This window comes from Mesorhizobium sangaii (assembly GCF_014207355.1).
Lineage (GTDB): Bacteria > Pseudomonadota > Alphaproteobacteria > Rhizobiales > Rhizobiaceae > Mesorhizobium > Mesorhizobium sangaii.
In genome coordinates, this window is sequence record NZ_JACHEF010000009.1 from 1 (window position 1) to 111,899 (window position 111,899).

General features: G+C 57.2%; 81 protein-coding genes and 16 pseudogenes. 33 read left to right on the top strand and 64 right to left on the bottom strand.

The annotated features are described in order from the left end of the window. From HNQ71_RS31160 to HNQ71_RS31170, 4 genes and pseudogenes are all read right to left on the bottom strand, one after another. The coding region (locus HNQ71_RS31160; protein WP_343068291.1) for a formyltransferase family protein at nucleotides 1-1,806 on the bottom strand (1,806 nt) is incomplete at its 3' end. Nucleotides 1,807-1,808: 2 nt separating this feature from the next. After that, nucleotides 1,809-3,107, bottom strand: a complete 1,299-nt coding sequence (locus HNQ71_RS31165; protein WP_184877752.1) for an aminotransferase-like domain-containing protein — start codon at nucleotides 3,105-3,107, stop codon at nucleotides 1,809-1,811. 867 nt (nucleotides 3,108-3,974) lie between these two features. Then, a pseudogene (locus tag HNQ71_RS35080) lies at nucleotides 3,975-4,144 on the bottom strand (IS66 family transposase); the annotation flags it as partial. 78 nt (nucleotides 4,145-4,222) lie between these two features. Next, entirely contained in the window at nucleotides 4,223-4,936 is a 714-nt protein-coding gene (locus HNQ71_RS31170) for a VOC family protein (RefSeq protein ID WP_246462214.1), read from the bottom strand. Nucleotides 4,937-5,646: 710 nt separating this feature from the next. Between HNQ71_RS31170 and HNQ71_RS31175 the strand changes: the two are divergent. Beyond that, nucleotides 5,647-5,907: pseudogene (locus HNQ71_RS31175) on the top strand (transposase); the annotation flags it as partial. A 471-nt stretch (nucleotides 5,908-6,378) separates the two neighbouring features. Here HNQ71_RS31175 and HNQ71_RS31180 read toward each other — a convergent pair. From HNQ71_RS31180 to HNQ71_RS31200, 5 genes are all read right to left on the bottom strand, one after another. Further along, entirely contained in the window at nucleotides 6,379-7,779 is a 1,401-nt protein-coding gene (locus HNQ71_RS31180; RefSeq protein ID WP_425492287.1) for a type ISP restriction/modification enzyme, read from the bottom strand. Further along, entirely contained in the window at nucleotides 7,776-8,162 is a 387-nt protein-coding gene (locus HNQ71_RS35085) for a nucleotidyl transferase AbiEii/AbiGii toxin family protein (protein ID WP_184877754.1), read from the bottom strand. The genes HNQ71_RS31180 and HNQ71_RS35085 overlap by 4 nt, the downstream gene beginning before the upstream one ends. Next, on the bottom strand, nucleotides 8,159-8,932 hold the full coding sequence (locus tag HNQ71_RS35090; RefSeq protein ID WP_343068292.1) for a DUF6088 family protein: 774 nt from the start codon (nucleotides 8,930-8,932) through the stop codon (nucleotides 8,159-8,161). The genes HNQ71_RS35085 and HNQ71_RS35090 overlap by 4 nt, the downstream gene beginning before the upstream one ends. A gap of 132 nt (nucleotides 8,933-9,064) precedes the next feature. After that, complete coding sequence (locus HNQ71_RS31195; protein ID WP_184877758.1) at nucleotides 9,065-12,532, bottom strand: AAA family ATPase; 3,468 nt, start codon at nucleotides 12,530-12,532, stop codon at nucleotides 9,065-9,067. After that, nucleotides 12,529-13,788 carry a metallophosphoesterase family protein gene (locus HNQ71_RS31200; RefSeq protein WP_184877759.1) on the bottom strand — a complete coding sequence of 420 codons (1,260 nt, stop codon included), beginning with the start codon at nucleotides 13,786-13,788 and terminating at the stop codon, nucleotides 12,529-12,531. The genes HNQ71_RS31195 and HNQ71_RS31200 overlap by 4 nt, the downstream gene beginning before the upstream one ends. Before the next feature lie 288 nt (nucleotides 13,789-14,076). Here HNQ71_RS31200 and HNQ71_RS31205 point away from each other — a divergent pair, with 288 nt between their 5' ends. After that, entirely contained in the window at nucleotides 14,077-14,580 is a 504-nt protein-coding gene (locus HNQ71_RS31205) for an ATP-binding protein (protein ID WP_184877761.1), read from the top strand. A 163-nt stretch (nucleotides 14,581-14,743) separates the two neighbouring features. On the opposite strand, the gene HNQ71_RS31210 is transcribed toward HNQ71_RS31205, so the two are convergent. Together HNQ71_RS31210 and HNQ71_RS31215 are read right to left on the bottom strand one after the other, a co-directional pair. After that, nucleotides 14,744-15,775 carry an IS110 family RNA-guided transposase gene (locus HNQ71_RS31210; protein WP_184877763.1) on the bottom strand — a complete coding sequence of 344 codons (1,032 nt, stop codon included), beginning with the start codon at nucleotides 15,773-15,775 and terminating at the stop codon, nucleotides 14,744-14,746. Nucleotides 15,776-16,232: 457 nt separating this feature from the next. Beyond that, on the bottom strand, nucleotides 16,233-17,798 hold the full coding sequence (locus tag HNQ71_RS31215) for a hypothetical protein (RefSeq protein WP_184877765.1): 1,566 nt from the start codon (nucleotides 17,796-17,798) through the stop codon (nucleotides 16,233-16,235). A 272-nt stretch (nucleotides 17,799-18,070) separates the two neighbouring features. On the opposite strand from HNQ71_RS31215, the gene HNQ71_RS31220 reads away from it, so the two are divergent. From HNQ71_RS31220 to tnpC, 5 genes are all read left to right on the top strand, one after another. Next, nucleotides 18,071-22,288 (top strand): sacsin N-terminal ATP-binding-like domain-containing protein, encoded by a 4,218-nt coding sequence (locus tag HNQ71_RS31220; RefSeq protein WP_184877767.1) that lies wholly within the window; start codon nucleotides 18,071-18,073, stop codon nucleotides 22,286-22,288. Between the two features lie 75 nt (nucleotides 22,289-22,363). Next, nucleotides 22,364-22,546 (top strand): hypothetical protein, encoded by a 183-nt coding sequence (locus HNQ71_RS34655; protein ID WP_210334121.1) that lies wholly within the window; start codon nucleotides 22,364-22,366, stop codon nucleotides 22,544-22,546. Nucleotides 22,547-22,636: 90 nt separating this feature from the next. Then, nucleotides 22,637-23,023 (top strand): IS66-like element accessory protein TnpA, encoded by a 387-nt coding sequence (gene tnpA, locus HNQ71_RS31225; RefSeq protein WP_210334122.1) that lies wholly within the window; start codon nucleotides 22,637-22,639, stop codon nucleotides 23,021-23,023. After that, nucleotides 23,020-23,376, top strand: a complete 357-nt coding sequence (gene tnpB / locus HNQ71_RS31230; RefSeq protein WP_023709031.1) for an IS66 family insertion sequence element accessory protein TnpB — start codon at nucleotides 23,020-23,022, stop codon at nucleotides 23,374-23,376. The genes tnpA and tnpB overlap by 4 nt, the downstream gene beginning before the upstream one ends. Nucleotides 23,377-23,445: 69 nt before the next feature. Continuing rightward, nucleotides 23,446-24,978: an IS66 family transposase gene (tnpC, locus tag HNQ71_RS31235; protein WP_184877783.1), complete on the top strand. Its 1,533-nt coding sequence runs from the start codon at nucleotides 23,446-23,448 to the stop codon at nucleotides 24,976-24,978. A gap of 107 nt (nucleotides 24,979-25,085) precedes the next feature. Here tnpC and HNQ71_RS31240 read toward each other — a convergent pair whose 3' ends face one another. From HNQ71_RS31240 to HNQ71_RS31250, 3 genes are read right to left on the bottom strand one after another with little or no spacing between them, the layout of a single operon-like run. Then, a complete protein-coding gene (locus tag HNQ71_RS31240) occupies nucleotides 25,086-26,981 on the bottom strand; it encodes a hypothetical protein (RefSeq protein WP_184877785.1) in 1,896 nt (631 codons plus the stop codon). Continuing rightward, complete coding sequence (locus HNQ71_RS31245; protein WP_184877787.1) at nucleotides 26,929-29,415, bottom strand: ATP-binding protein; 2,487 nt, start codon at nucleotides 29,413-29,415, stop codon at nucleotides 26,929-26,931. Before HNQ71_RS31245 ends, HNQ71_RS31240 begins: the two co-directional genes overlap by 53 nt. A gap of 1 nt (nucleotide 29,416) precedes the next feature. After that, nucleotides 29,417-30,727: a TRM11 family methyltransferase gene (locus HNQ71_RS31250; protein ID WP_184877789.1), complete on the bottom strand. Its 1,311-nt coding sequence runs from the start codon at nucleotides 30,725-30,727 to the stop codon at nucleotides 29,417-29,419. A gap of 473 nt (nucleotides 30,728-31,200) precedes the next feature. On the opposite strand from HNQ71_RS31250, the gene HNQ71_RS31255 reads away from it, so the two are divergent. Then, a protein-coding gene (locus HNQ71_RS31255; protein ID WP_425492288.1) for an IS3 family transposase occupies nucleotides 31,201-32,339 on the top strand; the annotation gives its coding sequence in 2 pieces (ribosomal slippage) (nucleotides 31,201-31,468 and nucleotides 31,468-32,339; 1,140 coding nt in all). 447 nt (nucleotides 32,340-32,786) lie between these two features. Here the strand turns inward: HNQ71_RS31255 and HNQ71_RS31260 are convergent. Together HNQ71_RS31260 and HNQ71_RS31265 are read right to left on the bottom strand one after the other, a co-directional pair. Continuing rightward, a pseudogene (locus HNQ71_RS31260) lies at nucleotides 32,787-33,969 on the bottom strand (IS110 family RNA-guided transposase). A 428-nt stretch (nucleotides 33,970-34,397) separates the two neighbouring features. After that, on the bottom strand, nucleotides 34,398-35,426 hold the full coding sequence (locus tag HNQ71_RS31265; protein ID WP_184877793.1) for an IS110 family RNA-guided transposase: 1,029 nt from the start codon (nucleotides 35,424-35,426) through the stop codon (nucleotides 34,398-34,400). 211 nt (nucleotides 35,427-35,637) lie between these two features. On the opposite strand from HNQ71_RS31265, the pseudogene HNQ71_RS31270 reads away from it, so the two are divergent. Together HNQ71_RS31270 and HNQ71_RS31275 are read left to right on the top strand one after the other, a co-directional pair. Next, nucleotides 35,638-36,663, top strand: a pseudogene (locus tag HNQ71_RS31270) (IS110 family RNA-guided transposase). Between the two features lie 290 nt (nucleotides 36,664-36,953). Continuing rightward, nucleotides 36,954-37,666 (top strand): annotated as a pseudogene (locus HNQ71_RS31275) (IS5 family transposase). 152 nt (nucleotides 37,667-37,818) lie between these two features. On the opposite strand, the gene HNQ71_RS31280 reads toward HNQ71_RS31275, so the two are convergent. The 4 genes from HNQ71_RS31280 to HNQ71_RS31295 all read right to left on the bottom strand — a co-directional run bounded on the left by HNQ71_RS31280 (nucleotide 37,819) and on the right by HNQ71_RS31295 (nucleotide 41,806). Beyond that, entirely contained in the window at nucleotides 37,819-38,514 is a 696-nt protein-coding gene (locus tag HNQ71_RS31280; RefSeq protein ID WP_184877797.1) for a histidine phosphatase family protein, read from the bottom strand. A gap of 55 nt (nucleotides 38,515-38,569) precedes the next feature. Beyond that, nucleotides 38,570-39,385, bottom strand: a complete 816-nt coding sequence (gene kdsB, locus HNQ71_RS31285) for a 3-deoxy-manno-octulosonate cytidylyltransferase (RefSeq protein ID WP_184877799.1) — start codon at nucleotides 39,383-39,385, stop codon at nucleotides 38,570-38,572. Between the two features lie 28 nt (nucleotides 39,386-39,413). After that, complete coding sequence (locus HNQ71_RS31290) at nucleotides 39,414-40,676, bottom strand: sialidase family protein (protein ID WP_184877801.1); 1,263 nt, start codon at nucleotides 40,674-40,676, stop codon at nucleotides 39,414-39,416. Nucleotides 40,677-40,762: 86 nt separating this feature from the next. Then, nucleotides 40,763-41,806, bottom strand: coding sequence for a KpsF/GutQ family sugar-phosphate isomerase (locus HNQ71_RS31295; protein ID WP_184877803.1), 1,044 nt, complete (start codon nucleotides 41,804-41,806; stop codon nucleotides 40,763-40,765). A 1,706-nt stretch (nucleotides 41,807-43,512) separates the two neighbouring features. Here HNQ71_RS31295 and HNQ71_RS31305 point away from each other — a divergent pair. The 3 genes and pseudogenes from HNQ71_RS31305 to HNQ71_RS31315 form a co-directional block, all read left to right on the top strand. After that, complete coding sequence (locus tag HNQ71_RS31305; RefSeq protein ID WP_184877805.1) at nucleotides 43,513-44,646, top strand: CaiB/BaiF CoA transferase family protein; 1,134 nt, start codon at nucleotides 43,513-43,515, stop codon at nucleotides 44,644-44,646. An 80-nt stretch (nucleotides 44,647-44,726) separates the two neighbouring features. Beyond that, nucleotides 44,727-45,578 carry a GNAT family N-acetyltransferase gene (locus HNQ71_RS31310; RefSeq protein WP_184877807.1) on the top strand — a complete coding sequence of 284 codons (852 nt, stop codon included), beginning with the start codon at nucleotides 44,727-44,729 and terminating at the stop codon, nucleotides 45,576-45,578. Nucleotides 45,579-45,761: 183 nt separating this feature from the next. Continuing rightward, nucleotides 45,762-46,024 (top strand): annotated as a pseudogene (locus HNQ71_RS31315) (Mu transposase domain-containing protein); the annotation flags it as partial. A gap of 306 nt (nucleotides 46,025-46,330) precedes the next feature. Here the strand turns inward: HNQ71_RS31315 and HNQ71_RS31320 are convergent. From HNQ71_RS31320 to HNQ71_RS31360, 10 genes and pseudogenes are all read right to left on the bottom strand, one after another. Beyond that, nucleotides 46,331-47,956 (bottom strand): GMC family oxidoreductase, encoded by a 1,626-nt coding sequence (locus HNQ71_RS31320; RefSeq protein ID WP_184877809.1) that lies wholly within the window; start codon nucleotides 47,954-47,956, stop codon nucleotides 46,331-46,333. A 177-nt stretch (nucleotides 47,957-48,133) separates the two neighbouring features. Beyond that, entirely contained in the window at nucleotides 48,134-49,138 is a 1,005-nt protein-coding gene (locus HNQ71_RS31325; protein WP_184877812.1) for a zinc-dependent alcohol dehydrogenase, read from the bottom strand. Nucleotides 49,139-49,153: 15 nt separating this feature from the next. Next, entirely contained in the window at nucleotides 49,154-50,473 is a 1,320-nt protein-coding gene (locus HNQ71_RS31330) for an aminotransferase class III-fold pyridoxal phosphate-dependent enzyme (protein WP_184877814.1), read from the bottom strand. A gap of 478 nt (nucleotides 50,474-50,951) precedes the next feature. Further along, nucleotides 50,952-51,224, bottom strand: a pseudogene (locus HNQ71_RS35095) (IS21 family transposase); the annotation flags it as partial. A 183-nt stretch (nucleotides 51,225-51,407) separates the two neighbouring features. Next, the gene (locus tag HNQ71_RS31335; RefSeq protein WP_184877815.1) at nucleotides 51,408-52,811 is read right to left on the bottom strand and encodes an amidase; all 1,404 of its coding nucleotides are present in this window, start codon (nucleotides 52,809-52,811) and stop codon (nucleotides 51,408-51,410) included. A gap of 404 nt (nucleotides 52,812-53,215) precedes the next feature. Then, nucleotides 53,216-53,896, bottom strand: coding sequence for a methyltransferase (locus HNQ71_RS31340; RefSeq protein WP_184877817.1), 681 nt, complete (start codon nucleotides 53,894-53,896; stop codon nucleotides 53,216-53,218). A 781-nt stretch (nucleotides 53,897-54,677) separates the two neighbouring features. Continuing rightward, complete coding sequence (locus tag HNQ71_RS31345) at nucleotides 54,678-55,175, bottom strand: recombinase family protein (RefSeq protein WP_184877819.1); 498 nt, start codon at nucleotides 55,173-55,175, stop codon at nucleotides 54,678-54,680. Between the two features lie 277 nt (nucleotides 55,176-55,452). Further along, nucleotides 55,453-56,808: an aspartate aminotransferase family protein gene (locus tag HNQ71_RS31350; RefSeq protein ID WP_184877821.1), complete on the bottom strand. Its 1,356-nt coding sequence runs from the start codon at nucleotides 56,806-56,808 to the stop codon at nucleotides 55,453-55,455. 9 nt (nucleotides 56,809-56,817) lie between these two features. Beyond that, nucleotides 56,818-57,795, bottom strand: coding sequence for a phosphotransferase (locus HNQ71_RS31355; protein ID WP_246462216.1), 978 nt, complete (start codon nucleotides 57,793-57,795; stop codon nucleotides 56,818-56,820). 633 nt (nucleotides 57,796-58,428) lie between these two features. After that, nucleotides 58,429-58,693 (bottom strand): annotated as a pseudogene (locus HNQ71_RS31360) (transposase); the annotation flags it as partial. A gap of 531 nt (nucleotides 58,694-59,224) precedes the next feature. Here HNQ71_RS31360 and HNQ71_RS31365 point away from each other — a divergent pair. The 6 genes and pseudogenes from HNQ71_RS31365 to HNQ71_RS31390 form a co-directional block, all read left to right on the top strand. Continuing rightward, nucleotides 59,225-59,596 (top strand): annotated as a pseudogene (locus tag HNQ71_RS31365) (transposase); the annotation flags it as partial. Between the two features lie 692 nt (nucleotides 59,597-60,288). Continuing rightward, nucleotides 60,289-60,567, top strand: a complete 279-nt coding sequence (locus HNQ71_RS31370; protein WP_184877824.1) for a hypothetical protein — start codon at nucleotides 60,289-60,291, stop codon at nucleotides 60,565-60,567. Nucleotides 60,568-60,788: 221 nt separating this feature from the next. After that, complete coding sequence (locus HNQ71_RS31375; RefSeq protein ID WP_184877826.1) at nucleotides 60,789-62,159, top strand: aspartate aminotransferase family protein; 1,371 nt, start codon at nucleotides 60,789-60,791, stop codon at nucleotides 62,157-62,159. Nucleotides 62,160-62,547: 388 nt separating this feature from the next. Next, nucleotides 62,548-62,778, top strand: a complete 231-nt coding sequence (locus tag HNQ71_RS35915; RefSeq protein WP_425492290.1) for a CoA transferase — start codon at nucleotides 62,548-62,550, stop codon at nucleotides 62,776-62,778. 407 nt (nucleotides 62,779-63,185) lie between these two features. Continuing rightward, on the top strand, nucleotides 63,186-64,451 hold the full coding sequence (locus HNQ71_RS31385; RefSeq protein WP_184877830.1) for a CaiB/BaiF CoA transferase family protein: 1,266 nt from the start codon (nucleotides 63,186-63,188) through the stop codon (nucleotides 64,449-64,451). Between the two features lie 135 nt (nucleotides 64,452-64,586). Then, nucleotides 64,587-65,165 carry a GNAT family N-acetyltransferase gene (locus HNQ71_RS31390; RefSeq protein ID WP_184877832.1) on the top strand — a complete coding sequence of 193 codons (579 nt, stop codon included), beginning with the start codon at nucleotides 64,587-64,589 and terminating at the stop codon, nucleotides 65,163-65,165. Nucleotides 65,166-65,499: 334 nt separating this feature from the next. Here the strand turns inward: HNQ71_RS31390 and HNQ71_RS31395 are convergent, their stop codons facing one another. Genes HNQ71_RS31395 through HNQ71_RS35735 form a run of 3 tightly spaced genes read right to left on the bottom strand, consistent with a single transcriptional unit; the run spans nucleotide 65,500 to nucleotide 67,116 of the window. Continuing rightward, nucleotides 65,500-66,339: a GNAT family N-acetyltransferase gene (locus HNQ71_RS31395; RefSeq protein WP_184877834.1), complete on the bottom strand. Its 840-nt coding sequence runs from the start codon at nucleotides 66,337-66,339 to the stop codon at nucleotides 65,500-65,502. After that, nucleotides 66,239-66,547, bottom strand: a complete 309-nt coding sequence (locus HNQ71_RS35920; protein WP_425492291.1) for a CapA family protein — start codon at nucleotides 66,545-66,547, stop codon at nucleotides 66,239-66,241. Before HNQ71_RS35920 ends, HNQ71_RS31395 begins: the two co-directional genes overlap by 101 nt. A 20-nt stretch (nucleotides 66,548-66,567) precedes the next feature. Continuing rightward, nucleotides 66,568-67,116, bottom strand: coding sequence for a hypothetical protein (locus HNQ71_RS35735; RefSeq protein ID WP_343068294.1), 549 nt, complete (start codon nucleotides 67,114-67,116; stop codon nucleotides 66,568-66,570). Nucleotides 67,117-67,151: 35 nt separating this feature from the next. On the opposite strand from HNQ71_RS35735, the gene HNQ71_RS31405 reads away from it, so the two are divergent. The 3 genes and pseudogenes from HNQ71_RS31405 to HNQ71_RS31410 all read left to right on the top strand — a co-directional run. Next, nucleotides 67,152-67,376, top strand: coding sequence for a hypothetical protein (locus HNQ71_RS31405; RefSeq protein ID WP_184877837.1), 225 nt, complete (start codon nucleotides 67,152-67,154; stop codon nucleotides 67,374-67,376). Nucleotides 67,377-67,741: 365 nt separating this feature from the next. After that, nucleotides 67,742-67,965, top strand: a pseudogene (locus HNQ71_RS35100) (tyrosine-type recombinase/integrase); the annotation flags it as partial. Nucleotides 67,966-68,031: 66 nt separating this feature from the next. Continuing rightward, nucleotides 68,032-68,520, top strand: a pseudogene (locus tag HNQ71_RS31410) (IS6 family transposase); the annotation flags it as partial. 512 nt (nucleotides 68,521-69,032) lie between these two features. On the opposite strand, the gene pmtA reads toward HNQ71_RS31410, so the two are convergent. From pmtA to HNQ71_RS31480, 15 genes are all read right to left on the bottom strand, one after another. Continuing rightward, nucleotides 69,033-69,629 (bottom strand): phospholipid N-methyltransferase PmtA, encoded by a 597-nt coding sequence (gene pmtA / locus HNQ71_RS31415; RefSeq protein ID WP_184877839.1) that lies wholly within the window; start codon nucleotides 69,627-69,629, stop codon nucleotides 69,033-69,035. Nucleotides 69,630-69,705: 76 nt separating this feature from the next. Then, nucleotides 69,706-70,596: a pantoate--beta-alanine ligase gene (panC, locus tag HNQ71_RS31420; RefSeq protein ID WP_184877841.1), complete on the bottom strand. Its 891-nt coding sequence runs from the start codon at nucleotides 70,594-70,596 to the stop codon at nucleotides 69,706-69,708. A 297-nt stretch (nucleotides 70,597-70,893) separates the two neighbouring features. Next, nucleotides 70,894-71,916 carry a histone deacetylase family protein gene (locus HNQ71_RS31425; RefSeq protein WP_184877843.1) on the bottom strand — a complete coding sequence of 341 codons (1,023 nt, stop codon included), beginning with the start codon at nucleotides 71,914-71,916 and terminating at the stop codon, nucleotides 70,894-70,896. A 20-nt stretch (nucleotides 71,917-71,936) separates the two neighbouring features. Then, nucleotides 71,937-73,469, bottom strand: a complete 1,533-nt coding sequence (locus tag HNQ71_RS31430; protein WP_184877845.1) for a UxaA family hydrolase — start codon at nucleotides 73,467-73,469, stop codon at nucleotides 71,937-71,939. 183 nt (nucleotides 73,470-73,652) lie between these two features. Then, nucleotides 73,653-74,564, bottom strand: coding sequence for a dihydrodipicolinate synthase family protein (locus tag HNQ71_RS31435; protein WP_184877847.1), 912 nt, complete (start codon nucleotides 74,562-74,564; stop codon nucleotides 73,653-73,655). A 427-nt stretch (nucleotides 74,565-74,991) separates the two neighbouring features. Beyond that, a complete protein-coding gene (locus tag HNQ71_RS31440) occupies nucleotides 74,992-75,417 on the bottom strand; it encodes a RidA family protein (protein ID WP_184877849.1) in 426 nt (141 codons plus the stop codon). A 245-nt stretch (nucleotides 75,418-75,662) separates the two neighbouring features. After that, nucleotides 75,663-77,273, bottom strand: a complete 1,611-nt coding sequence (locus HNQ71_RS31445; protein ID WP_184877851.1) for a GMC family oxidoreductase — start codon at nucleotides 77,271-77,273, stop codon at nucleotides 75,663-75,665. A gap of 91 nt (nucleotides 77,274-77,364) precedes the next feature. Next, nucleotides 77,365-78,978 carry a phytoene desaturase family protein gene (locus tag HNQ71_RS31450; protein WP_184877854.1) on the bottom strand — a complete coding sequence of 538 codons (1,614 nt, stop codon included), beginning with the start codon at nucleotides 78,976-78,978 and terminating at the stop codon, nucleotides 77,365-77,367. Between the two features lie 308 nt (nucleotides 78,979-79,286). Beyond that, nucleotides 79,287-79,784: an FAD-dependent oxidoreductase gene (locus HNQ71_RS31455; RefSeq protein WP_184877918.1), complete on the bottom strand. Its 498-nt coding sequence runs from the start codon at nucleotides 79,782-79,784 to the stop codon at nucleotides 79,287-79,289. A gap of 251 nt (nucleotides 79,785-80,035) precedes the next feature. Beyond that, on the bottom strand, nucleotides 80,036-80,092 hold the full coding sequence (locus HNQ71_RS35105) for a hypothetical protein (protein WP_246462224.1): 57 nt from the start codon (nucleotides 80,090-80,092) through the stop codon (nucleotides 80,036-80,038). A 116-nt stretch (nucleotides 80,093-80,208) separates the two neighbouring features. Further along, the gene (locus HNQ71_RS31460; RefSeq protein WP_184877856.1) at nucleotides 80,209-80,766 is read right to left on the bottom strand and encodes a GNAT family N-acetyltransferase; all 558 of its coding nucleotides are present in this window, start codon (nucleotides 80,764-80,766) and stop codon (nucleotides 80,209-80,211) included. 422 nt (nucleotides 80,767-81,188) lie between these two features. Further along, nucleotides 81,189-82,046, bottom strand: a complete 858-nt coding sequence (locus HNQ71_RS31465; protein WP_246462217.1) for an ABC transporter ATP-binding protein — start codon at nucleotides 82,044-82,046, stop codon at nucleotides 81,189-81,191. Continuing rightward, nucleotides 82,043-82,843 (bottom strand): ABC transporter permease, encoded by an 801-nt coding sequence (locus HNQ71_RS31470; protein WP_184877858.1) that lies wholly within the window; start codon nucleotides 82,841-82,843, stop codon nucleotides 82,043-82,045. The genes HNQ71_RS31465 and HNQ71_RS31470 overlap by 4 nt, the downstream gene beginning before the upstream one ends. 81 nt (nucleotides 82,844-82,924) lie before the next feature. Continuing rightward, nucleotides 82,925-83,938 (bottom strand): ABC transporter substrate-binding protein, encoded by a 1,014-nt coding sequence (locus HNQ71_RS31475; protein ID WP_184877860.1) that lies wholly within the window; start codon nucleotides 83,936-83,938, stop codon nucleotides 82,925-82,927. Between the two features lie 41 nt (nucleotides 83,939-83,979). Then, on the bottom strand, nucleotides 83,980-84,750 hold the full coding sequence (locus HNQ71_RS31480) for an ABC transporter permease (protein ID WP_184877862.1): 771 nt from the start codon (nucleotides 84,748-84,750) through the stop codon (nucleotides 83,980-83,982). A 336-nt stretch (nucleotides 84,751-85,086) separates the two neighbouring features. Here HNQ71_RS31480 and HNQ71_RS31485 point away from each other — a divergent pair, with 336 nt between their 5' ends. Next, the gene (locus HNQ71_RS31485) at nucleotides 85,087-86,124 is read left to right on the top strand and encodes an IS110 family RNA-guided transposase (RefSeq protein ID WP_184877864.1); all 1,038 of its coding nucleotides are present in this window, start codon (nucleotides 85,087-85,089) and stop codon (nucleotides 86,122-86,124) included. A 926-nt stretch (nucleotides 86,125-87,050) separates the two neighbouring features. On the opposite strand, the pseudogene HNQ71_RS31490 reads toward HNQ71_RS31485, so the two are convergent. Next, a pseudogene (locus HNQ71_RS31490) lies at nucleotides 87,051-87,424 on the bottom strand (recombinase family protein); the annotation flags it as partial. Continuing rightward, nucleotides 87,424-88,100: pseudogene (locus HNQ71_RS35925) on the bottom strand (Tn3 family transposase); the annotation flags it as partial. The pseudogenes HNQ71_RS31490 and HNQ71_RS35925, both read right to left, overlap by 1 nt. A gap of 82 nt (nucleotides 88,101-88,182) precedes the next feature. On the opposite strand from HNQ71_RS35925, the pseudogene HNQ71_RS31500 reads away from it, so the two are divergent. Beyond that, a pseudogene (locus tag HNQ71_RS31500) lies at nucleotides 88,183-88,871 on the top strand (IS630 family transposase); the annotation flags it as partial. Nucleotides 88,872-89,132: 261 nt separating this feature from the next. On the opposite strand, the gene HNQ71_RS31505 reads toward HNQ71_RS31500, so the two are convergent. Next, nucleotides 89,133-90,158, bottom strand: coding sequence for an IS110 family RNA-guided transposase (locus tag HNQ71_RS31505; RefSeq protein ID WP_184877922.1), 1,026 nt, complete (start codon nucleotides 90,156-90,158; stop codon nucleotides 89,133-89,135). Between the two features lie 75 nt (nucleotides 90,159-90,233). On the opposite strand from HNQ71_RS31505, the pseudogene HNQ71_RS31510 reads away from it, so the two are divergent. Beyond that, nucleotides 90,234-90,488, top strand: a pseudogene (locus HNQ71_RS31510) (transposase); the annotation flags it as partial. A 55-nt stretch (nucleotides 90,489-90,543) separates the two neighbouring features. Here the strand turns inward: HNQ71_RS31510 and HNQ71_RS35580 are convergent. From HNQ71_RS35580 to HNQ71_RS31525, 4 genes are all read right to left on the bottom strand, one after another. After that, a complete protein-coding gene (locus tag HNQ71_RS35580) occupies nucleotides 90,544-90,678 on the bottom strand; it encodes a hypothetical protein (RefSeq protein ID WP_281391482.1) in 135 nt (44 codons plus the stop codon). 885 nt (nucleotides 90,679-91,563) lie between these two features. Beyond that, nucleotides 91,564-91,914 (bottom strand): cupin domain-containing protein, encoded by a 351-nt coding sequence (locus HNQ71_RS31515; RefSeq protein WP_184877867.1) that lies wholly within the window; start codon nucleotides 91,912-91,914, stop codon nucleotides 91,564-91,566. A 194-nt stretch (nucleotides 91,915-92,108) separates the two neighbouring features. Then, nucleotides 92,109-92,288, bottom strand: coding sequence for a hypothetical protein (locus HNQ71_RS35930; RefSeq protein WP_184877869.1), 180 nt, complete (start codon nucleotides 92,286-92,288; stop codon nucleotides 92,109-92,111). Nucleotides 92,289-92,505: 217 nt separating this feature from the next. Next, nucleotides 92,506-92,850, bottom strand: coding sequence for a DUF4158 domain-containing protein (locus HNQ71_RS31525; protein WP_210334124.1), 345 nt, complete (start codon nucleotides 92,848-92,850; stop codon nucleotides 92,506-92,508). Nucleotides 92,851-93,561: 711 nt separating this feature from the next. On the opposite strand from HNQ71_RS31525, the gene HNQ71_RS31530 reads away from it, so the two are divergent. Together HNQ71_RS31530 and HNQ71_RS31535 are read left to right on the top strand one after the other, a co-directional pair. Beyond that, nucleotides 93,562-95,229 carry a N,N-dimethylformamidase beta subunit family domain-containing protein gene (locus HNQ71_RS31530; protein WP_184877871.1) on the top strand — a complete coding sequence of 556 codons (1,668 nt, stop codon included), beginning with the start codon at nucleotides 93,562-93,564 and terminating at the stop codon, nucleotides 95,227-95,229. A gap of 413 nt (nucleotides 95,230-95,642) precedes the next feature. Then, the gene (locus HNQ71_RS31535) at nucleotides 95,643-96,242 is read left to right on the top strand and encodes a 2-keto-4-pentenoate hydratase (RefSeq protein WP_184877879.1); all 600 of its coding nucleotides are present in this window, start codon (nucleotides 95,643-95,645) and stop codon (nucleotides 96,240-96,242) included. 427 nt (nucleotides 96,243-96,669) lie between these two features. Here the strand turns inward: HNQ71_RS31535 and HNQ71_RS31540 are convergent, their stop codons facing one another. Both HNQ71_RS31540 and HNQ71_RS31545 read right to left on the bottom strand, forming a co-directional pair. Beyond that, entirely contained in the window at nucleotides 96,670-97,047 is a 378-nt protein-coding gene (locus HNQ71_RS31540) for a hypothetical protein (RefSeq protein WP_184877881.1), read from the bottom strand. A 375-nt stretch (nucleotides 97,048-97,422) separates the two neighbouring features. Further along, entirely contained in the window at nucleotides 97,423-98,532 is a 1,110-nt protein-coding gene (locus HNQ71_RS31545; protein WP_184877883.1) for a porin, read from the bottom strand. On the opposite strand from HNQ71_RS31545, the gene HNQ71_RS31550 reads away from it, so the two are divergent. Further along, nucleotides 98,525-98,677: a hypothetical protein gene (locus HNQ71_RS31550; RefSeq protein WP_184877885.1), complete on the top strand. Its 153-nt coding sequence runs from the start codon at nucleotides 98,525-98,527 to the stop codon at nucleotides 98,675-98,677. The two genes, HNQ71_RS31545 and HNQ71_RS31550, sit on opposite strands and share 8 nt — an antisense overlap. Nucleotides 98,678-98,849: 172 nt before the next feature. On the opposite strand, the gene HNQ71_RS31555 is transcribed toward HNQ71_RS31550, so the two are convergent. The 5 genes from HNQ71_RS31555 to HNQ71_RS31575 form a co-directional block, all read right to left on the bottom strand. Beyond that, the gene (locus HNQ71_RS31555; protein ID WP_343068296.1) at nucleotides 98,850-99,584 is read right to left on the bottom strand and encodes an antitoxin Xre/MbcA/ParS-like domain-containing protein; all 735 of its coding nucleotides are present in this window, start codon (nucleotides 99,582-99,584) and stop codon (nucleotides 98,850-98,852) included. A gap of 352 nt (nucleotides 99,585-99,936) precedes the next feature. Beyond that, on the bottom strand, nucleotides 99,937-102,084 hold the full coding sequence (locus HNQ71_RS31560) for a N,N-dimethylformamidase beta subunit family domain-containing protein (RefSeq protein WP_184877887.1): 2,148 nt from the start codon (nucleotides 102,082-102,084) through the stop codon (nucleotides 99,937-99,939). 753 nt (nucleotides 102,085-102,837) lie between these two features. Next, nucleotides 102,838-103,401, bottom strand: coding sequence for an S-(hydroxymethyl)glutathione synthase (gfa, locus tag HNQ71_RS31565; protein ID WP_184877889.1), 564 nt, complete (start codon nucleotides 103,399-103,401; stop codon nucleotides 102,838-102,840). A 169-nt stretch (nucleotides 103,402-103,570) separates the two neighbouring features. Continuing rightward, nucleotides 103,571-104,698, bottom strand: a complete 1,128-nt coding sequence (locus HNQ71_RS31570; protein ID WP_184877891.1) for an S-(hydroxymethyl)glutathione dehydrogenase/class III alcohol dehydrogenase — start codon at nucleotides 104,696-104,698, stop codon at nucleotides 103,571-103,573. A 368-nt stretch (nucleotides 104,699-105,066) separates the two neighbouring features. After that, nucleotides 105,067-106,554 (bottom strand): FAD-dependent oxidoreductase, encoded by a 1,488-nt coding sequence (locus HNQ71_RS31575; protein ID WP_343068297.1) that lies wholly within the window; start codon nucleotides 106,552-106,554, stop codon nucleotides 105,067-105,069. A gap of 170 nt (nucleotides 106,555-106,724) precedes the next feature. Between HNQ71_RS31575 and HNQ71_RS31580 the strand changes: the two genes are divergently transcribed. Continuing rightward, nucleotides 106,725-107,525: a 2-keto-4-pentenoate hydratase gene (locus HNQ71_RS31580; RefSeq protein ID WP_184877893.1), complete on the top strand. Its 801-nt coding sequence runs from the start codon at nucleotides 106,725-106,727 to the stop codon at nucleotides 107,523-107,525. Beyond that, nucleotides 107,512-108,189 (top strand): hypothetical protein, encoded by a 678-nt coding sequence (locus tag HNQ71_RS31585; RefSeq protein WP_184877895.1) that lies wholly within the window; start codon nucleotides 107,512-107,514, stop codon nucleotides 108,187-108,189. Before HNQ71_RS31580 ends, HNQ71_RS31585 begins: the two co-directional genes overlap by 14 nt. 254 nt (nucleotides 108,190-108,443) lie before the next feature. On the opposite strand, the pseudogene HNQ71_RS31590 reads toward HNQ71_RS31585, so the two are convergent. Beyond that, a pseudogene (locus HNQ71_RS31590) lies at nucleotides 108,444-108,742 on the bottom strand (transposase); the annotation flags it as partial. 178 nt (nucleotides 108,743-108,920) lie between these two features. On the opposite strand from HNQ71_RS31590, the gene HNQ71_RS31595 reads away from it, so the two are divergent. From HNQ71_RS31595 to HNQ71_RS31605, 3 genes are all read left to right on the top strand, one after another. Beyond that, nucleotides 108,921-109,541 (top strand): hypothetical protein, encoded by a 621-nt coding sequence (locus tag HNQ71_RS31595; RefSeq protein ID WP_184877906.1) that lies wholly within the window; start codon nucleotides 108,921-108,923, stop codon nucleotides 109,539-109,541. Between the two features lie 17 nt (nucleotides 109,542-109,558). After that, the gene (locus tag HNQ71_RS31600; protein WP_184877908.1) at nucleotides 109,559-110,404 is read left to right on the top strand and encodes a fumarylacetoacetate hydrolase family protein; all 846 of its coding nucleotides are present in this window, start codon (nucleotides 109,559-109,561) and stop codon (nucleotides 110,402-110,404) included. A gap of 282 nt (nucleotides 110,405-110,686) precedes the next feature. Continuing rightward, a complete protein-coding gene (locus tag HNQ71_RS31605) occupies nucleotides 110,687-111,496 on the top strand; it encodes an IclR family transcriptional regulator (RefSeq protein ID WP_184877910.1) in 810 nt (269 codons plus the stop codon). Nucleotides 111,497-111,589: 93 nt separating this feature from the next. On the opposite strand, the gene HNQ71_RS31610 is transcribed toward HNQ71_RS31605, so the two are convergent. Next, nucleotides 111,590-111,781: a hypothetical protein gene (locus HNQ71_RS31610; RefSeq protein ID WP_184877912.1), complete on the bottom strand. Its 192-nt coding sequence runs from the start codon at nucleotides 111,779-111,781 to the stop codon at nucleotides 111,590-111,592. Between the last annotated feature and the right edge of the window lie 118 nt (nucleotides 111,782-111,899).

A 111,899-nucleotide genomic window follows, 5' to 3' on the forward strand; every position in this document is an offset into this window, starting at 1 on the left:
CGCAGCCGTCCGGTTCAGATCCTCCAGCAGATACGTCCGCTCGGCGGACGACAGCAGCTCGATGCGGCCGACCGGCTGCCCGGCATCGGCAACCACAGCGCACAACAGATTCTGCAAATGCTGCGTCATGCGGTCGATCTGCTTCGGCGCTAATCGACTTGCATCAAAATGCCAGCGAAAGCTCCCATCCAGAGCGCAAACCTCAAAGGTCAGCAAATCGCCGCATAGGGCTGGCCTAGCTCTGGGGCTCGTCTTCAGATCGCCAGCGACGGGACAGCTGTCTGTCGTGATGGTGATGCCAATCGGCCAGGGCCGGTGCGACCGTAGCGCCTCCACACCTCGCAATGTCGGGCAGCGCGCGATAAGATCCCGGGCAAAGCTAGCGTGCGCCCTCAGCTGAGCGAATTCGGCCGCCACCGCTTTGCGCATTTCCTCAAAATCAAGTGCAAGATCAATGGTAACTTCCATCGGCACGACAGAGGCGATAAGCACCTCCAACGCTTTCAAACCGGCTTGCGATCTATCCGATGCAGGCGTCCATCCCAGTTGAAGCTCTGTTTCTCCCGCGATACGGGCGAGATAGATCAGCCAAGCCGTTACCAGGTATTCCGTGCGATCATGCGGCGACAGTTTAGTCAAAGCACTTGGAATGAACCACGAGCTCGACCGCCATCTGTGCGGCGCTTCAGCCACGGACGCCGATAGAAAAGGAAGCTGCAATATTTTAAACTGCTCTAGCCGCCGCCGCCAAAAATCCTCTGCAGGCGCCAGCTTTTCATGGGCGGCAGTTATGCTCCGCGCCTGATCACCGCTCAAAATTGGAAGGCGATAACCTTCATCCAGATTGAAGTTCCTGGCGAGTGCTCGCGCGTCCAGCAGCTGACCATCGGGGCGGCCAAAGCAAACATCAGCATCCTGCGCACCCGTCGCCACACGCCAGTGGCCGGAGTGGATTTCAAGCAGGGAACCCGCCGGAAGGCCCGAGCGTCGAGGCAACACCTCCAAGCGCCTGACTATGACAACGTCATCACCCACGAAAGCCTTGGGCAGACACAATCGATTGGGATTATACGGCCCAAAGTCTAGTGCACGCGTCATCGCTGACAAATCTCGCGCGGATCGATCCCATCGCAGACAGCCTGCCGCATCTGGGCGTCGACGTCTCGGAAAATAGCTTCTGTCGACTAGCGCCTGCGGACGAGCAGTAAGCTTTCCCTTCGCCAAGCCAGTTAAAAGCTCGCGGAAGCCCTCGACCGCGGCTTCATGACATCTGAGGTTCAGGGTCAACGCCGTATCGGCCGGCGCAATTAACACTTGGCGCTTAACCACAAGCTCACCCGCATTAACACCATCATCGATACGATGCCACGTGATGGCATACTCGCTCTCCTGGGCCAGCAGCGCCCAGGACGTCGCGTGAGTTCCTGCATATCGTGGCAGTGGACCGTCGTGGTAATTGAAAGCACCTTGACGCACCCGCCCGAACACATCCACCGGCAATATGTACGGATTGGCAACCGAGAAAATCCAATCCACCGGCTCGGCCTTCAAACGAGAGCAGAGCTCGTCAACACTCGCAATACAGGGGATATTGGCGCGAGCCGCCCACTCTGCGAATATAGCGTCGCCACACAGCGCCGCGCCAATGGGGTGGCCCATCTCCATTGCCAGCTGCGCGCACCTAACTGCGAGCGTACCACGGCCAACAAACACGCTAGCGGAGATTGATTGGGCTGCAGGGCCTTGCCCAGTCCGATCGCCTGTTTCGTAAGCGCTTGCGCTCTTCGGTGAAGACTGACGTGCCATCTTCACCCCTCGGCCAGTCCATCCACGAAGCTGGGCAGTTCCCGCCCTAACCGCCGCGCCACATAGCGGCCTAAACCTGTCACACTGGTTCGGATTTGCTTGGGAGTAACCGCGCTGAATGCTAATCGAATCCGGCAGTCTTGCGAGTTATCCAACGCAAAGAAGCTCATCGGCATAACAATGACATTGTCACGCCTTGCACACTCGTCCACGCTGTCCGCGCCAAACCTGAAAGGAAGATCAAGAGACAGGAAGAAGCCGCCAGAGGGTCGATTCCATCGAATCTGCTCCGGGAAAGGCGAAAACACACTGTCTAGCTGACGCAACATGACGTCGCGATTTGCACGATACCAATCCAGCGCGGGGCGAATCCAGCCACGCAAGCTTGCTGCCTGCTCGATCAAGAGTCCCGCCACAATCGCTTGGGTAATGTGGCTTGTATTGAGCGAGACGAAACTCTTGCGCTGGACCAGGTTTTCCCAAAGTGCCCGGCAAGCGCGCGCGTCTCCAAATATTGTATCGGGCAGTGTCGCAGCTCCCACGCGGAGAGCTGGGCTCAAGGTCTTGGAGAATGTGGACAGGTAAATAACACTTCCTACCTCATCCAAAGCGGCCATCGGAGGGATCTCATCACCTTCATACCGAAATAGGCGATATGGATTGTCCTCCAGAACGATGATCCGATTTCTTGCGCACACTTGAAGGATATCGCATCGTGAGGCCTTATCGAGGACGCGCCCGGTCGGATTGTCAAAATCGGGAATGAGGTATAGAGCGCGGGCCTTCCGACCACTCTGGCGCAATTGCAGGACGGCGAGTTCGACTGCCTCTGCAACGCAAGGCACTGAGTTGCACAATGCTGTAACGGCGACCCTTGCGGCCTTAGCTGCACCGGTCGCACCAATATACGTGGGATTGCAGACTAGGAGCACATCGGCAGCTTCAGGGCACAGCGCCGGGAGGCAGAGTGCGAGCGCTTCCTGGCATCCTGAGGTGATCAGTACGCGATCCGCCCTCGCGGGAACCCCCTCATCAGACCGGACCTGTTGTGCAACGAGCTCGCCGATAATGCCGGCGGTTCGTCCATACTGCAGCAAGTGCGACAATAATCGCCCGCCCCCGTGACCGCCAGCTGAATAGCGTTCATATACTACTAGTGCATTCAACAGCACCTGGGGGTCGAGCTTGTCGAAGAACCGCTCACTCGGTCTGCCAGACGCCAGCGAGACTGCCGACGGAATCGTGCTCGAGACTTCGTTCAAAAAATTCATAACTGAACATTGCGATCTGTGATCCAACATCGAACCCTGCGTAGGACTATCGGCGAGCTGAGGACCACACCAGTCTCAGAGCGAGGACATCATTGAGGTCTAAGGGCTCACGCATTTTCACGGCTTATTCGCCAGAATGATCAAGCTGATCAAAAAGGCACCCATTCGTTTGATTGATGAATCCATCCTGCACGCCTGAGTGCATGTCTTCGAAGCTGAGCCGCCTCTCAAAGCGAGAGGACTCGGATCCTATGAAGTTCGCAAACTGCGTCCACGCACACCTAGAGCTGACCGGATTTTGGATAGTCATGAGACGATTTCTCCTCAACCGCGACCCAGATACACATGACCGAGCAAGTGCCGTGCCAAAGGAAAATCATGCCAAAACAATTAAGTGGCGATACTAAGATGACTAGTGTCCGACATTGTCGGACATTGGACGCAAGCATCTGAGGAAGGCTCGAGTTTGTCGCGCGCGTGCGGGTTGTCGGACAGGACGCTGCCAGGTTCAGGCCAGAAGCTCTAAAGGCGATACCGTGGCGATCCGGGCGGTGGAGGTACGCTGATCGAAGGCTCCGCGTCTTCGCCGATTGCTCAACGCGCGCCACGGCGTAACAGAAACGGCCGAGGAAAATCGCCGCTGGATGAAAGTTCAGTGGCAGGTCACCGTGCCGGGCGCAGATCAGGTTACGCTTGCCTTTCGTCCAGTTCGTTCGCCTCGATATGTTCGGCTTCTTTAAGCCCGAGGAGAAGCTGATCTTCGGTAAATGTTTCGGCCCGTCGGCCCGCTGGCGCTGCAACCCTCTGATGATCTGATGTCTGACTGAAGTTGCATTTTCCGCTTCGCGCGAAAGCACCATCGCTCAGCGCATTCAGGTCACTCGGGACGCAGGTGCAGGCGGCACGGCCGGTCCAGTCCGCGAGTGTCAAACGGTAGAGAGCGATGGCTCGCCACTTGCAGACTTTGGGCAGTCTGTAGAGAGTGAGATGATCGGCGCATTGAGACGGCAACCGGACATGGACGACGATCGCTTTTGTCGGAATCCGCTTTCGATCGTTCTTGCGGGACCCCGGTAGGCCGGCGGGCGCGCCTGAAGTCGGATCGCCAGCATCGCCATAGAAACGGCGGGGGCAGACCTCTTGGATTAGTATTTACCAGACTTCTCAAGCTGTTCGAAAAGTTCTTGTATGTTGTTTTCAAGAAATGCTTCCTCTCCATTCCGATGAATGAGTTCAAAGCTTATCCCCGTATTAGGGCATCGAGAAGAGAATGCTTGTGTTAGGCCAGGTCCTTCAATAATGGTCGTGTCGAACGACAATCCCCGTGCTCTAAGAGTATTGACCGCCGCCGACACATCGGCGACAGATAGTGCAACATGAGCTAGACCAACCCCGTAATGTTGGACAAGTTGAGCCACCTGCGACTCTGGCTCTGTGCCTTGGCAAAGTACAAAGCACATGTCGTCCCGAACCATGTCCGCACACACCATCCCAGTCGTCTTACCCTTTATCTGCAATCGCCGCCTAAGCTTAAAGCCAAGGACATCTTGAAACAGGTGGATAGCGTCATCTAGTTTATGAACCGCCAAAGCGATGTGATCAATGCCGCGAAATCGAGGATTATGACGGCCATTTGCCTCGATAGAGTTTTTCAGAGATGCATCCGACGGCGAATCCGCGGGATAGGTCATTTTCGGAGTCCTTCTGTTTAGGTGACGCAGCCAATTTAATGATAAAGTCATAAGCTTGCTAACAGCCTGATTCCAGATCAGCAGCGTCGCGTATCCGGGAATGATCCATTTAGCGTGATCATGGAAAAATTTCTCCTCAGTGTGAGCGCGTTTGTCGGTGACGTGCATGTACCATGCCAACGGAAAAGATCGTTCAAAGCAATAGAATGATCCTACATTGCGATGTCCCATGTTCGACATGTCGCCTGCTGCCGGTTGTGTGTCCTTCCCCGCCCGCACCAACAGAGATAGCCCGCACGTCCCGGCCGCGACGACTGGAGCCAGTTGCCGGTTCCCGAGACAGGCCCAGACCGCGCAGGCTGATAGTGCGGCAATCTCGTCAATGCTTGAGGCCGCAAATGGCGGCATCCGACGCGAGCCGGAACTGCTCAGTACCCCCGGTACCAGGACGTCGCGCCTGAGAGATCTTTACAGGGATGCTTCTGGAGACCGTCGCCACCTGCTTTCAGATCGTACAACCCGACGCCACGTACGCTTCAAGCCCTTTGGGCACTGGCATCTGGGCGAACCTGCAGCGCGGTCACCACCGGCGCAGCAAGCCTACGAAGCTCTTTGCGACCCGTAGCTGCCGAGTTGGCGAAGGCAAACGTCGCGGCAGCGCAATCGACGCGCAGAAAATTTAGGCCCTACGCGTTCCGAGACCGCTGACCTCCGCCCCCTCGGCCTGAACGCGTAGTGCGCGTTCGACGGGCACCAGCCACCGGCCGAATTGATCCCGCACAGCCGTAAATTGTCGCTGATTGAGGCGTTGGTGCACGGATCTTTTATTGGTGTGGGTTTAGGCAAGCGGTAACCGCAATAGCCTTTGTAGCGTAGCAATGCCTTTCAAACACAATACCAGCCGCCGCCATCATATTGAGGAGAAGATGAAGTTCAGGGTGACGAACTGGCCGGAATATGAGGCAGGACTTCGTCATCGCGGCAGTTTGACCCTGTGGGTGACGCCGGAAGCCCTGTCCAGGTGGCAAGCGCCAAGACGCGAGACACCTGGCGGCTAGCACCGCTATTCTGATCTGGCGATCGAGACCACCTTGACGCTGGGCCTTGTGTTTGGCCTGCGGCTGCGCCAGGCAGAAGGCTTCTGGAATGCGTACAAACGGCATGATCGCCAGGTTCCGCCGGACGGCACATCACGCCGCTGAGCTGGGTCGAATTCGCTCGCGCATTTCGGGAAGGCTGCGGACGCCGTTCTTCACGCCGAATGCCCCCCAAGCGAGCGAAAGCGGAAGACTCGAAGAGGTCGAGAAGATGCCTCCGCCAACGATGAAGTTGAGCGGCGCGTGAAGTTTGAAGAGGAAAAGCTCTCCCGGACGTAAGGCGCGGAAATTCGTCCTTCCACTTGGCGCCCAAACCGTTTACCTCGTCTAGCTCACTGCCAGACAGGAAATCGAACCAGTCCTTGTCCGTAACGGCGACGAAGATCTTGAGCATGATCATAATGCTATGAGGGCGAGACCGACGCAATATCAGGCAGCTATCGGAACGGTGATCGCAGCCGCGCACCTATTATGGGGGAGCTATCTATGGGCGCCGGTCCAAACTTTCACATTTTACTCAGCAGCCTGAACAGAGGGTATCTCATTGCCGAAGATCAACGCGTCTTCGGAAGCCGCTGAATATAACTCGTCCATCTGCGCTTCTAATGCTGAAAGTGCGGTGAGTCGGAGAACCATGTTCCGAAGCCAGCGCTGCTCCTCCAGTGTCATCGGCCTCCCCGCGAGGCGAGTGACATGACGATAGCCAAGCCATTTCCGGATGGTTTGATAGCCCCCGGGTTCACATCGCCATGCCGTCGTAGGAACGTTGGCAAGATACACATCATTGTTGATCCAAAGCTCTCCGCTCACGTCGTCGCTTGGCACGAAACGACCCGGCGCTGCCCCGAAGTAGGAAATGGTGACGCGAAGGTCGTCGGCGCTTATAGAATGACCGTCTGATCGCCGGATTGCCGCAATGCTGGCCAGCTTATCACGGCCGAGTATTTCAGGAAGCACGGACGATGCGTCGGTCGAACAGTCCATCAGGGCCGCAACAAGACGACCCAACTCACTGACCTGTCGAGCCAGTGCTGGATTTCGTGGAATTGGCACCCGAGCCCAGTCGGCCCCCAACGCGCTCGCATGCTCCATGCGGTAAGCGGGCGAGTTCATGATCGCCAAACAAATGTGGATCAACTCGTTCGCACAGAGATGGGCATCGGGGGCTTCGAGTCCTCCCGCCTTGTCCCAAGCTTCGCGAAGCGCAGCCCAAATTTCCGGCGACATATTGGCCAAACGGCCTCCAGTCAGGGCGTCTATCCTAACGACAGCAGGGATGGCGACCGATCCGCGGTCATGAACATGCAGATCTAGGAGTGTCCGGGAAAAGAGGGGTCTCGCTTCCGAGACTTTACGCGGCTCGGGCACCGCTATCAGGAAGCACTCACAGTCAAGGTTGACCCTGAGCGTCTCCCGAGGCCTATTCAGGAGATTGAGCCTGTCTTCGTAATAAATCCAGCGCTGATCAAATGGAAACAGTAGGTACGGCTTGAGACGGCTCTCATCGAAACCGAGCTTCTGAAGGCCCTTCCAGGTCGTTTCCGGCGAGTAGTTTGCGCGCGGCACAGCCAAAGCGGGGCAGGCGCTTGTCGCATCTGCATAACAATTTGCTCGAATGTATGCGGCCACGCGATCTGCTAGGAGCTTCTTGTCGACATCTATGACGCTGCCGGTAATACCTCTGTTCGGATTAACTCCCTGTATCCGGGTCGGGAATATCTCTTCGAGGCTGGGCCAGGCCTCGTAGCCCGCTGCTTGTGCGTGCGGCGCGAGCCGCCAACGGTTCTGTCTTGTTGGTTTTAGCCGACGATACCAAAGCAGGAGAGTCTGATTGTCATCGTCGTCAGCCCGTACCTGAAAGTCTTCGAGCGGCAGTCCCGTGCGCTCTTCGGCGGCAGCTACCAATGCAGTCAAGGCCGCCGCCATCGGTCCTTGATATAGGCCGTACAGGCGTCCTTGATGGCATCTAGTTTGGCCTCGCGCTTGGTGCGACTGAGGTTCTGAAGTTCGGCGACCGAGGCCCCTTCCCCTAAATCACCGCGAAACACAGTAACGTCGATGTCCTCGGAAAACCGGCTGATAAGGCCGAACCCTTTGGAAAGGGAAGTGCCGCCCTTGAAGAGTAGCCTTGGACTGTCGGCAGGCAGGCCATTGAACAGGGCGTCCAAGGTCCAGCAGACCCAGAAGTCCTTTTCGATATTCTGCGGCGTGGAGTTAAGACGCTGAGCTGTTGTTGTAAACAAGCCCATTCTTGTCTCGGTGTCGGCGTTCAGGACCTGGTCGTAAGCAGAATTCATTGGCTCGGCATTCTCGGAGGCGTAGTCCCGCTCGGCTGGAGCCGGCCTTGGGATACCTCAGCGGCGTCCTGCAGTAGGGGCTTCAACAGAACTTGCATCCAGGCGGGAAGGGTTGGCAGGCCGTCGGCCAAGTCGGCACGGAGGCGGTCACCTTGGTCGGGATCGTTCAGCAGTCGGCGCAGGCGCCGTAACAGTTTCTGGTTCCCTTCATCTTGGCCTAGCATATCGCGCATCCAATGCAGCGCCTGGACGACGCGCATTGCCGGGCGCCCAGCCCAGTAGAGTTTGCTGGCCGACGTGGGCCGGAAGGTGATGTCGAGGTTGCCAAGGCGAATCGGCCGCAACCGTGCGTCGGCGTGTACAACGATGCGAGCTGGTACAGCGTCAGTCAGGCCGAGGTCATTTGCTGCGGTCATGCCGTCAACGAGAACCCGGATCTGATCACGCCGCGCTACGGCGTCGATGACGCCACGGGGGTCTGGTGGGCTTTTCTGTTGAGTCAAGGTGTTGAACGTTGGTCGATCGTAAAGTCCGCGATCAATCCGCCGCAGTTCGGCGGCCTTGACCATCCGCTGCAGCACTTTGTCCACCGCATCGCGATTGCCGAGGTTAAGAAAATCCGCAGGCGTCCAGACTGTGCGTGGCGGACTTGTCGCCATGTGATCTTGGATGAGAGCCTTCAGGTCAGATCGAGTCTCGCTCATGTCCGAAATATGTATACGTATTTCGGACGAACGCCAAGCCTTGGAATGTCCGAAAAATGTCAACATATTTCGGACCAACAACCTGGCTTGCTACTAACAATCCAAGTAGCTGCCGAGCTCGACGTCCTCATCAAATGATTGGTAGCGCAAAACGCCCTCATCGACGTAGAGCGGTTACGGCACAATCACCCATTTCTATCAAAGTTCGTAAATCGCTACGCTCGGCACAACAGCCTTGGCGATCTCACATAGGTGCTGGTGATGCGTAAGATAGATCACCTGACCGGCACTTGCCATTTCGCCAAACAACCTGAAGACCTCCTCGGAACGGACATGGTCGAAGGTTTCCATGATGTCGTCTGCGATGAAGGGCACGGAGGGCCGAAACTGCGCAAACTCGTAGTACCCCGCAAGCCTCAGGGCCAGATAGAGCTGAAAGCGCGCGCCCTTTGACAGCGCGTCGGCGACCTTGGATTGCCCATCGCGCTGCAACGCGATGAGCACTTCCCCACCCTTCACAGGTTGAGTTGTCAGGCCAGAGTACTGGCCGCGCGTCATGAGCGCGAATGCGTCTGATGCGCGCTCCATCATCCCGGAGCGGTGACGCTCGCGGTAGAGACGCAGAGCATTTCCAGCCGACATTATTCCCAATTTCAGCTCGATGTAGCGGACGGCCTTTTCCTCGATTTCCAGAAGGACGGTGCGCCGTTCGGCATCTATCCGGGCAACAGCGCTGTCGCCGCCAATCGCGTCCAGCTTGTCGGTCGCGCGCGTCTGCCGAATGAGCTGGTGCTGTATCGCCTCGTCAGAAGCGCGAAGCCGTTGCTCTGCCTCAGCCTTCTCGATTGCGAGACTGTCGAGATCGACAGCATCCAATATCGAACGCGCCTGCTCGAACCCCTCCACCGCGAGCTCGGCCGACACCTGCTCCTCAAGTTCGGCCACGGCTGTGCGCAGGCGATCCCTGTCGCGCAGCAGTTCGTCGCGTTGCACGACTTCGGATAGCGTGGCCACGCCAAAGACGCTCAGGACCTCGTTCCTGCGGCGCTCATGTACCGAAATCTCGGCATCGAGGGTCTCACGCCCATCCTGCAGGCGCTGCAGGTCATTGACGAGGCCTGCCTTGGCCTCGCGCATGCGCTCGGCGCGCTCCAGGCGCTCGGCAAGCCGAACCGCCAGCTGTTCCGGTTCGTCGTCGTTGGCCGCCTCGCCCGCTTCGGCTGCAACGGCGGTAACCTCGACCAGAAAATTGTCCCTGTCGGCCTCCATCTTCTCGATACGGAGTTGCATGGCGTCCCGGTCTTGAAGACATTTGGACAGTTCAGCCAATTGATCGAGGACGCCCCCGACGCCGGGCGCCGAGATGCCGCTCTCGAGCCAGGTGCCCTTGAGCGCTTCGGCAACGCCGGCTAGCCATTCATCCTCACGTCGCTCAGCGACTTCGATGGCTCGGCGTCTAGCAGCCAGATCCTCTTGCCTTGTGCCAACGGTCTTGAGCGCCTCGGTGCGCTCAGCGTCCACCTTGAATTGCCTCTCAAGGAACAGCTCTGCCACGGCCATGGCCGTCTCCAGGCTGTCACCAGGATCCGAACCGACGCCAACGCTCGCCAGTGCGCCGCTCAGCTCCAGGCGTATTCGGCCTTCCTCATCAACCGCCCGCTCGGTCTTCTTGCGGGAAAGCTCGATCTCCTCCCAGGCCGCGAGCGCATCGATCCGGGCAGCAATGCGATCCTCGATCAGTTCGATCAGCTGTTCGGGGGATGTCTCGGGGATTTCTCCAAGCAGGTCTCTTGCGACTGCAAGAACTTCCGAGAGCACAGCCTCCCGATCTGAGCTGTTGCGTTCAAGTTGGTCGCGCGTATGCGCGATGGTGGCAGCGATTTCTGCGAGGTTGCGGTTTGTGCTGCGGATCTCAACGAGCTCCCGCGCGTTAGCCAGACGGCCTGCCGCGACGCTGTCGTCTCGAGCAAGTGCTGCCGCGAAATCATCCGCAGTTTCGCCAGTCAGGTCATCGCGATGCCTTGCCCAGGCCTCGTCCCGGGCGCGCCGAATGGCGCCCGCCACATCATCGTCGGTGACATCGACCGAGGCACGAAGGGCATCCAGCCGCGCCGAAAGCAAATCGTGATTGCCCTGGTGCTCGGCAAGACGTTCGGAAAGGACGCCCCTGCTCTTCCCGAGCTCTGCGGCCAGCGCCTCCCATGCGCCAAGCCGCCAAGCATTCGGAATGGCGACCCTGGCCAATGTCTGCGCATCTCCCGACCAGGGATGCAAGCGCGCGATCGCGGCCTCCCATCGAGTTGCACCCGCATCCGCTGCCTCGCGTGCCGCCTTGGTTTCCCCAATGTGCCCGCCGGCTCTTGCCGTCGATAAAGCCGAAAGCAGCCTCGCTCTGGCAGGCTCGGGCACGGCCCGTTCTTCGCCGACGCGCTCGCGTGCCGCCTGGAGCGCATCAGCAGCTGCCGCGGCCTCCTCGCGCGCAACGCGCACGCTGGTAACGATCCCGGAGCGCTGCTCGACCATGGTGCGCACAGCGCCAATGGTTGCAGCAGGCAAGAGCAGGTTGGCAGGGTGTGGCTCGGAGGACCTTCCAAGAGCGGCAAGGCAGGTCGCCACAGTATTGTCGAGGATTTTCAGCTCCGTCCTGCGACTTGGCAGGTCCAGGCCGGCCGAGACGTGGCGCACCTTGCGGTCGGCCAGGCCGCGAACCCGTTCGGAGATCGCAAGGATCACTGCGTCCACATCGACCGAGGCGATTTTCGTCATCACCCGCTCGAGCTCGTCCCCACTCGCGGATAGCCGCGTTCTCAGACTGGCGTCGGTCTCGATCATGTCGGCGACGCTGCCCGTCCAGGTCCGTGACGGTGAAGCGATCTCAGGCAACTCGGCTAGTTGGGCTTCCTTACGTCGGATATCGGCAAGGATCGGGATCGCGCGAAGATACTTCGCGATCGTATCGAGCCGAGCCGACAGCACCGACCGTTCGGCGATGCTGCGGTTGTATTTTTCTGTCGCGTCCAGGCGCTCTGTTTCTAGAGTTTCGAACGTCGACGCCAAGGTGTCGATCGCCTCCTTCCCGGACTTTAGTTCGGCAAGCCGCTTCTTGAGCAGCGCAAACTCGGTTCCGTGTGCCTGCTTGCGATAGAGCCTGTCCGCTTCGGCCTCGAGCACGCTCAATGTATCACTTGCGTGCCCGAGGCCGGCGCTGGCCGTGAACAGAAGCTTGCCCAGGTCGCCACGCGATTCCAGAATTGATTTTCCACCTGCTTCCAGCGTTTCGTCGTCCAACGAGAACATGGTTTCGTATGCGTCCCGAGACAGCCCGGCGAGATGTGATGATATCGCCATTTCGCTGACCGGTTGGCCATTCGCGTTCAACAATGAGTTGGTGCGCTGTTTCGTGCGTGTGAACGTGTGCTCCGCGCCGCCGAGTTCGAGTACACCGCCGATGCGCATCGCGCTGTACTCGTGCAGGAAATTGTAGCGGCTGCGTTCCTCGATGCCGAACAGCAGATCGAGATAGCCGGAAAGCGCGGTCGACTTGCCGGCTTCGTTCAGGCCGAAGACGATATGCAGGTCGGGACCGGATTCCGGTTTTGGCCCGAAGTCGATCGTCCTGTCGGTGAACTTGCCATAACGGATGAGATCAAGTCGCCTGAGCCTCATTGTGACCCACCGGCCTTGAGGCGGGCGGTGACCAGGTCGGCGCCGTTGGCAAGCACCCTGTCGAGGAACAACTCCAGCCCAGCCTCGTCCTTGCCGGCGAAATCGCGCCCGTCAGGCGGAAGGTCCGAGATCATCTTCTGGACCAACGCCCTCGCCTCGGCACGGAAAGCTTCCGAGCTGGCATCGGCGCGCATAGATTGAGCGAGTTCGAAAATCGGATCAGCGACGCCCTCGGATGCTTCGGCTGCGAATGGAGAAACGTTAAGTTCGAGCTTCTCCACCCAGGTGTCCCCCATCTGTTCCCCAACCTGCTCAGCTTCTGCGAGCAGTAGGTCGCGGTCACGGATCAGCGCCCAGGATATAGGTGACGCCCCGGTCAGGCCGAGACGGACCACAACATGACGGGACCTGACGAAGGCGCGCACACCTTCAAGCGCGGAGCGGACTCGCCCGACAACTTCGGACCATTCCACCGTTTCGGTCAGGTCGACGTTCACCCGCTCGAATTGCGCGATACTGGTCAGCCTTTCCTCGATCTCTATGGTGCGGTCGTCTCGTATCGTCACCAGGGTGACGGATTTCTCTCCGGCCTCGTTGATGTCCCTGCCCTGTGGAATTCCTGGCATCAACACGGTGCTCGCCCCGGAATGGACTTGGCGGACATGGATGTGCCCGAGCGCCCAGTAGTCGAAGCCATGGCCGTGCAGGTCGGCGACGTTGCAAGGGGCGTAGACGTCGTGGCCGGGCGATCCGGCCAGGCTCGTATGCATGATGCCGACATTGACCGCGCCCTCACGCGGAGCTGAATACTTGGGAAGCAGACTGTCCGGCGCCTTGGGGCTAGCAAAGCTCAAGCCATGGAACATGACGTCGACCCCGCCGGCTGTCTGCGGCACTGACTGGGGACGGCCTTCAAAGATCGTGACCGTGTCCGGGAACACGAGCTGTTTCGATATCCGCGACATTGCGTCATGATTGCCACGAATCTTGAAAACCTTGATGCCGGCCTGGTGAAGCCTTGTCATTTGTGAGGCCAGAAACCGCGCCGTTTTCATCGACGTCTGATCGCCATCATAGAGATCGCCGGCAATGACCAGGGCATCGACACGTTCCGCAAGGCAGAGATCCACGATCGAGACAAACGCCTGACGGCTGGCGTCTCCGACGAGTTCTGCAAGGTCGGGGTTTCGCATCGCCAGCGAACGCAGCGGCGAGTCGAGATGAATGTCGGCAGTGTGTACGAATCGAAATGCCATTCCGCGGTCTCCGCCCACGAACATACCGGTGATCGACCGAGGCTCGATAGAAGAATTTCACGACACGCTGCATTGGCTTTCTATCGCGTTGGAGGGTGTGATTGTTGAAACTCAGCCGAGCCCGGCAAGGGAGAAACGTGAGGCTGAGGTTCAGGGCGTCACAAAAACCACAGTCGGCATGTACTGGCGTTCAAGTGTTGGACACAAGAAATAGTATCGCCTGATTCGTTGGAGATTGACTTTGTACCCGATTACTTATCGGAATGACGGCTGATCGGGGGAGACAAATTGACAGTTCAGGACGTGCAGGCGGCACCGCCCTCTCAGGTGACGGTTTGGGATGAGCTGGAGATTTGGGCGAAGGATTTCTCGCCTTGGCAAAAGCTGACACTTGCTTGGGCGGTGCGCTATGGCGTTCTTACCGCTGAGCAGATCGGGCAGGTCTATAGTGTCTTCCTGCATGGATTCGGACTGGCGGACGAACCAAGCCCAAAGCTTGAGATTCCGGCAACAATAACCGGCAAAGCGAGCGGGCTCGCCTCCCAAAAACCCCGGCTCTTGCGAATTCATGACGTCAGCGGCGTAAATGCGCTGACCCCATCTGCGGAGCTGGTTTTTTCGCCCCAACTGACACTCGTCTATGGTGGAAATGGTGCTGGAAAAAGCGGCTTTGCACGCATCCTGACGAATGTGTGTTTCAGCATCTGTCGATGCTCGTTCGTTCGTATGCCGGGTACAGGGTCGTCTACGCGGTCGATGCAAAGGTCGCCGCAGGATGAGTTTCGCAGGTGAGATCTTCCTATGTTCGTTACGCAATCGGCTAAACGAGGCCAGTTGCTTCCCGCTTCGCGGAATGATCTCAGCCACGTCCCGGCAGGGACGGCTCGGTGCGTCCTGTAAGAACGCTATTGGTTGAATGGCCTGAAGAAATCGTCGTAGTCGAGCGTCTGCAGGATCAGGCAGCGGCGGGCGTTCCTCCGTGCGAATCGAACAGCTCGCCCGTCCGGAGCATCGCATGCATGATCACTGCCAGCTTGCGCGCCAGGGCCACGGCGGCTCGTTTGAAGCCGAGCCGTTCTTTCAGCTCCAACGCCCAGGTTCGCAGGGTGCTGGTATCCGTCGACCGGTTCAGGATGACCGCGGCCGCTTCGTATAGCAGTCCGCGCAACTGATTGTCGCCACGGCGCGAGATATGGCCGTCATTATCGACCTCGCCAGATTGGTAGCGTCTCGGGGTCAGGCCCACCCATGCGCCCACGGCGCGCGAGTTTCTGAAGTTCGCCGGATCCTCCACGGCCGCGGCAAAGGCGGTGGCTGTGACGGTGCCGACACCGGGCACCGACATGAGCAGGCGGCAGTGCTGGTCTTCAAGAGCCATCGCGGCCAGTTGCTTGCTCAGCTCTGCTATCTGGTATCGAATATCACTCCATGCCCGAAGCATTGGCACGACGATGCGCGCCAGCTTTGCTTCGCCCTGCAGAAGATCGTGAACGTTGCGCTCGAACACGCTGCCGGCGCCCTTGGGCACGACGAGGCCGAACGTCTTCCTCAATCCGCGGATCTGGTTGGATATCTGCAAACGCATCTTGAGAAGCTGGCGCCGCGCGGTGATCAGCGTGCGGATCAGCATGCTGTCGAAACCTTTGACCCGAACCTCTCGGTAGAAGCCGACCTCGGCCAGATGTGCCAGGCCATCGGCATCGTTCGCATCGGTCTTGTTCGCGGCCATGTCGAGCGCGGCCTTGGCATGCCGCGCGTCGATGCAGATCACCGGCAGCCCCTCTGCCGTCAGCGCATGGTAGAACCACACCGACAGCGGCCCCGTCTCGAACACGACCCGCCAGGCATACGGTGCGCGCTTGCGGATCACCGCCGCGAGCAGTTGCGGGTCGGACGCGCACTTGCCCCGCCAAATCCTCTTGCCGTCCTGCCGGATCGATATTGCCGTCTCTTTCAAGGATACGTCGAGACCGATATACTGCTTCATGGCTGTCCTCCGTTCGATGCCTGGGGCCCGGTGTCGATCGTGAGCCCGTTCTTCATCCTATCGGGGGACAGCCAGCCGGCTAGATGTTCGAACATCGACGCCACATCTTAGGTGGCCACCGCTCCCGCGATTACGTCATGTTCGTTCACTGACCCGAAGCCCTCATATGTTCTCTACGACGCGAATGGCAGCTTTGCGCAACAAGTCGGTCATCGAGGCCGCACTACCACGGCCTCGAAAGCCGCCGTTCGTCCAGAACGCGGATGTTGTCCCTACTGATGGGTGTCGGACTGTCTTCTCCCCAGCCCGAATCGGAAAGCCGACGTTAGACGCCGCCACTCGTCCGGCGTGAGACAGGCGCATGTGACTAAACCGCTCGCGCGGCTCCTCACTGTCATCCGGCGGTCCCGAAGGAAGACGATAGCGACCGGCAAGCGATTAGCCGGTTTGAGGCCGTTCAGATCGTCGGAAGCCCTGCGTTGCTCAACACATGATTTAGGTCATCGACGCATTGCTGGCGAAGCTCCTCGAGATGGCGGGCAAGCGCTCCGTCCTGGATGTTGAGATAGCCGTCGATCCGTTGGATGATCTTGTCTCTGAGGCCTTGCTCAAGCTGGGTGCGCAACTGCCGCAGTTGCTTGTCAATGCGGCCGAGCTCAAGCCGTGCCTGATCGTCGTCGAGCTCGTGATAGCCGCCGATCGCTTTGCGGATGACCTGGCGGCTTTCACGATCCACGAGTTCGCCGGTGCGTAGCGCTTTCTGCGAGTCCTTGAGGGCCTGGAGGAACTCGTTGGGCGTCTCGCAATGGAGCGGTACTTCGAAAGCGGGACGCGCGAACGCCATGGCGATGGTGCGCAGGATGATTTCATCGAGATCCTTCGAGGCGCGAACTTGGATTACGTCCTGATAATACCAGCGCTGAAGGGTCGGGAAGCTGTTGAGGTGGGAGATACACTCGTACCAAGTCCAGACGATCGCGATTCGATCGCGGTCCTCGTTCTCCCATTCTTCATTGAGCTCATCGACCCAGGCCTGGACGCGCGCGTCTCGCCGCGCCGTGGTGGCAAGGATCCAGAGCATGAGACTGGCCTGGAACTTGAGCGCCGCCTTCGCTTCCTTGCGCAGGAAGGCACGGGTGACTGCCCCGCCGGGATTCATCGAGATCGGCGAGCCGCTTGCATTGGCTGCCGATAATTCCATGCCGCCCTGACCGACCATAGACGTCGACACCGTTCTGCGACTGACCCGAGCGTCCCACCTGCTGTGCGTTGGGAATGTCATAGACCTCCGCAAGCATCCCGACACATAACTCCTCGAACTGCTGCCAGTAGAGTGGCGGCTGAAAGAACTGCGATACGGTGCCCAACTGCAGTCCCCCTTCATCGAGGGCATCGATAGATGCCTGAAAGGCAGGCAGGCCAGGCCGGATTGCTTGTCAATATGCACGTCACATTTATTTTTCTGTCGGGTAATGAAGGTACTTTCTTCCGTTCCAGCGGCGATACACGAAGTCGCCCGCGATGCGGCGTTGATGGCTCGCAACGTGGTCATCAGGGCAGGCCGTTGGAAACCATGATCAACAAGCCGATTGTAGAGGATCGACCAAGCCAGACATGAATCCGAGAACGTGACTGTGTCAGAGGTCGAACCGAATACCCAACCGAACACGACACCAGCCGCGGTTAGCGCCTTGGTCAACTCTTTGTCGCCGCCGCCGCAGGTGGCCATGACAAGCGCCTTGTTTCGCCCGGATGCCGGTTTGACCAACTCAACAAACTCGGGCCAGCTCATGTCTTTTCCATTAGTCAGACAAATACCGCTGCTATTGCCGTGGGATGAGAAGTGCAAAGCCTCGAAATTCCCGTCGGCCGCCTCGCTGATCGCACGTTCTACAAGTGGGCGGGTGAAGGCGATCCGATATTCGGTCTCAATGTTGAGGATTCTTAGGATCTCATTGGCGGCGTGGCCATCGAGCCAACGCTCGAAGAAGTCCTTTGGGCTCAATGATTCGACGATGAACACACTTCGTAGCAAAGTCAGCCTCTCATCCCGTTCCAAGGATCGATCAGCCAGTTAGTTCGGCACCAACCCGGAAGTCGATGTTTCCCTTCGAACCAACACTTGGCCAGGACGTGGGAGTGTAGCGACGCGCTAAAGTCTGGTTCAAGCGGCGTACGCCAAAAGCGGGCACTCCGCTTCCGGCCCAATGACGGTTTTGAACAAATCGTGCGATAGGCCTTGCGCATCAGTGGGGAAGCTGCTTCTCGCTAGGAGAAGGGGAGCCGAAAGCCGGGATGTCGACAGATTTGATCAACTGCGTGCGCCCTGGTGACGGTGAGGAACCAATGCCTCCCGATGCATCGGCCTGGCATAAGTGGCTCGCTGTGCGTCTCAGGGAGACCGAGGACGGTTATTGCGCCAAACCGGACTGGCTTAAGGGGCACGCCAACGGCGAGAAATCTACCGCCCGCGACTATGCCGGACGCGAATTGCTGGAGCTCGTCCAGAACGCAGCCGACGCTGCTGCCGAACAGGGCGGGCATGGCCGCGTACGGATCGAGGTGAGCGCAGAGGGCCTTTGCGTCGCGAACACCGGCATGCCCTTTCGCCCCGGCGGAATAAGATCGCTCATGACCGCGCATACGAGCGATAAGCCTGACCGCCAGGCGACGCTAATTGGAGCGAAGGGCCTTGGATTTCGGGCATTGCTTAATTGGTCGGCCGAACCCTTCATAACGAGCGGCGCGCTTGAGATAGGATTTTCGCGCACGCATGCCCGCCGCGAGGTCGCCCGGCTCGCAAGCATCGCTCCCAACATCAATGCCCTCGTACGCGCAAGTAAGAAACCGATCGCGCCGATCTTGCCCTTTCCCGCCACCGGAGCCGCGCTCGAAAATCTCGCGAGCGAGGCTATAGGTGCGTTGATGAAACGCGCGCGGGCGTTGCGCTTCGAAGGCTTCGATACTGTTGTTGTAGCGGCCTTCGGGGACGAGAAAGCTCACAAGCAGGCGATGGAGCAACTCCTAGAGTTCCGGCCCGATTTCCTGCTTTTCGTCGCCACGCTCGACGAAATCGCGATGCAGATCGATGACCGACCGGAAACGCGGTGGACAAAGACCATGCTCGGGAAGGATCGGTTCGCCATCGAAATAGTAACCGACAGCAAGCGCTCAAGCCAGGAATGGATGTGTCAGCGCCGCAAGGGGTCGGTACCTGATCCCGAGGATCCGGAAGGTCGTCGACCCTATGAACTCGCGATCGCGCTGCGCGCCGGACCGCCAAGTACGCCCGGCTTCCTGCACTGCTATTTCCCGACATCGGTTAAATTGCCATTCCCGGCCCTATTTCACGCAACACTCGAACTCGATTCCCATCGCAAATCGCTGAACGCAAACTCCGAGGTCAATATCGGAGTCCTTTTGGCGCTCGGCCGCTTTTATGCCGACTTCCTTCACAGCCTACTCGCCTGCCGTGCGATTGCCGATCCGATTGCGCTTCTCTCGCGCAGCGAGAGTTTTCCCGATCCTCTCAAGCTTTTCGAAATGGAGGTCTACAAGGCCGCACGTATCCTCCCGCTCATTCCAACTTACGGGGGCAATAATGTTCCGGCCGGCCAGACCGCGCTTGGGCCGAGCGACTATGGGCAATATCTGCCGACGCGTTTGTTTCGGACGCTCGCACGCTGCAAGACAGAGAGTGATCGTCGGACTCTCGAAAGGCTCGAGGTGTCTTCCATTGATCCGGCGGAGATCGTCAAAAAGCTGAAAACTCTTTCGCTCACGCTGGGCGAACGGGCGCGCGTTATCGTCGGCATCGCCAAGACGCTGCCAGTCGCATTGCATGATCGCGAGCTTCTCCTCGATGTGACGGACCGCCCACTGTCGCCAACTAACAGCTGCTTTCCTTTGCCGGCGAGCGGAAAGCCGCCGACGCTGCCCCGATGGGCACGCGCCAAGTTCCTGCACCCTGAGCTTTGGAGCAGGATCACTGCTGGCCTCGGTGGTACTGCGCGTGAAAGATTCGACAAGCTTGCCGGTTTTGGCATCCACGAATTCAACGCAAATGGCGTGATAACCTCGCTTCGCCGCCAGGCTGCGGATATGCTGAATCGCAGACGCAGCGATCCCGACAGAATTCGCCGCGAACTCATCGGGGCTTTGTTCGGGCTTCGCCAGACGGTCGCCAAGGACGCCTTCTCACCCTCGGGGCGAACCGAGGTGATCGGGGCAGATGGTCTTTGGCATGACGCAGGCGAACTTCATCTCTCTCAGCCTTATGGAGGAAATGGACCAATACTCTCGGCGCTCTATGCTGCACAGCCGCAGCGCCTCCTTGGCACGCCCGAAGAGAATGGTTTGCCCGCCGATGCGCCCGGGCTTGCCGATTTTTTTCGCTGGCTCAGCGTCAACATATGGCCTGCGGATATCCAGCAGCCAGTACCGCCATCGATGCGGGCTTCGGTCCTCGCCGCTCTTCCCGATAATTTCGAAGTGTCGGAAGGCAATTTCCGTCGCACCATCTCACGAGGCGAACTGCGTTGGGGCGCGTCATGGAGTGCGGAACATCTATGGATCGCGGGGCTCGAGGGCATTCTGTCATCCGCACCGAGCGCGGCCATTCTCGCATGGCTCGCCTTGGATCCGCGCTTCGATATTCTGCGCCCGGCGGCCTTCGAAACTAAACTTCATGCGAGGTCGGGCAACGCGACTTTCAAGCCTTATGCTGGTCCAATACCCGATCTCGTGCGTGCGGCGCTCCTGAGCCATTCATGGCTTGCTGTGGTGGGCGGGAAGCCGGCCGCACCAGCGGAGGCTATGATCAATCCCGGACGGCTCAGCGCTCTCTTTAAGCCGCCACTGCCACCGGGCGAAGCCGAAGAAACGGCCCTCGGTCTGACGAGACCGATGTGGCTGCGCGGGCTCGTACACGCCCACGTGCCGCAAGGAATCTCCGATCTTGGCGAAGTGCAGATTTATCGTTTGCTCAGTGCACTTAAATCGCGGGATCCGGGCCATGATACCGTCCGGCGACTGTATGCCCAGATCCTCGAGATTGAAGAGTTTTCGCCCGATACCACCCGGGAGGCGGCCGCTCGCTTCTTCGCTGAAGGAGAAGTTCAGGTGCGCAAAGATGGCGCCCTTTGCTGGGAGCCTGTCGGCTCTGCACTTTACCTCGACCGGGATAATTTTCCCGTCGCGGCACGCGATCATTTAGCACTGATCGACGTGCCTCCTCGTCGGAGCGCGAGCGACGTCGAGAAAAGATTCGGGGTAAAGCCTCTCAGCAAGCAGGATTTTAGCCTTGCGATCGTGCACGTTGTCGAGGAAAAAGGCATTATCGCAGAACTGTTGCGCTCGCGCTTCGTTGCGAGCCTGCCGTTCATCAAGGCGTTTCGCAGCGCAAATTCGATAGAGACGCAGCGGCTGCGACGGCTAGAGGCGCTGACGCTGAGGATCGTGCTCAAGGCGGAATTGGAATTTAGCCTCGGAACGAAGCTGTTCGCCGGGCAGCTCGAGCCCGGAAAATATCTCCTCGACGGCGATACGCTCTTAATCGGGGTCGACATCTCCGAAAACGAGGACGAGGTCTTTTTGCGCGCGGCCGCGGCGATGAGCGACGGCTTGGCAGAGCTCTTCGAGCTTCAGAGCGGGAGCGATTTCGAAAAGCTTTTGACGGCTCATTCCGACAGCTTGCGCACGCTCCAACTGCGGAGGCTCTTAAGTAATCACACGCCCGAGGAGGTCGAGCAACTGATCGCCGCAGTGTCAGCGGAGATCGAAAGCGCGGATGATACTTTCGGCGTCGATGCGGCGGCACTCGCCGCAGCCATGGAGCCTCTGCGGTCGGAGCAGGGCGAGGTAAATATGCCAGTATCAGTTGGCGGGGGGCCGGCGGTCTCGGAACACGAAGCGTCGCGACCAGCCGCGACCCCTACTTCGGTCACACTGCCGCCTCCATCGTCCTCACGACAGGTGACAGCCGTTACTGCGACGAAGCTCGAATTCGAAAGCAGCGCTGGCCGCGGTGGCTGGACGGTCGGACTTCGCATTGGCGGCGCTACATCTGGCTCGGGAACAAGAAATGACACCACTTTCCCAAGCGATGCCGAAAAATGGGCGCTGCTTTTCGAAGAGAGCGAGGGCCGGTTTCCTATTCAGGTGTCGCGGCTGCAAGGCACCCATGCCTATGGCTGCGACTGTCTGAGTTTCATAAGCGAGGCCGAGCGCGAAGCGTTCAAGGCCAATCCCGATGTCTCCCGTGTTGCGCGATTCATCGAAGTGAAGTCAGGCCCCGTTCGGTTGACGCCAAATGAGATTGTCGCGGCCCGGCGGCAAAAGTCTCGCTATTACATATATCAGATCTTGTTTGACACGGGGTTCCGTGGTTCGGCGCATCTCACGATTGTTGTTGATCCACTCAGTCATCGAGGCGCCCTGGCGCGCGAATGCGAGGTTCGCCTCGATCAGATTCCCACGCGCGAAGAACTAAAGTTGAATGCTATCGCAGGATAATGGATCGCGTCCTTGCGGGCGGCTCCCACTATCTGGCGGGCTCGATGCGCGGGGCTAGCAATCCAGGCTGAGCAAATGAGTGAGATACTCGGCACGGCATTCTTGGTTCATGGCACCTGGTACTTGCGGTATCTCCATGGCGGCGGCACGATGGTACCCATCGAGGCGAGCGCCGATTTAAAGGATATGCTAAACGATGGCTACATGGTCGTAAGCGCTGTTTCCGGACCACCTTTCGGGAGTGGTCGCGATCTGTGAGGTTGCCGGTTCTGTAATGGGATCGGAGATCGGCTTGTGTCTGGACTTGACCTTACGCTTGACCCGGAGCGGCAGCCTCGACGTTTCGAGGTGATCAACGGCGCTGGCGGTCGGCGTCAGTGGTCTGTGGATGATAAGGCGCGGATCATCGCCGAGACGCTGGAGCCGAACGCAATCATTTCCGAGGTCGCCCGCCGCTATGGCCTGAGGCCGCAGCAGGTCTTCGCCTGGCGCCGGGAAGCGCGCAAACAGGCTGCTTCGGTGCAGCAAGAATCTCCTGCCTTTGTGCCAGCGGTTGTTGCCGTGCCGACGAGCGAACCCGCAGCGAAGCGCCTGGGACGACCACGGAAGCAGAAAGCGGTCCGCGACGCCGGCGTGATCGAGCTTGAGATCGACGGTGTCGCCATGCGCGTTGGCCGTGGCGCCGATAGCAAGACGGTGGCTGCTGTAATCCGCGCGCTTAAGGCAACGACGTGATCGGGCCGACGGGTGCGGTCAAGGTCATGGTGGCGACAAAGCCAGTAGACTTCCGCAAGGGCGCGGAGGGATTGGCCGCGCTGGTGCGCGAGACGATGGGCGCCGATCCGTTCAGCGGCGCCGTCTACGTCTTCCGGGCCAAGCGCACCGACCGGATCAAGCTGATCTTCTGGGACGGCACTGGAGTCTGCCTTTATGCCAAGCGTCTGGAGGACGGCGAGTTCCGCTGGCCGAAAGTGCATGACGGCATGATGCGGCTGACGGCCGCGCAACTGTCGGCGCTGCTCGAAGGTCTCGACTGGCGGCGGGTCCACGAGGCGCGCCGGACCCGCGTTCCAGCCCAGGCGGGCTGACCCGCGACGAAGTGAATCAGCCTGGATTCCGCTGTCGCGGGCTGTCGGCGAATATGGTCTGATCCGGTCATGGCGATGACGGCTGACCAGCTTCCCGACGATCCGGACGCGCTGAAGGCGATGGTCCTGGCGCGCGACGTCGAGAACGCCCGCCTGATCCAGATCATCAAGGAATTGCAGCGTCACCGCTTCGGCCGAAGAGCTGAGACGCTCCCCGAGGATCAGTTGCTGCTGGGGCTCGAGGAAGCCGAGCAGATCGAGGCGGCCGGCGAGGAGGAGAACGAGCAGGCTGCTCCCACGGAACGTTTGGCAAAGACTGTCAAGCGTCGGGCCAACCGGGGTGCACTGCCGTCGCATCTTCCTCGTGTCGAGATGGTTGTCGACATCGAGGACCATGCCTGCCCGTGCTGCCGCAATGGTCTGCATCGGATCGGTGAGGACGTGAGCGAGCGGCTCGACATCGTCCCAGCGCAGTTGCGTGTGATCGTGGTGCGCCGGCCCAAATATGCCTGCCGCGCCTGCGAGGATGTAATCGTGCAGGCTCCCGCTCCGGCCCGGCTGATCGAAGGCGGCCTTCCGACCGAGGCGACGATCGCCCTGGTCCTGGTCTCCAAATACGCCGATCACCTGCCGCTCTATCGTCAGGCCCAGATCTACGCCCGGCAAGGCATCAATCTCGATCGTTCCACGCTCGCCGACTGGGTCGGCCGCGCCGCCTGGCATCTGCGTCCGGTGCATGAGCGGCTGCTTGGCAAGCTGAAGGCTTCGCCGAAGCTCTTTGCTGACGAAACCACCGCGCCGGTGCTCGATCCCGGCCGCGGCAAGACGAAGACAGGCCAACTCTGGGCCTATGCCCGCGATGACCGACCATGGAATGGCGGCGACCCGCCGGGCGTCGCCTATGTCTATGCGCCGGATCGAAAGGCCGAGCGTCCGATCGCTCATCTCGCAGGCTTCACCGGGATCTTGCAGGTCGACGGCTATGGCGGCTATCGCGTGCTGGCCGAAAAGAGTGGCGTCACGCTCGCCTTCTGCTGGGCACACGTGCGCCGACGCTTTTATGAACTGGCAACAGCTGGTCCCGCGCCGATTGCCAGCGAGGCGCTGAGACGGATCGCCGAGCTCTACAAGATCGAGGACGCCATCCGCGGCCGGTCGGCTGACGAACGCCTCGCCATGCGCCAGGAAAAGAGCGCTTCAGTTATCGCCGACCTCGAACCTTGGCTGCGAGAGAAGCTCGGCCTGATCAGCCAGAAGACCAAGCTCGCAGAGGCGGTCCGCTATACCCTCTCACGCTGGGAAGGGCTCTCGCACTTCCTCGAAGACGGCCGTGTCGAGATCGACAGCAACGTGGTCGAGCGCTCCATCCGTCCGATTGCCCTCAACCGCAAGAACGCGCTCTTTGCAGGCTCTGACGGCGGCGCCGAACACTGGGCTGTCATCGCGTCACTGATCGAAACCTGCAAACTCAGCGGTGTCGAGCCGCTCGGCTATCTCACCGATGTCCTCACCAGGATCGTCAATGGCCATCCGAACAGCCAGATCGACCACCTGCTGCCCTGGGCCTACATCCGGGCTCCCGAGCTCAAGGCCGTGGCCTGAGAACAGCGCTTACACATGGTCCGTCTGACTGGCCATACGAGCAGTGATGGCCGCGGTGCATCCGACCGGCGTCGAGTGCCTGGGTGACCAAAAAGCCAACTAGCGCTTCAATCCAATCTGACCGCGGAAAAGTCATGCTCATGCGCATCGCGTGACATGTATCGGCTGAAAGCTGCCAGAAGGGAGGTTGCAAAGGGCTCTCGGACACGACCGCAACGTCGTACTTTGTAGACGAAGCTCCCTTTCTCATAGCTCCCGAAATTGCGGAATGCCGTCGCCGGCGCTACGGGGGGCAAAAGATAACCAGCAAGCTCCGTTGCTCGATCATCTCCATTCGCAGTTCGGGTAGCCTCGATCTTAGTGGCGACGGACTTGTAACCTTTCTTCAATCGCTTCGCGCGTTCGTCCCAAGCTATGCTTGCAAATCCTTCAAATGCCTCCGACGCGAGCGCATTGATCTCACATTTTCCATCAGGCCGCAGCACAGCCAAATCAAGCACCTTCAGATCAACCGGGGTTGCGTCCGCGAAGCTGACGAACGCGGATTGCAAGCCGCCATGATCGAAACGCTCTAGCATGAAGCCAAGGCCCGGCTTAATCGCAGGCGGTTCGCCAAGCAGGCCCTTTTTCACCGGCGCCAGAACCGCGACCTTGAAGTTCTCCTCATAGGCACGGTCTCCTTTCTTCCGCACCATGAGATCACATGGCTGTCCAATGAGAACCCAAAGTTTGAGGCTCCTAGAGCCGCCGACCTCGAACAAATCCCCATTGCGGAGCGGGTCGCGGAAAGAGTTTATCAGCTCTCCGGTCTCGTAGAGCTCGCCGAAACGGAGTTTCGCCAAGCGCTTACTGGCCTCCTCCGGTAATGCACGCGCTACGTCTACCACCTTCTGAACGGTTCTGGCGGCAGTCAAAAAGCTCGACAGACTCTGTCTTTGAAGGATTTCATTTTTGACACGATCCTTCTGAACGATGGAGTATAGTCGAAGTAATGTCTCCAACTCGCTTACGCCTTCCTCACCAGAGGACTTGACGATCATGTGCTCGAAATCGATCGGGTCCAGATTCTTAAACTCGACGAGAGCCCCTTCAAGCGCTCGGTCGAAAGCCCCCGTCGCGATCGACTTCATTTTCTCGGTATAGATGTTGATCACCGTCCGATAGACGGCTCCATAGAAGGCATCGCCATCTCGAAGGTTTTGCTTCGAAATTGGCATAAAGAGTTCAAGGCTGAGTTCCTCCTTGGCCGCCAGTTCGCGCCAGGTTGAGACCTCGGTCCCTCTATCAAGGGTGTGAGACAGAATTCCGCAGAACCAGCGCATGCCGAAAGCAGCACGATCCTGATCAGCCAACGCCGCAATGATTTGCGTGCCTTTGGTGGAGCCAAGAGCGGCGTCGCTATCCAAGTCTTGGTCGAAGAGGAACAGGGTACGAGCGTTGACGGTGCAGGCAGTCAGCAACGCCTCACGCCTTTCTGCCCATTGCGCCGGTGTGAGATAGTCGATTGGGAAATCCGCTGGAGCTAAGTCGCTTACCGCTTGTGGAATATTAATATCCGCGGCCTCTGGGCTGATCACTGACAACGCGGCGCTCAACGCATCGCGCGCGTTTCCCTCTAACGGCTCCAGCAGCGCCGTAACTTGCTCGAATCGATTAGTGTTGGCTTCGCTGAGATCAACATTTGGGAAATAAGGTGACACTGCATGAACTGCATCCGGCACGTTATCTAGGATCCGGGTGATCAACGCGGCATCGAGCGGCTTCTGCAGTTCGTCGTCAACGACGACAATCTTTCGAATTTGCAACTCTTGGAAAAGCGCGAGCAAGCGCTCGCCGACACTGGGCTTCGCCGCCTCGGCCGCTACTTCGTCATCAGGTGCAAGGGGGACGACCGCACCGCCTTCAGCGGGAAGAGGCGCCGCTGCTACCGGTTCGATTGGAACCTCTTTATTAGCCACGACCGACACTCGCCAGATCGACTTCAAAGATAAAGCGGCGCCCATCGGCGTTTCGGTCCGGCAGAAGCGTTATCTGGCCGCCAATAGACTCCATGATTTGCGCATTGATAAACAACCCGAGCCCCCTCCCTTGCTGTTTGGACTTAAGTGTGACGAATGGCTCAAATAGCGCTTCTTCTACCGACTTCTCGACACCAGGTCCGTTGTCTGACACATGCAACCGATAAGGTTCATATTCGACGACTATCTCTGGCCGAAAATTCGGGTCTCTTTTTGCAGTTTCTTTCAGCCAATACTCCGAGTTAAGCAGTAAATTGTCTAGGACTTGTAACATTCGTCCCCGATTCGTCTCAATATCAAAATTACTGCCCGTGAGCCTTAGCGAGCAACTGAAATCGTCACCCTCCCAGCGCGTTTTGAAATGTTCCTTTAGCTCCTTCAGGAGGGAGCTTATTTCGATCACTTCTATTTTGTCTCTTTGATAACGTAGCGATGGTCCGAGATGCCCCACCAACCGACGTAGCGCCGATACTGTCGAGGTTACTTCTTGGCCGAATTGGACGAGATCCCGGTTTTGAGGACGCGCCGTTTGTCCTTTCTTGATCGCCCCCGACGCCTGCTGCATCAGTCTATCGGTCTGGTTTTGAACTTCATGGGAAAGCGTTTCGGCGACGAGGCCGAGGCCTGCCAATTCCGTGAAATCATTGAGTTGGTCGGACATAACGTCCAGCCTAGGGGCGAGCGAGCCCACAATGTCCGCTAGAGCCCGAGCTTGTACGGCGTATTCTTCCATTTCACTGAAAAGCGCGGTTGAAGACTCGAGCGCCGCATTGGCCTCTGTTAGGAGATCTGAAAGCTCCCTCTCGGCGGCAGAGGACAGTATTGGGGTTTTGTGGATGCGGTCCGTGACTTTTTGAATTCGTTCACGCGCGGACACTGCTCCACCGGATAAAGAGATGGCTCGCTCTGTGTAGGATGCGAGACGTTCGGCGACGCTAGACGCATCGGCGACCGTTTTCTCTGTGGGACCCAGTGGCCGAGCTTTATCCGCGATCTCCCGCCTATATTCATTGAACGTTCGCCTGATCGTCTCGTAAAGATCGCTAACGGTCTTAGGTATTTGCATGACGAGACGCTGAAAATTTTGTGACCATGGATTGGACACAAATCCCTCGCGATCAGTCTTCTCCTTCAGGTTTGAATTGTTTTCTTCCGATATGAGGACGAAGCCGAGAACGTTCTGCGGGCGTAGCCCATAGTAGGATCCCGCGCTGGTCCACCCTGCGCCCAAGCGAAGCCAGTCTTGGCCGTTAATGCCGTAAGGCCTAATACCAAAGCCGTCGCGGAAGACCTTGATGCCGGCTTGTCGTTTGACGATTTTCTGCACCTCGTTTGCATTCGTCAGGCCGGCAAGCTTAACCGTCGTTGGATCGTGTCGTAGCAAGAATTCGTCAATTTCGCCCGAGAAGGGACCAGGGTCGGCGGTAACACGACGATCGTCTCCGTTTGCAGACGCAATGGTATCGACGTCGCCCAATGAGGAGAGTGCGACACTGTAGCTGAAGGTTGCAAAACGCACTTTGTCGTCAGGATAGTGCAGAGACACCGGCAGCGGTTTCTTCAGAAGATAGTCGAAAAATGCGCGGCCATGGTCGCGCGAAATCAGTGCGCTGAAAGCATCCGGATCATTCCCCAAGAGCTTGGCGAGCCTAATTTCACCGTCAATTGTGAGCTGGCCTTCAAGAAACTTGAAAAAGAACCGCCCGACAGCTGCACTCCTTACCCGCTGCGATACCTGACCTAAGTCAATTGGCCGCCCATTGATCTTGAGCGTCACCAGGAACGGGCGAGCCTCAGGAAAAGGAGAGATTATTTGAGAGAGATCTGTGACCAGCTGGTCTGCTGCGCTCCCTTCCCAAACATTGGGATTGCGGAGGCCAGATATCGCCAAGAGCGTGCCTTTGGCTCTCTCCGGTTCGGTCTTCGTCTCGATTGAAACCGGCACGTCGCTGAGTTTGCGATTGTCCGTAAAAGAGGCCCAGGAAAAGGACACCCGGGAGCTGCCACCGCTTCCGTCTTTTCGGGTGACCATCTCAAGGTTCTCCCCGAGCTTCTGGGTGCTAAGACGTCCAAGGCCCTTGTCCCCAAGTGGCGTGCGTCCCTTGGGTGTCTTCCCTCCATTTGATTTCATTTGGCGTTTGGTCGAGAGCGAGATCATCAGCCAGCCGCTTTTGATCTCCCCCTCGTTCATTCCGAAGCCGTCGTCTTCGATCGTAACGAACCCGCGAGCGTTGGGATATTTGGTCGTCGCTGCCGGGAGGAAATCTTTCGTGTTTACTGCGACGTTCGCATAAGTCGCATCGGCATCGTATGCGTTTTTGACGAGCTCGACGATTGCTGTCACCTCGTCGGAGACAAGCTCTTCGCCGAGTTGCCGCACGACTGCAGCGCTGACATCGAAATGAGGCTGGTCCACCATGTTATTGATCGATCTTGCGAACCAGCAGGATCCTCTCCTCGCGCATGGTCGCCGAGCTGGCATTGCGGTCAGGCATGCGTTTGTGATGAATTGTTCTGGTCAATATCTTCAAGACCAAACATCCCTGCTCTTCGAGCAGCTCTTGCAACACAATATCAGTTGGCACCTGCTTGCCGCCGATGTTCCGATTGCCCACTGTCCACACCATATACGCATTGGCTTTTGCCGCATTGGCAATGCTCACAAGGCTGGCCGCGAAATCGCCGTAGAAACGGAGGAGCCGCTTTCGACCATCCGCCGGACTGCAAGGGAGATTGTCCGCAAAATCCCTCAGCGTTACAGAAGACGCAAGAAGACGCTCCTCAGCCCAGCTGTTGTCGTGCAAAATGCCTCCAAGACTTCGCCTATCAATCTCGTGCGTAGTGCGCAGCGTTTCACGATCGGCTGCGGAATCGATATCTTGGAAATCGATCCAATGCAGCGGCAGGTAAGAATGTTGCCCGTAGGTAACAGTAGTTAGATTATCACCGTATGGTGGAGATGTCATAATAAGGTCAAATGACTTATCCCCAAACTTATCGGAAATTTCACGAGTATCCCCACTATTTACTTCCGTCACGCCGACATATTTTCCAGATTTTACGCGAGACCGGCGGCGCAGCTCCGCTCGAAATTCCAAAAAGCTTTCCGCATTGACGGCCCCTATCTCGAGGAACATTGAAATAGGTGAGAGAATACGCTTTGCGATGTCTTCGGCAGCTCTAGCATGCAATTTGTAGGTCGACGTTCGATCGTTGCTGGTCAGGCGCACCGTCTCCGCTAGTGTGACCCAAAGAAACCGACGGACCCAAAGATTCGATTGTCGACGGATTGCGCGACGCAGGCGAGATAGTTCAACGCTGACAGAGGCTTGGAACCACTTCTCCCGGTTCATAAGTTCGCATTCGATGCTCTCCCGTCGGTCTGAGGCTGCTTCTCGCGCGACTTGGCCTACAATCGCTCCGATGGTGAATTCAGTACAACGAGCGGTTCGAACTCTGCTGATAAGGACGGCAAGGGGATTTACATCGTTACCGTAGACATCGAGCCCGAAATGCATACCTGAGACAAGAGAGGTGCCGGAGCCGACAAACGGATCGTACATCGACCGTATCGACGGCTTTGCCTCCAAAATGGATGCCAAGAGGCGGCGCTGCACAAGGGGCACCATCATGGCCGGATATTGAAAGATGCAGTGAGCACTGTCGCGCCTGTCGCGATCCTTCAACGACCAAAAGTCTTCGTCGGTCTCATGATCCTTGATCAGTTTCAAAAGACGATTATCTGTTAATTCGTCCAATTCCCGAGTGGGAGGCGTATGGCTTATGGGTCGGTGGAGATTCATTTGGCAAGGTCCCCCAAAACTATATGGGCGCCTGGCCACCGTTGTCGCGAACATCACTTTCGCAGCACGTACTCCCGCCCTTAGCTTACGCGTTTTAGCGGAAAAAGCGACTCTGTGAAGGCGAAATCGGTTCTCGATCGATTCAGCTTCACTATATTCATCGATCTTGCCGGCGTGGCCGGAACGCCGCAAGACAACGGCGCGCACAAGCATTTGGAATTTATGCCGCTATCCATTTACCGAACGGCTCTTGCTATCCGTTGCGTCTCGTTGGCGCAAATGGGCGTCGCCCAGCCTTAGAAAGGCGCTCCCTGATCGTAGTGGAGAGCTGGATCGGGAAATTTGGACAGGGGTTATAAGTGGAATTTCTGCCTGAACACGGCATAGAAGGAGGAGAGACCATGACGAAACGCCCCCGCCGTAATCACAGCCCTGAGTTCAAGGCGAAAGTTGCGCTTGCTGCAATCCGCGGCGAGCGGACCCTTATCGAGCTGTCGCAGCAATTCGATGTGCATCCCAACCAGATCAAGCAATGGAAGGACCTTCTCCTGGAGGGAGCATCTGGGGTGTTTGGCGCGGATGCGAAAGCCGAACCGGCGGCACCGATCGTGGACGTGAAGACGCTGCATGCGAAGATCGGCGAACTGACGCTGGAGAACGATTTTTTAGAGGGAGCGCTCAACAAGGCCGGGCTGTTGGGCGCAAAGAAATGATCGACCACAACCACGCTCTGTCGCTCACCCGGCAGGCCCGCGCGCTCGGGATCAGCCGGGGCAGCGTCTATTATCTGCCGCGACCTCCCTCGGCCGCCGATCTTGCGCTGATGCGCCGGATCGACAGATTGCATCTCGACTACCCCTTTGCGGGAAGCCGGATGCTGCAAGGGCTTTTGAATGCGGAGGGCCACAGCGTTGGCCGGCGTCACGTCGCCACGCTGATGAGGAAGATGGGCATCGAGGCTCTTTACCGTCGCCCCAACACCTCGAAGCCGACGCCGGGCCACAAGGTCTATCCCTACCTCTTGCGCAATCTGCCGGTCATCCGACCCAACCAGGCCTGGGCGATGGACATCACCTACTTCCCGATGGCGCGGGGCTTCGTCTATCTGGCCGCCGTCGTCGATTGGTTCAGCCGACGCGTGCTGGCCTGGCGGCTGTCGATCACGTTGGAGGCCGCGTTCTGCATCGAGGCCGTCGAAGAGGCGCTGGCCCGATACGGCACGCCCGACATCTTCAACACTGACCAGGGAAGCCAGTTCACCTCCATCGACTTCATCAAGACCCTGACGGATGCCGACGTGAAAATCAGCATGGACGGAAAAGGGGCCTGGCGCGACAACGTCTTCGTCGAGCGGCTATGGAGGACTATCAAATATGAGGAGGTCTACCTGCATGCCTGTACCAGCGTGCCGGAGGCCCGCACCGCGATCGCCCGGTATCTGATCTTTTACAATACCAGACGTCCTCATTCATCGCTTGACCGGAAGACCCCGGATCAGGCCTACTTCAACACGCCGAAGCCAATCCTCGCAGCGGCATGACAGAGGCAGAAACCCACTTACAAAACCCCGCCAAACTGTTCAGACAAACGAAGCCAGCTCTTTGCATCACACCAAGCCGCTCACCTGGAACAGGCTTCGCGACACTAATCCCATAGCGCGTGGCCGCGTCAGCGGGTTCGCTCAATCCGGCTCACATGGGGGTGTTAGGGTCAAGGGGGATTTCAGCGGCACATATGCAAAACTCCTATGGCTCTATTCCGGTATCCAGGTCCGAGCCCGATTCCCTGACTTGGTCGTTTCCGCACCAGGTCAAACTCACATTCGGTCGTCGCGCCAAGCGACTGCACCAATATCCCGCTTGCGGCGGGCAAGGCTCAAGAGGACGAGACCCTTCTTAAATTCGGCTGTTTAAGCCATGCCGGATTTCGATTCGTCCGCCTGGATCCGCCGAGACTGATCGGGTCTCGGTAGATTGCTTCAATCCATTCAGATTATCTTCGAGGCGCTCTTCACGATGGCGCCTTCGATGACAACGCCGGCGTTCACATATTTCCACAGAGCGACCAGCAGCTTTCTCGCCAACGCGACGATCGTCGTCTTGCGCAGGCGTCCGTCGTTGCGTTTGACGCGGTCATGGAACCAACGCGCCAGGGCCGAACCCGGCTGATGTCGCAGCCACAGCCATGCAAGTTGGACCATTGTTGTCCGCAGACGCGGATTGCCGGCTTTGGACACGCCTTGCTCGCGCGCGACCGATCCGCTTTGCCAGGGCGTTGGCGCCAACCCTGCGTAAGCCGCGATCTGCCTTCGGTTGTCGAAGCTCCGATAAAGCCCTTCTGACTATAGAACGGCGGCAAATTCCGGACCGATCCCTCTCAGTTCGATCAACATCGTCTTTGGCGCCGGTGTTCCTTGGATCTTTACTGTCGGGGCGAGCAAGGCGTCCCGCTCAGCCTCGACGGCCTTGATCTGCGCGATCAGAAGCTCAAGCCGATCAAGTTCACGGCTGACCTGACCCTTGAGATGCGGCGGCAACGGACGTCCATCGCCGGTCTTCAACTCATCGAGCCGCTGCCGTCGGTTGCAGCGCAACGGCTCGTAGCCGGAGACTCCCTGGCAGAACAGCAAACCTTTGATCCGGTTGACATGCTGAATCCGCTCGACGGTCAGCGTCTTGCGCTCACGGCAAAGGCGGCGGCTATCTTCATCTTCGGGTGTCGGCGCCCTAACCATTGCGCAGACGCGCGGTTCGCCGCGCTTGTAAGCCAGCAGCGCGCGAACCAAAGCCTCGCCGTCAATCCTATCGGTCTTGGCCCGTCGCCGGCGGCGTGAGGTCGCAATCGAGGCCGGATCGACAACGTAGCTTTCGATCTGTTCGCTCCGCAGCGAGCGATGGATCCAGAAATCCGTCCAGTCCCGCCTCCTGAATGACGATGATCGGGAACGATTTCCCCATCCGCGCGAACGCCTTTTCCCTGAGCTCCGAAAAGCGCGCCAGCAGCGCAGCGATGTCTCCAGCCGATACGCTGTGCTTCGACATCTTCTCGCCACCGCCGGGCGACAACGACGTGATCAGCCAAGTTGAACGGCTAAGTTCCAATGAGACGAAAATGGCGCCAAGATTGGTTCGGATAACGGTCGGTTCTTCGCGGTCGGGATCGAGTGACATTGGTCGCCTCCAGGTTGAGCGGATATGCGTCCTCAGTCTGCCTGCTGAGCTGGTCGCTATCCACGCCCCATGGGATCTTCAATGAGGTCGCGCATCGCGCCAAGCCAGACCATCACCGCCGCGCGACCTCACAGAACCCTCCAGATTCCCCTTTTGGCTTGATTGTGATTCATGTGGACGGCCCCCGTTGAGCAAGAAGATTCTGACAATGGCAATACTGAAGCGGTCAGGTTCATTCATGTGTTCGGCCTGTTTTGTGCGGCCTCAGGCCGCTGGCCATGATGTGTCGGTGGATCAGGCCCTCATCAAGCTGCCGCGCTGCGACGCGCGTTGAATCACTCAGGTTCTCCCGATCCCCGGCTTGACCGGATCTGCATCACTGATGTCTTCTCCTGCCCAAACTGCATGTCATTTCGTGCGACAGTCGGTTACCCTCGAGCCATTGACGGCGTCGCGCGGTAGTTTTCCTCACGCGCCATCACCGCCCAGGCGATCCGCGCTACCTTGTTGGCGACAGTGACTGTGACCAGCCGTGCCGGCTTACGCTCGAGCAACTGGTTCGCCCAAGCACTGACGGCCGTTGCTTTTCGCCGCGTGTATCGGATGACCGCCGTGGCGCCGACGACGAGGAGATGCCGCAAATAGCGATCTCCCATCTTCGAGATTCCTCCCATCCTGTCTTTGCCCCCGGAGGAATGTTGTTTTGGAACAAGGCCGAGCCAAGCAGCGAATTGACGACCGGAGCGGAAGACCTTTGCGTCGACGACGGTGGCAGCAAGGGCGGTCGCCGTGATGAAGCCGATTCCGGGTATGGTTGAAAGCCGCCGGCAGACCTGGTTCGTGCGATACCACCCTAGAAGCTCGATCTCGATCTTCCGGATTTGCGCGCCAAGCCCCTCCATCGTTCGGGCGAGGAGAATAAGAACTTGCCGCGCCATCGCGGGGAGCGGCCCATCGCCCTTGTCAAGAGCTTCGATTAGACCGCGAACATGGGCCCGGCCCTTCGGTGCGACGACGCCATACTCGGCCAGATGCGCCCGCATCGCACTGATTTGCGCTGTGCGCTGCCGAACCAAGAGGTGGCGAGCCCGATGAAGCATCAGAATGCTCTGGGCATCCGCCGATTTGACAGCCACGAACCGCATTGTCGGTCGCATCACCGCCTCGCAGATTGCTTCCGCGTCGGCCGCATCGTTCTTGTTGCGCTTGACGTAGGCCTTTACGTAAGCTGGCGGCATCAACTTGACCACATGCCCAAGTGCAATCAGCTCCCGCGCCCAATGGTGCGCCGTCGCGCAGGCCTCCATGCCGATGAGGCATGGGTCGATATCGCGAAGCAACGGAATAAGCTGATCGCGCCGAACTTTTCGACGGAGCACCGCGTTTCCTGCATTATCGACGCCGTGAACTTGAAAGACGTTCTTGGCGATATCCAATCCGATCGTGATAACTTGCATGCGGACGGTTCCTTCCTTCTGATGGTCCTTTGACAACGCCATCCTGGCACATCGCGATGCCGCTGGGTCGGGGGCCGTCCACATGGGGTAATCGCGGGAGCGAGTCGCCCAGAGAACCAATCATATCCTTGGAAGGTGGCTGTTCCCCGATAAGATGGAAATACGGGCTCACGACCTGACGCCGGGCCCAAGCATCTGATGGAGAACAGCCATGGAAGAATATATCGGTCTCGACGTGTCGATGAAAGAGACAGCGGTGTCGATCCGACGTGAAGGCAAGCGGGTCTGGCGCGGGAAGTGCGCTTCCGATCCAAAACTCATTGCCCACCTTATCCAAAAACGCGCACCGTCCGCCAAACGAGTGGTGTTCGAAACCGGCCCCTTATCCGTGTGGTTCTATCATGCGCTCCGCGCGGAGGGGTTGCCTGCGATCTGCATCGATGCTCGCCATGCCAAAGCAGCACTCGACATGGCCGCGAATAAAACCGACGCGAACGACGCCGACGGTTTGGCGCATCTTGCAGAGGTGGGCTTCTTTCGTGAGGTGCGAGTGAAAGGGTTTGACAGCATGCTGACCCGCACGCTCGTGGCGGCACGCACCAGGCTGGTCAGGATCACGACCGAGCTCTCAAACCAGATCCGGGGACTCATGAAGACGTTCGGATTACTCGTTCCCGCGGGCAAGGGAAGCACGTTCGAGAAGAATGTCCGCATCCTCCTTGTCGATCAGGAAGGGCTCGCTCCTATCGTGCTGCCGATCCTGGAAGCTTGGCGCAGCATGCGCATCCGCGCCGCTGAGCTCGGGCGTCAGCTCGTCGCCGGCGCGCGCCAAGCCAAGCGTGTCAGATCCTCATGTCGATCCCCGGCGTCGGCGCGATCACCGCGACCTCCTTCGCGACCGCCGTTGAGGATCCCGACAACTTTATGAGGTCCCGCTCCGTCGGTGCCTGGCTTGGCCTGACGACCCGGCGATACCAATCGGGAGAGGTCGACTATGATGGCCACATATCTCGACGGGGCGATCGCCATCTCCGGGGGCTTCCTCTACGAAGCTGCGACGGCCATCCTGACCCGCAGCTCGGCCGAAAGCGGCCTGCGGACATGGGGCCTCAAACTCAGGGAGAGAGTTGGCTTCAAGCGAGCTGCCGTTGCCGTGGCACGCAAACTGGCGGTGACGATGCACGCGATGCTCAAAACCGGCGCGCTCTTCGATCGGACCGCCGGAGCCACCGAATGATGGCTTGACAATAGCGTTCGGTTTCGAGCGCGCTGAGACGTCCCTGCCGGGACGTGGGCAGAGCCATTCCGCTTGTTGGGGTGCACCGCTGGCTCAGCAGAGTGCGTCGTCCACATTTGAAGGCTCCTCCCGCGAAGCTCCATCATGCGGCGACCGATGTCGACCGCGAAGACGACCCTGCACCCGGCATACGCGTCTCACAAAGGTGCTTGACTCTGCCACCGCGATTAGACGACCCCATCAAGCTTTGGATGGAACGATTTGTGCTGACGGACGCCCAATGGGCGAAGATGGAACCGCATTGTCTGGGTAAACCAGCCGATCCCGGACGAAGTGGTGGCGATAATCGCCGCTTCATCGAAGCCTTGCTTTGGGTTGTGCGCACAGGAAGTCGGTGGCGCGACCTTCCAGCCTTCTTCGGAAGCTGGAACACCGTTTTCAAGCGATACCGCGATTGGGTCAAAGCTGATGTTTTCATTCGGCTTTTCGAGGCCTGTTCGGATGAACCGGACATGGAATACGCCATGGTTGATGCCACCATCGTCAAGGTCCATCGCCACGGACAGGGCGCAAAAGGGGGACTCAAAGCCAGGCCATGGGCCGCTCCAAGGGCGGCATGACCACCAAAATCCTGGCACTCACCGATGCGCTTGGCAATCTTGTGCGCTTTGTTCTTTTGCCCGGCCAGCGGTTCGATACGGTGGGTGTCGCACCGCTCATCGATGGTGTCTGTTTCGGCGGCTTGATCGCCGACAAAGCCTTCGACAGCAACACCATCATTGCCGACCTGAATGAGCGCGGCGCCAAGATCGTTATTTCACAGCACTCACGTCGCACTTTTCCCCTGCCGCTCGACAAGGAACTCTACAAATGGCGCCATTTGATCGAGAACTTCTTCTGCAAGCTCAAGGAATTCAAGCGTATCGCCATGCGTGCCGACAAAGCCGACCAGAGCTTTGCAGCCTTCATCAATCTCGCAGCGGCCGTCATAAACTCACGATGAATCTCAACAAGCCTTAGGGAGATATAGGCTATCGTGACGATTTAATGGCTTGGGTGCGGATTCGAAACTCGGTCCCGTTCGGGGAGCAAATCGAATTGAACGCTGGCTTTGGGTCAGCGACAGGGAGTGAAGGTGTGCCACGCGCGCGAGGCTCAAGGGCTGGATACGGTATCGGTTGATCTCCTGCGCGGCATCTTACTCAATAGCTCTGACAAATAATCCGGATCTGGTGCAATGTTCCAAGCGTGGGCCTGGCAGTTTCCCTGCCGTACCTCAAGAATGCAAATATGTCCGGTGGCGACCTTGCCACCCCGAAGTTCCAATTTTCCCTTGAGTGTATTGCCGACGAGCCGCAGGAAGTAGCGTAGCACCCCGCTGCTGGTTACGGCGAGGACCGCTCTATCCTTTCCCGTTCGGGTGACGTTCTCCACAAATGTCGTGACGCCATGTGCCAACGTGGACTCGGGAGGGCTCCAACCAGGCGATTCCGGCCACGCGCCGCTGCGTTCCCACGCCTCCAATTCCTCCCTCCCGAATTGAGTTATGATTTCCTGGCTGCTCAAACCCTCCCATGCACCATAATCTATCTCGGCTAGCCTCGAATCGACAATCGGTACGGGCGCGCCACCGATCCGCTCCACAATGATCTCGGCATACTGACGCGTGCGCCGCAGGGGTCCGCAATAAAGCCCACCGAGCGTAGCACCCGCCTGGCAAAGGGCGTTGCCGAGATGCTGGGCTTGGCGGCAGCCCTCTGCCGTGAGCGCGAGGTCGGTTCTGCGGCCGACCCACGCGACCTTGTCGCCGGGCCCAAACGTGTTGCCGTGGCGGCTGAGAATAAGCTTCATGGATGATCGCCTCGTCTTGCAGATACTCCCGCCGATCGGGGCTGGCGGGGTTGCCTCAAGCCGCAACGAGATCGCCTTCTTCGGCGATGATCGCCTCAACGCGCTTCAAATCATCCGGACTGTCGACAGCCCAGTGAGTCCGGCCGCCATAGTCGACTTCAACCACCCGGATAGGAATCCCATGCTCAAGCGCGCGCAATTGCTCAAGCTTCTCAGAACGCTCGAGGGGACCGTGTTCGAGACTGACATATCGGCACAGGGTTTCGTAGCGGTACGCGTAGAGGCCGATATGACGAAAGACTGGCAAGGGATTCGTATCATTACCTTGTCCGTCATTGCGCACGAACGGGATGATGGATTTCGAGAAATAGAGGGCGTTTCCGCGCCGGTCAAAAGTCACTGTTGTGCCTCCGACCTCGCCGTGCCCTTTGGCCGTGCGCATAGCGTCATAACTGCGCTTGTCCATCCGGACCGCGGCAGTAGCGATCTCCACCGACGGGTCCCGGCGCATCTCATCGATCAGAGCGGCAATGACCCAGGGCGGCGTGAGAACAGCGTCACCCTGGAGATTTACCACGACGGCCGGCGTCGTGGCGAGCATCTTCGCTGCGGACAGCACCCGCTCGGTACCGTTTGTGCATTCCTTCGGGGTTATCACCACGTTACCGCCAAAGCTTCGAACATGCTCGGCGATGCGCTCATCGTCAGTGGCAACGCAGACGACATCTGCGCCAGCTGCGGCACAGGCCAAAGACCAAACACGATTGATCATCGTCCGGCCAGTGATCGTCGCAAGCGGCTTGCCGAAGAGGCGGCTCGACCCGTAGCGGGCTGGGATGATGATAGCGATTGGGCTCGAAACACTGGGCATTTTTCCCCACTCTCAGAAATACAAAGGATCAATAGACGAGGTTGCGGAATTCCTTGACGCGATGGAACGTGATCAGGTTCGTGTATTGAGGATCCCTCCCCTCGTCATCCCCTGACCGGCACACCACGAGAAGATCATTGCCGTCGACCGCCATGCTCGCGTAGTTCCGTGCGTGACGCTCGATCTGACCCGCGGCGACAAGTCCGGCAAAGCACCAGTCGAGGCAGTTTCTGGAGAAGTGAAGTTGCAGTCTATGGCGCTCATTGTTCGGCAAATTGTAGCGCGCCTCCGACATGTGAGTAAGGCGCACCATAGAGTCGGTCGCTTGTGAACTCAGCAACCAGTAGAGCCGCGTCTTGTCATCATAAAGCAAAAAGAATTTCAGATGGCCTCCCGGAAGTGGAACGAAGAGCGCCCTTTTCCCCGACGGCATGGTTTCTAATGCCGTGGTCAGGCGACCATCAGCCTGCTCAATGACCTTCGCCACGGCGGCATAGCCCGTTCCGCCCGTGTTGGTGCGCAAAAAGAGGTGCAATGTCCGCCCGGCCGGATCGTGCCACAGATGTGCGGGATCGTGGAACCGAACGATATTCGGTTCAAGCCAGCCCATCGGTGCACACAGGCGTCCCGCTCCGAGCTGGGCCGGACCTCGGGCTGGCGTGCTATAGAACGGAATCCCAAACAAATCGATATCGCTGGACGAGACTATCTCGTTGAACGCAAGGGACTCCGAGATAGTCCAGCTCATGGGGTCAAGGAGATCGTGGTCGATTCTCGCTCGGAACACCCGCGGTGCCAAACCGGCTGTATTCCATCCTTCGATTGCAAGATCGCGCCGCTCGTCCAAGGCGAGGTAGAGATACCCATTGGTGTAGTGGACGTTGCAGGACGAGCCGTGCCATTTCATATTTGAGGTTAGTGCGACCGGCGCGCTCCACGTCTCCCCTTCATCGTCGGAGGCTATGATCATAACGTCGCCGGCATGACCAAGGATGTAGAGCCGCCCGCCAGCCACGAACGGGCGGGCATGCCAGAATGGAAACCTGCATCGCTCGGCCCAGGAACGCCCCCGATCGTCGGACACATGGACCATGCCCATTCCGAAGCGAGTACCACGGTCGCGAGATCCCTTCGGTCCGAGGAGCTCCCTGATCCCGTCACCGCCGAGATCAAAGGTCGCTATCACTCTGCGGCCCACCGTGACGGCAATGCCCGGCGTGTAGCAGTAGACATCTTGAGGCCGCTCGGATCGGTAGACGATCTCGAAGTCATCCGCCAAGGCGCGCATCATCGACGTCCTGCTGTGATGCAGACTGCGGCCAAGGGCAACGACGCCAGACCGTCCCTTGAATGATTGCCAGCATAAGGTCTCATCACTCAAGGTAGCTTAACGACGTCCTGGCGGGATATCAGCCCGACGAACCGCTCCTGGTCATCGTGCACTGGCAGCAGCTCGATTTCGTGCTGACGGAAGAGCTGCGCGGCTTGATCGAGAAATGCGTGCCCGGAAATTGCGGTGAGCGGCGGCTGCATGTGTCGCTTCACCGGATCATTCAGGTCGAGAATTGCGCCGCGGTCTACTAATCGGCCGATGGACTCCCCAATCAAGATCCCGGCGACCTTGCTTCGCTCGCAGAGCACTGCGCCGACGCCCAACTTTCGGGGCGCGCGGCACATCGACAAGAGCGCCAGAGACAGTGGCGTATCTGGCCGGAAGACAGGAATTGCTTCAAGCGGCCACATTAGGTCGCGCACTCGCATCAGTTCCCATCCGAGACTTCCACCCGGGTGAAGACGAGCGAAATCCTGACGCGTGAACCCCCGCCGCTCCTGCAGGACAAGTGCTAGGGCATCCCCCATTGCCGCCATAGCAATGGTCGAGGTGGTCGGTGCAAGACCAAGCGCGCACGCTTCCTGCATCGGTCCAATGTCGACTACCAAATCGGCGACCCGCGCCAGTGACGAGTTGGCGCTTCCCGTCATCACGGCAACCATGACGGGAAGCTGACGGACAGCGCGGATGAACTGCATAAGTTCAGCAGTCTCACCAGAATTGGAGAGCGCAATGATGACATCTCCGGCATGCACGCGCCCAATATCTCCATGCAAGGCGTCGACCGGGTCGAGCGTGATCGATCGAGTGCCAGTCGATGTGAGAATTGCGGAGATCTTTTCTCCAACCAGTCGCGACTTGCCGATACCACATACGATCACTATGCCAGTTGAGGAAAGGATGTAATCCACGAGCGAGCAGACATGCTCGTCGATCCTGTTTGAAAGGATTTCCAATGCGGCAGCCTCATGGCGGATGATGGCCCTTGCCCGCTCAAGCATGGCCATTTTGCTGTCACATTCGGTATATTGCTGAGCAGGATCTCCCTGCGGACGCAGGACTATACGCTTGGGGTTAACAATTGCCATGATGCCAGCCTCTATTCTAAGTGGCGATTTTCGTCTCTCGCCGTGAGGTCGAATGGGTCGGCAGTATGGGGGATAAATCAGGAAACGGGCGTGACCTTTTGATTAATTTAGTGCTGCAGCTTCGTAAACTGATCGGTCCCTATCGCTTCCACGAATCCTCGACGGCAGCATCGCCAGAAACCTCCGATCTGACAGAGAGATATGGGTGTGCACGTTATAGACCAGGGACGATATAGACTAAGCGAGACTAGGTTTAAATGGATATCAAAAGGGAGTAACATTATATAACGCGAATTGCACAAAGCAGTCTTTTGTCGATACGCGAAAATGACATAATCGCTACAGAATTTTTGATTTATGGACGATGCGGTGGTGATAAAGGGGGATTTCAGACAAATGCCCTTAGGTGTCGGCTCGGCCAAGCTTTGCAATACCGGCTTTTTGCCGCCTGAAGAAACCAAAGTTAGCATAAGCGCCAATGCTCACTCCCACGGCGCTTTCAGCGGCCTAAGTGCAGATGAGAGGGGCTAGGCAGACAGCGAACGGCGAACGTCTGGCGACCGAGCCCTTCCTCACAAAGCAAAACGAGACTGGGAGGCGCACATGCTTGCGCAACGGACAAGTCATGCGGCTGCCGCGCTCAGAGCCCAGCGCCATACCTCGCTTCAGATGCCACACGTCTAGCGAGCGGGTAACATTCTTGGTGAGGCAGTCGGTAACAAAATTACGTCAACACGCTGGGGACTATTGCTCCGGCACTGACAGAAGGCCGCTGGGTAGCGATTGTCACCGGCTACGTGCGTGGGATCGGCGCGGGTTTATCGACGGCGCCTAACGCTGTAGAAATCGTGGCGGCCCATGGCCGCAGTGACGAAGCCGGCCAAAGCGCTCCGCTAACCGGTATGCGACCTACAAATGCGATTTATCAATTTTCGAGATCTATGTTGCCGGTGTCGCGCAAGTCCCCGATCGACCTCATCATAGAGCGACGGGCGTTGACGGGTCTGGCGGTGCTTCGGCTCCGGGTGGCTGTTCAGGACACGGATTTCGGACTCTTCGTGATACCCCGTCGCCGCAATGAACTCCTCCAAGATCGGGCGCTTGTCCCCTAGTCGTTGCGGCTGCATAGCGATCCCGACCACATTGGCCAGTTGCGTGAACTTAACTGGCGCGCTCGGTCCCTCCGTCAACGGGGCAACCATTCCCGACGAAGCGCCTTACGACGCCACGCATAGGGTTGCGACGGGTCCAGTCCCTAAGAACGCGCAATCGCGGACACATTGGCCCCCGGCGAGAGCACGTCCGCGACAAGCCGTCCCTTCTCTTCATCCGACCAATGTCGCGGATTGCGCTGAGCCTGCAAAGGCTCCGCAGTCAGAATCTCGAATGTTCGACGATCACACTGTCGCTCACAGGATTCTCCGCATGATTCACAGAGAACGCCCGCTCAGCGGCCTCAAAACTACGTGGGGTAGCCTACGCGCTTACTCTTTACGAATGTGAAGATTAAATGAATTCTCCGTTACATCGCGGTCTCTTAAGGATATTCATGGCGTCTGCTGCAGATTCATCGGCTTTGGTCGCTGAACGTTTCTTTCACGAACTCTTATCACTATTGTCACATCGAATACGGTAAGGTTCATCCGTTTAGTAATGGCGCGCTGAAAATGCTGCGTTCAGCGTTTCAAGATTGTCTGGAGCGTCTCATGATCGGAACACCACTTGAAGGAGTGAGAGTTCTCAGCCTCGCGGAACAGTATCCTGGTCCGTATGCAACTCTGCTGCTGGCAGACTTAGGCGCAGAGGTGACTCTCATCGAGAGGCCCAACGGTGGTGATCCCGCTCGCAAGCTCAAAAGCCTCTTTTCCTCGCTGAGCCGAAACAAGCGAAGTATTGTCCTCGATCTCAAGTCAGCGGCCGGTCAGAACTCGTTATTCGAGTTGAGCAGAACTGCGGACGTCCTAATCGAAGGCTACAGGCCAGACGCAATGAAAAACCTCGGATTGAGCTACGCCGAGCTCAGCCCGAAGAATCGCCGTCTGATATATCTCTCATTGACCGGCTTCGGTCAAAATGGCCCTTACCGCCGGCGCCCGGTTCACGACCTCTCCTGCCAAGGCTTAGCCGGGGTTTTATTTAAGCAGGTTCGAACCGGACTCATTGAGAAACCGTTCCAATTGCCCGTCGCCGATCTCGCCTCGGGTACACTTGCGGCATTTGGTGTGGTCTCGGCTCTACTGGCGCGGGAGCGAACCGGGCACGGCTGCTACATCGATCTGGCTATGACCGATAGCCTGGTATCATGGATGACCGCGTCTCACTACGCGACCTTAAACGGAAGACCAATGGCGGAGGTGTACGAGGAGGAACCAGCTTATGGGACGTTCGTTTGTGCAGACAATAAGATGATTACGCTGAGCATCGCTAACGAAGATCACTACTGGCAGGCTTTGTGTCAAAGTACTGGTGTGGTACATCTCGCCTCGGCAAGCCATCAGGACCGCGTGGAACACGCGGTTGACTATCGCGCGCAACTTGCCGCCGCGATCGCAAAGCAAACGCAAGCCGCGTGGGCAGATCTTTTCGACGCTGTCGAAATTCCTTGGGGGCATGTGCATGACCTAGATGATGTGGCAAGAGATCCACAGCTGCGCACACGAGACCTATTTGTCCGGCTTGGCCTCGAAAAAGGCGGTGAATGGCACGTGAACCAACCGCTACGATTCGACTGTTACAAAACCGGGATTCGGATTCCCCCCCCTCAACTCGGTGAGCACACTCAAGAAATTCTGTCCCGTTGCAAATCAAGCGCGACCGCGCTCCCTGGAGAGAGCAAATGACCGCCAGAATTGATCAGTCGCAGTCTGCCTCCCCTACTCCTTCCTCTCGATAGCTTTACGATGCCTTGAGGATGAGGGACGTGTCCGTATCCGCCATCGCCATAGTGCGGCTGGAAGAAAAGCACCTTGCAGCAGCTCAGGTCCTTTCCACGGCAGTGAACTGGCCGCATCGGCGACAGGACTGGAGCTTCGCTCTGAAGCTCGGCCGTGGGCTCGCGGCCATGGACCGGGACTCGTTGGTCGGCACTATCATCTGGTGGCCCTTCGGCCAGCATTATGCCAGGTTCGGTATGTTGATCGTTTCACCTTCAATGCAACGGCGCGGACTCGGCCGGTTGCTGATGGAGGCTGCCCTGCGGGATGCTGGCGACCGGACGATGCTTCTTAATGCAACTATGGAGGGCCTGCCACTCTACGAAAAGTTCGGCTACAAACCTATCGGCGCGGTACGCCAGCACCAGGCGGCAAATGCCGTGCCGGCATCCGCGCCACTGCCGGAAGGCGCCAGCTTTAAGTCCATGCAGGAAACTGACCTCGACGCTGTGATTGCGCTCGATGAGCAGGCGGCGGGTTTTCGACGCGCCGAATTGCTGAGAGCGCTGAAGAAAATCGGCGAGGGGCTTATCCTGGAGCAGGGCGGGGAGATCGCCGCATGGTCCTTCCTCCGCCGCTTCGGCCACGGCTATGTGATCGGTCCGGTCGGCGCCGGCGGGGAAATGGCAGCACGAGCGCTGATCGCCAGATGGATCTCCGGCAACGGGTCGGAATTCCGGCGCATTGACGTCCCCCTTTCCAGCGGGCTTTCGCCATGGCTCGAGGATCAGGGCCTAGGCCGGGCAGGCGAAGTCGTTGCTATGGCGCTCGGCGAACCACCCGTACCGTTGGCCACCGGCCCCCGTCTGTTCGCCCTCGCCAACCAAGGACTTGGCTGACGAAATCTCCTTCTCGCAAACACATAAGGCAGCGGGCTCGCGATGAACGAAATTGTCCCGAGCACCCGCGTCTTAAGCAGTTCTCTGATCGAGTTCGACCGCAGCTATTTCATTCACCTTATCATGCGGCTGTCCAGGGCATTAGCCCGGGCCTTTGGCTCCTGTGATCACCCCGTCGCCGCGCCTGCGGAACGTTTTGTCGCTGAGGCCGGTGCGCTTCGTCTGCTTGCAGGCCGGGCGCCGTTCGGACATCTACGTGATCTGGTGCGCAACGTTCAAGGTTCAGGTGGACTGCGTGATCGACCTCAATGCGAGTAGCTACTCAGTGCCCTGGCGTCTGATCGGAGAGAGCGTTCAGGTAGTTGCTTCAGGCCGGTCGCGTCATGATCCGTCATGCGGGCCGGGCGGTAGCCGATCATTCCCAATTCCAAGGCCACCGTCATCAACGCCTCTCTGCTGACTAAGGAGCGCAGTTCTTTGTGTCGTCAGGGCTCAGCTTTTCAGTTCGTCCGACATCTCAATAGCCTCGATTTGCCTGACAGCATCGGCAGTTCCTTTTCCCACACACTGCAAAGTGGCGCCAACCTCCCGCACTACACGGTCAACCTTGAGGCTTGCGGCAACATGCAACTGCTGCGGAAAATCGGAGACGCGCCCCCCTCGATGCCGGCGCGCTGTGTTCCGGCCCCATGCCGCTGGTGCGGAAGCCCGTAATGAACCTGCCCAGCGCTCTGGCATGCGGTTTGTTCCCCTCAAGTGACCGATGAGCGAATGATCGACGACGCTTTCTCAGCTATTGCCATTGTTACGGCATACGTGTTGACAGACGATGCTGTTGGCATGACGGATGCGTCGACAACTCGCAGTGCCCCCACTCCGTAAACCCGGAGTTTGGGATCGACAACAGCTCCTTCATCAATCCCCATTCGACAGGTGCTTGAGAAGTGAAGAGCAGATGCGCCATATTCTCGTGCATAATCTACAAGCTCCGCGTTGCTTGTTCTGAGAGGGCCCGGAAGTGTCTCGCAGACGCTAAATCGAGCGAGCTCCGGCCTCTCGAACAGTTCGCGTGCTAATCTTATACCAGAGAGGAGGACTTCACTGTCCGAATGTGCCGAGAGATAGCCGAGAGATATTGCAGGAGGGACATTCGGGTCAGCGGAAACGATACTCACGCTTCCACTGCTTTCAGGAAATGATTGCCATAATCCGACTGTCATGCCCGGCGCCGGCTCAAGTTTGCCTAAGCCAGCGTAACTGCCTGGAGTGAAGCTCAATTGGAGGTCAGCAGCAGCGGCCACACTGTCCCGGCTTCGAGCGAAGAGAACTGCATTGCTCGCTCCTAAGGACATGAGTCCTCGCCCAAACAAGGCATATGCCAACGACTCGTGCAGGAGACGCCACCCCCGTGCCCGTTCATTGAGAGTTACGGAGCCTTTAACCCGGTGAGCGATCCGGATAAGGAAGTGGTCCTTCAAGCATTCGCCGACACCAGGAGCATTATGCACCAACGGGATACCGTAATATCCTAGAAGGTTGGAAGGCCCCACGCCGGACAACTGCAATATCTGTGGTGACTTGAAAGCTCCCGCGGCGAGGATAACCTCCCGCCTTGCCTTGACATGGAATAGATCTCCAGCTCGCAGGAATTCAACCCCTATGGCTCGACGATCTTCAAAGAGGACGCGCGTGCACAGCGCATTTGTGATCAGTTGAAAGTTTGAACGCGCTCTCGCTCGCTTCAGGAATGTGCGGGCAGCGCTTGCCCTAAAGCGACCTCGGCGGTTCTGCTGAAACCATCCGACACCGACATCTCGGCGGCCATTGATGTCCGCCAGCACTGGAAACCCCAGGGACTTGGCGCTCTCGATGAACGCTGAAGATAGCGGATGACGGACTGCTAAAGCCGTTACCGGCAAAGGGCCATCACTTCCCCGGCCTGCAGATTCCCCACCATCGTAGTGCTCAATCGATCGGAAGTGGGGCAACAACCCATCGTAGCTCCAACCTGTGCATCCAAGCTGAGCCCAATGATTGTACTCCTCCGGATGTCCGCGAACAAACAGCGTGCCGTTTATCGAACTGCTACCACCCAAGACCTTTCCCTGAGGTAGATCAAGGCTGCGACCATTGAGCTCAAGAGACGGTTCACTACAAAATCTCCAATTAATCGTTCTGTCGTTTTGAAGCTTGAGAAATCCCGCTGGCACGTGAATCAATGGGTTCATGTCAACTGGACCCGCTTCAAGCAGCAAAACTTTGAAGCGACCATCTTGAGACAAGCGGTCAGCAACAACGCTGCCGGCGGACCCTGCCCCAACAATGCAGAAGTCACATTCAATGTTATAGGATGGATCCACATCATGCTTTGATCGCAATCGCTTGTCCTATCTCAGAAATTGGTGCCTCAAGTAATTGCACCGCGCGCGGGGCAGCAGCTCGGCCTGCCAACCTCCCAGACCTAAACGCCATCCTAAATGGTGGAGGGCTCTTCCAGGATGACTCTCGCCTTTGGCCTGTTGCTCCAGACGCAATGCATCATGATGAGCAATTGATCATTCCATTGAGATTATCTTCTTATTTGCAGGTAGAGATCCGTACTCAGTGAATACCTCATCTATATTGTCGAGAGGGTGGAAGCTGAGCAGGTGGTCGTGATCCAGTCCCCAGCTCCTTTTCATCAAAGCAGCCGCTTTAGCGAAGGAATCACCATGTCCATTCAGATGGACGAAATAGATGTTAGGCTGCTTCCATGGGAGCCTGTCGGGAATAGCAGGCTCATCGGAATGGTACCTACTCACGACAATCAGCCTGCCGAGCTTCGCCAACCGAGCGCACCCGTGAAGGAAGCCGTCCGAACTGCCGGTGGCTTCGAAAACTACATTGAACACACGGTCATCGGCGCTGTCCAATATCTTAATCCGGCTCGGATAAAGATCCTTCAAGGCGGCCATCTTGTGGCGATCCTTGTCATAGATCCATATTTCGCCACCCTGTGTCTCAAGTAGATTGAAGACCAGTAACGTGCCGATACCGCCGATGCCAAGTACGAGCGTTGCCTCGTCAGCTAGCATGCATTTGGAGATGTCTGCCGCATTAATCGCAACGGATAATGGCTCAACCAATGCGCCTAGATGGCGAGATCTGTATTCCGGAAGCTTAAGAAGGTACGAGGCTCTTATGTCAATGAATTTAGCATAGCCTCGATTTGAGTACCAATTAACCGTCGAGCTCTCGCACAAATGACCGGCACCTATCCTGCAATAAAAGCAGGAACCGCAACGAAAATTCGGATCAATCGCTACAAAATCTTCCACCTGATAGGGCGTGACCTGGTCTCCGACTGCGACAACGGTGCCGCAGTGCTCGTGACCGAGACTGATTGGATAGCCTTCATCGCGGTGGCCCAGATAGAACGATCTATCTGTCCCGCAGACCCCACAGAATTCGATCCTTATTCGTACGAAATCTGGGGGAAGGTCCTCGCTCAGTGCATCGCACGTCAGGATAAAACGGCGCGGAGAAACAAGGCGAGCGACACTGTTGGATCGTGCGGGCATAATGCATTCCCTATGTTATCGTGACGAGAGGCTTTGAAGCGCATCACGCGCAGCATCGAGAGTGACTGCTATGTCGGTGGCGGAGTGCGCTGCGGACACGTACCAGAGGCCTTCTGGCGTGATCCGAACGCCTCGATCCTGCATTGCGAGGTGCCATGCGCGTTGGAGGCTAAAATCCAGACCTTCAGCTGCCGAGCGATGGTTGATGACCTGCGTTGGCGCGGCTCTGAAGGCAGTAGTGACCGCGCCTGGGCTCGCTCGAACAAGAAGAGGTAACTCGGTTTGCCTTACCAGATCTCTGAGGCCCCGTTCGAGCAACGCTGTCTGGTGATGTATACGCTGAAGCTTTGCCCCGGAACTCGCCGCCAGAAGGGTCAGATGCCTCAACGCCCCCACGACGGCCGGTGGGTAGGCATTATAAGTTCCTGTATGCACGGTATTGGTTTCAATGAGTCGCTTCATAACCTCCTTACGGCCAGCAAAGGCCGCGAGACAGACGCCTCCGCTTAGTGCCTTTGCAAAAGCGCTTAGATCTGCAGCGACGCCGAAGTGCTCTACAGCTCCTCCGAGCGAAATGCGAAAACCGGTTTGGACCTCGTCGAAAACCAACAGCGCGCCGTTGGCGTCGCATTGTTCGCGAAGAAATCTGAGAAACCCTTCGAACGGTTGGATATTGCTCCAGAAGCCATTGAACATAATTGGCTCGGTAATGACCGCAGCGATTTCTCCGCGATATGTTCTAAAAGCATTTGCGACTGCTTCCGAATCATTCCACTCAACTGCCACTATATTGGATGCATCAGAGGATGGTTGGCCGAGAGACATTGGCAAGGGAAAAGATGCACCGTCGGGGTGGACGTCGACGCCCGAAAATCCCCAGGCGATGCCATCGTACCATCCATGATAGTGACCGGCGAATCTAAGGACTTTTTCTCGACCCGTTGCCGATCGAGCTAGACGAATACACGCATGTACTGCCTCAGAACCAGAATTGCAGAACCGAACCATCTCGGCATTGCTCACTAACGTGCAAATTAATTCTGCGAGTTCTATCTCTGCCTCTGTCTGGCCCGCAAAAAATTGCCCACTCCTGAGTTGTCGGCATACTGCATCTATGACTTCGGGCTCTCCGTGCCCAAGAATAAGCGGCCCCCTTCCCAATACGTAATCAATGTAGTCGTTGCCATCCACATCCCACACTCTAGAACCATCACCTCGAGCATAGTAGAGGGGGAACGGAGTCCAATTCGCTCGATTTCCACTTGAAACACCTCCTGGGATAACAGCACGCGCTCTCCCGAGGAGAGCTTTGGACAGAGTATAAGAATTGATCACTGTTGCCTCCTAATACCTAATAGCTCCGGCTCAGCCGCTGCCAGGACCCGTTGAGTTTGGACGCGTGATGCCTTTGCGCGACGTGCCCAGTCTTTTCGAGGCGGAATGCAGCAATTGGCGGTTGTGTACGTCGAGCACCCGACGAAAGGCCGCAAGCTAGCGCGAGCCGCCCGAGTCGATGGAGATCAGCATGTACGCGCCATGTACTTGCGCTGGCCCGAGGCGGTGATCGCATCCTGATTTGAAGACCGGCACCCCGTTGTCGTCCCGGTCCGTGCCAGGCCGAGAGGCGGCAAATCAGACGGGACTGGCAGATGCGCGATCTGAACACCGGGTCGGACGCCCAGCGTTGGGCGCGCCGCCTCACCAACAGAGGCGGGCATACGGTCTTACGGTCGAGGAGGCCAAGCGGGTGGTTGTCCAGATCCGCAAACGGTGGCGCAGTGTACCGAGGCCCCTTTGCACGAAAACTGGGTCCCTGGCTCTTCACGTCCCTTTGCCGCCCCTGGCTAATGAAACGCTCCCCCAACCAGTCGTCCAACCGGTCAAACACAGTGCGTCCGCACGGGCAACAGACCCGCCCTCGCGCAAGTACCGCCGCACTGTCGTGTTGCGTGCAGCCGAACGCCTTCGCCAGGCGCTTGGCTCCCCGGCCGAGCTCATGCAGCTGCAGCCTCGCGGCCGCCTCGTTAGCCTGAAGCATCCGCATCGTCCTCGATGATGCAGGAATCGCTTTATTCCCAATCGACATCCATTCCTCCTTTACCGGGGGGCATTCCTCTATCGCCAGCTCACCGCCTCCGGCTTTGGGCTATGAAGCCGGCCGCAGCCGCCCGCGTATGGTGCGCAACTCCAGTTCCGAGATCGGTCGGAACAGTTTCTGAGATGCTCATGTCTTGTTGCCATTACGGCACCTACTACCAGATGGGCTTAGTCAGAGCCGGGGGCGCTTGTTCGCCCATGGCTGCAGCTGTTCGAATGCCGCAGAGGCCCGCAGCACGCCGAGATCGTCGAAGCGTTTGCCAACGATTTGGAGTCCGACCGGCAGCCCCGCTGGAGTAAAGCCGCATGGTACGCTTGCGGCCGGGTTCCAGGACATGTTGAACGGGTAGGAAAACTCCGCCCACATAATCCAGTCCCAAGGATGCGTTGGCCAATGATCGGGCATCAGCTTGTCGGCTGGGAAAGCGGCGACTGAAGCGGACGGCGTCAATAAAAAGTCCCAGTCCCCGAACCAGCGATGGATGTTGGCAACGTATATCATCTTCCGCGCGCGCATCTCTTGATAGCGCGCGACGGAGACGTTCTGGGAATGCTTAATGCAGGCGACGAGCCCAGGGTCCATCTCTGCCTCCCATCTCGCTAGGTACTGTGTGAGGCCGGTCGTGTGGGCGGACCAGAAGAACCGGATCAGTTCCGGTCCGTCCTTCGCCCACGGGATGGGTACTTCCTCAACAATTGCTCCAAGTTCCGTAAAGCGTGCGGCGGCGGCCCTCACCAGCTCAGAGACTTCCGGATCGACGCGAGCGACACCTAGATCGGGGCTGTAGGCGATGCGCCTGCCCTTCACGCCGTCGCGCAGCCGGGCGAGATAGTTGGCAGGGCCCACCTCGAGCGACGTGTGGTCGAGGAAATGCGGACCAGCCATGACCTCGAGCATCAGTGCGCTGTCAGCGACGGTGCGTGTCATCGGCCCTTTGTGGTTCGTCATGTCACTTCCGGGCAGTGGATAATTCGGCACGCGCCCGAAGCTGGGCTTCAGTCCAAATACACCGCTGAAATGCGCGGGCATGCGGATCGATCCGGCGCTGTCACTGCCCTGGTGCAGAGGTCCATAGCCGGCCGCTGCAGCGGTGCCGGCGCCGGCCGAGGACGCGCCGGCGTTGTAGCCGAGCTTCCACGGATTGCTGGTGATGCCCGTGAGTGGGCTTCGCGAGACACCGGTCCAGCCGAACTCCGACATGGCGGTTTTGCCAATGACGATCGCGCCCTCGTCCCGCAAACGCGACACGAGCGACGCATCCTCGATCGGCTGATCGCCGATGACGATCTTGCTGCCGTTCTGCGTCGGCATGTCCTTGGTGATTGAATCTTTGATCGTGACGGGCACGCCGTGCAACCGTCCGATTGGTGCACCCCTCATCAGCTCAGCTTCCGCCTTTTTCGCACCATCCATCGCCCGATCCGCAGCAAGGTAGGCGAACGCGTTTAGCTTGGGCTCCAGCTCGGCAATGCGGGCCAGCAGCGCGCGCATGTACTCGACCGGCGAAATTTCTTTGGTGCGGATCAGCTGGGCGAGCTCGACGGCCGGCATAAAGCCGATGGTCTCAGGGTCCATTTCTCTTACCTCGCACTATGAATATCGCTAGCTCACTATATTTTTTCGATGCGGATCGAGGCCGAAAGCTGGAAAAAAGGGTTTTCCACTCCGGGTTAAAGCGAAGTTGCGCAGCGTTGGAGGCAGTTGGTCAGCCGTGCAACGTCACAAAACTCCCGAACGTCACAAAACTCCCGCTTGGCGCACTCACAAGCTGAGTTTGGACCGGAAACAGTCGATCGTGTGTTTTGTTATGTAAAATCTACGTAACATTGTTGTTGCAACGCGGAAGCGATAGGCCATCATCGGCGGTTCGCTGCCGACGGAACGGTCCTCGCAGATGTGATGTAGGCCCACGGATATGCCGTCCTGATCTTACCCCGACTTGGCACAGCACCGGCAAAGTCGACTTGATATGAAAACCTCTAAACGTCTAGCGTCCTTTTGCGTATGGAGAACATTCTGCACGCGCCGCTCACGCCAGCGTAGGTACCTGACCCAAGAAGTATCGAGGATAAATTGTTTGCGACGATAATTTCCTCCAGGAGATCATCTCGCGCGTCATTTCCTATGCCCAGGACAATGCTGCCCGATGTTTCGAGGAACTCAGGGCCCTCCGAGAGGAAGCGGCTGAGCAGTTTGTAACCTGGATCAATGGCTACTCGCTCGATTTCATTCTTATACTTGTAATCGCCCGGCGCAAAGACCGACGGAAAATACCAATAGATAAAATCAAATCTTCTATCGGAAGGAATATTGCTGAACACGTCGCTCTCAATCACCTCCACGTTTGTTATGCCATTTCTTTCAGCATTCTCTAGCGTGTTAGCTACCGCTTTAGGATCGATGTCGCAAGAAACCAAGGATGCCGCACCTAGCTTCGCAAGGTACAGACCGGGAAGGCCAAAGCCGCATCCGATTTCTAGTACATTCTTCCCAGCGACAGCTGGAAAATTTTCGGCATACCAACGCCATCCTTGAAAATCCTGGGGTAAAAAGACCCCCCTGTTCACAACAAGTTCCAGTCCAAGTTCGTTTATATGCAAGGGAAACTTGCGCAGTTGCCCCGCTTTGAGCCTATCTATAACTTTGTTCAGATACGTCATGTTACTGTCCTTGTAGACAAGTCAAAGAAAGAACACCCATAGCGTCCGTTGTGACGCGTTGCGGTAGAGGAGAAACAGTTTTCAAACATCTGTATTGTTAACTGTCCTGCATTAACTTGCAAACGTTTACGACTTATTCCACGCAACTGCCGAAGTGTTCTTAGCATCAGAGGGCAGCTACCCGAGAGACATCGGCCGGGCAAAGAAGCGTTCCTTTGATTGGCGTTAATTCCCCAAGCAATGCCGGCGAACCATCCATGATAATGACCGGCAAATTTAATGATTTTGGTCTCGACTGGTGGCAGATTGGGCTAGTCAAATGCATGCATGAATTGCTTCTGAACGGGAATTGCAGAACCTAACCATTTCGGCGTCGCCCATTAGGCCTCGGCCACTCTAGGATTTCCATCTGAACGGCTCTCCGTTGGAATCGATACTTTGGGGCGGCATCTACAATAATCTCACATAACGCCCGCTCCTTGGGTAAAACTTCTGCGAAAACGTTGTAATAGTCGCTTTTACGTTTCGATACGTAAGGCGATCCTGATCGTGGGAAAGCACGAGGCAGGTGTCGTGTTGCCTTCTGTGGTTGCCGTCCGTTGTGCAAGGACTTTCTGACTTTCTGAATGTGTGATCGAGTGCGGTCTTCTGTCAGGCCTTTGAGCGGCACTTGTCGAAGCCGCTAGCCGGTATGGTGATCTACGGATCGGGCCCCAAATCTCACGTGCGTGCTTGAAAGCACCGAGGCAACAGTTGGTTTTCCCGGTCCAGATCGGTTCGATCATGCGCCCATTAAAGTCACGGCGTTGCAGCGCCCTCTTTTGAACCAGGCTTCCAGAACGTCGCATCGACCCGTCAGCTGACTGCCCTTCAAATCAAGCAGAAGTCGGTCAAAGCCCTGTCGCAGTGCATAGACCGTCTCCTGGTCAATCAGCACGGTGTGGACGACACGGCACATCTCGATGAGCTGCTGCCAGTCGCGGCTGTTGCGGGCAAACCGCGACTCCTCCCGTGTTGCCACCGCGCCAACTTTGCCAGGGCAGACCTCGGCGACAATCCCTTCGAAGCCGGCACGCGCGACGCCGCCAGCGGCAGAACGGCCGAGATCATCATCGACCGTCTCGATGCGAGACCAGCCGAGCGCCGCCAGGCGGTCGCGCATCGCGTATTGAAGCGCGCTGCTCTCACGATTGTGCAAAACATGATGAGCAGACGACTGCCGAACATAGAAGATCGCCTTGCGCTCCAGATGGTGCGGCCTGATCTTCTCATGCATCATGACGCGCGTCCTCTTGTTGCACGGCTCGCTCGTCGTCGATGTGATCGATGTGACCATCAGCTTCGTCAACTGCGCACGTTGATGCGTGCGTCGGCACAACATGGGACTTTCCGAACTTGTTGCCACGATCGTCAGCACAGCGGCATCAAAATCGACATCAGAAAGCTTAAGATTGCGGTCTCGCCGGGTGCAGGTCGAAAACGCTCAACCAATCGAACAGGCAATAATATATCCAGGCCTGAGCTAGCAGAGAGTATTTCGCCAAGAGTGCTGCCGATCACAGGGATCGGAGCGTCTGTTCAATCCCCTCGAGCAAACGCGCGGCATGTTCGCTTGTGAAGACCAAAGGGGGCCTGATTTTTAATATGTGAGCATCAGAACCCGTTCCGGAAATCAATATTCTGCGGTCCCGCAGACCATTGACGATAGCCAAGGCGCAATCCATGTCGGGCGCCTTGGAACAGCGATCTTTCACCAATTCAACCCCAAAATAGAGACCGGTTCCCCTTACATCACCTACACACTCATAGCGTTTCTGGAAACCCCTGAGGCCGTCAAGAATCTGGCCGCCAACTTTGACCGCATTTGCCATTAGGTTTTCTTCGCAGATGGCCTCCAACACGGTCCTAGCGGCGGCAATAGCGACGCTGTTCCCACCAAAGGTATTGAAATAGCGCCCAAACTCGGCGACGAGTTCAGGTCGCAACACAACCCCCGCAACGGGGTATCCGTTACCCATGGGCTTGCCCAATGTCACAATATCGGGCTCGACTTTATGTCGCACGTGGCCCCAAAGATGAGTGCCCGTCCGACCAAAGCCGGACTGGATTTCATCGGCAATGAAAAGTCCCCCCGCTTGGCGAACAACAGCAGCTACGGAAGCGAGAACATTCACTGGATCAAAATAAAGACCGTCTGAAGAGAACACCGGGTCAGCGATAAAGGCTGCCAACCCACCTCCGTGCCGCTCGATATCGGCGATTTGACGCGCGACATCCTCTGCCATCCTGCGACCAATCTCCGCGGCTGGCATTCGATAGGAGTCGGGAGCAGGCACAAGCCTCAAAAATGGATCTACCGGTGAGTTCCTCCCCAGGGATGGAGAGACCGCTGCGACGGCGCCGCTGTTGCCGTGATAGGCTTCAGCAGTGACAATGACGCCGGAATTTCCGGTGAAGAACCGAGCCACGCGCAAAGCTAGATCGTTTGCCTCCGATCCTGTGCAAGTGAACATAGCGCAACCCTTTTTGCCAAGCTCGCCTTCAAATGTCCCGACTAGCTTTTCTGCAAACTCAACTAACTGATCCTGCATGTAGCGGGTATGCGTACACAACGTCTCAAGCTGATTGTGAATCGCCGCCACAACTCTCGGATGGGAGTGCCCCAGTGAGGCGACGTTATTATAGGCATCGAGATACTCATTGCCTTGCTTGTCGTAAAGAAATACTCCCTTTCCTCGGGAAATTTCAACGGGGGACCGATAGAGCAGTCGATACGCAGGACCGAGAACGCGTTGCCGTCGCTCGATGTGTTTCAAATCCGGCTCGCTCAAATGAGACGGGTCCTGCGGATTGAAGCCGTTAACCATGTCCCCGCGAAAGCCCTTTGGCAAGGTTCTATTATGCTGAGTCATGTTAACCCTCTATTGAAAGAGCAGATTCGAGATCTGGCCGATTGAAAGAGAATTAAACCAAGCAAGATGCGTCCATCCCACTTCGGTGTTGCGAAGGATATAGCGGCTGTTCTCCGGGAAAAGCTGCGCCCGCCAGGACGTCAGCAATACTCGAGCGGCAAGCCGGCCCATCGCCAAAAACGGGATGAGCCGCAACTCTTCCTCGGTTAAATCAGCGAAGCGTATGTAACCGTGCAAAACGTCGCGGGCCTCGTCGAATAGATCACATCGATCGGCATCGCCGACGTCCTTCGGCATCTGATTTAAGAGCGCAGTGGCGACATCCACGGCAATTGCAGTTCTGACGGCGTCGCCAAAGTCGATGATGCCATTGACGAAACCGGGATTGTGGTAATCAACTATTAAGTTGGACGTGTTGAAATCGTTGTGTAGAACCTGCCGACGGCACCGATCGAGGCGCGGCTTGATTTTCGCGAAACGGTGAAACGTACCGCTAACCCAATCGCGTCGTTCACCGCTTGGGATGCAATCAATAAGATCCGCGAAATCAAGCAAATGAGTGACGTCCCAAGCCAGAACGCGGCTGTCAGCTGGGTGGGAGAAGTCCGCCATTGCGTGGCGAAGCTGGGCAAGCACCTCACCGATGCGGGCACGCTGCTCGGGTTTTGAAATCATCGTGTGAAGTGGAGTTCCCGGGATGAACGAAAATAGTCGTACAACGCGCGCCTCACCCGTGCTGGTTGTCACAACCGGTAGTATTTGACCGTGCCGATCTTGAAACACTCGGGGTATCGGAAGGGAGGGAGTCTTACTCTCCACATGCCGCATAAGCTTTACCTGAAAGTCCAGCTCTTCTAGACTTTCCGACGGGTGCGCAATTTTTATCACAAATTGGTCCTTGCCTTCACAGTCCAACAGGAACGTGTCATCCTTCTCGGATTCAAAGCGTTTCGTCGAACCGCTCTTTCCATAAAGCCTTTCGGCCATGCACTCTGCTTCATCATTGCTTATAGGATGCCAAGAATCCGAAAGGGCAGAAGATCGCGAACATGGCGGTCGGTGAGTTGTTCGGTGCGGCATGTTGAACCTAATTCATTCCTGTGGCACTTGGTGTCCGCCGCTTCAATGACGATACCGACTGATGGAGAACTCCATCGCGATCCAATGCCAAGGGATGCGCAAAGATCGTGCCAACCTCACAAGAAAGGTCCGCGATCACACCTTATCGGCATGTAATTCAACAACTTAGAGGACGAGTGAGGACACGGGTTGTGTGACACGGTGGCACGAATTTAACAATCTGATGCTGGGGTACTGTCTGGTTTACGCCAATTGCGGCGACCTAAAGGGTATGGCGTTTAATTGGCCTCATCACCGGCAGCTTCGAAGAAGTTTCTGCACTGTAGCGGTCGAACGGTCGCATATGTCCTTAAGAGCATTACATAAAGCGTCGAAGGATCGCCTCTGAACAGCGCCTTGAGCTTTGAGAAGGCGTTCTCGATCGATGGTGTTGTCGCAGGTGGGGTGTGTCAAGCGTGGAGTTTGTTGAAGCGACACTGCCGGATGCATGGTTGTCTTGGCGGTCGACATTGGTCGCCCTCGCTCGACGACCCATCGTCACGGCAGCAACTCAAAGCCTTTGGCCGTATCGGAGCGCTTGATGATTTCGATGGCCCACGTGCCGAGATCGGCCAGAGCCTGCGTCAGTTTTTCTCCGGCATACCGCCGTCGGCGAACAGATGGCGCAACCATAGGTAAAGCTGTCGAATGGGGCGATGACGCCGACTGCCCCATCTCTGTCCTGGATGTCGGCCGTATGCACCGTCAGCCCGACCATGTGCCCCTCGGTGTCAGTGATGATATGGCGCTTGCGGCCTTTGATCTTCAACGTCCGTGACCTTTGCCGATTGGCTTCTTTATTCAGCGGCTTGAAGTCAAGCGCCTCCTACCTTTTTTCGCTTTGCCGGCATTGGACGTCTTTCGCGGGGCCTCTTCTCTCCGGGATGGGCGCTCTGGCCCTGCCCTCTATGGGCATTCAGAAGAATGGATGGAACAATCTATCGAGCGCCTTGATTGCCGATGATGGGCAATCAAGCCAAGCCAATCGACGAACTCACCTCATCCTCGTCCCGCGAAGGACAGCTTTTCCACCGGTGGGTGGAACTGGTGTCGTCCCCGTCGGGGGGCGATGTTTATCAATTGTTCAGCCAGCGACCGGCATCATTTCCGTCCTGGTCCAGCGGAACTGTGTGCCTTCGCTCCGGTCGCCACGCTGAGTGGTGTAGCTCGGCGGTGACGAAGCCGCTCTCGAGCGCGCCCTCAACAGCGCTGAAGCGAGCGAGCGGCGTAGCGGCGGTCATCGATTTTCCCCGGTAAGCTCGGGTTGCTGACACGAACCTGATCGAAGGAACCACCGATGACCGACCACATGATGAACCTGCGCACGCTCGTGGAGAAGACCCCCGAGGCCAATATCTTGCGCGAGATAATCGGCTTTGCCGCTGAGCGGCTGATGGAACTGGAGGTGGGCGCCGCCACCGGCGCCGGCTATGGCGAGAAGAACCCGCTGCGCACGGCTCAGCGCAACGGCTATCGCGATCGCGATTGGGAGACGCGGGCCGGCACCGTCGAGCTGCGCATCCCTAAGCTCAGGAAGGGCTCCTACTTTCCGGGCTTCCTCGAACCGCGGCGCATGGCGGAGAAGGCGCTGACCGCCGTCATCCAGGAGGCCTACGTCCAGGGTATCTCGACCCGCTCGGTCGACGACCTGGTCAAGGCGCAACGCGGCCACTTATGTTCGGCAATACACTCTGGCGCCTGGGTGGAGAGCAAACTCGAGAGCGCGCGGTACCGATTGCCGGCGCGATGGTCGCCTGCCGCACACTAGGCCCTGAACCACGTTTCTGCTGGCCGGGCCTTCGGCTGATCACGACGGGCTCCGCAAAACCCGATCTGACGCAGACCTGACCTGTTGCTTTCCTTCCTTTGTCCCATCGAATCGCGATGTCACACCATGCTAGCCGGCCGCTCCCGCTGCTTTGCGACGAGGGAGCTTCAATGTTTAATGGGAGCGCAACGGAAGGGCCAGGCCGAACACCGCGTCGCGGACTCGACAACCCCACGGTAGGTATTGGTTGCAATGGCGTTTCCCCGGATTTGTGGACAAGATTGCTCGGGGAGAAGCTGATTTACGCTCCATCCAATCCGTTCCGCATTGTCCGATGTCCGACGATGTCGGACATGCGAGGTGGCAGTATTTGCGGCATCGCTTTGTTCCTTAGTGAATTTCTCCTTTGGCACGGAACATGCGATGTCATTCGCAAACGCATCAAGGACTGAGGAGACATCGTCCCATGGTCACGCTTCCCGAAAACCCGGCTGCCGCGGATCTCCTCGTTGCAAAACCATTCAAAGATGACGCTCGAGGAGGGCCCGGCAGCATGAAGACGGTTGATTGCGTCCTCCGCTCGGGCGGCGAATATGGTGCAGGGCGTCGAGCTAATACCGCTTCGGCACGGCTGGCCGGGCTGGTGGGCGAAGATGGAGCTGTTTCGCCCGGAGCTCCGCGACGACTGGCTGGTTTTCGATCTGGACACTTCGATTGTCGGCAGTCTCGCGGATATGGCGGCGGTCGAGGATCCGGTGATCATGCGCGACGTTGTCCGGCCCGGCAGCTTGCAAAGCAGCATCATGGCGAACCCACCCTCGATCATCTCTTTCCCGATGTGCAACACAGTTACTAGGGCGTCATGGGACTAGCAAGCGTGGCTCCCTAGGTGAGGCCGGGCCGTTGGATCGGCGGACACGGCCACAAGAATCCCGATCCGACGTTCCGGTTTTGAGGTTTCTCGCGCGGTCGATGAGTGGGCGGCGGCAACAGGCCGGATCATTGAGGCCGATCCAAATTTCGCTTGGTTCGCGAGGGCCGAATGCCAGCACCCAACACGCTTTTGCGATAACGCTATGGAGATAGGGACGTCATGTCAACCAACATTGACCGAAATACTGGTTCAACTGGGCGAAGCATCGTCGGTTCGGCCGAACTGTTCGGGCGCGGGCAGCGCGTCATTACTGGAGGAAATGCTCGTCTGTCTGTGTTCCAGCGTCCTCATCCAATATATATCGCAAGCGGAACAGGGGTTAATATTGTTGATGTTGACGGGAACAACTATCTCGATTTCCTAAATAACTTTACTGCGCTGATCCACGGCCACAGTTTCCGACCTGTACTGGACAGGCTGCATCATCAATTAGAACTTGGCATAAGCTTCAGTGGGCCTACGAAGCTGGAAGTCGAATTTGCCGAACTGCTTTGTCGAAGGGTCTCCTATTTTGACCAGATCCGTTTCATGAACTCAGGGACTGAAGCGGTCATGTATACTATTAAGGCAGCACGTGCCTTGACGGGAAAGCTGAAAATTGCCAAGCTTGAGGGCGCCTTTCATGGGGGGTATGGTCCGATTGAGGTCAGCCTCGATTCCGCTCCGGCGAACTGGGGCCCGCGGTCGGCACCGAATGCCGTGCCCTATTGTGAGGGTACCCCTGAATGGTATACCGCCGACACGGTCGTCTTGCCATTCAACGAGCTCGGAGCAACCCGGGAAATTCTCGAAGGAAACAAAGACAAGCTCGCAGCGGTCATAATAGATGTTCTTCCGCAACGTGCCGGATTGGTACCCATAGACCGCTCCTATCTTGCCTTTCTGCGCGAGTTCACGGCCCGACACGGCATCGTTCTTATCTCTGACGAGGTGATGAGCTTTCGGCTGTCGTATCACGGCGCCATAAGCCGATTCGGGTTCGAGGCGGACCTCTGTGCCTTTGCCAAGATCATTGGTGGCGGCCTGCCAATTGGCGCGGTCGGAGGCCCATCGCAATTCATGCTTGCCTTTGATCCGACGAATGGCAAGCCTCTCGTCCCTCAGTCCGGCACCTTCAGTGCTAATCCGATGTCGATGGCAGCAGGCATTGCCGCGTTGGAATCTCTGTCAGAGCAAAGTTTTCAGAGATTCGATGATTTGGGCGAACATGCCTGCTCTTCGCTGACCGAGATGTTTCGTCGGGAACGCCTGCCATACTCCGTGACGGGCATGGGATCGATGTTCCGTATACACCTGCGGCCTGAAGCTCCCAAAGACTACCGTGAGGCCCACGCAGCGCCCGAGCAGCAAGAAAAAATGGGTATGCTCATTCGGGCTTTACAGGAAAGAGGTGTGATTGTCTCGCCAACCTGCCAACTGTGCCTATCCACGCCGATGTTTACGGACCATATCGACGAAATGGTGACGTCCGTTCGTGAAGCCGCCCAGATGGTCGAAGCAGCGCGATTAGAGAACCTCGGTGGGCAGTAAAGTTCCGGATAATTGACATCGAGAGGTGCGGTAGGCCTTTAGCCGTCGCGTGGGCGATATCAGGTGATGTCCCGAGGCAAACGACAGCGGTCGGAGGGATAAAGCCTAACGGGATGGCAATCAGTTTATTGATGAAGACAGAGGGCCAAAATCTGACGTGGCGACTTGAAGAACTCCGTGATCCCTTCTCGTCGGCGGCTCGTTCAGTTCCTGTCGTCGCGTTCTCCAATGAGCCCTGATATGACGACGACCGGCTGCGGCCCGGCAGCATTGCGCAACAGACTTTTCACGAACTCTTATCGCCACTTTCAAATGCAATACGATAAGCTCGGCAGTGCTCTATAAGCGACTTTTCGAACTTGTGTTCACCGAGATGGGTAGGCAAATGATGATCCGATCGCCACTCGAGGGAGTCAGAGTACTTAGTCTCGCGGAACAGTATCCTGGCCTATATGCGACCATGCTACTGGCAGACCTGGGTGCAAATGTCACTCTTATTGAGAGACCTCACGGCGGTGATCCTGCTCGTAAGTTTAGAAGCCTCTTTTCGGCGCTGACTCGAAATAAAAGAAGCATTGCCCTTGACGTTAAGTCACCTCGTGACGTGACACGCTGTTAGATATGAGTAAAATGGCAGACGTTCTGATCGAGTGCTTTCGCCCTGATGTTATGAAACGCTTGGGGCGGTGGTGGGTGGCATGTAAACCAACCACTGCGGTTCGACTGCTATGAAACGGGATTTGACCTTCCCGCCCCCAAGCTCGGCGAGCACACTCGCGCGATCTGCTATGATGCGATTTGGGTGCTCTGCGGGTCTTGGTCGAGTAGCTTCGGCTGTAGGCTCGGCCCTAGACACGCATATGCGGGCAGGCATGGTCTTCATCGAAGCGCTCGATATGGCGATCGCTGGATGCGAACCCGCGCCAGGCAGGCTGATCATCATTCTGATCGCGCGTGCAATATGCGTGCGATGCCAATTCCGTCTCACAAGCCTTACAGCTCGTTGAAAGAACCAGAGGTCGTAAAATGCTGAACAATTCCGACGCTACCACCAATTTGGAAACAGACAGCGATGTACATCCGTTAAGCGGCATTCAAGTCTTGGCATTTACCCATTATGCCGCCGGCCCAATCGCCGCACAGTATCTGGGCTCCCTCGGCGCAAAAGTTATCAAGATCGAGGCGCCAACGGGTGATTTCCAGCGTGGCGGGATCAAGGAGCCCACGGCTCCCGACGACGCGCCGAGTCCGTATTTCCTGGGCATGAACCGAAACCAGCGGTCGCTATCTATCAACCTCAAGAAGCCGGGAGCCCGATCTGTCATCCGGAAGCTGGTCTCGCAGGCGGATGTGATCCTCGAAAATTTTCGGCCAGGCGTTCTGGAGCGAATGGGTCTTGGTAACAAAGAAATTATCTCCGAGCATCCTGCCATGGTCTATTGCTCTATAGCTGCATACGATCCGGCTGGACCCAGCAAGGATAAGCCGGGTCAAGACTTAATTATTCAGGCTCTTTCAGGTATCGCAAGCCTCGGCGGGCCCGCAGGCGGTCCACCCATCCCAGCGGGTGCCTATGTCGTGGATACCTACACTGCATCGCAAGCCGTGATCGGCATACAGGCGGCTCTGAGGCAGCGTGATCAAACAGGCCGTGGACAATGGGTCCGTGTCGACATGATGTCGTGCGCGTTACACTTGTTGGCTTCGGAATCCACCTATTTTCTAAACGCGCAGACACCGCCAACAAGAGCTCGAAATGGCATCAGCCACGTCTGCCATGGGGCGCCTTATGGTATCTATGCAACTGTTGATGGTGCGGTAGCCCTTGTAGCACACGCGGCATCTTTGCCAGACGTAGCGGCGGCGCTGGGGCTGTCAGATCAAATAGTGCCGTTGCTCGAAGGCAAAGGTGCCTTGACGAACCGTGATCAAATTGCGGAACGCCTGTCAAACAGGATCCGTCAGCTAACTACTGACGAGGTATTTTCAAACCTTTCACCGACGGGCATCTTGCTTGCTCCAGTCCGCAGCGTTGGCGAAGCGCTTGCCGATCCAAGCGTCCGAGACCTCATTCGCGAGGTCAACCACACTTATGGCGGCAGATACCGGGTAGCCGTTGAGCCACTGAAGTTCACAGATTCTCCTCTCATCTTCGATCGTCCGGCGCCTGCGCTGGGAGAGCACTCGATCGAGGTTCTCCGCGATGCCGGAGTCGGCGCAGATGACATAAAAGATTTGATTTCCAACGGAGCGGTTCGGGTAGCCGCGGTTTCTCTAGGTCGGGAGTCGTGATGCGATCCGAGCCAAACAAGACTTAGCGACGTATTCAAATTAGGAGCTGCAGGTCGCGATCTAAACCTCAGCGCATCTCCGAAGCTTCTCCACGGGCGCAGTGTTTGACATCTCCGGCAGACAGGCGAGCTACTGATGAACCTACAAACGAAACGCCTCGTATTGCGCGAATGGAATGACGAGGATCTGGAGCCATTGTCACGTATCAATGACGATCCCAGAGTCGTCAGGTATGTCGCAAAACTTTTGGATCGGGGTGCCGTGGCAGCTTGGATTGCGGACCAACGCGAGCACTTCAAGAAGTACAGTTATGGCCTTTGGGCACTGGAATTACCTAGTGCGGCTAATCTGATTGGCTTCTGTGGCCTTGTCAATGTGCCATATCAAGCGCACTTCACGCCAACGGTTGATATTGAGTGGCGGCTCGATCCGGCCCATTGGGGCCAAGGTTACGCAACTGAAGCAGCCTCGGCTGCGCTTTCATTCGGATTTGGACATCTTGGATTGAACGAAATTGTCGCTAACGCAGCTGTTACCAATTTGGATTCCAGACGCGTTATGGAGCGGTTGGGAATGACCCACAACCCAAAAGATGATTTCGATCACCCGCTCAAAGCTGGAGATGATCCATTGCAGCACCAAGTGCTGTACCGGATCAGGTCTGAGAATTGGCGGAATATTAAGCACGTCCGCCCTGAAGGGATCCGGAATTGATCGAGATAGGGGGACGCCTCACAGCTTCCGGGGGGCCGCTATCGGGGGGCATTGCCCGTCGATGCGCATGTCGAAAGCATGATCACGAAGGGGCAGCCGTGGCGACTCGAACTCTCAGACGACCAAATCAACACCCAGCGGACAGGGATCACACAACCGCACCAGGCGATCAACGAAGGAGGCGTCATGACAACTTCGGTGATCCTACCATCGCCGATGCCGTTCTCGATCGCCTCGTCCACAACGCCTATTGCGTCCGGCTCATGCCGTTCTTCTGATGTTTCAATTGGTGCTTTCCAACGTGATACTGGAGCTTGCAACCGAGCGTGTCCAATTATGGAAAACCGAACTGACTTGAGGCAAGCACATAAGTGCGGAAGGGTGCTTCCGTATCCGCATGGGCCTTGCCGCGGCGCATCGCCGTGCCTGTTGACACCTCCGCAATCCCGATAGAGTTCAGCCATTCTGCGAGCCCGGACTGCTGACGGAGAACTACGCGAACCAACGCTCCGATACGCTGTGAAAAAAGGAAGGATAACAGGCGCCTTGCTTGGTAGGTGCTACATGCGATGACCGGCCCGGCGACTTCGTCACTCCCGTACCGTAGCATTGCAGCATAGCCCACCACCTTCCCCGCATGCCGGATAACGGCAACCACGCCCTTGTTCCAAAGTGTGGATATGAGTGCCCGGCGATCTAGTCCCGTTGCCCTTCGGTCGATTTCGGAAATCTGATCTAGATCATCTCGGGTTGCCCATTCGGCCCCATCTGGGGCGTCCACGCATGCAACTACCCCTCGATGAGTAGGTGCAGCTTCCAACTGGTCAAAACCTAGCTTGCGGTAGAGCGGCTTCCCATCGGATGTTGCTATGAGGCGGCATTCACGTTTGCCCGCTTTTTCTAGGGCGAGTTTCATGAGTTGACCCCCGATCCCCTGGCCGCGCATCTTCTCGTCGACAACCAGAAGGCCGATAGTCGCGACCTCCCCAAAGAACGTCATGCACATCGATCCGACGAGATGATTGTTGATAATAGCCACATAGCCACAGCCCAAGCCCAGAAGCATCGACAAATCATCCTTGCGGTTGGCCCATCCGGCCTGAGCCGCAAGCTCCTGCGTCTCGTCGAGATGTTCGGCTCGAAACTCGGTAAACTCGATCTCGGTGGTCCGCATAGTCTATTTCCCTTTCCATGTAAGGCTTAAGCAGCGCAACAACGGCGATGCCACGCGACCGCGTGGCTCTCGAGAAGGCGGGCGGCGCCCACCTGTGCCAGGTTCTCGGCACACCTGCGTAGACGATCCCATTCTGATCGAGCACCCGACACGCCTCGCGCACACCTTCGAGACCCCAATTAAGTGTGTGGTTGCTCGCGTAGCTCACCAGATTGGAACCTATCGCTTTCAAATCAGGCCCAAGCTCCAGCAGCTGACGGGATAGGCACCGCCGTACTCAGCCTGCGGACCTCCCTTCAACGATTGGACATCGAAGATGTTGGCTTCCATATTGCCAAACGTCACATCAGTGTCACGCAGGATCTCGACGATATCGCCGAAGCCGCGATGGTGACCCTTAGTCACCGGCCGCGTCACGATGAGGTCGCCAACCGCTACGATCGCGAAGCCTTCCAAAACACCTGCAACCGTCGCGCGGTCGCAGACGTCCGCGGCTACCTTGGGACGGGCGAGTTCAAGCGGCGAATTGACCTGCCGCATTTCCCACGTGATACCGGTGAAAACGACGATCCTGGCATCCGGCAGCAGGGTCTGGAGCTCCAGTGCTTGGTTAACAATGAATAAAAGGCTGGCGCGCTCGACGCCTATGGTTCCATATCCGCGCCCAAGGATCGTCTCGTTCGCGAGCTTGATCGGGTTGTCATTGTCGCGGAATGCCACGCAATCAAGGAGCCAACGTATTTCGCAGAAGACCGAAGCGTCGAGTGCACTGATCACTGCAACCGGCTCGTCATCAACGAAGTGAGCAAGGGTTGACACATGGCCGCTATGTACCGGTGACCGCTGAGCGCCAAAATGGTTTGCTCGAACTGGTTGATGATAACAAACACTTGCCGCTCGGCCATGACAGTACGCAGTGCTGCGAGGCGCGCAAGGAATTCTTCCACGAGAAAAAAGAGGGGGAGGAGCAGAGCGTGTATCATGGAGTCGTTTGTATTTTGCCATGGAACGAGTTGCCGTTGTGTTCTGTATGGTAGTCGAAGCGTAAATCGACATCAGTTTTTTCAGCCGTAGTTGCTTAGACCTATGCGGTGAACGTACCATTATCAGCGTCGGCGGTTGCAAAATTTCTGTAATTTAATTTGAAGGGGCTGTTGCAACGGCTGAGGTACGGCGCAACGAGGCTGCCCGGTTGTCGTATCGGAGGATATTTTCGGAAGGCGCTTTTCAATTAGCGGTGGAGGCACCCGGCCTTTCCGAGCAGGTGTCGGCGGGTGGAGCGAGTCAAGGTCAGCGCTGACCGCCATTGGCGGCAGGTCCCTATGAGGCGGCCGGCGACGGTTTATGGCTGGCTGCGGGCATTGCGGGTCGCGTGAGCACCGGTGTGCCAAGCCCGATTGGCTCGAAGTTCAGCCGTTATTTCGGCCGGTCGGCGGATCCGCAGGGGCTGGAGGACGTCGTGCGTTCCAGGTTTATCTGGTGTCACAGGGCATTTCCTGGCCGGCGCTGAACCAGACGGTCTGTGCGTTGCGTTCTTCTACGGCGTGACGCTGGACCGGGCGGAGATCCCGGATCACATCTTCTATGCGACGCACGCCGCTCAAGTTGCCGGCGATCCTGAGGGCTCTGTCGCAAACCTTTCGGTAAGCGGAGCATGGCATGGAACGCTCCTCAGCTATGGAGGAGCACGTGATGTTCAAGGGCCGTCATTTCGACCAGTCGGTGATCCTCCTGTGCGTGCGCTGGTACTTGGCCTACAATCTGAGCCTGCGCGATCTGGAAGAGATGATGGCCGAACGCGGCTTGAAGGTCGACCACTCCACCGTGCATCGCTGGGTCGCTCACTTCTCGCCGCAGCTGCTGGAGCGCTTCAACCGGCGCAAGCGTGCGGTCGGCAGCAAGTGGCATATGGACGAGACGTACATCAAGGTCCGCGGCCAGTAGATGTATCTCTACCGCGCCATCGACAGCCTCGGCGACACCGTCGAATTCTATTTCAGCGAAAACCGTGACCTGGTGGCGGCCAAACGCTTCCTCCGCAAGGCGCTGGCGCGCCATGGCCAGCCGGAGCGCATCGTCATCGACGGCAGCCAGACCAATCACGAGGCAATCCTTTCCTGCGACGCTGAAAGCCGCCTGCGGCAGCGATCGCGGCGACCACTGAAGCCGATCCGCATCCGCACTATTGTGGTTCGCCTGTCGCATTTCCCAAGGCTATGCCACGGTGACAGCGCTTCGCCGCGTGCGGCAGGGAATGGCAGATTCATGCCAGTACGGCAAGACGGCGCAGACCGTCGCGCTCCAGGAAGAGGTCTACTCTCCAGAGGGAAACTTCATCATGGGTCCGGCAATCGGGAGGTTCGGCCGGGTGAATGGACGGCGGCTATGATGCGCTCAGGAGATAGATGGCACGATCCAGGCTAGGCACCTGCGCGGATTTCCTCCCTAAAATGGCGGTCCGGTCCTGGTATCGAGACGCCGTCGCGAGATTTTCGCGGCCGTGGTGGCTTCGCTGTCTGTTGTCCGCAGGGCGAAGCGCATCGCAGATGAGTGAGCACCTGCCTGTGCGAACAGGCATAGCGGGCTCCGCAAAACGGCGGCGGCAAGAAAAGCGCCATCGTTGCGAATTTCGTGCCACCGTCCTGTGCTTCAGCACGATTTTGCGAACTGTCCGCCGTCTTCCGCACGCGCCGTCAGACTGCTCGTCGATATGTCCAGAGCTGTGCGGGCGGGATGTTGCGGACGACGAAATCATAGTGAGATACGACGTAGCGGTCGGGCATTTTGATCACCGGCGACAAAGGTCCGTAGGTGATCTGAATCACAGGTCTGCCAGCAGGAATGCGGGCCAGCAAATCCTCGACCAAGGCAATGCGCTGTTCCATCGGAAAGCTCAACATCGGCACTGCACTTATCACACAGTCGAATTGCTCCCCGCTCCGCTCGGCCAGCACCTCCTCCAGCGCGAACGCATCGCCCAATCGAAAATCCACGCCCGGAAAGGCTCGCGTCAGGCGCTGATAGAAATCCTTGGAATATTCGACCGAAATCAGCTGATGCGGCTTGATGCCTCTTTCCAGGATAGCCTTGGTAATGACGCCAGTTCCTGCGCCAAGTTCAAGAACCGGCATTCCCGATGCCGGGTTAATCACGCTTGCCATCCGGCGCGCGGCATGCACGGACGTTGGCATGAGCGCACCCACTCGTTTCTTATCCTTCTGCCAGCCCTTGAAGAATTGCACTTCCTCTTCGAACTTCCTGCCGAGGCGCTCCTTCAATCGAAAGACCATATCCACTCCCTGGTGCAGTTATTTGTCTGGGTCATTCTGCCGAGGCGCCTTTGTACAAGCCTTGCGACATTTTCAATCATGCTGCATTGGCTGCCGCGAGCACCTCGCCCTTGCGCTGCCTGGGAAGAACCTCGACGTTATCAATAAGCCGCGTCCCGCCGAGCCAGGCGGCGACGATCAGGCGGGCCGGTCGGTCCGCGGCGGAAAGCGGCGACAGGTCCTGGTCTGCTCGTAGCTCGAGATACTCGACTTCCTCGTAACCGGCAGCGAGGATCGCTTGCCTGGCCTCGGCAAGCACAAGCTCTGCCGGCGCTCCCGCCGACAGCCGCTCGGCCGAGGTGGACAGGACTTCGGGGAGCTTTGGCGCTGCCAAGCGCTGTTCGGCCGAGAGCCTGACATTGCGCGACGACATCGCCAGGCCGTCGGCTTCACGTACCGTTGGACATGCTACAATCTCGATCGGAATGTCGAGATCGCGGACGAGCCGGCGAACGACGTGCAGCTGCTGGAAATCCTTCACGCCGAAGAAGGCGAGATCAGCACGCGTCTGGAGAAAGAGCTTGGCGACGACGGTTGCCACGCCGTCGAAATGGCCGGGACGGAACGCGCCGCACAGGCCGTCGCTTACCCTGCTCACCGACACCGTGGTGGCAAAGCCTTCCGGATACATGTCCGCTGCATTTGGCGCGTAGAGCAGATGCGCGCCGAGCGGCGCGAGCTTGGCGGCATCGTCATGCTCGGTGCGCGGGTAGGCCGCGAGATCTGCCGCGTTGTTAAACTGTTTCGGGTTGACGAAGAGCGTCACGATAATCCGGTCGGCCTTGGCGAGCGCGGCACGCACCAGGCTCAGATGACCTTCATGCAAGGCACCCATAGTCGGCACGACAGCGACCTTCAGGCCATTCTTACGCCAAGCCGCGACAGTCGTGCGCAACTCGGCGACGGTTCGTGCGATCGGAATGGTCATGCTCCTTCTCCACCATTGACCGTCCTTGGCGCATCGCCGAATTTTGCGAGGTACTTTCCAACTCTAGGATCCTCAACCAACTTGAGCGATTGGTTCGACGTCTTCGTCCTTCCATTCCCGCAGCAGCAGGCGTTTTGTCCTCAGCTCCATCGGTGGGTCTTCCACCAGCTTGATCTCCAAGATCGCTCCAGGTGAGCATCCGCAGTCGTTCGAGGCCAGCGCGAACGTGCGCGATGCGCCTCTTCGGCCGGTTACGACCGCCAATTTCTTGAGAACACCAGGGCGCGCCTTTTGGAGTTAGCCATCTATAGCTCCTAGAAATGCCACAAGGTTGTCACCGAGTTCTGAGCAGGGATATCCACCCTCCTGCAGCAGGCCGATAGGCCCGCAGAAGTCGCTTATGGCTCTGGCCGCCTGCCGGAAGCCGTCGGTGGAGACATCAAGCACACTGAGGGGATCGCCGCGATAGGCATCGAGGCCAAGCGCGACGAGGAGGACGTCCGGTCCGAAATCTCCTATCCTGCGCATGCCCGCTGCAATTGCATCGACAAAGGCCGCGTCATCGCTGCCATGTTTCAGCGGAAGATTGATGTTGAAGCCTTCGCCGGCGCCGGAGCCAATTTCGTCCGTGTAGCCGCTGAAGAACATCGGGAAGCCGTCCGGATCGGCGTGAACAGACACCGTCAGAACATCAGGTCGGTCATAAAAAATCTGCTGCGTTCCGTTCCCGTGGTGGATATCGATATCGAGAATTGCAATGCGATCGGCTCCGTTCAGCCGTAGCGACTCTGCGAGCGCCGCAACATTGTTGAGGTAGCAAAAACCCCACGCCATTTCTGTGCAGGCGTGATGGCCTGGCGGGCGGCAAAGGCCATATGCACGACGCTGGCCGCTCGCGATCAAATCACCGACATTGAGGGCAGTGTCGACGCTGGATCGAGCCGCCGACCAAGTCCCGCGACCGATGGGGCAGGACGTGTCTGCCTGATGGAATCCAGAGCGTGCAACGATATGGCTGGCGTAGTGTGACGCAAAACGGTTGGGGTGCGTGTTGGGCACAATTTCCGGGCCGGCGTGGGGCAGCGCAAGCCATTCATTTATGCCATTCTCAAGAAAGTCGAGGTACCTCGCCGTGTGCACGCGCGTCAGTATGGAGGCGTCGGTTCGGCTCGCCTCGAGCGCCTCGTGCCCAGCAGCGATCGCGGACGAAAGCAACATGTCGGCACGCTCGGGCCGCTCGGGGCTTTGGATCAGCCTTCCGCGATGAATGAATGTTTGCGGGTCGTGGCTACGGTGACCTTCCGAGTAAACGACTTTCATGGCTATAGCTTTCTTGAGAACTAGACCGTGGCACCGAGAACCCATGGCGCAAATTCGTCCGCACCAAAGTCAAACTCTTCGCTTTTGGTGCGTTCCCCTGAAGCGACACGCAGGATCAAATCGAATATTCGCTTTCCGCATTCTTCAACGCTCTCGCCCCCGCTCAGGATCTCGCCGCAATTGATGTCCATATCGTCCTTCATGCGTTCGTGCATTGGCGTATTGGACGCCAGCTTGATGGACGGCGCTGGCTTGCAACCAAACACGCTGCCGCGACCCGTCGTGAAGCAGATCAGGTTCGCGCCACCGGCAACCTGGCCAGTCGCCGACACGGGGTCGTATCCGGGGGTGTCCATGAACACCAAGCCGGGGCCTTTAACGGTCTCGCCGTATTTGACGACATCGACCAAGTTTGTTGTGCCGCCTTTGGCCATTGCTCCCAGCGACTTTTCGACGATGGTGCTTATCCCTCCGGCCATGTTCCCCGGCGAACGATTGTCGTTCATAATCGCACCTTCCCGCTTGAAGTAGGCATCCCACCACTCCATCAGAGCGATCAGCTTCTCGCCCACTTCGCGCGACACGGCCCGACGCGTAAGCAGATGCTCGGCGCCAAAGGTTTCAGGTGTTTCGGACAGGATCACCGTGCCGCGGTGCCGCACGAGAATGTCGCTAGCAGCTCCCAGGGCTGGATTCGCCGTGACGCCCGAGGCGCCGTCCGACCCCCCGCACTGCAGCCCGATGATCAGTTCGCTCGCAGGAATCGGCTGCCTGGTAACTTGGTTCGATTCCGTAAGTACATCCCGTACGAATTCAACCGCGGCTGCCACGGTTTTTCTGGCGCCGCCCATTGTCTGAATATCCATGCTGCGCACGCGCCCTGCCAGACGTTGATCCTCGAGGAGGCCGCCAATCTGGTTGACCTCGCAGCCCAATCCGAGAACTATGACATGGCTGAAATTTGCGTGCCGTGCGTAGCCACCAAGCGTGCGGCGCAGGACATTCAGCGGCTCGCCGCCTGTCATGCCGCAACCCGTCTTGTGGGTTAATGCTACGACACCATCCACATTCGGAAACTCAGCCAGGGGATCGGCGCCGGTAAAAGGATTTCTCTTGAACACCTCAGCCACAACGTTAGCAACGTGACTGCTACAGTTCACACTGCTGAGAATACCCACGTAGTTTCGCGTTGCAGCCCGGCCATCGGAGCGGCGGATGCCCAAAAACGTTGCCGGTGTATCGAGATAGTCGGTCTGGCGAGCCGCCGCGCAGAAAGCATAGTCCTTATCGAATTCACCCAGCGCCATGTTGTGCAGATGAACATGAAAGCCAGGCTCTATGTCTTTTGTAGCAAAGCCGATTATCTGACCATAGCGCAGAATCGGTTCGCCGGACTGTATGGATCTTCTAGAGACTTTGTGTCCGGCCGGGATCGCGCTCTTGGCGACTATCGATCCGCCCAACACCGTGCCTTGCGTTAACATTCGTCGGGCGATCGCGACATTATCGCTATCGTTCAGAACCAGCACCGGAGTTAAGTCTTGATATTCCATGGAATCGCTCTCCATCACTCTTGCTGACCTGCTGGCGCGCCAGAGATCCGAACTAGCTTCCGTCCCAAGAGGACCAAAATCTTGCGCGGCGGTCGAGGTCGCCGCACAATGTTTGAACGCCAAGACCCGAAAACCCCTCAGTACACGAACCACCGTGCTCCTGTGCCTCCGCTTGCCTCTTGTTTATGCAGCCTTCGAACTACGGCTTCTCAAGGAGGCGATGGTCTTGTTGATGACAGAAACGACCTTTTCGCGCTCATCTCCGGCCAGTGGCAAACGCGGCGCACGTGTCCATTCGGGCGCTCCGTAAACAAGATGCTCAGCAAGCTTGATGTACTGGACAAGCTTCACGCTGGTATCCAGATGAAAAGCCGGCGTCATAATTCGATACAGTTCTCGCGCCTCGACGAACTTTCCGGCTCGACCCAGCTCGAAAATGCTTACGCATTCTTCAGGCCACGCATTCGTCATTCCTGAGACCCACCCAGTAACGCCCAAGGCGAGACTCTCAAGTATCAAATCGTCGACTCCGCAGAACACAGCAAAGCGATCTCCGAGCTCATTGTAGAGGTCTGTGACACGACGAATGTCGCCGGATTCTTCCTTAATGCAGACGATCTGGTCTACATCCTCCAGCGTACGCAGGATTTCTGGCGTCACGTCGACACCATACGCGATCGGATTGTTATAAATCATGATTGGGAGATCGCAGCCGCCAGCGAGCGCCCGGTACCATTCGGAAGTCTCGCGAGGATCAGACTTGTATGCAATACTCGGAAAGACCATCAATCCTTCTGCGCCGAAGCTCTGGAATTTCCGCGCCGTATCAATTGCGGCCTCCGTTGAAACCTCCGCAAGACCTGAAAGGAGCGGAACGCGACCACCGACAACTTCCTTTGCGGCTCGAATAACTTTCTCTTTCTCAGCTAGCTTCAGAGAAGCATTCTCACCCAACATCGGAAGAACAATGATGCCGGAAACACCGCTCTGAATAAGCCGGTCAATGCTCCTCTGCGTCGCCAGGAGATCAACGTCGTTATTTTCCTGCAGTTTCGTGGTGACCGCGGGAAATACGCCCGCCCAATTGGCTTTCATTTAGACCCTCGTCGTGTGTTGCTAGTGTTGAGGCTCGGAGGCTGTCGTCGGTCTTCAAACGACATTCTTACTGGAATATCCTTCTATGTAATATCCGAGGCGTTGTCAATTGGGGGCGCATATCAAGATTGACGATCCGATTTGCGTGCCGGAAGTCGACCGGCGCACTTGCAACATTAACGTCACGCCCGAAGGGATCATGCCGCCGTACCGCTCGGATCATCCGTGCAAGATGATCAGCGTCCACGCTGCTGCCCCACCCACACGATCAAGTCGCCCACGACAATTTCCACGGGCGCGCTGTAGAGCGGTTCAAGCCGGGTGAACTGAAGCGCCGAATCATCGCCACCATGTCCTGGTCGTTCGGGATGTTATTTTCCAAGCATTTTTGCGGACTCGCGATGATCTGCGTCACAGGCGGTGGACGCTATTCGCCGAACTTCGTAGGAGTCACGGGAATGACAGCTATCACCTCAACTTCAACACGTGCATCACTATCTGGAAGGCGAGTAATTCCCACGGCCGTGGATGCCGGCGGGGTTTCTGCACTGAGGTATGAAGCGCGAACCCTACGTATGACGTCCATCACCTCGGCATCGAGATTCGCAATATAATACGAGACCCGGGCGACATGTTGGAAGCCGAGACCCGCAGCATTTAATGTCCGGCGGAGACTCTCGAAAACAGCGATAACCTCATCTTCTAGGGAAGAGGTCACCAAATCACCTTTCTCGTCGACACCTACGTGACCGCTGGACACGAATACTCCGCTGCCCATGAGGATCACTCCTTGAGAGAAGCTCGACTTTTTCGCGTAGCTGTTGATAGTGCGTAGCGCAGATGTGTCGTTCATATTGTCATCTTTCTATTTGATAGTATGGCGTGTATTCAAAGCGCTAAAATACGGAATAATATTTTGTCATCTTGGTTCATCGTGCGAACAATTAACAGGCAAGCGTGACCAGACCCGAAGGACGATGTTATCGGTTCCGTTGTTAATCGGCAAACGGAGCAGGAAATCGCTGCGGAAGCTTCATAAGCGCCATCCAATACTTATTTCTGAAGAGCGAAAGGCTGTGGTACTTCGGCGCCTCACCATCAGCAACCTTTGATTAGATCTGCGGCTCGTTCCGCAACGGCAATCGCCGTTGCGTTCATGCCACCTGATACGGGGCTGGGGACAACAGAGTTGTCCACAACCCTAAGTCCTGAAACGCCACGCACCCTAAGTTGGGTATCGGTGACGTTGCGATCGTCAGAGCCCATTTGACAGGTTCCGGCGTAATGCGCTGCCGTCGATCCAGCACGCCTAGTGTATTCGTACAGATTGTCATCCGTAACAACTTCCTTTCCAGGAGTCGTTTCGCCGATGCTCCACCTTCTTAGAGCGTCCATCTCGAAGATCTTGCGTGCGGCGCGAAGTCCGAAAAGGAGTCGAGGCCAATCTGTTTCCGCAGAAAGGTAATTCGGGTGAATAATCGGCCGGTCGCTCGCGGTCGATGAACGGGCACGAACTGTTCCAACGCTATCTGGGCAAGACAACCACACCCCGATTGTCATCCCACCGGCACTTTCTAATTTCCCAGGGAGCGTCGGAGAGAAACTTACCGGCGCAAACATGAGTTGCAGATCAGCAAACTCCGCTTCGGGCGAACTCTTACACCTCACCGCAGCCATACTTGCACCAAGCGTAAGCAGGCCACGGTTGGCTGTCAGATATTTTATGGTTTCGACGGCGATGCTTGCGAAACTTTTTGTTTCATTGATGGTCAGAACCCCTTTTACGCGATGGGACAATCTCACCAGATACTGATCTCGTAGATTTCTGCCCACGTTAATCGATTCACTGGTGACCGGCACCCCAATGCTCTTCAAATGCACCGGGTCGCCAATACCGCTCAATTGCAGCAATTGGGGAGATCGAATGGCTCCAGAAGAGACGATGACCTCTTTGAGAACTCTCACACGCCTCGCCACCCCGCCCTTTGTAAACTCCACCCCTTTGACCCGCTTTCCGTCAAAGATGATCCTCGAGCAGGTAGCATTGGTTTCGACTCGTAGATTGGGATTTTTCTTCTTTGCGGGCCGGAGGTATGCGGACGCAGTGTTAGCCCTAAAACGGCCGTTACGGTTCTGCTGAAAAAAGCTGACACCTTCGTGAACGGGCGAATTGATATCTTCAATCTTCGTGTGGCCTGCCTGCCTTGCCGCTTCCACAAAATCTCGTGCCAGCGGGTGGACAGTACGGAACGCTGAAACCGTAATCGGTCCATCATTCCCACGATACTCCGTCCCGTCGCCTAAGAATGTTTCGGCCTTCTTAAAATAGGGAAGCATGCTGGAGAAGTTCCAACCGTCGCAGCCAAGCTTCTCCCAGCGATCATATTCGGCCGCCTGCCCTCTGACAAACAGGATACCGTTGATCGAGCTACCCCCGCCTAAACCTCTTCCAGACGGGAAAGTGATACGACGATTGCAAGTGGCTTCTTCAGGTTCGGTGTTGTACATCCAGTTAAAGGTCGGATTTGATAGAAGATAGAAGTAGCCGGCAGGTATGTGAATGAATGGGTGCCAATCATTAGGGCCGGCCTCAAGCACTAGCACTTTAGATTGTTCATCCTCAGCCAGGCGCGCAGACACCACGCAGCCAGCAGAGCCCGCGCCGACAACGCAATAATCGGTCTCGAAATGCCAGGCATCGTTCTTCATTATACGCTGCATCCTATAAGCACCTAACCGGTGCAACTTTGTAGCAAATAAGAAGGAGTTTCGTTCTTAGGGCCAGAACCGCCGCCTAAACTCAACCCGCGAGGCGACGTTTTCTGAAATCTTTGATGATTTCTCTCGCCGCATTGTGTCCGGGCACTCCGGTCACCCCACCTCCCGGATGTGTGCCGGAACCACACATATAAAGGTTGGGCAAGGGGCCGCGGTATTGGGCGTGCCCGGCGGCCGGCCGCAACGCCCAAAGTTGGTCAAGATGCAACGCCCCATGATAGATATCGCCTCCCACCAGCCCGAATTCGCGTTCAAGATCCAGCGGGCTCAAAACTTGGCGCCCAAGAATACTAGACTTGAAGTTTGGAGCGTAGCGATTAACGGTTGCCACGATATGATCGGCAACTTCTTCCTTTACCTGATCCCAGGTCCTACCGCCGGCTAGGTTGGGATGGAAATGCTGGCAGAAAAGGCTCGCAACGTGGGAGCCTGACGGAGCTAGGCTGTTGTCGCAGAGGCTCGGGATAATCATTGAAACGAGAGGATCTTGAGACCATCCGCCTCGCTTGGCATCGTCATATGCTCTATCCATATGGTCCAACGACCAGCACATGTGGATGCCGCCGTTGAGAGGCGTTACGAAGTCACCGATTTTGTCGAGACCGTTGAAGCGCGGTAGCTCCGACAAAGCGACATTCATTCTAAATGTGCCTGATCGGCACCGCCACCCCTCGATCTGACGCACGAACTCGGAGTCAAGCGCCGATCGATCTATCATTTGGAGATAAAGAAGTTTGGGACCAACGTTAGCAGCGACTGCTCTTGCGCGAATCGAGGTACCGTCTTGCAGTGTGACGCCGCGCGCGACACCCTTCTCTACGATCACCTCTCGCACGGGCGCATTCACCCGGATTTCTGCACCCTTTGCTTCCGCGGAGCGCGCCATTGCCTGCGTGATGGCGCCCATGCCCCCGCGAGCATGCCCCCAAACTCCCTTCTTGCCATTGGTTTCGCCGATTACGTGATGAATGAGGAGATATGCGGAGCCTGGATGATATGGGCTAACCATATTGCCAACGACACAATCCCACGCCAGATGACCCTTGAGCGGGTCACATTCGAACCACTCGTTGAGGTAGTCAGCGATGCTCATCGTCATCAGCTTCACAAAGGTTTCCTGCTGCGATGTTCGAAGCTTGCGGAAACGATTGCCCATTTTCATCAGCGACAGCAGATCGCCAAGTCCGCCGCCGAGATTGGGAGGTGTCTCTAGTAGAGTATCACGGATGACATCCGCCGCGATCTCAATTTCAGCCTCAAAAGCGCGGTAACGCTCAGCATCGCGTTTGGAGAAGCGCCGAATCTCGCGCTCAACCCCATGGATGTCACCCGGAATGAACATCGCATCGCCGTCAGGCAGGGGAAGGAAAGTCGTCCCAGTACGCTCGATGAGATCCAACCCATGGGTGGCAAGCTCCAAATCACGGATTACGTTTGGATGGAGCATACCGGCTAGGTAAGAACAAACCGAATTACGAAAGCCTGGATAAAACTCCTCAGTGACAGCCGCGCCGCCCACAACACCTCTCCGCTCAAGCACGATCGTCTTTAGGCCGGCACGAGAAAGGTACCCCGCCGTCGTAAGGCCGTTGTGTCCTCCTCCGATAATCACAACGTCGTATTCAGTCCTACTCATCCGACACCTCACGATCGCAGCGAACGTTTTCAGAACGATGTTCCATTTAGAATGCTGATTTATCACAACGGGCAATTAAGTCAATGCACAAGGGGATCCACTGGAAAACGCTAACCGCGCTAAGATGCAGCTGGCTCAGCAGTCCTCGGTCTACCTCAGCAAGGCGGCCGCCGCCGGAGGGGTCGGCACCTCCCCCCTGTGCCCACTCTCAAGCGAGTCCATCAACCGGAGGGGCGGCAACGATGTTGAGTTCTCCTCGTTGAGAGCCCAAGCGGCCGCACTAAGGCCCATTCACCTTAGAATTCGGATTATCTCTGGCTGGCGCCAACCGGCACTCGTGTCGTGTCCTCTGGCGACAATTGGTTCGGTACCAAAAGGGGCCATTGCCTTTCATTGATCCGCCAAGGAACCCTTCGGCTGCAAAGGCAGCTTCGCTGCATCACTTGAGAGCGACAATTCATGAATTTCCTGAAGCGCCGCAGCGCGGCCTTTTCCACAAACGCCCTACGCAGATCTGGATTGTCACGTGCTAGCAGTTTTCCGTGAAACTTTGCCATGTCCTCGTAGTGAGCCTCTGGCGTATCATGCACACCGATAGCAGCCTGCATTGGAGATCCGCTCGATGAGAGCGAACCTATAGCCCAGTTGGTGGTTCCCCCGGGTCCGGGATTTTTTTCAAGGACGAGTACGCGACGTCCCATCTCAGCTGCTTCGACTGCAGCGAATAGCCCGGATCCACCACCACCAACAATAATAACTGCAACTTTAGAGGTGTCGCCGGCCCCTACGGCGCTTCGGGTCCTCACTTGATTATTTTCCAAAATGCTCCCACCCCTCCCGAAATCTTCAGTGCGCAGTGTTTTTGCCTCGAACGTCAAATAATAGAATTACATTCCACTTAGTACGACGCGTCACCGCTTGCAATTGATTTCTCTGAAGGCTGTAGGCTGTAATTCATGCCTGGGAAATGGACCGTGTCGCGCACTGATCGCCTTGACAAGGTCGTCGACGGAGCGTGTTGAGATGCCATGGATGTTAGCCTCCTGGATGACGGCCGTCAGCGCTCATCCGTCAGGATCAAGGACTTCGCCTTTCTTACAGGGTCTGCAATCATCCCCTTCTGATACAGCCGATCTGTCACATCCCAAATCAAAGCTCAGCATCAGCCAAAGCAGCGCCAGGCCGCGCCACATCTCGCTCAGCAATGTCAAGCCGTGACGCGACATGAAGCTACAGCTTGCGTCTTCTGTGCCACTCCCGAGGGTTGATCCTGTAAAGAACTTGTCGCCGCAAAGGATCACCGACGGCTTTGAGTGGATGGTCAAAGTCGTCTCCTGGATCGTGGGACATCCCCATGCGCTCCATAACCCGGCGGGAGGCAACGTTCTCTACCGCAGCAATGGCCACAATTTGGTTCAACTTCAACTTTTCGAAACCGTAGGCGGCTAGGGCAGCGGCTGCTTCGGTTGCATATCCATGTCCCCAATAGTCTGGATGAATCCGCCAATACATTTCAACCGCCGGTGTAAAATGTGCTTGATATCCTACGTTGACTAACCCGCAGAAGCCGATGAAACCGGCAGATTCTAAGCGCTCTATCGCAAAAAGGCCATAACCATGTCTTTCGAAGCCATCACGTTCGGCCTTTATCCATTCGTAGATCTTTTCTCGATTGCTAAACTCCGTCAGATACTTTCCAGCGTTTGGCTCTTCAACTAGCCGAACGATCAGTTCGACGTCCTCATCTCTCCATTTACGCAGCAGCAAGCGTTCGGTTTGGAGTTCCATAGTTGATTTTCCCTTACGCTGGAGATGTTAGTCGGAGCTCCAGTTGAGCAGCTAATTTGATGGTGGCCTCGTGAATTAAAGCCAGAATCCAAGCAGCCAGTCCAAGCGGAACCAACAGCATGGCAGGTCCAAAGTTGCCCATCTTCTGCATGCCGCCGCACCTAACCGTCTGCAAGCAGGCACCGAAGTCCAACCGATCGGCAAATGATCTTTCGGCAGGAGAAGCCTGATGGCCAGCTCTCTGAGTTTGCCACTCGCTGTGTTGCGCCTGCCCGCTTCGCTTTGCGAACACCCCAGGCCGCAAACGACCTTCGCTACGATGAAGAACGAGGGCCAGAGTGGCCTCAGCTGCGCGGTTACGGCGCCGCTTGGCTGCACGGGGAGATCGTACTCCCGGAAGGCCGCAACAACCCCACTCAGTCTCATTTAAAGTGGTAGACTCCAAGCTCTTCGAATGTCTTGTAGATCTCGTCCGCATATGCGGAGAATTCTGGATATTGGCCCAGATAGGCCGGCCGTGGGCGCGGTAGATCAATCCGAATTTCCTTAACCACTCTTCCAGGCGAATTTGACATCACCAGAACCCGGTCCGATAAGCCGATTGCCTCCTCGATCGAGTGAGTGATGAACAGAACACTCTTGCGCGTTTCTATCCAAAGCATCTCGAGATCGTGCCTTATCTGCGTCCTCGAGATCGCATCTAGGGCACCAAACGGCTCGTCCATGAGCAGGACAGAGGGGTCATGAACCAACGAACGTGCAATAGAGACACGCTGCTGCATGCCACCGGACAGTTGGCGCGGGTATCGTGTCTCTACGCCAAATAGTCCAAGTTTTTTGAACAGTTCCCTAGCGCGCTTTTCGGTTGCGGCGCGGTCGAGCCCTCGAATTTCTTGCTGAAGAAGAACGTTTTCGAAAGCAGTTCGGAATTCAAGAAGCAGATGATCCTGAAAGACAATACCGACGTCAGTCATCGGCTTTGTTAGAATTCTTCCGTTGACCGCGATGGACCCTCTCGTTGGCTTCAACAAACCCGCAATCATTAACATCAGAGTGCTTTTGCCACACCCGGATGGCCCGAGAATACTCACGAACTCACCTTCGCCGATTTCGACAGAGACAGGGCCTAACGCCTCGAATTCTCCAAACGACTTAGAAACATCCGATGCAACAATAGAGCCGCTCTTTTCTTGCGCGACATTGAGGGACCGTACGTTTTGAATATTAGGGAAATTCATCCGCGCTACCGTTCCTTTGGCCAAAGCACCTAATTCGCTCATTGATCCCTCCTCCAGGGCATCATCGCCTTTTCCAGACCGAGCAACATACCGGTCAACAACATCGCGAGCATGGCCGTCGCAATTACTCCTGCGAACATGAGGCTGATGTCCATATAGCTCGACGCTGTCAGTATCATAACTTCGAGACCTTCGTTTGCACCAATGAATTCCGCCGTTATGCAGGCCGTGACCGCATAGACCATTCCGATCTTCATGCCCGAAAAGATATACGGCATTGCGCTTGGAAATCGGATGAAACGAAAAGTCTGCCATGAGTTGGCACCCATTGATTTTGTGATTAAATGCAGGCGCGGATTGAGAGACGAGAACCCAGCGATGCTGTTAACCAATATCGGAAAGAACGTCATGATGACCACCAATCCGATGCGGGGCGCGAAACCGAAGCCAAACCAGACGATCAAGAGGGGAGCAGTGATCGTTTTTGGGATGATTTCAAAAAACACGATTAATGGAAACAAACTGCGTCTCAGTGAAGAATACGAGGCAATTGCCAGTCCCAGCGGGATCGCAATCAACGTCGCGGCAGCGAAACCGACTACCGCTACATATCCGGTGGCTGCAAAATGGTAAGCGATGACGCTCCGATCAGTAACGAATTTGCCGATGAAGTCGCTTGGCGCTGGAAAAAGGTATTTTGGAATACCGAACCAGACACTGCTGAACTCCCAAGCAACCACAAACGCGATCAAAATCAATGCCGGAGGGACGATCTGTTCGATCCCTTTCGCTAAATGCGGTCGAGGAGGTCTCGTAGTCTCGGCGAACACGTTGGACATCATTATCCTGCTTCTTGTCGTAACCACTCCAAAGGTCGGTAGCGCCACGGTAACCTGGCGCCACCATTGTCGTTCCCCAGGTTAGGGACAGGGAGGAAGCTGAGCGGGAAGGTAGTCCTCAGTGTATTTCGTTTCGATGCCGCCATCCCCGAGCGACCCCAAGGTCTGGGTTAAAACCTCGCCGGTAACCTTCCATACGTCGGCAGACGGCTTCCCCAAACCAGAAGCGCCAGGGCCGCATATGTTGACGATTTCGTATTTCGTCAGTTCCTCCATTAGGTCCGATTTCGGCTGGGCATCGGGATTCCTCGACCGAAGCGCGTCGACGGCGGCCTCCGGGTTCTTAATAACTGCAGACATCCCTCTGAGGGTCGCATCAACAAACCTCTTATAAAGATCAGGATTCTTTTTGAGCTTGTCCTCCCGAGCGATAAGGCTCAGCCCCACGATAGGTGCGCCGTAATCCTTGTACCACATTGCCTTCGTTTTGACGCCCTTGGTTTCGAGCGGGATCATCACGTCGCCGGCTGCTGCCGAAACGGCATCAACCTTCTTCTCGGCCAAAAGACCGATAAAGGCTGCAGCATCGGCCGAAAGAACGTTGATCTTGGACCTATCGACCCCATTGACCTTAACCATCGTCTCGAAGAGGGGGATATCTGCGGCCCCGGGCGGTATAGCGATGGTTTTTCCTTCCAAGTCCTTTGGACGTGAGATGGGTGTATCCTCAAGTGAGATAATCCCCCAAGCCGGCGACTGGTAAATAGGCGCGATGATTTTGATCGGAGCCCCCTTCGCTGCAATTGAGATAGCGGATGCCGCGTTGGCAAGTCCGACGTCGGTGCTGCCGGCTGCGACGAGCTGTGACGTCGTTCCCGAGCCTTTTCCGGGCTCTATCTCAAGGTCGATGCCGGCTTCCTTATAATAGCCCAGAGCATCAGCATACTGAATTCCAATATCCGAATTGCCTGGAGTCCAGTTAAGAGTTACTTTCAGTTTTTCTGCTCCCATCGCTGGGGAGTTCGTAAGAGCTACAGCTAGACACCCAGCTCCAACCATGCGCAGACAACTCTTTAGGTATTTTTGCATCACCATTCTATCCTCCATTGATGAGCTTTCTGGTTGATATACTCCGCTTAGTCGCGGTATTTCCGCATTAGCTTCCGCTCCAAAAGCAGACTGATTGTGTTGAGCAGGACGCCGACGAGAGCCGTTATCACCACGACTGCAATTACTTGCACAGTGTCTCTGTGCCGAGACCCAATTAGCGCCACATATCCCAGCCCGTCATTCGCTGCGAGGAACTCACTTACGACCGCAACAGTAGTGGCAATCGCTAATGCGATGCGAGCAGCGCTCATCAGATAGGGAAGTGTCGTGGGCCAATCGACATATCGAAAGGTCTGCAGCGGGTTGGCGCCCATGGTTCGTGTCACGAAATAAAGACGATCGGGAACGTTTTTTATCCCCGCAATTGCGTTCACCAAAACCGGAAAGAAAACGCTGAAACCAACTAGGATTGACGTCGGAACTAGTCCGTATCCAAACCAGATAATCAAGACCGGGATGACTGAGATCAGCGGCATACCCTGCAAGAATGCAACGAACGGATAGAGCGCTCGTTCCAGCCACCTTACTTTCCCCAGTAAGAACCCTACCGGAACGGCGGCGGCGACTCCGCAGCAAAAACCGACGGCTATTACAGTAAGCGTGGAGGCGGTGCTGGCCAGCAAATAACCGGGCTTAGAGCTGATAAAGCCGACAACTTGCTCAGGACCCGGAAGGATGTAGTCCGGAATTTTTAGGAATCGAACAGCCCCCGACCAAATCGCAGCGAGGATCGAAAGCCAAATGAATGCGATTAGCCAGTCTGGCAGGGTGGCCGTCCGCTTAAAAAGCTTCCCCATCCGAGCTCCCATCTCAATTGGAACGCATAATCATATGGAACGCCATTTCAGATACGTTATGTTTTCGCATGAGTCAATCGAATCCTGACTGCGCGATGTCGGAAAAAGAGAGATTGGCCTCTGCCGCTAAAGGATGGTTGCACGATCTAGGCGAGTAGGTCTCGACCTTCCAGCGGGCGGTAGACGTCGAGGTCTTCATGCCGGCCGACGGCGCACTAGATGGTGTAACGGGCGATGCCCAGCCAGCCAGATTTGAAAGGCTGGTGGTCGTCCCTCACAATGATGGTGTCGCGGAGTCAGGAGTGGCCTGCTCCATAGCATCACGGAGAGACGACCATGAAACAGTATGCCGGCATCGACGTATCATTGGAATACTCGAGTGTGTGCGTGGTGGATGCGGATGGCCGCATCGTACGTGAAGCAAAGGTGCTCAGCGAGCCCGATGCGCTGATCGCCTGGTTTGGTGAGCATGGCGTGGCCCTGGAGCGGATCGGTCTTGAGGCCGGACCCTTGTCGCAATGGCTCCATGCCGGGATGGCAAAGGCGGGTCTGGCGATCGAACTGATCGAGACGCGCCACGTGCGTACGGCCTTCAAGACGATGCCGGTGAAGACCGATAAGAAGGACGCGCGAGGGATCGCGCAGTTGATGCGGCTTGGTTGGTTCAGACCGGTTCACTGCAAATCCCTTCCGGCCCAGGAGGTGCGAGCGCTGCTGACGGCACGCAAGCTGATCCAGGGAAAGCTTCACGACATCGAGATGAGCATCCGAGGCATTCTGCGCGGCTTCGGCCTCAAGGTAGGGCCGACCACGCGGCGCACCTATGCGGCACGGATCCGCGAGTTGATTGAAGGTCATCCGACACTGGAAGCGATTGCCGCGTCGCTGTTGAAGGTGCGCGACGCGCTTACAAACGAGTTTGCAGGTTTTGAACGCAAGCTACGTAGCATGGCCCGTCAGGACGACAAGGCACGTCGGTTGATGACGACGCCTGGCGTTGGCGTTCTGGTCGCGCTGACATTCGCGTCGGCCGTCGACGCTCCCGAGCGCTTCCGATCATCACGAGCGGTCGGGCCGCATTTCGGATTGACGCCGAAGAAGTACCAATCGGGCGAGACCGATTATAGCGGTCGCATCTCGAAGAACGGCGATGTGGGCGTACGAACCGCGCTCTATGAGGCGGCCAACGTCATACTGACGCGCTCCGTGAAGGCGTCGCATTTGAAGAGCTGGGCGCTGGCGGTCGCCAGACGTGCGGGGCCCAGAAAGGCGCGCGTTGCGCTAGCCCGCAAACTGGCGGTGGTGTTGCACTGCATGCTCAGGGATAAAACCACCTTCATTCCCCACAAGTCAGCGCCAGCCATGGCCTCTTGACCGGAAGGAGACAACACAAGACGTTTCGGGCGGGCCATACCATCAGCCCTCCGGAGCAAGGTCCCTTCGCCGGGACGATGGATGGGTTAGGCCGCAGACTTAGAAGCAGCACTCAGGTGACTGCGCGTCACTAGATTGGCCAGCCGGTCCTCAGCAGACCCCATACAGCAGCGGCTCAGCATCGACTGCGGACAGAAGCAAGCACTCGGCGAGGGATTAAGCTCATAAGGGATTGACTCGGGGAGGCCCGTTACAGAAGAATAGTCTAAATTTCCGGCGCTTTGGTCGAGCGCGGCAATGGTACCTTCGTGCGCGCACCGTCGAAATGGTTTCCTGCTTAACCGTGCAACCTTCTCCGCCTGCACCCGCTACAGGAGAGCCAAGCGTTCCGTCCCGGGCTCGTCGTTTCCGGGTGTCGACTTCGGCATGCAGCGCGATGGGTTAGCTGCGTGAGAGCTTGAAAGTACGAAGGTCTGGGCTCGGTCATCGCGATGCCCGTGGACGATGACCCCACCAGCAGGAAATCGCTTCGAGCGTGCGCTTGCCGTCGCGCACCTCGACATAGGTGCCCTCGGTGCGCAGGATCGTCGGCGGCACCGGCTCTGTGGTGTGTTGGGTGAAGGGGTGTCAGACGGACTGGTTGACGTGCCTACTCCGATGAAGTCGGCGGCGTTGAAAAGCGCGCGCGACTCAAAGCGCTCCGGTCGTCAATGACTTCAAACGCCGAGACGGCCTAGCACGCGGGTCTTGCTCAAATTTGGCCCTGTCGGCTCGAAGCTGGGATTTTGGCGAAGTTGAAGAACGATTGGTGAACATCAGGGTTTGGCGTGAGCTTTGAGCAGCATGGCTACATTGTCGGCGGTAAACTTGAAGCCGCGGCGATCGGGATACGCTCGACGTCAAACGGGTGATGCGGTTTGCCTTGCTCATTCGGAAACACCTTTGCGGACCTGCCGCGCGATATGCCGAGATCGCGGCGATCTTGCTGGGTCCCTGACCTGTTGCAGGCGAAGGATTTCTGCGCGATCAATCTTCGGTGGGTGCCCTTTGTAGATGCCACGTTTCCTGGCTGCGGGGATACCTTCAGCATGCCGCTCGCGCCGCAGGTTGGTTTCGACTGCGCGAAGACGCCGAGCATGTCGAAGAACGCCTTGCCGGCGGCTGTGGAGGTATCGACGGGTTGCTCGGTAGCCTCGAGCCGGTCGGCTATTACCTGAAGATCGCGCAGCGATCTGGCCAGCCGGTCGATGCGGGTGATGACAAGAGTTTCGCAAGCATGCATGAAGTCGAGAATGGTCATCCGGCATTCGTGCCGAGACCAAAGGCACAGCAGAAGCCGCCGATCCAACGCCTCGCGCGACAGGCAACTCTCGACGCCGATAGTTTGATCGCTTCAACCCCCTTCGGTTCCGGCAGAGGCTTGAACGGCGTGATCGATATGCGGCTTTCGCCACGCCACAGCAGCCGGACCTTGTCGTTTCGTGGGATCGTTTCGTTCAGAAGCAACAACTAATGCTCAAGCGCCTGGCGGATGCTGGCTGTGAACGCCCGCGCGTCCGGCAGGTTGAGGCCTGTGTAATAGGCGTCACGACGGATTTCGAAGTCCTTGGGAAGATCGTCGTCAGGGTTCCGATAGCGGTCCGCGCCGACAACCCAGATCTCCTTGGAGCGGATGCGGTCACGCAACTGGGTGAGGACGCAAAGCTCGTAGCTGATCCGGTTCACACGGCCATCGTCATCGATGACCGAACTGCGCCCTCTGGCCGGAATAACCGCGTCAATCGGCACATCCTCCATCGGCACAACCGGCAGCCATCATCCACCTTGCTCCTGATCCAATCCAGCGCCGCCAGAACCGGACGCCAGACGGTGTTGTTCGACTGGAATTCTAGAACCGAAAGCAGGCTGGGCAGCATCCGCCGGTAATGATTGGCCCAGGACGACCGCATCACCTTATATATGCGCCGGTCTAGAGCACGTCCTGTGATCGATGAATCGATTGTGATGTGACGGCTGCGTTTTGTGCTGATTCAACATCCACCTCGATGGAGGTGGACGATGGGAAGAGCATTGAGCGGGGATCTTCGGTCGCGGGTCTTGAAGGCTTCGGACGAGGGCATGTCGGCGCGGCAAGCGGCGGCGCGGTTCGGCGTGGGAGTGTCCAGCGCGATGCGCTGGATTGCGCGGGCGAAGATCGGCGAACTGGCGCCACGCCCGCAGGGCCGCCGCCGCGCCTCCAGCCTCGATGCGCATGAAGCCTTCATCGTCGGGCTGATCGAGGAGCGCAAGGACATCACGCTGAACGAGATGGTGGAGCGGCTCGTCGCCGAGCAGTCGGTGCGGATCAGCCGCAGCGCCTTGAGCGCCTGGCTTCGCGGCCACGGCTGGACATTCAAAAAAAGTCCGCGCACGCACTGGAGCAGGATCGCCCCGACATCCTGAAGCGGCGCCGGGACTGGTTCGACGGCCAGCTCGATCTCGATCCGGCGAAGCTCGTGTTCATCGATGAGACCGGCCTCTCCACAAAGATGGCCCGCCTGCGTGGAAGAGCGCCGCGCGGCGAGCGCTGCCGGGCCGGCGTGCCGCATGGCCACTGGAAGACCACGACCTTCACCGGAGCGCTGCGGCTGACGGGCATGACTGCGCCCTTCGTCTACGACGGCGCCATGAACGGCAACGTGTTCCTAGCCTATGTCGAGCAGGTGCTGGTCCCGACATTGTCGGAGGGCGACGTAGTCGTCATGGACATGTGTGGACGCCCCCGTTGGTGCAAGAAGAATCTTTTTGAAGAGCGCGGAGCGTGGTCGGGTGCTGACATGTGTCCGGCCTCTGTTGCGGCTGTCACATGCCGCGGGCCTGTATGGGAGTTCGCGGAGCGGGTCCAAAACAATCTGGCGCGCTCAAGGCGCGTATCCATGATCTGGTTTTCCCGATCCCGTCTCATTGACCGTAGCGCCATACTCTCCGTTCGACCTTCTCACACTTTGGCGGCCCGCCTGGGGAGCGGACTACCCTGCCAAAGCCGGTGCCCGGTAGGTCCCGCCCTTGGCCATCAACGCCCACACGATGCGCGCCGTCTTGTTGGCCAGGGCGATGATCACCAGCATGGGCGGTTTGCGGCTCAGCATCTGGGAGAGCCAAGGATCTGCTGCCGCGCCTTTGCGCATCGCCCAGCGCACGGTGGCGCTGGCCCCGATGATCAGCAGCCGGCGCAAAGTCCGCTCGCCCATTCGGGACGTCTCGCCGAGCTTCTGCTTGCCGCCCGAGGAACGTTGCAGCGGCGTGAGGCCGAGCCATGCAGCGAAGTCGCGGCCTCTCTTGAAGGTCTGGGCCGACGGAGCCAACGCGGCAACAGCCGTCGCGGTGATCGGTCCTACGCCCGGGATGGTCATCAATCGCCTGGTGTCCGCATCATCCCTGGCGCGCCGGGCAATCTCGCGGTCAAGCACAGCTACCTTCTCATCCAGGGAGCGGAGTTGTTCGACGAGCAGAGACAGGATCGGGCGGGCGGCTTCGGGGATGGCAGAATCTGTGTCCTCAATCGCCGCGACAAGCTTGGCGACATGGAAGAGGCCCTGCGCAGCCACCAGCCCGAATTCGGCAAGATGGCCTCGTATCGCATTGATCGTCTGGGTCCGCTGGCGAACCACGAGATCGCGAACACGAAACACAATCGCCGCAGCCTGCTGCTCCTCGCTCTTTGCCGCTACGAACCGCATGGTGGGCCTCTGGGCTGCTTCGCAGATTGCTTCGGCGTCGGCGGCATCGTTCTTCTGCCGCTTCACGAAAGGCTTGACGTAGCCAGGGGCGATCAGCCGAACGTCATGTCCCAGCTTCGCAATCTCCCGTGCCCAATAGTGGCTGCCCGCACATGCCTCCATGGCAACCGTGCAGGCCGGCTGAGCGGCGAGGAACCGAAGTACGTGATCGCGGCGAAGCTTCTTCCTGAACAGCACGGCTCCTAACGCATCCGACCCGTGCGCTTGGAACACGTTCTTCGCCAGATCCAATCCGACTATGCTAACTTCCGACATGGACGCCTCCGTTCAAGTGATGATCAACGACACCACTTTGGCACAGCGATGCCGTCAGGGGGCGTCCACCCCATCAACCTGCCCGCCCACAAGGCCGCCGGCGTGCGCGACGCGATTGAGGCCGCAGGCGCGAGCCTGCTCTACCTGCCGCCCTACAGTCCCGACTTCAATCCGATTGAGAACGCCTTCGCCAAACTCAAGGCGCTGCTGCGAGCAAAGGCCGAGAGAACCATCAAGGCTCTGTGGGACGCGGTCGGCGCGGTCGTCGACCTCTTCACCCCAGCCGAATGTGCCAACTACTTCAAAGCCGCAGGATATGAACCGGATTAAACAGGACGTGCTCTAGAGCCCCTTTCGCCTGACTCTCCCTGACGATCGCCGCCGGCTAGTCCTTGCCGACGATCGGGAAAATGACATCGCAGACGCGCCCCGCGGGCTCGTCGGGCGAAGCGCTGGCATTCTCAACCAGCAATCTTTCCTTGCCATGGACCCGCTCGATATCCTCGGCGATATCGCCCACTACCTTCGTTTCGAGCGCGTGCCGATCTTAGTTGGACCGTCTCGATCAGCAGATCGACCATGGCGTCTGTAAGTTGCGCTTCCCGCGACAGATAAATCTCATAGAGGCCTATTTTGTCTGGCCCGCGCGTGCCGCCGCATCTCCCAGGCCTTTTCGCCGGCGACACGGCGGACAATCTGTTCCACCCATGCCTTGCCGGTCGTCGGCAAGATATCACGTGGCAGATCAAGTTTATGAATGAAGGCAAGTTTCGCTGTCATGCTGAGGATGTTGTCGAGCGACGCTTGGCCAGCATCACCTCATCGTATTGAAGCCGGTCTGGCCATTTGCCTCGGCAATAGAAACTTCCAGCAATGCGACCGTGCTTGCTGAAAGGCGAGCGCTCAACCCGGGTCAACGAGTTGTCGAGATAATGTTGCCGTTACGATCGCACCAGGCGTTCCAGTTCCTTGTGCGAAGGGCCGTCTATACAACGGTCCCGGCACCACAGTAAAAACCTGCTCGAGCATGGCGCCCACCGATTGCCCGGTCGGACACAGTTCGCCAGCGATCCATAATGTCAGCTCTTGCCAATCGGACCGTTCAGGCGTCGAAAGCCGAAATATCGCAAAATCTCAGCACAATGCCGGCGCGCAGTCCGGCCGGAGTAATCATACTGGTTCACGCCGCCACTCGACGCCAAGCTGCCAGCGATGACTGCACCCGGCCGCGTCGCTGATCTCTTGTTCCAGATCTCGGCATATTAGAGTTCACGGCAGAAGTGAGTATCAATCGTGATAGAACCGTCGCAATACACCGACGGGGGAACAAACATCTGATGTCATAGCACGGCGCATAAAGGTGGCAAGCGGCCAGGACCACTCCGGCCGCTTGCCGTCGCGTTCCTCAGACCTTACTGCAGAAATGCTTGCGGATAGTCTCTTCGATCTTCCACAGACCTTTGAAACCCGGTTCGACGACGAAGGCGTCGCCCGGGCCGAGGACGACGGACGCTCCGCCGTCCGGCGTGATCGTCAGCTTGCCTTCCATGATGTGGACGAATTCATATTCCGCATAGGTAGCATGATAGGTGCCAGGAGTTGCCTCCCAGTAACCGGAGACCATGTCGCCGTCGTTAGATTTGTGCTGCACCCAGGTCTTCATCGAGGGCGTACCTTCGACAATGACCCAACCTTTGAGATCCGTGGTCACGGGCTCAATGGCTGCGATATCGCGTAGCTTTTCAACGTAATTCATCTTGTTCCTCGCTCTCGTTTGATGGTTGCATATTGCCGATTAGGCCCGCGTGCACGCAAGGCTCGGCTTCAAGCCGAGCCGCCGGAAGAGCGCTGCGCTATGATCCTCGTCGGAATTATCCCCCGTCAGCAGCATGTCGCTGACACACATGGAGTTGCCCCGGCAAAGAAGCAAAGTGCCTTGCATCTCGTCTCTCATTTTGGTGCGACGCGTGGCGGCATCGGGAGGCGCGCAATGGTGCGGACGAAATCGAGCGGGCTGACCGGTTCTGCATTGGCGAGCTCAGAGCCTGAGGTAAGGATCAGCATCTTGATCGGCACGTTCTCCAGCTGGCCCCCCAGCATCTCGATGCGGTCCTCGACCTTTTCGCCCATTGCCGAAAATGCCTCCGGCGCAAACCAAATGTGCATCTGCCATCAAGTTTGATAGAGCGACATTTTGACGAGGAGGGACCATCTACAAAACTAGCCACAACACCAGCCTTTTGGTTATGGAAAGATGTTCCATTTATACCGTTGTTCCATTCACTGTCAACTCGATCCGCGTTTCTGCTACTGGATGGCGCTAACCGACTGCCCGGTCGGGCACAGATCACTTTGCGATCCAAGACGTCTGTTGCTCTCGATCTACCCGCTTCAGACGCCGAAAGCCGAGGTGCTGTAAAATTTCTGCACAATGTCGGCGGGCGGTGCCGTCGGAGAAATCATAGTGGTTCACGGCTTCAGCTTCGAGGCCGAGTAGCTCGGCCAGATACAAAACACCATCGGCGGGGATCGCCGCATGATCCTGCACAAAGAAGCCGTGCGCGGTGAAGAATTTAAGGTGAACCGCAAGTCCCAGCCGCGCCAGCTCCGGTTTGTCATTCACAAAATCAATGTCGGAAAAGCTCAGGCTCCAGCGCCCGACTAGATCGCCACTCGAAAGACCAAAACTCATAACTCCACTCCTTTTACCGGAGCGGACGTCATTCCCGCCAAGTCCGCCGTCAACCACAACCGCCATGTTCCCACAACGTTCTTGAACTTGGCCTATATCGCAGCTTCGGGCCGACCGGCCCAATTAGCTATGGGCATCTGCGTACCGCATCTGCGCCTATAAAATGTGATGCCGAGCGCTGGTATCGAGCGGGCCGCGGAGCTTCACTGGTGGCTGGGTGTAATCGATGGTCTCGAGCTCAGTGCGTCCGCAGGGTGCCAATGGCCACCTCGGCGCGCGAAAACGGCAATCTAGAGCTCGTGGCGGTTGATCGGCACCACCAGCCCGCCAGTTAAATTCCCTACAAGTGGCGATCGTTCAGGGCAGCACAAGCACCGGCGTACCGATTTCCACGCCATCCGATCCGGCTTGGTCGGCGCGAACGGCTGGTTCGGCGCCAAGCCTCCGGCAGCACACGATCTGGCAGCACACGATCTGGCAGCCCGGGAGCAGGGAAACAAACTGGCTGTCGGTCTGTTGGACATTGGCGAGCGTATACGGCCGGCGGGGGATGATGATGCTCCGAGAGGAATATTGTTTTTTTTGGCAAGGTGTTCCATATGGAATGAAACGGTCCTATCCTAGGCCGAACTAATCCGCTGACAGAAGATAGCGTTTTTAGCGGGTCTCAGGCGAAATCAATCAACACGACAGCCGGTTTAGGATGCAACAATGAAAGCGAGCTCGGAAGAAAGTCAGGAAGCTAGTGCGGCAGCTGGGTCTTGGCCGACGAAGAGGATCTCTGGAAGCGGCGCGGCCTGGAAGAGCCTTTGGGTAGAGGTGCCTGATAAACATGGCCTTCCTGCGGCGTGGTGCTACAGCGACAGGATGGGCTACTCACCAGGAGAAACGGTCAAGCTGTACATCTCATCGACTGTGCCGAAGCTCGATATTGTGGTAAAGAAGGATGGTTTCACCCCTCGCACGCTCACGACGTGGAACGATGTGAGTGTGGACTTTCAGGAGGTTCCTGCTCAGCCCTATATGAACGGCTGCGGGTGGCAGGAAACCATCACTCTTGAGTTGCCTCAGGATGTTGCGGCGGGCGCATATATTGTTGAGATGCGCGATTCCAAGCAAAACGGCAACCAGCCGGCGCTGGGCCACCACATCTTCTTTGTTCGCTCAAACAGAGGTAAGACGGACAAGACGGTCCTACTCGTAGCTTCCACATGTACTTGGGCAGCTTACAACGACTGGGGCGGCGCATCTCATTACATCGGACTCCACAAGGACTTTCCAGATGGTTTTTCGCCAATCCTTTCCTCACAACGCCCTTGGGCAAGAGGTCAAGTATGGCTGCCTGCGGACGCACCGCGGAACGTCCCCAAAACTCGGCCGCGTCTGCCCGAGCAACCTTACTGGGGTTCCAAAGAGTGGGCATTTGCTAATGGATACGCACGCTATTACGCCTCAGCGGGCTGGGCAACGTATGAGCGCCCTTTCGTAATATGGGCTGAGCAAGCCGGATACGACGTGCACGTTATTGCTCAAGAAGACTTGGAGCTTAATCCAGAGGCTATCGCTCAATACTCGTGTCTAGTTTTTGTCGGGCACTGTGAATATTGGTCGGCGCCAATGCGTCATACCGTTGAAGCATTCGTCGAACGTGGAGGTAGGGTTGCCAGGTTCGCAGGAAACTTCTTTTGGCAAATCAGGCTCCGTGAAGGGGGATCCGGCCAGATATGCTATAAGTCTCAGGCTCGAGACTACGATCCGATCCGCCACGAGAATCCCAAGTTGATGACTAGTCTTTGGGAGGATCCAATGGTTGGCTATCCCGGCGCTGAGACGTTCGGAGTAAACGGCGCGCGAGGCATCTACGCCGCCACGTTTGGGATAGCACAACGGTCCTCACGCGGTTTCAATGTATTCAGGCATAAGCATTGGTCGTTAGACGCAACAGGTCTTGGTTATGCCGATACATTCGGCGATGAGGCAAGCATTTTTGCCTATGAAGTCGATGGCTTGGACTATACCTTCGTAGACGGCCTTCCAGTGCCAACCGGAAAGGATGGAGCGCCAGCCGGTCTTGAAATTGTTGCGATGAATTGGGCTAGTAACTCTGAATATGGCTTGCCAGAACATTCTTTCCACCATGAACGTGGCGATTCTGAAGCACGTTTCATTGCGTCTATTTTGGAGGTTACTCCGAGTCCTACTGCCGAGGCTACCGAAAAATACTCCCGCGGAAGCGGCATGATGGTCTCTTTCAAAAGAGGGATAGGCGAAATCTTCTGCGCGGCAACGTGTGAATGGGTAAGAGGTCTTATTGAGAAAGACTTCTATACGGATCGGATAACTCGCAATGTATTGGACCGATTCGTGCTGCGCGACTAAGTGATTAAAGTGCCGAACGCGTTGGGGGTACGGAAGTTTGTCTTGCTCCAAAGTTGCGGATAGGGTGGCCGAATTCGAATGATTTTTTGGCCTGATCCGTTCACGAAACGCCATGAAAATTGCGTCTCATGATCTGGCCTCACCTTTTGCAACTTTGCCAACGGCGGCGCGTCTTCATGTCCCACACGCCAACAGTTTTCATCCGCGCGCAATGGCGACCGAACCAACCGCTAAGTCGAGGAACGAAAGTGCACGAGAAAAGAAAACTTGAAATTGGCGCGGGAGCTAGCCGCAGCGTTTCGCAGCGGCAGACCAGTTGCCGCAGCCGAAGAACATGTGGCCTCACTTTCGAGAGATGAGGCTCTTACCATTCAAGGAAAATTCGTAGAACTTTTGGGCGAGCCCGTCGCGGGTTGGAAAGTTGGTGCTTTGCCGGATGGAGATTTCATATCTGCACCATCGTGTGTGGCCGCCTGGTGCAAAGCCCAGCTTCTTTAGATCCGGCCACATACGGAGCCGGTGGGATAGAAGCGGAGATTGCGTTTCGCTTTGCAAAGGAGCCCATACCGGGAAAAGACGGCTTCACGCGAGAAGGCATCACCGCTGCGATTGAGGGGATTTTTCCTACGATTGAGGTGGTTACTAGTCGTTGGACGCCGGCACTGAGGTCTTCGCGTAATGCGATGATTGCCGATCTTCTTTCAAATGGCGCTCTGGTGGTGGGCGCTGTGATTCGCAATTGGCGGAACATAGCGCTGGACACTCTCCAGGTTGAACTCAGCATAAACGACACCATCGTTCACCGTAGCAGCGGCGGTAATCCGCAAAAAGATCTGGTTAGCCTCCTACTTATGTTTGCTAATCATCTAGCCCAACGCGGCCTGTCCATTAAGCCTGGTCAGATTGTTACGACGGGAAGTTATACCGGCTTTTTGACGGCCGGCCCGGGGAACATAATTTCGGCCAAATTCAACCAGGTCGGAGCAGTATCTGTACAATTCCAAGCAAACTAAGAATTAAGAACCGGAGAAAGCGACGTTGGTGCCGGGCCCGCGATCGAGCTGGACGCTGAAGGGCTGGGCCAACAGAGATGACAAGGGGCCGAGGGTTCGAGAAATGATCGGGACAATCGTGTGCCGCTGGCGGTATGGTCGCCGCGCTCGGCATGGGGCCGGGTGATCAGCGTGCCACGGCTGGCATCAACACAAGCTTCATGTATACGGCGCGCTGGACTACCAATTTAATGGCATGGACCGCTCCCTTCCCCTCAGCGAAGATGGCGGACGTCTTTTAGCCAAGAAGGAGCGTTTCCATGCCTGTTGTTATTGTTGCCCTTGATCTCGCGAAGACAGTCTTTCAAGCTCACGGCGTTGATGACGCCGGTCAAACCGTTCTACGCCGCCGCCTTGGACGAGCGAGTTGCTCGCCTATTTCGCCAAGCTAATCGCCGTACCGGCGCTCCAGCGCGTTGGCAATTCGCTCGCAAAGCAATTCTGAGGTCACGACTGTGAGGTGGAGACGAAGGCGAACTCCGTGCGTATCAACTAGGGTAGTGACAATACCGCGATCGGAGTACTCGGCGAGGTCGAGAACATCGTTGATGATGAAGTCTGGTGTGTGCTCATCCACCGAGTTCTCCTCCCAAATTGGTGGCTTTCCAGGCAGGCCGAGCCTAATTCGTTGGAATTCGGCGTAGCTCTCGGCAACGGCTTTAGCGTTGAATAAATGCCGAGTTACTTTGCCATTTTCGACGACCTGGACACTCCATTGGCCGTCGACATTTTTCAATCGCACGTCATTCGGTTCTCCGGTAACCATCTCCATCATCCATTTCAGCAATCAAGAATGAGGAATGACAGTGGAAGTCCCAAGCCGCTGTACCGCTCTGTAGACAACAACATCCCCCGACGTGATATTCAAATCTACTTTTTCTGACATCAGGTCGTCTCTACACGAGGGCAATCCCTTCGATTCAGTCAGAATGCTCGACGCTCTAGAATGAAGGGCGCCTTGGTCAAGGGCGCCCTTCGCATCGGCGGCAGGCTTCGATCCCGGAGGTGCGGACCTAAGCACTTTGGAAGGAGCCGCCGAAAGCCTTTTTTGGGTATCCCGCTAAGCCAACTCCGGCTGGACGGGCGAGTCCGGCGCTCGCAATCGTATGCGACGAGCGCTATGGTTCAATGCTTCGATCCGTCAGAACGACCGCTGGAAGCGGAGGATGCCGCCGACGGCGTTGCTCTTGCCAGCGGGGATGCCGGTCCAGTTGTAACCATTGCTGTCGTGGTCGTTATGAGCCCAGTCAACTTCGGCCGTGATCGTGAGACCGGGGACGATCTTGTAAGCGACGTTCGCCGCAAGGCCAAATTCTTTGGCTTCATCATACGACACCTGGAGGTTGAACGCAGTCTTCTCGTTTAAGGTGTAGGTGGCGCCACCCCAGACTGCCCAGTTGCCGCCCCACTGTTTGTAGAAGCCGCGGTCGCCGGCAGGGATCGCATTGGTCGGGTCGTTGAGATTGTCGTCGGTGCCGTAGCCGGCCATGATGAACAGCGCCAGCGCCTCGGTCGCATTCACGTCCAAGCGAACCTTGCCTGCCACCTCTTCGTAGTTGCTGTCATAAGCAACGACGCCGGTGATGGCGCCCCAGCCCTGCGTGTACTTCACGCCGCCGACGACATGCGGAACGTAGCTGTCGATCGTGCCGACCGTGCCAGAGCCTTCTTCGAGCGAGACCACGGCCGAGAAGCCGTTGCCGGCATCAAAGTAGTATTGCACGACGTTGGTGTCGAAATCGCCATAGGGAACCAACGTATCGTTGATGACGTTGCCGGCGTAACCGATGAACGTGTCGAACGCCGATTCGTCCTTACCGACGCGCAGCCCTCCGAGTTGAATCCAGGCAAAGTTCAGCGAACTGCTGTTGCTGCCGTCGGAATAGTTGAAGCGGGTGTCAGTGTAGGTCTTCAAGGTGCCGAGTTCTGTTTCCTGACCAGTCCAGGTCCTCAGCGTGAAGCGGGCCTTCTTGTGCCAGGTATCGTTGATGCTGCCGTCCTCATGGTCGACGGCACGACGGCCATTGTACGAACCTTCCTGGCCAGCCGAAGCATCCCAGCGGACATAGCCGCCGATGCGCAGACAGGTTTCGGTGCCAGGGATGTAGAAATAGCCGGCGCCATAGACGTCGCAGATCTTGACGTACTCAGCTGGTTCCGGCTCGGCGACGGTGACGGCATCGGCCGCGCGTGCGCCAGTGACCGCGGCCAAGGCGGCAGCGGAGCCGAGAAGAAGGCTCTTGATGTTCATTTTTATCTCCAGTCAAAAGATTAAAAAAGGGGTCAAGGCATCTTCTTTGCTGAAAGACGCATCCCTCCCCATTCCCCAGGATCGAAAAAGATGCGCATCGCGCGCCGCTTCTTCGCAGTTTGACGCTATCCGCGATATTGAATAATGCAATATATACGTTGCGAGACGCAGAGATATACACGCCCACCGTTGCAATTAAGTCACGTAAATCAAATATATACTGTACAATTCGCGCAAACTATACAAACGACACAAGCTAGACATTTCGCACGATATTGCAAAATACATTGCGCAGCGCGTAGTGACGCGCGCGACCCTCAATGGGCTTTCACAGGCTCACAACGGGACCAACCGATTGCCGTGGTGAATGGATTTGCAGTTGGTTTCGTCAGCTGGACTTCATGTCGAGGAAAAGTCTCGTGCGGCCGAGATGACTTCGGCAGCCAGATCTTGCCGGAGAGAATTCGGCCATCAAGCCGCGGTGAAGGGGAGGTCAGCCAAAGCCATGCCGGTCTGGGATTGGGGATCAAGGAGAGCACTTGTCGGATCCCCGGCGCAGGCCTGCCGTCGATGAACTGAGCCAAGGGGAACACATGCTTGCGCGCGCCTTTCCGTAATGCGACCACGTCGTTGTGCCGTTGCCACCAATGCAATGTCGATCGCGGTATGTGGAAGTGTTCTTCCAGATATGTGGGCCCTGCAACCTGACCCGCCCAGTCTTCAATGCGCAGGCAATCGGTTTGCTGATCCCGCACTTTTACTGCGCACCCATGCGCGACCTCAGTTCGTGCCGTGAGCGAATTCGCCTCACGGGCGAGCCTCCGAACAAACTCGGAGGCCAGGGCGGTCAAATCGTCATGAATCCCTTGTGGGCGCGTTGCATAAAGTGAATCGGCGGCAGTGATATTGCCAGTCCCCATATGCGATGAGATTGAACTCCTTTCCTTTATAACCTCCTCGTGCTGAGCCAGAACGCGCTGGACCTCTTTTGCAACCAAGCTTGAAAGCTCGTCCTGGCGAGGCTCATTTCCAAAATCAAATGATTTTGTCATGTGTGGCTCCCCCTACCGCGTTAAGAGTCCGGTTGATTGCATACGCGATCGAATTGTGATTATGGGCTATGTTGTGGACACACGAGATGCGAGGCCGGATGGCCCGGATCCAGTGGAGGACGAAGCGTAATCCGACCGATCTCGCCAATGAGGAATGGGAGCGGATTGCAATTGCTGCCGAAACCAGCCGAGCGAGGACGTAGGCAGAGCGTTGACCTGCGCGAGGTTCTCAACGCAATCCGATAAGTGACGCGCACAGGCGGCGGCTGGCGACGCCGCCGCTTTGCTCGATCCGATCTACACGCTATCTTGCAACGGCTCGCAGCCACTGGCTCTCGGATTGCGTCATTGTTTAAAGGCAGCGTCGCACAAGGTTCTCCAGCAGTTTCGAGATATTATTCTGGTAGTCGTTTACTGGGAGGCTTCCGCAAAACAGGATCGAACTCGCAGAGAAGACGAAATTTCCCTTAGGCTTCGGAACCAAGCAAAGATCCGCCCTGATCTGCGACTTCTGCCAGTCAGGCATGTTCACTCGCGCGCCGAAGTCCAACTTTTCCGGGGCAAGGTAGCAATCGCTAGTAAACTTTTCAGACTTAGCAAGGACGACCGCTTCCGGGGGTGTTCCCAAGGACGAATCGACAATGTCGAACTCGAATCCAACTGCCCCTCCCCCGCAAAGCCCAAAGTCACCGAGGATTTCGTCATCAATGCCGTCAAATAGCCACTCAAAACTCGAATCATAGGAAGCTTCGGTACGCCGATAGTAAGTGCCATTGAACGGTCCGTAAGCCGCCATGCCAACGCCGACGAGCCGCTGCGGAGGTCTATCGTTATTGAGCCAGAGGCCGCCATATTGGCCATCGAAGGCATGGAAGTACTCTCCTGGCTCTGCCTCCCATGTCCTGGCCCCGGTCTGGCCGCGTCGAACTTCAATGGCGCTGGGGAACGCCTCGCTGGTAGCTATCCGCCAGTAGAATCCGTTAGCGCCAAGGTAGCCCAAGCTGCCGCCGCCGGCCACGAAATTTTCGATTGCGTCCAGTGTGCGAGCCGTATGGTATTCTGGATGGGTCACGGTGAGCATTAAGGCATAGTCTTCAAGAGCCTTGTTACCCTCAGCTTCGAGGTCATGATCCGTGACGACATCAAAGACAATATCTTTTGCCGCACACCACGCCACCAGATGCATATCGGCGGGAAAATGTCGCAATCCCGATCCCCGCGTTTCAGCGTAAGCGAGGTAACCGGGCCTCATGCTTAGCAGTGGCCGCAATATAGAACTGAATTGGGTCCCGGCACCGTCGGGATGAAAATCATAAAGTGAACGACCAAACTCCGGGTGCTCCTCGGGATGGTGTGGATAGGCATGCCAGGCGTTGCGCCTTTCCACATACGTGGCATCAAAGTTGTCGCGGGGATGATTGGCGTATGCAAGATAGGTAAATGTCGAGAAAAGCACTGCAACCCTTGCCTTCGGAGCATTTCGGGCTGGGCGGACAAAAAAAGGAATGATGTCCTCAGCGTCCCCGCATCTCAAACGGACGCCGTACACTCCACTTGGAAGATCGTGGGGAATATCGAAGCAGAAATCCGTCTCCCAACAGCAATCGTAGAGGTCGTCCTCGTGGAAATGGACGGCTGCATATTGATCAAGCGCGTGCCTCCAGCATATTTCCTCGCCCGACCATCGCGAGCTGCGCACGGCTCGTGCGGGCAAGTTATGCAATGTTCCGTCGAGCCGCGACGGCCCTTTGTCGCGGATGTGCGATGTCGGAATGTCAGTGCCGAAATCCCACAAAGCGAGTATGGACTCTTCTGCAACAGGACCGTCCAAGAGGCGCTCGACAAGCTGCTCTCCATGCAACAACATGGGGGCTTCGAGCCGGCCGTTGAAAAACGCTGTGAACGCTAACGGGTCTCCATGCTGTGGCGCAGCCGCTAGCACTAGTTTTGTGAATACCTTTTCCTTGGGAGCCCTCGTCCCAACCTCGAAACACCGTGATCCGGTGTTGACAGCATATCCGATCAGATGCAGTCCGCGCGCTGCGATCGCGAGACGCAACTCATACCAGCGCCCGATTTCGAACGCGAAGGAGACGGCGCCGGTCTCGGCAAACGTCTCGAGCTTTAGACCGTCCTTCTGAATGCTAACAGAGACTGCGCCTCCCGACTCGGCAATAAAGGAGAATAAAACCTGGGGCGACTCACGCAGAAGACGCGGTTGGAATCTGATTGAAAACGTCGCATCCGCAGTGATTTCTAAGCTACCAAGGGGAATGATGCCGCAGGAGCCCGCGCGCGATGACTTCGCAACTGATGGGTAGGTACCTTCGAAACTTGCCGACACCCGGCGAACATCTATTCCTGGTCCTTCCGGATTGGGGTCGGCCGAGAAAATGCGAACGAGATCAGCAGCGTAGTCGCTGGAGAAATCACTGGACACTTTCACTTCGATATTTTCGCCGGCACGGGCCGAAAGCCGGTTGGTATAGCCGATTAGCATACGCTTGTACTCCTCCATATCGGGTAAAAAAATCCAGTGTTTCTGTTCTCCGCCCTTGATGAGCCTTCCGTTGCAACTGGAACGTCGTTTTATTTAAGCGCGGTGCCAGCCAGTGTCAACCGGACCTTTTGAGCACGCGGCGTGCATAAAATCAGCTTCGTCCCTTTTGCCGCCAAGGGGGTTGGGGATCTGGGCTATCTGCCGTCAGGCGGCGGTAGACTCCGCTTCCGAGTGGGCTCGATAGTCTGCGGGATATCGAGGCTTAATCTCGTCGTCAGCGCCATTGTAAAATGCGGCTCGCAATTGAGGGCGTGGCTTGGAAGGATCGCGGCGCTCACGGCGAGCGAGTGCACTGGCCTATCATTGAGTGCCTATGCAGGCACTTAAGGTAGCCGCGTGCCTATCAGAACGCTTCGGACAAAATGCAGCCGCAGAGCGTATGTGGCATGCCTTGGACGATCGCAATATGCAGGTTTAACAAATGCCCGGACACAGGTTTCAGTAAGTTCGGGACGGCGATTTCAGAAAGGGGCGAACAAAACAGGCGACGGAGTATCCTATCCGTTTTGGGTGTCATTAAAGTCGTAATGCGCGTGTTGTCGGCGCGCGAGCCGTCCGTCCCGAGGTAAATTCTCCACAAGCCTGCCGGCTATTTTCTCATCTACTTGCTCCAAGCCTCTGGAGCGACCTCTTCATCGACAGGTAAGCCATAGTGTAGAGGCAGCACCGCTTCGGCAACGCTGCCTCCTGACTTCAGGCCGGGAGAATCTTCTTCGCCGTCCAGGTGGCCATATAGTCCATCAGGCCGGGATTGAGGCAGTCATAGGGCTCCAGCCCGATCGACTTCAGCTGGGCGCGGATGCCGTCCATCCGCTTCGGATCAACGCCGGACTCGATGATCGAGGAGACGAAGGCGGCGAAGCCCGGCGGCGACCAGCCGTCTTCCTCGAAGCGCTCGGGATGGATGAAGGTCAGGCCCTTGAACGGATGGTCGCGCTCGACCGGTCCGTGCATGTGAACGCCGCAGCCGGTGCAGGCATGGCGCTGGATCAGCGCGCTTGGATCGACGACCTTCAACTTGTCGCCGTTCTCGGTGACGGTGACGTCGGCCGTGCCCGCCACGGCAACGACCGAGAACACCGCGCCCTCCGGCTTCCAGCACTTTGTGCAGCCGCAGGCGTGGTCGTGGGCGATCTGGCCCTTGACCTTCACCTTCGCCGGCTTGCTGGTGCAGGCGCAGACCAGTGTGCCACCGGCAAAGCTCGCGCTTTCCTTGGGCAATCCATTGTCGATTTTCGGATGCAGTTTTTCCGCCATGTCTTCTCCTCCCATGTTGTGAACCACAGAGGTCGCGGGCCGGTTGGTCCGTGGCTTGTCGTTCTAGCAACGCACGGTCCGCAAAAATTGAATGATTTTGGCGGACCATACGCAGATTCAGTGAAGCGCGACCGGACGCCGACTTGCATCCGCTCCTGCTGGTCGCGCCCTAGTAAACCACGACACTCCTAATCGACTTGCCCTCATGCATGAGGTCAAGGCCCTTGTTGATGTCGTCCAGCTTCAGCGTGTGGGTGATCATCGGGTCGATCTGGATCTTGCCGTCCATGTACCAGTCAACGATTTTCGGCACGTCGGTGCGACCGCGCGCGCCGCCGAAGGCGGTGCCCATCCAGGTCCGCCCGGTGACCAGCTGGAATGGCCGGGTCGAAATCTCCTGGCCGGCTCCGGCAACGCCGATGACGACCGATTTGCCCCAGCCGCGGTGCGATGCTTCCAGCGCCTGGCGCATCACCTTGGTGTTGCCGGTGCAGTCGAATGTGTAGTCGGCGCCGCCGATCTGGTCGGCGCCGCGCTTGGTCATGTTGACCAGATGCGGGACCACATCGCCGTCGATCTCCTTCGGATTGACGAAATGCGTCATGCCGAACTTTTCGCCCCAGGCCTTCTTGTCGTTGTTGAGATCAACGCCGATGATCATGTCGGCGCCGGCAAGGCGCAGGCCCTGGATGACGTTGAGGCCGATGCCGCCGAGGCCGAAGACGACGGCGGTGGCGCCTTGCTCGACCTTGGCGGTGTTGATCACCGCACCGATGCCGGTGGTGACGCCGCAGCCGATGTAGCAGATCTTGTCGAAGGGAGCGTCGGGATTGACCTTGGCCAGCGCGATCTCGGGCAACACGGTGAAGTTGGAGAAGGTCGAGCAGCCCATATAGTGAAAAATCTTGTCCTTGCCGATCGAGAAGCGCGACGAGCCGTCCGGCATCAGGCCCTGCCCCTGGGTGGCGCGGATGGCGGTGCAGAGGTTGGTCTTGCGCGACAGGCAGGACGGGCACTGCCGGCATTCGGGCGTATAGAGCGGGATGACATGGTCGCCCTTCTTGACCGAGGTGACACCCTTGCCGACGTCGACGACGACGCCGGCGCCCTCATGACCGAGGATCGCCGGAAACAGGCCTTCGGGATCGGCGCCCGACAGCGTGAACTCGTCGGTGTGGCAGATGCCGGTCGCCTTGATCTCGACCAGCACCTCGCCTTCGCGCGGACCGTCGAGTTGCACGGTCATGATTTCGAGAGGCTTGCCGGCTTGAACAGCGACGGCTGCACGGACATCCATTGGTCGATCCTTTTGGACAGTGGTTGATTACATATCCGGACAAACACGGTCGCGCGAATTGCCGCGATGTATCCGACGATTACCTTTTTTAGTTCCGGCATCTTTGTTGTCCCAGCTACGTTCTGCATTAAATGTCCGGGAGTCGGTTGGGCCTGGCAAGGCCTCACGGGTGACGTGGTGGCTGGGCAGCCGGAACCGCCGCCCGTAAGGATCATACCTTGGGAAAAAAGCTGGGCGTTACCGGGTCTGACGGAAAAACGGGGGTCAACAAATTACTTTCCATAGGGAAGTATTCTCCAACTGGATGATATGTGTGTATTCGGTGAAGGCGTCAGCTTCTACCGGCCGGACGGAAGCCGGTTTGGTCCTTACCGATACGCCCCATGCTGGGCAGCAGCTCGGCCTGCCAATCTCCCAGACGTAAATGCCCACCCCAAATGGTGGCCATGGCCTTCTAGGATAATTCCTCCCTGACCGGTTGCCCCAGCCGCATAGAGACCCGGGATGACCCCCCCACTCTTCGAAAGAACCTCCATAGTGGGAGAGACTTTTAGACCCCCTTCAGTCAAGACCCAGCTTCGAACCGGCCCGAGTGCGATGAATGGGGGCTGTAACAGACCTGGAGTTCCTTCACGGGGGCTTTGATTGTAGTCCGCCACAGTTTTCTTAAGGCTATCTGGAGGAACACCGATCTTTTTGGCGAGTTCACCCAATGAACTTGCCACATTATAGATATCTCTGCGATTTCGCCTGTAATCTGGGAGGTAGGCATAGGCTACGCCGGGAGCAGTCGATATATAGTTGGGCCAACTGCTGAATTTTTTGGCGAGAACACTGTCGAGGATGATGTATGCCTCTTTTCTGGGCTGCTCCGGTATGGCGAACTGCGGCTTGTCACACTCGTCAGCGAACCTCGTTCCATTGGTATTTACCAGGATCGCCCCGCTTTCATATAATTTCCGCTGGGGCTCCAGGACTGTTGTAAGAAACATCATAATAAAGGGTCGAATGATCGGCTGAGGCAGGGTAGCCATCGCCCATTTCATCAGCAACGCCAGGAACCGGCTCGGCGGTAACATTGTCATAAGATTGATCTTGGGCGGCACGAACCGAAGCTGCGGGCCGCTGACCAAGTCGCCGTTCACAATTTCTGCACCAACGTCCAGTGCAAGCTGATGAGCGTCACCCGTGCTCGTTTCAACCAAAGCACCCGCTCGCGAGATGGCCTCACCAGCATAAATTCTTTTCATTTCTGGGTTGGCGCTGAAATCGCCGCCGGCCAAGACAACGCCACGACGCGCAAAGAAACGACGGAGTGCCCCATCAACTACCGCCTCGACACCCACAACCCTTCCGTTTTCGGTAAGAAGACGATGAGCACGATGATTTAGGCGGATATCCACGCCGAGTTCACGGGCGCGCCGACACAACGCATGGGCGTATGCTCGCGAATTTGGCAAAACGTTGTGCATGCGGGGAGCGCGATGAGGAGGCTCGGGCATCGGGCCGAAAAACACGACCCCCATGTCGAGCAGTTTCCTGAGAGTATCAGGAACATTTTCTACAAAGGCTTTACGAAGCTCAGGATTGTCTCGAGACAACAGCCCCCCATGAAAAAGGGCCATGTCCTCAAAATGAGCTGCTGGCGTGTCGTGGATGCCAATGGCAGCCTGCATGGGCGATGCGCTCGACGACAGGGAACCTATTGCCCAATTTGTCGTGCCGCCTGGTTTCGGATTCTTCTCGAGTACCAGTACCCGTCGCCCGAGTTCAGCTGCCTCGACCGCGGCGAACAAGCCAGAGCCTCCGGCTCCTACAACAATAACATCTGCGGCAGTCACAACGCCATCCGACACCAATTCCCTCCCTTCAACCGAGCTTCCATTTCGCCAACAGGATCCCGGCGTGTAGCAATGTTGGTGCTGACTGTTTTTGACACCACTACCGATCATTTTTCGGCAAGCCGGTTGACCAAGGCCGAGAAAGCGGATATTCGCTGTTAGAACATTATTCCAGATAGTATGACATGTCGGACATAGCAAGCGAATTTTCAAAAGGCCTTGCCCAAAAGCTCGTCGCAGCACATCGGAGCGATTATCGCGTTCCTGCCGATACCTCAGATCTGGCAGCGCTGACCCGCCCGCAGGCTTTGAGCATCCAGCATGACATCGTCACCGCGCTGTCCTCCATTGGGGGCTGGAAAGTCGCTGCTTTGCCGGACGGCGACCTGATATCAGCTCCCCTTCTCAAGAGCCGTCTTTTTCATAGCCCAGCATTGATTTCACCTGCGGTTTACGGTCTCGGCGGCGTTGAATGTGAGATTGCCTTCCATTTTGCGAGACAGCCAGTCCCGGGCAGGGACGGCTTCGTCAGCGAGCATATCATTGAGGCCATCGACGGTGCTTGTGCGGCAGTTGAAATCGCAGATAGCCGGTGGGCGAGCAAATTCTCCATTCCCCGCAATGCGATGGTTGCGGACCTGCTGGCCAACGGCGCTCTGATCTGCGGGCCGCTAAACAAAAACTGGCGAGATAAGCCTCTCGATACCCTTCAAGCTCGCCTTGGAATCAACGGAGAAACCATCTGCCAGACTACCGGAGGCCACCCTCGCGGAGACCTCGTTGGTCTCCTCGTCCTGTTGGCCAACGATCTTCGAACAAGGGGGATCGCGCTTCGGCCCGGCGAGATTGTCACGACAGGAAGCTACACGGGTTTTCATACAGCAAATCCCGGCGACCAAATTGTCGCCGAGTTTGACGGTTTCGCGCCCGTTTCAGTGACATTCGATAAATTTGAGAACAGCGGAGATATCTATGCTTTGCGGTAAAGGCGTGGTGGCCATCTGGAACGGGATATCCGAGGCAGGCCGCCTGGATTTCTATCAATGGCACATACACGAGCACATGCCCGAAAGAACCGGCATTCCCGGATTTTTGCGGGGGCGACGCTTTCGAGCTGCCGATTCAGAAACCCATCCTGAGTTTTTTACACTCTACGAAGTCGAGCAATTCGACGTTATTACGAGCGAGGAATATGCCAAGCGTCTGAATGCACCGACGCCATGGACGAGGCGCGCGACATCGCATTTTATCAATACCTCTCGCGGCCTGGCGCGGGTTTTGTTGTCCAATGGTCCAGGGCCTGGTGGCGCCGTTGCCACAGTGCGCTTCCAGTCAGCCGCAGCCGATGACCAGCAAGCAGTCGATGAGCTATCGGAGCTCGTGCACAGCATCACGCCACTCCCGCTTCTGACTGGGGCGCATCTCTGCAAAGCAGATGACGAGGCCACTCAGGTGCGCAGTGCGGAGAGTGAAGGGCGTACGGATTATGATGTGCCACCCAATTGGTTCATTCTTCTGGAGGCATGCACCGTAGAGTCTTTAGAAGAACCCATACAGGCTATTGTCCAGCACCCTTTAGTCCGACATGCGCAGGTGGGCCGCTACGTGCTGGAATATACTCGTTTAAAGACCGACGCTGCAGCCGGCTGACCTTAAGGACATTATATGAAACTGTTGCGATTTGGACCACCTGGCTTTGAGCGACCGGGGTTGCTGGACCAGGTTGGAACTATTCGAGACCTTGGCAGCGTTGTCATAAATTGCGAGCCTGAGGTGGATTTCGCAATGACCTGACTGGCGATCGTGTTGCCGCCCGTCTGCGCCTCGCTCGACACCCGCGCATAAGAGCGCACATCGCGTCGGCCATTGCTCACCTCCAGATCTCGCCATCACTTCCGTCACCGTTGCCGCGGCAGCACCTTAAAGCCTTTGGCCGTCGGAGCGCTTGATGAGTTCGATGGTCCACGTGCCGAGATCGGCCAGATCTTGCGTCAATTTTTCTCCGGCATAGCCGCCGTCTGCGGACAGATGGCGCGCAATTACGGGCAAAGCTGTCGAATGGGCAATGACGCCGACTGCCCCATCCCTGTCCTGGATGTCGGCCGTATGCACCCTCAGCCCGACCATGTGCCCCTCGGTGTCGGTGATAATATGGCGCTTCGCAGCCTTTGATCTTCTTGCCGGCGTCGTAGCCACGCAAACCGGCAACAGGTTTCTTTGAATCCCGTTGACGGCGCCCATGAAAACACATACGTTTATTATGGAACGTTGTTCCAGATAGTACCCCGTATTATACAGGCTTTTCCGGCCACGAGGAGAGATTAATGCTATGCGGTAAAGGTGTGGTGGCTACTTGGAACGGAATCTCCGATGAAGGGCGCATGGACTTCTATCAGTGGCATATCAATGAACACATGCCTGAGAGAACTGATATTACGGGGTTCCTGAGGGGCAGGCGTTACAAGGCCATCGACAGTGAGACCCATCCCGAATTCTTCACCCTTTACGAAGTCGAAAACTTCGACGTACTCGTAAGCGAGAATTATGCCAATCGGCTCAACTCGCCCACCCCTTGGACGCGGCGAGCGGTGGCGCATTTCCTCAATACCTCACGTGGCTTGGCCCGCGTCCTGTCGACGAAAGGGCCAGGTCCGGGGGGTGTCCTCGCGACGATACGCTTTCACCCTGCGACGCGCGACTATGACGAAACAGTCGAAGACTTGTCGTCGCTCGTATCGAATTTGATGGAGTTTCCACTCATCACCGGCGCGCATTTGTGCAAGTCCGATGAGCAGGCGACAGGAATCCGCACCGCTGAACATGAGGGACGGACCGATTACGACGCTCCCCCAAATTGGTTCATTCTCGTGGAAACGTGTACGCCAGAATCGTTAGAGGCCCCCATTCAGGCTGTCCTCGAACATCCTATTGTTCGCAATGCGATAGTCGGCCGCTACGCCGCCGAATACACTCGCTTGAAAACTGCTTCGTCAGCCGGCTGAACCAAAGGAAATAGATCATGAAGCTCTTACGATTTGGCGCCGCTGGTTCGGAACGACCGGGTTTGGTCGATGAGAGTGGAACGATACGCGACCTTAGCAGTATCGTAGATGACATTGGTCGCGATACTCTCTCTAACGCAACCCTGCAGAGGCTCCGCAAAATCGACCCTTCCACACTTCCGAGCGTTGATGGTTCCACTCGTCTTGGGCCGCCGGTTGCCGACGTCCGTCATTTCATCGCTGTCGGACTAAATTATACCGACCACGCGATTGAGACCAATGCGCCAATCCCCGCTGAGCCCGTAGTGTTTTCCAAAGCCCCGTCGTCCATCGTAGGGCCCAATGATAATATTTTGATGCCTCCGAATTCCGAAAAACTCGATTGGGAGGCGGAAATTGCTGTTGTGATCGGCGAACACGCCTTCGGATTGTCAGAGGAACAAGCACTGTCTGTCGTAGCGGGATATCTGATTTGCCATGATGTATCTGAGCGGGATGATCAGCTTCATCGCAGTGGACAATGGATCAAAGGCAAGTCCGCACCAAGTTTTGGCCCACTCGGCCCCTGGCTAGTGACAGCAGACGAGGTACCCGACCCCCAGAATATCAATCTTTGGCTTACCGTGAACGGACTCACGATGCAGTCGGGAACAACCGCAAAGATGATCTTTTCATTTAGGTATCTCATCTCTTACATCTCGCGGTTTATGAGTCTTGAGCCTGGCGACGTTATCACCACTGGAACTCCACATGGGGTGGGGCTAGGAATGAAGCCACCAGTATTTCTAAAGCCAGGCGATGTCGTGGAATTGGGCGCCAACGGGTTAGGCCGCCAACAGCAAACCGTTGTATTGCGGAGATAACTGCCGAAATAAAGTCACCTCTAGAATCCCGCTCTTGATGTAGGATAGGTCATGCCAAGGCGGTTCATCAGCGTCATTGCGCGATCACTGCCGAGGCCTTAATAATCTCTGCGGCGACGGAGCTTAGATACAGCTTGCAGTTAAGCGTGCGGCATACTGAGTAAATGCCAACGTCGCGGAGGGCGGAGATCGACAATTTCCAACAGCGGCACCAGTCAAATGCACTTGACCCGGTAACTAAATACGGGGTAGAAGAAATAGCATTCCGACTGGAACGTGATTTTGGAGGCAATTGTGCGGGTTGTCAACTCTCTTGTAGAGCGGTGCTTTGCCGTAATCGAACTGATGGCCAATGACTCCTCTGCAATGCGTCTCGGCGAAATTGCCGAGCGGCTTGATCTGCAAAAGAGCGCGGCTCATCGGATGCTCACGGTCTTGTGCGAAATCGGCTGGGTGGAGCAAGAGCCTGTCACGGGATTCTATAAGCTCACTTTGAGGCTCGCGATCCTCGGCCAGCGCTTCCTGACGGGCACGCATTTAACCGATGTCTGTCAGCCAATACTCGAGGAACTGGCCACCGAGAGCGCAGAGCTGGTGCGTATGGCGGTGGTCCAGGGCGAAACGTTGACATGGATTGCGCAGGCACAAGGCGCGCAGAAGGGCCTGCGATACCATCCCGAAATGGTGGCGAAAGTTCGCTTGGCAGCTACGGCAAATGGCCGCGCATATCTTTCAACTTTGAGCCAGACGGATGCGATCCGCATCGCCATCAATGATGGCCTCGCCCCGGGTGATGGAGGTCACATCACCAATGTTGAGGAGCTCATCAAGGAGTTGGAGGTGACGCGCCGCAGAGGTTGGGCGCTTTCCGACGAAGAGGCTGAAACTGGCGTTACGGCCATCGGTGCCCCGATTAGGCTCGGAGGCGAGCAGACGGTTGGCACCATTAGTGTCGCCGGCCCCAGCTCACGTCTAACTCCCAAGCGGCGCCCGGAAATCGCTGAATATGTCCAGGCTGCCGCCGCCAAACTAGCGGAAGTCTGGCCTCTGAGACAGAGACAAAACCAAGACGGTCTCAAAGCAACAGCGTGATCCACCGCGCGGCGCGCTTGGTCCTATGGAACATTATAGCAATTGGGCGACTCTGGGTGGAGACTAATAGATGCTCAAGCAACGGCAGCAGCCCTACGTTATGATGCACTGGTCGACGCGCTTAAGGCTGGCACTGTTGGAGGCGATGTAGGCACGGAACTCGGCGATGGCGGTCAGGAACTTGCGCATGTTCGGATAGCCTGTTTCGAGACCTTCCGCGTCGAATAGCAGGTCGGCCGGGACGCCCTGCTCGTTGAGATGGTCGAGAATGCGCCGTTGCCGCAACCCATCGGGCTGCGCGACCCCAACTAGGGTCAGGACCCATTAATTTGTTGAGTTGATATCTGTTGGGTGATTCAAGGTGGCAGGAGGTGCTGCCTTGAGTGATTTGCTGATGTTGACG

What these genes read in the sequence shown, in the direction of transcription:
- HNQ71_RS31515 (WP_184877867.1), bottom strand. Translation starts at nt 91,914, where the DNA reads ATGAATTACGTTGAAAAGCTACGCGATATCGCAGCCATTGAGCCCGTG.
- HNQ71_RS31585 (WP_184877895.1), top strand. Translation starts at nt 107,512, where the DNA reads ATGCTTTGCGGTAAAGGCGTGGTGGCCATCTGGAACGGGATATCCGAG.
- HNQ71_RS31240 (WP_184877785.1), bottom strand. Translation starts at nt 26,981, where the DNA reads ATGGGCGCCGCTTTATCTTTGAAGTCGATCTGGCGAGTGTCGGTCGTG.
- kdsB (WP_184877799.1), bottom strand. Translation starts at nt 39,385, where the DNA reads ATGCCCAGTGTTTCGAGCCCAATCGCTATCATCATCCCAGCCCGCTAC.
- HNQ71_RS31600 (WP_184877908.1), top strand. Translation starts at nt 109,559, where the DNA reads ATGAAGCTCTTACGATTTGGCGCCGCTGGTTCGGAACGACCGGGTTTG.
- tnpC (WP_184877783.1), top strand. Translation starts at nt 23,446, where the DNA reads ATGGCGATGACGGCTGACCAGCTTCCCGACGATCCGGACGCGCTGAAG.
- HNQ71_RS31485 (WP_184877864.1), top strand. Translation starts at nt 85,087, where the DNA reads ATGAAACAGTATGCCGGCATCGACGTATCATTGGAATACTCGAGTGTG.
- HNQ71_RS31560 (WP_184877887.1), bottom strand. Translation starts at nt 102,084, where the DNA reads ATGCTAATCGGCTATACCAACCGGCTTTCGGCCCGTGCCGGCGAAAAT.
- HNQ71_RS31305 (WP_184877805.1), top strand. Translation starts at nt 43,513, where the DNA reads ATGATCGGAACACCACTTGAAGGAGTGAGAGTTCTCAGCCTCGCGGAA.
- HNQ71_RS31355 (WP_246462216.1), bottom strand. Translation starts at nt 57,795, where the DNA reads ATGGCCGAAAGGCTTTATGGAAAGAGCGGTTCGACGAAACGCTTTGAA.
- HNQ71_RS31375 (WP_184877826.1), top strand. Translation starts at nt 60,789, where the DNA reads ATGTCAACCAACATTGACCGAAATACTGGTTCAACTGGGCGAAGCATC.
- HNQ71_RS35915 (WP_425492290.1), top strand. Translation starts at nt 62,548, where the DNA reads ATGATCCGATCGCCACTCGAGGGAGTCAGAGTACTTAGTCTCGCGGAA.
- HNQ71_RS31200 (WP_184877759.1), bottom strand. Translation starts at nt 13,788, where the DNA reads ATGGCATTTCGATTCGTACACACTGCCGACATTCATCTCGACTCGCCG.
- HNQ71_RS31290 (WP_184877801.1), bottom strand. Translation starts at nt 40,676, where the DNA reads ATGATGCGCGCCTTGGCGGATGACTTCGAGATCGTCTACCGATCCGAG.
- HNQ71_RS31580 (WP_184877893.1), top strand. Translation starts at nt 106,725, where the DNA reads ATGTCGGACATAGCAAGCGAATTTTCAAAAGGCCTTGCCCAAAAGCTC.
- HNQ71_RS31245 (WP_184877787.1), bottom strand. Translation starts at nt 29,415, where the DNA reads ATGGTGGACCAGCCTCATTTCGATGTCAGCGCTGCAGTCGTGCGGCAA.
- HNQ71_RS31460 (WP_184877856.1), bottom strand. Translation starts at nt 80,766, where the DNA reads ATGGAACTCCAAACCGAACGCTTGCTGCTGCGTAAATGGAGAGATGAG.
- HNQ71_RS35085 (WP_184877754.1), bottom strand. Translation starts at nt 8,162, where the DNA reads ATGAATTCTGCTTACGACCAGGTCCTGAACGCCGACACCGAGACAAGA.
- HNQ71_RS31465 (WP_246462217.1), bottom strand. Translation starts at nt 82,046, where the DNA reads ATGAGCGAATTAGGTGCTTTGGCCAAAGGAACGGTAGCGCGGATGAAT.
- HNQ71_RS31210 (WP_184877763.1), bottom strand. Translation starts at nt 15,775, where the DNA reads ATGAAGCAGTATATCGGTCTCGACGTATCCTTGAAAGAGACGGCAATA.
- HNQ71_RS31345 (WP_184877819.1), bottom strand. Translation starts at nt 55,175, where the DNA reads ATGATGCATGAGAAGATCAGGCCGCACCATCTGGAGCGCAAGGCGATC.
- HNQ71_RS31545 (WP_184877883.1), bottom strand. Translation starts at nt 98,532, where the DNA reads ATGAACATCAAGAGCCTTCTTCTCGGCTCCGCTGCCGCCTTGGCCGCG.
- HNQ71_RS31170 (WP_246462214.1), bottom strand. Translation starts at nt 4,936, where the DNA reads ATGCACGTCACCGACAAACGCGCTCACACTGAGGAGAAATTTTTCCAT.
- HNQ71_RS31440 (WP_184877849.1), bottom strand. Translation starts at nt 75,417, where the DNA reads ATGAACGACACATCTGCGCTACGCACTATCAACAGCTACGCGAAAAAG.
- HNQ71_RS31350 (WP_184877821.1), bottom strand. Translation starts at nt 56,808, where the DNA reads ATGACTCAGCATAATAGAACCTTGCCAAAGGGCTTTCGCGGGGACATG.
- HNQ71_RS31570 (WP_184877891.1), bottom strand. Translation starts at nt 104,698, where the DNA reads ATGGATGTCCGTGCAGCCGTCGCTGTTCAAGCCGGCAAGCCTCTCGAA.
- pmtA (WP_184877839.1), bottom strand. Translation starts at nt 69,629, where the DNA reads ATGGTCTTTCGATTGAAGGAGCGCCTCGGCAGGAAGTTCGAAGAGGAA.
- HNQ71_RS31325 (WP_184877812.1), bottom strand. Translation starts at nt 49,138, where the DNA reads ATGCCCGCACGATCCAACAGTGTCGCTCGCCTTGTTTCTCCGCGCCGT.
- HNQ71_RS31470 (WP_184877858.1), bottom strand. Translation starts at nt 82,843, where the DNA reads ATGTCCAACGTGTTCGCCGAGACTACGAGACCTCCTCGACCGCATTTA.
- HNQ71_RS31385 (WP_184877830.1), top strand. Translation starts at nt 63,186, where the DNA reads ATGCTGAACAATTCCGACGCTACCACCAATTTGGAAACAGACAGCGAT.
- HNQ71_RS31435 (WP_184877847.1), bottom strand. Translation starts at nt 74,564, where the DNA reads ATGAAAGCCAATTGGGCGGGCGTATTTCCCGCGGTCACCACGAAACTG.
- HNQ71_RS31430 (WP_184877845.1), bottom strand. Translation starts at nt 73,469, where the DNA reads ATGGAATATCAAGACTTAACTCCGGTGCTGGTTCTGAACGATAGCGAT.
- HNQ71_RS31390 (WP_184877832.1), top strand. Translation starts at nt 64,587, where the DNA reads ATGAACCTACAAACGAAACGCCTCGTATTGCGCGAATGGAATGACGAG.
- HNQ71_RS31295 (WP_184877803.1), bottom strand. Translation starts at nt 41,806, where the DNA reads ATGGCAATTGTTAACCCCAAGCGTATAGTCCTGCGTCCGCAGGGAGAT.
- HNQ71_RS31445 (WP_184877851.1), bottom strand. Translation starts at nt 77,273, where the DNA reads ATGAAGAACGATGCCTGGCATTTCGAGACCGATTATTGCGTTGTCGGC.
- HNQ71_RS31505 (WP_184877922.1), bottom strand. Translation starts at nt 90,158, where the DNA reads ATGTCGGAAGTTAGCATAGTCGGATTGGATCTGGCGAAGAACGTGTTC.
- HNQ71_RS31165 (WP_184877752.1), bottom strand. Translation starts at nt 3,107, where the DNA reads ATGTTGGATCACAGATCGCAATGTTCAGTTATGAATTTTTTGAACGAA.
- HNQ71_RS34655 (WP_210334121.1), top strand. Translation starts at nt 22,364, where the DNA reads ATGAGTGAGATACTCGGCACGGCATTCTTGGTTCATGGCACCTGGTAC.
- HNQ71_RS31555 (WP_343068296.1), bottom strand. Translation starts at nt 99,584, where the DNA reads ATGACAAAATCATTTGATTTTGGAAATGAGCCTCGCCAGGACGAGCTT.
- HNQ71_RS31540 (WP_184877881.1), bottom strand. Translation starts at nt 97,047, where the DNA reads ATGGTTACCGGAGAACCGAATGACGTGCGATTGAAAAATGTCGACGGC.
- HNQ71_RS31220 (WP_184877767.1), top strand. Translation starts at nt 18,071, where the DNA reads ATGTCGACAGATTTGATCAACTGCGTGCGCCCTGGTGACGGTGAGGAA.
- gfa (WP_184877889.1), bottom strand. Translation starts at nt 103,401, where the DNA reads ATGGCGGAAAAACTGCATCCGAAAATCGACAATGGATTGCCCAAGGAA.
- panC (WP_184877841.1), bottom strand. Translation starts at nt 70,596, where the DNA reads ATGACCATTCCGATCGCACGAACCGTCGCCGAGTTGCGCACGACTGTC.
- HNQ71_RS31195 (WP_184877758.1), bottom strand. Translation starts at nt 12,532, where the DNA reads ATGAGGCTCAGGCGACTTGATCTCATCCGTTATGGCAAGTTCACCGAC.
- HNQ71_RS31395 (WP_184877834.1), bottom strand. Translation starts at nt 66,339, where the DNA reads ATGCGGACCACCGAGATCGAGTTTACCGAGTTTCGAGCCGAACATCTC.
- HNQ71_RS31425 (WP_184877843.1), bottom strand. Translation starts at nt 71,916, where the DNA reads ATGAAAGTCGTTTACTCGGAAGGTCACCGTAGCCACGACCCGCAAACA.
- HNQ71_RS35090 (WP_343068292.1), bottom strand. Translation starts at nt 8,932, where the DNA reads ATGTTGACATTTTTCGGACATTCCAAGGCTTGGCGTTCGTCCGAAATA.
- HNQ71_RS31335 (WP_184877815.1), bottom strand. Translation starts at nt 52,811, where the DNA reads ATGGACCCTGAGACCATCGGCTTTATGCCGGCCGTCGAGCTCGCCCAG.
- HNQ71_RS31340 (WP_184877817.1), bottom strand. Translation starts at nt 53,896, where the DNA reads ATGACGTATCTGAACAAAGTTATAGATAGGCTCAAAGCGGGGCAACTG.
- HNQ71_RS31450 (WP_184877854.1), bottom strand. Translation starts at nt 78,978, where the DNA reads ATGAGTAGGACTGAATACGACGTTGTGATTATCGGAGGAGGACACAAC.
- HNQ71_RS31265 (WP_184877793.1), bottom strand. Translation starts at nt 35,426, where the DNA reads ATGCAAGTTATCACGATCGGATTGGATATCGCCAAGAACGTCTTTCAA.
- HNQ71_RS31370 (WP_184877824.1), top strand. Translation starts at nt 60,289, where the DNA reads ATGGTGCAGGGCGTCGAGCTAATACCGCTTCGGCACGGCTGGCCGGGC.
- HNQ71_RS31280 (WP_184877797.1), bottom strand. Translation starts at nt 38,514, where the DNA reads ATGAAGCTTATTCTCAGCCGCCACGGCAACACGTTTGGGCCCGGCGAC.
- HNQ71_RS31475 (WP_184877860.1), bottom strand. Translation starts at nt 83,938, where the DNA reads ATGGTGATGCAAAAATACCTAAAGAGTTGTCTGCGCATGGTTGGAGCT.
- HNQ71_RS31595 (WP_184877906.1), top strand. Translation starts at nt 108,921, where the DNA reads ATGGACTTCTATCAGTGGCATATCAATGAACACATGCCTGAGAGAACT.
- HNQ71_RS31530 (WP_184877871.1), top strand. Translation starts at nt 93,562, where the DNA reads ATGAAAGCGAGCTCGGAAGAAAGTCAGGAAGCTAGTGCGGCAGCTGGG.
- HNQ71_RS31525 (WP_210334124.1), bottom strand. Translation starts at nt 92,850, where the DNA reads ATGAGTTTTGGTCTTTCGAGTGGCGATCTAGTCGGGCGCTGGAGCCTG.
- HNQ71_RS35930 (WP_184877869.1), bottom strand. Translation starts at nt 92,288, where the DNA reads ATGGGCGAAAAGGTCGAGGACCGCATCGAGATGCTGGGGGGCCAGCTG.
- HNQ71_RS31480 (WP_184877862.1), bottom strand. Translation starts at nt 84,750, where the DNA reads ATGGGGAAGCTTTTTAAGCGGACGGCCACCCTGCCAGACTGGCTAATC.
- HNQ71_RS31550 (WP_184877885.1), top strand. Translation starts at nt 98,525, where the DNA reads ATGTTCATTTTTATCTCCAGTCAAAAGATTAAAAAAGGGGTCAAGGCA.